87 protein-coding genes, 2 tRNA genes and 3 pseudogenes (1 of these 92 only partly in view) are annotated in these 92,285 nt (G+C 47.7%); 62 read left to right on the top strand and 30 right to left on the bottom strand.

All coding sequences use genetic code 11. The annotated features are described in order from the left end of the window. From clpA to IE082_RS01095, 9 genes are all read left to right on the top strand, one after another. Positions 1-1,269: the 3' portion of an ATP-dependent Clp protease ATP-binding subunit ClpA gene (gene clpA, locus IE082_RS01055; protein ID WP_189490450.1), read on the top strand. Its footprint begins 1,059 nt before the window's first position; only the last 1,269 of its 2,328 coding nucleotides appear in the window; the start codon falls outside the window, past its left edge; it ends in the stop codon at positions 1,267-1,269. A gap of 232 nt (positions 1,270-1,501) precedes the next feature. Then, positions 1,502-2,353 carry a 4-hydroxybenzoate octaprenyltransferase gene (gene ubiA, locus IE082_RS01060; protein WP_189490452.1) on the top strand — a complete coding sequence of 284 codons (852 nt, stop codon included), beginning with the start codon at positions 1,502-1,504 and terminating at the stop codon, positions 2,351-2,353. Positions 2,354-2,390: 37 nt separating this feature from the next. Continuing rightward, positions 2,391-3,173: a peroxide stress protein YaaA gene (yaaA, locus tag IE082_RS01065; protein ID WP_189490454.1), complete on the top strand. Its 783-nt coding sequence runs from the start codon at positions 2,391-2,393 to the stop codon at positions 3,171-3,173. 242 nt (positions 3,174-3,415) lie between these two features. Next, positions 3,416-6,277 (top strand): 2-oxoglutarate dehydrogenase E1 component, encoded by a 2,862-nt coding sequence (locus IE082_RS01070; RefSeq protein WP_189490456.1) that lies wholly within the window; start codon positions 3,416-3,418, stop codon positions 6,275-6,277. 104 nt (positions 6,278-6,381) lie between these two features. After that, the gene (odhB, locus tag IE082_RS01075) at positions 6,382-7,626 is read left to right on the top strand and encodes a 2-oxoglutarate dehydrogenase complex dihydrolipoyllysine-residue succinyltransferase (protein WP_189490458.1); all 1,245 of its coding nucleotides are present in this window, start codon (positions 6,382-6,384) and stop codon (positions 7,624-7,626) included. Positions 7,627-7,628: 2 nt separating this feature from the next. Next, positions 7,629-8,144, top strand: a complete 516-nt coding sequence (locus tag IE082_RS01080; RefSeq protein WP_189490460.1) for a hypothetical protein — start codon at positions 7,629-7,631, stop codon at positions 8,142-8,144. Between the two features lie 18 nt (positions 8,145-8,162). Next, entirely contained in the window at positions 8,163-9,602 is a 1,440-nt protein-coding gene (gene lpdA, locus IE082_RS01085; RefSeq protein ID WP_189490462.1) for a dihydrolipoyl dehydrogenase, read from the top strand. Between the two features lie 150 nt (positions 9,603-9,752). After that, complete coding sequence (gene dcd, locus IE082_RS01090; RefSeq protein ID WP_189490464.1) at positions 9,753-10,319, top strand: dCTP deaminase; 567 nt, start codon at positions 9,753-9,755, stop codon at positions 10,317-10,319. Between the two features lie 97 nt (positions 10,320-10,416). Then, positions 10,417-11,328, top strand: coding sequence for an AEC family transporter (locus tag IE082_RS01095; protein WP_189490466.1), 912 nt, complete (start codon positions 10,417-10,419; stop codon positions 11,326-11,328). A gap of 29 nt (positions 11,329-11,357) precedes the next feature. Here the strand turns inward: IE082_RS01095 and IE082_RS01100 are convergent, their stop codons facing one another. Then, positions 11,358-12,374: a DMT family transporter gene (locus IE082_RS01100; protein ID WP_189490469.1), complete on the bottom strand. Its 1,017-nt coding sequence runs from the start codon at positions 12,372-12,374 to the stop codon at positions 11,358-11,360. Between the two features lie 114 nt (positions 12,375-12,488). Between IE082_RS01100 and guaB the strand changes: the two genes are divergently transcribed. The 4 genes from guaB to IE082_RS01120 all read left to right on the top strand — a co-directional run bounded on the left by guaB (position 12,489) and on the right by IE082_RS01120 (position 17,427). Continuing rightward, positions 12,489-13,949 (top strand): IMP dehydrogenase, encoded by a 1,461-nt coding sequence (guaB, locus tag IE082_RS01105; RefSeq protein WP_189490471.1) that lies wholly within the window; start codon positions 12,489-12,491, stop codon positions 13,947-13,949. An 85-nt stretch (positions 13,950-14,034) separates the two neighbouring features. Then, the gene (locus IE082_RS01110; RefSeq protein WP_189490473.1) at positions 14,035-15,048 is read left to right on the top strand and encodes a hypothetical protein; all 1,014 of its coding nucleotides are present in this window, start codon (positions 14,035-14,037) and stop codon (positions 15,046-15,048) included. 26 nt (positions 15,049-15,074) lie between these two features. Beyond that, positions 15,075-16,679, top strand: coding sequence for a glutamine-hydrolyzing GMP synthase (guaA, locus tag IE082_RS01115; protein ID WP_189490475.1), 1,605 nt, complete (start codon positions 15,075-15,077; stop codon positions 16,677-16,679). A 34-nt stretch (positions 16,680-16,713) separates the two neighbouring features. Then, positions 16,714-17,427: a ParB-like protein gene (locus IE082_RS01120; RefSeq protein ID WP_189490477.1), complete on the top strand. Its 714-nt coding sequence runs from the start codon at positions 16,714-16,716 to the stop codon at positions 17,425-17,427. On the opposite strand, the gene IE082_RS01125 is transcribed toward IE082_RS01120, so the two are convergent. The 10 genes and pseudogenes from IE082_RS01125 to smpB form a co-directional block, all read right to left on the bottom strand. After that, positions 17,415-18,911 (bottom strand): subtype B tannase, encoded by a 1,497-nt coding sequence (locus tag IE082_RS01125; RefSeq protein WP_229809659.1) that lies wholly within the window; start codon positions 18,909-18,911, stop codon positions 17,415-17,417. The genes IE082_RS01120 and IE082_RS01125 overlap by 13 nt on opposite strands. 117 nt (positions 18,912-19,028) lie before the next feature. Next, complete coding sequence (locus tag IE082_RS01130) at positions 19,029-20,594, bottom strand: protein adenylyltransferase SelO (RefSeq protein ID WP_189490479.1); 1,566 nt, start codon at positions 20,592-20,594, stop codon at positions 19,029-19,031. Positions 20,595-20,627: 33 nt separating this feature from the next. Further along, positions 20,628-23,228 (bottom strand): aminopeptidase N, encoded by a 2,601-nt coding sequence (gene pepN, locus IE082_RS01135; protein WP_189490481.1) that lies wholly within the window; start codon positions 23,226-23,228, stop codon positions 20,628-20,630. Between the two features lie 92 nt (positions 23,229-23,320). Beyond that, positions 23,321-24,736, bottom strand: coding sequence for a glutamate--tRNA ligase (gene gltX / locus IE082_RS01140; RefSeq protein WP_189490483.1), 1,416 nt, complete (start codon positions 24,734-24,736; stop codon positions 23,321-23,323). 67 nt (positions 24,737-24,803) lie between these two features. Continuing rightward, complete coding sequence (locus IE082_RS01145; protein ID WP_229809660.1) at positions 24,804-25,358, bottom strand: RDD family protein; 555 nt, start codon at positions 25,356-25,358, stop codon at positions 24,804-24,806. Positions 25,359-25,489: 131 nt separating this feature from the next. Then, positions 25,490-25,864, bottom strand: a complete 375-nt coding sequence (locus IE082_RS01150; protein ID WP_189490488.1) for a DUF3106 domain-containing protein — start codon at positions 25,862-25,864, stop codon at positions 25,490-25,492. Next, positions 25,848-26,351, bottom strand: coding sequence for a DUF3619 family protein (locus IE082_RS01155; RefSeq protein WP_189490489.1), 504 nt, complete (start codon positions 26,349-26,351; stop codon positions 25,848-25,850). Before IE082_RS01155 ends, IE082_RS01150 begins: the two co-directional genes overlap by 17 nt. Beyond that, the gene (locus tag IE082_RS01160) at positions 26,348-26,944 is read right to left on the bottom strand and encodes an RNA polymerase sigma factor (RefSeq protein ID WP_189490491.1); all 597 of its coding nucleotides are present in this window, start codon (positions 26,942-26,944) and stop codon (positions 26,348-26,350) included. The genes IE082_RS01155 and IE082_RS01160 overlap by 4 nt, the downstream gene beginning before the upstream one ends. A 24-nt stretch (positions 26,945-26,968) precedes the next feature. After that, positions 26,969-27,499 carry a gamma carbonic anhydrase family protein gene (locus IE082_RS01165; protein ID WP_189490493.1) on the bottom strand — a complete coding sequence of 177 codons (531 nt, stop codon included), beginning with the start codon at positions 27,497-27,499 and terminating at the stop codon, positions 26,969-26,971. A gap of 159 nt (positions 27,500-27,658) precedes the next feature. Continuing rightward, positions 27,659-28,117, bottom strand: a pseudogene (gene smpB, locus IE082_RS01170) (SsrA-binding protein SmpB); the annotation flags it as partial. Between the two features lie 59 nt (positions 28,118-28,176). On the opposite strand from smpB, the gene IE082_RS01175 reads away from it, so the two are divergent. Then, positions 28,177-28,614 (top strand): type II toxin-antitoxin system RatA family toxin, encoded by a 438-nt coding sequence (locus IE082_RS01175; protein ID WP_189490497.1) that lies wholly within the window; start codon positions 28,177-28,179, stop codon positions 28,612-28,614. After that, positions 28,607-28,924: an RnfH family protein gene (locus tag IE082_RS01180; protein WP_189490499.1), complete on the top strand. Its 318-nt coding sequence runs from the start codon at positions 28,607-28,609 to the stop codon at positions 28,922-28,924. Before IE082_RS01175 ends, IE082_RS01180 begins: the two co-directional genes overlap by 8 nt. Before the next feature lie 80 nt (positions 28,925-29,004). Here IE082_RS01180 and IE082_RS01185 read toward each other — a convergent pair whose 3' ends face one another. Beyond that, positions 29,005-29,997 (bottom strand): beta-ketoacyl-ACP synthase III, encoded by a 993-nt coding sequence (locus IE082_RS01185; protein WP_189490501.1) that lies wholly within the window; start codon positions 29,995-29,997, stop codon positions 29,005-29,007. Between the two features lie 218 nt (positions 29,998-30,215). Between IE082_RS01185 and IE082_RS01190 the strand changes: the two genes are divergently transcribed. The 16 genes from IE082_RS01190 to IE082_RS01265 all read left to right on the top strand — a co-directional run bounded on the left by IE082_RS01190 (position 30,216) and on the right by IE082_RS01265 (position 45,018). Beyond that, complete coding sequence (locus IE082_RS01190; protein ID WP_189490503.1) at positions 30,216-30,518, top strand: RraA family protein; 303 nt, start codon at positions 30,216-30,218, stop codon at positions 30,516-30,518. Between the two features lie 36 nt (positions 30,519-30,554). Next, entirely contained in the window at positions 30,555-31,370 is an 816-nt protein-coding gene (locus tag IE082_RS01195; protein ID WP_189490504.1) for a Cof-type HAD-IIB family hydrolase, read from the top strand. A 25-nt stretch (positions 31,371-31,395) separates the two neighbouring features. Beyond that, positions 31,396-31,469, top strand: a tRNA-Gly gene (locus IE082_RS01200). Between the two features lie 16 nt (positions 31,470-31,485). Continuing rightward, positions 31,486-31,576: transfer RNA gene (locus IE082_RS01205), tRNA-Ser, on the top strand. Positions 31,577-31,667: 91 nt separating this feature from the next. Beyond that, positions 31,668-32,987: a TRZ/ATZ family hydrolase gene (locus IE082_RS01210; RefSeq protein WP_189490506.1), complete on the top strand. Its 1,320-nt coding sequence runs from the start codon at positions 31,668-31,670 to the stop codon at positions 32,985-32,987. A 125-nt stretch (positions 32,988-33,112) separates the two neighbouring features. Continuing rightward, positions 33,113-34,435 carry a homoserine dehydrogenase gene (locus tag IE082_RS01215; protein WP_189490508.1) on the top strand — a complete coding sequence of 441 codons (1,323 nt, stop codon included), beginning with the start codon at positions 33,113-33,115 and terminating at the stop codon, positions 34,433-34,435. Between the two features lie 105 nt (positions 34,436-34,540). Next, positions 34,541-35,998, top strand: a complete 1,458-nt coding sequence (locus IE082_RS01220) for a class I SAM-dependent DNA methyltransferase (RefSeq protein WP_189490510.1) — start codon at positions 34,541-34,543, stop codon at positions 35,996-35,998. Between the two features lie 9 nt (positions 35,999-36,007). Beyond that, entirely contained in the window at positions 36,008-36,421 is a 414-nt protein-coding gene (locus IE082_RS01225) for a nucleotidyltransferase substrate binding protein (RefSeq protein ID WP_189490512.1), read from the top strand. Beyond that, on the top strand, positions 36,418-37,923 hold the full coding sequence (locus IE082_RS01230) for a restriction endonuclease subunit S (RefSeq protein WP_189490514.1): 1,506 nt from the start codon (positions 36,418-36,420) through the stop codon (positions 37,921-37,923). The genes IE082_RS01225 and IE082_RS01230 overlap by 4 nt, the downstream gene beginning before the upstream one ends. After that, entirely contained in the window at positions 37,920-38,906 is a 987-nt protein-coding gene (locus IE082_RS01235; RefSeq protein ID WP_189490516.1) for a virulence RhuM family protein/type II toxin-antitoxin system death-on-curing family toxin, read from the top strand. Before IE082_RS01230 ends, IE082_RS01235 begins: the two co-directional genes overlap by 4 nt. Beyond that, on the top strand, positions 38,903-41,236 hold the full coding sequence (hsdR, locus tag IE082_RS01240) for an EcoAI/FtnUII family type I restriction enzme subunit R (protein ID WP_189490518.1): 2,334 nt from the start codon (positions 38,903-38,905) through the stop codon (positions 41,234-41,236). Before IE082_RS01235 ends, hsdR begins: the two co-directional genes overlap by 4 nt. A 55-nt stretch (positions 41,237-41,291) precedes the next feature. Continuing rightward, entirely contained in the window at positions 41,292-42,155 is an 864-nt protein-coding gene (gene kdsA / locus IE082_RS01245) for a 3-deoxy-8-phosphooctulonate synthase (protein ID WP_189490520.1), read from the top strand. 75 nt (positions 42,156-42,230) lie between these two features. Continuing rightward, a complete protein-coding gene (locus IE082_RS01250; protein ID WP_189490521.1) occupies positions 42,231-42,521 on the top strand; it encodes a DUF1330 domain-containing protein in 291 nt (96 codons plus the stop codon). Between the two features lie 145 nt (positions 42,522-42,666). Continuing rightward, the gene (gene eno / locus IE082_RS01255; protein ID WP_189490523.1) at positions 42,667-43,950 is read left to right on the top strand and encodes a phosphopyruvate hydratase; all 1,284 of its coding nucleotides are present in this window, start codon (positions 42,667-42,669) and stop codon (positions 43,948-43,950) included. 126 nt (positions 43,951-44,076) lie between these two features. Next, positions 44,077-44,394 (top strand): septum formation initiator family protein, encoded by a 318-nt coding sequence (locus IE082_RS01260; RefSeq protein WP_189490525.1) that lies wholly within the window; start codon positions 44,077-44,079, stop codon positions 44,392-44,394. Between the two features lie 30 nt (positions 44,395-44,424). Next, positions 44,425-45,018, top strand: a complete 594-nt coding sequence (locus tag IE082_RS01265) for a YdcF family protein (RefSeq protein ID WP_189490527.1) — start codon at positions 44,425-44,427, stop codon at positions 45,016-45,018. A gap of 132 nt (positions 45,019-45,150) precedes the next feature. Here IE082_RS01265 and hslO read toward each other — a convergent pair whose 3' ends face one another. Next, positions 45,151-46,059 carry an Hsp33 family molecular chaperone HslO gene (gene hslO / locus IE082_RS01270; protein WP_189490529.1) on the bottom strand — a complete coding sequence of 303 codons (909 nt, stop codon included), beginning with the start codon at positions 46,057-46,059 and terminating at the stop codon, positions 45,151-45,153. Positions 46,060-46,164: 105 nt separating this feature from the next. Here hslO and earP point away from each other — a divergent pair, with 105 nt between their 5' ends. From earP to IE082_RS01285, 3 genes are all read left to right on the top strand, one after another. Further along, positions 46,165-47,310 carry an elongation factor P maturation arginine rhamnosyltransferase EarP gene (gene earP, locus IE082_RS01275; protein ID WP_189490530.1) on the top strand — a complete coding sequence of 382 codons (1,146 nt, stop codon included), beginning with the start codon at positions 46,165-46,167 and terminating at the stop codon, positions 47,308-47,310. A 190-nt stretch (positions 47,311-47,500) separates the two neighbouring features. Further along, positions 47,501-48,061, top strand: a complete 561-nt coding sequence (efp, locus tag IE082_RS01280) for an elongation factor P (protein WP_189490532.1) — start codon at positions 47,501-47,503, stop codon at positions 48,059-48,061. Between the two features lie 175 nt (positions 48,062-48,236). Further along, on the top strand, positions 48,237-49,133 hold the full coding sequence (locus IE082_RS01285; RefSeq protein WP_229809661.1) for a sterol desaturase family protein: 897 nt from the start codon (positions 48,237-48,239) through the stop codon (positions 49,131-49,133). Positions 49,134-49,196: 63 nt separating this feature from the next. Here the strand turns inward: IE082_RS01285 and IE082_RS01290 are convergent, their stop codons facing one another. The 3 genes from IE082_RS01290 to IE082_RS01300 form a co-directional block, all read right to left on the bottom strand. Beyond that, complete coding sequence (locus IE082_RS01290) at positions 49,197-50,390, bottom strand: amino acid aminotransferase (RefSeq protein ID WP_189490533.1); 1,194 nt, start codon at positions 50,388-50,390, stop codon at positions 49,197-49,199. A gap of 184 nt (positions 50,391-50,574) precedes the next feature. Continuing rightward, complete coding sequence (locus IE082_RS01295) at positions 50,575-51,054, bottom strand: peroxiredoxin (RefSeq protein ID WP_189490536.1); 480 nt, start codon at positions 51,052-51,054, stop codon at positions 50,575-50,577. A gap of 20 nt (positions 51,055-51,074) precedes the next feature. Further along, positions 51,075-51,455 (bottom strand): Mth938-like domain-containing protein, encoded by a 381-nt coding sequence (locus IE082_RS01300; RefSeq protein WP_189490538.1) that lies wholly within the window; start codon positions 51,453-51,455, stop codon positions 51,075-51,077. 253 nt (positions 51,456-51,708) lie between these two features. Here IE082_RS01300 and IE082_RS01305 point away from each other — a divergent pair, with 253 nt between their 5' ends. From IE082_RS01305 to IE082_RS01325, 5 genes are all read left to right on the top strand, one after another. Then, positions 51,709-52,941 (top strand): pyridoxal phosphate-dependent aminotransferase, encoded by a 1,233-nt coding sequence (locus tag IE082_RS01305; protein ID WP_229809662.1) that lies wholly within the window; start codon positions 51,709-51,711, stop codon positions 52,939-52,941. Positions 52,942-53,004: 63 nt separating this feature from the next. Then, positions 53,005-53,268 (top strand): hypothetical protein, encoded by a 264-nt coding sequence (locus IE082_RS01310; RefSeq protein WP_189490540.1) that lies wholly within the window; start codon positions 53,005-53,007, stop codon positions 53,266-53,268. Between the two features lie 232 nt (positions 53,269-53,500). Beyond that, entirely contained in the window at positions 53,501-53,677 is a 177-nt protein-coding gene (locus IE082_RS01315) for a hypothetical protein (RefSeq protein WP_229809663.1), read from the top strand. Positions 53,678-53,852: 175 nt separating this feature from the next. Then, positions 53,853-55,820, top strand: coding sequence for a DNA topoisomerase IV subunit B (locus tag IE082_RS01320; protein ID WP_189490542.1), 1,968 nt, complete (start codon positions 53,853-53,855; stop codon positions 55,818-55,820). A 67-nt stretch (positions 55,821-55,887) separates the two neighbouring features. Next, positions 55,888-56,742: a lytic transglycosylase domain-containing protein gene (locus IE082_RS01325; protein WP_189490544.1), complete on the top strand. Its 855-nt coding sequence runs from the start codon at positions 55,888-55,890 to the stop codon at positions 56,740-56,742. Positions 56,743-56,822: 80 nt separating this feature from the next. Here IE082_RS01325 and IE082_RS01330 read toward each other — a convergent pair whose 3' ends face one another. The 4 genes and pseudogenes from IE082_RS01330 to tal all read right to left on the bottom strand — a co-directional run bounded on the left by IE082_RS01330 (position 56,823) and on the right by tal (position 62,369). Further along, positions 56,823-57,491, bottom strand: a complete 669-nt coding sequence (locus IE082_RS01330) for an energy-coupling factor ABC transporter permease (RefSeq protein ID WP_189490546.1) — start codon at positions 57,489-57,491, stop codon at positions 56,823-56,825. A 74-nt stretch (positions 57,492-57,565) separates the two neighbouring features. Further along, the gene (locus IE082_RS11160; RefSeq protein ID WP_308428984.1) at positions 57,566-58,492 is read right to left on the bottom strand and encodes an OmpA family protein; all 927 of its coding nucleotides are present in this window, start codon (positions 58,490-58,492) and stop codon (positions 57,566-57,568) included. Positions 58,493-58,576: 84 nt separating this feature from the next. Then, positions 58,577-61,264, bottom strand: a pseudogene (gene acnA / locus IE082_RS01335) (aconitate hydratase AcnA); the annotation flags it as partial. Positions 61,265-61,424: 160 nt separating this feature from the next. Continuing rightward, complete coding sequence (gene tal, locus IE082_RS01340; protein ID WP_189490550.1) at positions 61,425-62,369, bottom strand: transaldolase; 945 nt, start codon at positions 62,367-62,369, stop codon at positions 61,425-61,427. 326 nt (positions 62,370-62,695) lie between these two features. Here tal and carA point away from each other — a divergent pair, with 326 nt between their 5' ends. From carA to grpE, 13 genes are all read left to right on the top strand, one after another. Then, on the top strand, positions 62,696-63,838 hold the full coding sequence (gene carA, locus IE082_RS01345) for a glutamine-hydrolyzing carbamoyl-phosphate synthase small subunit (RefSeq protein WP_189490640.1): 1,143 nt from the start codon (positions 62,696-62,698) through the stop codon (positions 63,836-63,838). Positions 63,839-63,890: 52 nt separating this feature from the next. Further along, the gene (leuE, locus tag IE082_RS01350) at positions 63,891-64,595 is read left to right on the top strand and encodes a leucine efflux protein LeuE (protein WP_189490552.1); all 705 of its coding nucleotides are present in this window, start codon (positions 63,891-63,893) and stop codon (positions 64,593-64,595) included. A 108-nt stretch (positions 64,596-64,703) separates the two neighbouring features. Further along, complete coding sequence (locus IE082_RS01355; RefSeq protein WP_189490554.1) at positions 64,704-65,396, top strand: DUF3667 domain-containing protein; 693 nt, start codon at positions 64,704-64,706, stop codon at positions 65,394-65,396. Between the two features lie 200 nt (positions 65,397-65,596). After that, positions 65,597-66,229, top strand: coding sequence for a hypothetical protein (locus tag IE082_RS01360; protein ID WP_189490556.1), 633 nt, complete (start codon positions 65,597-65,599; stop codon positions 66,227-66,229). Positions 66,230-66,292: 63 nt separating this feature from the next. After that, positions 66,293-69,541, top strand: coding sequence for a carbamoyl-phosphate synthase large subunit (gene carB, locus IE082_RS01365; RefSeq protein WP_189490558.1), 3,249 nt, complete (start codon positions 66,293-66,295; stop codon positions 69,539-69,541). 153 nt (positions 69,542-69,694) lie between these two features. After that, positions 69,695-70,063 (top strand): SdrD B-like domain-containing protein, encoded by a 369-nt coding sequence (locus tag IE082_RS01370; RefSeq protein ID WP_189490559.1) that lies wholly within the window; start codon positions 69,695-69,697, stop codon positions 70,061-70,063. 27 nt (positions 70,064-70,090) lie between these two features. After that, a complete protein-coding gene (locus IE082_RS01375; RefSeq protein WP_189490561.1) occupies positions 70,091-70,336 on the top strand; it encodes an EF-hand domain-containing protein in 246 nt (81 codons plus the stop codon). 45 nt (positions 70,337-70,381) lie between these two features. Next, on the top strand, positions 70,382-70,765 hold the full coding sequence (locus IE082_RS01380) for an MAPEG family protein (RefSeq protein WP_189490563.1): 384 nt from the start codon (positions 70,382-70,384) through the stop codon (positions 70,763-70,765). A gap of 162 nt (positions 70,766-70,927) precedes the next feature. Continuing rightward, entirely contained in the window at positions 70,928-71,401 is a 474-nt protein-coding gene (greA, locus tag IE082_RS01385; RefSeq protein ID WP_189490565.1) for a transcription elongation factor GreA, read from the top strand. Between the two features lie 116 nt (positions 71,402-71,517). After that, a complete protein-coding gene (locus IE082_RS01390) occupies positions 71,518-71,976 on the top strand; it encodes a DUF4149 domain-containing protein (protein WP_189490567.1) in 459 nt (152 codons plus the stop codon). Then, complete coding sequence (gene ung / locus IE082_RS01395) at positions 71,973-72,647, top strand: uracil-DNA glycosylase (RefSeq protein ID WP_189490569.1); 675 nt, start codon at positions 71,973-71,975, stop codon at positions 72,645-72,647. The genes IE082_RS01390 and ung overlap by 4 nt, the downstream gene beginning before the upstream one ends. A gap of 127 nt (positions 72,648-72,774) precedes the next feature. Beyond that, positions 72,775-74,217: a threonine synthase gene (thrC, locus tag IE082_RS01400; protein ID WP_189490571.1), complete on the top strand. Its 1,443-nt coding sequence runs from the start codon at positions 72,775-72,777 to the stop codon at positions 74,215-74,217. A gap of 184 nt (positions 74,218-74,401) precedes the next feature. Next, positions 74,402-74,914: a nucleotide exchange factor GrpE gene (gene grpE / locus IE082_RS01405; protein ID WP_189490642.1), complete on the top strand. Its 513-nt coding sequence runs from the start codon at positions 74,402-74,404 to the stop codon at positions 74,912-74,914. A 114-nt stretch (positions 74,915-75,028) separates the two neighbouring features. Here grpE and IE082_RS01410 read toward each other — a convergent pair whose 3' ends face one another. Further along, positions 75,029-75,472: a hypothetical protein gene (locus tag IE082_RS01410; protein ID WP_189490573.1), complete on the bottom strand. Its 444-nt coding sequence runs from the start codon at positions 75,470-75,472 to the stop codon at positions 75,029-75,031. Between the two features lie 84 nt (positions 75,473-75,556). Beyond that, positions 75,557-76,594 carry a phosphoribosylformylglycinamidine cyclo-ligase gene (gene purM, locus IE082_RS01415; RefSeq protein ID WP_189490575.1) on the bottom strand — a complete coding sequence of 346 codons (1,038 nt, stop codon included), beginning with the start codon at positions 76,592-76,594 and terminating at the stop codon, positions 75,557-75,559. A gap of 142 nt (positions 76,595-76,736) precedes the next feature. Between purM and IE082_RS01420 the strand changes: the two genes are divergently transcribed. The 5 genes from IE082_RS01420 (at position 76,737) to IE082_RS01440 (ending at position 80,786) form a co-directional block, all read left to right on the top strand. After that, positions 76,737-77,825, top strand: a complete 1,089-nt coding sequence (locus IE082_RS01420; protein WP_189490577.1) for an AI-2E family transporter — start codon at positions 76,737-76,739, stop codon at positions 77,823-77,825. Next, positions 77,822-78,496, top strand: coding sequence for a DnaA regulatory inactivator Hda (hda, locus tag IE082_RS01425; protein ID WP_189490579.1), 675 nt, complete (start codon positions 77,822-77,824; stop codon positions 78,494-78,496). Before IE082_RS01420 ends, hda begins: the two co-directional genes overlap by 4 nt. Before the next feature lie 21 nt (positions 78,497-78,517). After that, the gene (locus tag IE082_RS01430; protein ID WP_189490581.1) at positions 78,518-79,195 is read left to right on the top strand and encodes a histidinol-phosphatase; all 678 of its coding nucleotides are present in this window, start codon (positions 78,518-78,520) and stop codon (positions 79,193-79,195) included. A gap of 67 nt (positions 79,196-79,262) precedes the next feature. Further along, on the top strand, positions 79,263-80,375 hold the full coding sequence (locus IE082_RS01435) for a DUF1615 family protein (protein WP_189490584.1): 1,113 nt from the start codon (positions 79,263-79,265) through the stop codon (positions 80,373-80,375). A 243-nt stretch (positions 80,376-80,618) separates the two neighbouring features. Next, positions 80,619-80,786, top strand: coding sequence for a hypothetical protein (locus tag IE082_RS01440; protein ID WP_189490586.1), 168 nt, complete (start codon positions 80,619-80,621; stop codon positions 80,784-80,786). A 106-nt stretch (positions 80,787-80,892) separates the two neighbouring features. On the opposite strand, the gene IE082_RS01445 is transcribed toward IE082_RS01440, so the two are convergent. The 5 genes and pseudogenes from IE082_RS01445 to IE082_RS11165 all read right to left on the bottom strand — a co-directional run. Then, positions 80,893-81,732: a class I SAM-dependent methyltransferase gene (locus IE082_RS01445; protein ID WP_189490588.1), complete on the bottom strand. Its 840-nt coding sequence runs from the start codon at positions 81,730-81,732 to the stop codon at positions 80,893-80,895. Positions 81,733-81,740: 8 nt separating this feature from the next. After that, positions 81,741-82,274, bottom strand: a complete 534-nt coding sequence (locus tag IE082_RS01450) for a YaeQ family protein (protein WP_189490590.1) — start codon at positions 82,272-82,274, stop codon at positions 81,741-81,743. A 154-nt stretch (positions 82,275-82,428) separates the two neighbouring features. Next, the gene (locus IE082_RS01455) at positions 82,429-83,232 is read right to left on the bottom strand and encodes a squalene/phytoene synthase family protein (protein ID WP_189490592.1); all 804 of its coding nucleotides are present in this window, start codon (positions 83,230-83,232) and stop codon (positions 82,429-82,431) included. A gap of 1 nt (position 83,233) precedes the next feature. Further along, positions 83,234-83,728, bottom strand: coding sequence for a DUF192 domain-containing protein (locus IE082_RS01460; RefSeq protein WP_189490594.1), 495 nt, complete (start codon positions 83,726-83,728; stop codon positions 83,234-83,236). 318 nt (positions 83,729-84,046) lie between these two features. After that, positions 84,047-84,586 (bottom strand): annotated as a pseudogene (locus IE082_RS11165) (pseudouridine synthase); the annotation flags it as partial. Positions 84,587-84,737: 151 nt separating this feature from the next. Between IE082_RS11165 and IE082_RS01470 the strand changes: the two are divergent. The 3 genes from IE082_RS01470 to IE082_RS01480 are packed head-to-tail and all read left to right on the top strand — an operon-like array spanning position 84,738 to position 88,613. Further along, complete coding sequence (locus IE082_RS01470; RefSeq protein WP_189490598.1) at positions 84,738-88,106, top strand: IS6 family transposase; 3,369 nt, start codon at positions 84,738-84,740, stop codon at positions 88,104-88,106. Continuing rightward, the gene (locus IE082_RS01475) at positions 88,103-88,366 is read left to right on the top strand and encodes a CPCC family cysteine-rich protein (RefSeq protein WP_189490600.1); all 264 of its coding nucleotides are present in this window, start codon (positions 88,103-88,105) and stop codon (positions 88,364-88,366) included. The genes IE082_RS01470 and IE082_RS01475 overlap by 4 nt, the downstream gene beginning before the upstream one ends. Further along, on the top strand, positions 88,359-88,613 hold the full coding sequence (locus IE082_RS01480; RefSeq protein ID WP_189490602.1) for a hypothetical protein: 255 nt from the start codon (positions 88,359-88,361) through the stop codon (positions 88,611-88,613). The genes IE082_RS01475 and IE082_RS01480 overlap by 8 nt, the downstream gene beginning before the upstream one ends. A gap of 33 nt (positions 88,614-88,646) precedes the next feature. On the opposite strand, the gene IE082_RS11415 is transcribed toward IE082_RS01480, so the two are convergent. Then, complete coding sequence (locus IE082_RS11415) at positions 88,647-88,754, bottom strand: transposase domain-containing protein (RefSeq protein WP_373295036.1); 108 nt, start codon at positions 88,752-88,754, stop codon at positions 88,647-88,649. Here IE082_RS11415 and IE082_RS01485 point away from each other — a divergent pair. Continuing rightward, the gene (locus IE082_RS01485; RefSeq protein ID WP_189490603.1) at positions 88,745-89,161 is read left to right on the top strand and encodes a hypothetical protein; all 417 of its coding nucleotides are present in this window, start codon (positions 88,745-88,747) and stop codon (positions 89,159-89,161) included. The genes IE082_RS11415 and IE082_RS01485 overlap by 10 nt on opposite strands. A gap of 290 nt (positions 89,162-89,451) precedes the next feature. Here IE082_RS01485 and IE082_RS01490 read toward each other — a convergent pair whose 3' ends face one another. Then, complete coding sequence (locus IE082_RS01490) at positions 89,452-90,264, bottom strand: integrase core domain-containing protein (RefSeq protein WP_189490605.1); 813 nt, start codon at positions 90,262-90,264, stop codon at positions 89,452-89,454. Positions 90,265-90,379: 115 nt separating this feature from the next. Between IE082_RS01490 and IE082_RS01495 the strand changes: the two genes are divergently transcribed. Beyond that, entirely contained in the window at positions 90,380-91,015 is a 636-nt protein-coding gene (locus IE082_RS01495; protein ID WP_189490607.1) for a hypothetical protein, read from the top strand. Between the two features lie 555 nt (positions 91,016-91,570). Here IE082_RS01495 and IE082_RS01500 read toward each other — a convergent pair. Further along, positions 91,571-92,285, bottom strand: a 715-nt coding sequence (locus IE082_RS01500; protein ID WP_505706065.1) for a transposase family protein, incomplete at its 5' end; no start/stop codon positions are given.

Here is a 92,285-nt window from a genome sequence, read left to right on the forward strand (position 1 = left end):
AAAATAGACGTGACAGAACCAACTGTGGCGCAAACCATCACCATTTTAAAGGGCTTAAAACCACAGTTTGAGAGCCACCATCATGTGAAATACGCGCCGTCTGCGATTGTGGCAGCGGCCGAATTGTCAGCAAAATACATGAATGACCGCTTTTTACCAGATAAAGCAATTGATTTGATTGATGAAGCAGGTGCTGCGCAGCGCGTGTTGCCTACCGAGGCTCGCAAAAAAAGCATCACAAAAGTGGATATTGAGGATTTGATTGCCAAAATCGCGCGCATTCCGCCGAAAAATATCAATTCGGACGATCGCACGCAACTCAAACACCTTGAGCGTGATTTGAAAGCCACGGTCTTTGGCCAACGCAATGCAATCTCGGCCGTTGCTTCTGCGATTAAAATGGCTCGTGCTGGTTTGGGCAAAGTGGATAAACCGATTGGCTCGTTTTTATTCAGCGGCCCGACTGGGGTGGGTAAAACTGAGCTGGCCAAGCAATTAGCGTTCGTCTTAGGTATTGAGCTGATTCGCTTTGATATGTCTGAGTACATGGAGCGTCATGCAGTGAGCCGATTGATTGGTGCGCCGCCCGGTTACGTGGGCTTTGATCAAGGTGGCTTACTCACCGATGCGGTGACGAAAAAACCGCATGCGGTGTTGCTGCTCGATGAGATTGAGAAAGCTCATCCTGATATTTTTAACGTGCTGTTGCAAGTTATGGATCACGGTACATTGACGGACAATAATGGTCGTCAAGCGGATTTTCGCAATGTGATTCTCATCATGACCACGAATGCGGGCGCGATGGCCTCACAAAAGCATTCACTTGGCTTTAGTAAAGCATCGGTAAGTCAAGACGACTCGGCGGAAATCAAAAAAGCGTTTAGCCCTGAGTTCCGTAATCGACTCGACGCGATTGTGCCGTTCGCTGCGCTTGATGAAGAAATTATTTTGCAAGTGGTGGATAAGTTCTTACTGCAACTCGAATCGCAACTGCACGAGAAAAAAGTGGAAATTCATTTTACCGATGCCTTGCGTCATCATTTGGCCAAAGCGGGTTTTGACCCACTGATGGGCGCGCGCCCGATGGCTCGTCTGATTCAAGATACGGTGCGTCGCGCGTTGGCCGATGAGTTGCTGTTTGGTAAACTTGTTTACGGGGGTGTGGTGACCGTCGATTACTCTTCTGAAGGTGATAAAGTGATTTTGGACATCAAGTCTTCTCGTAAAAAAGCCAGCGAAAAAGCCGAAGTGGTGGATGCGGAAGCGTAAGCTGGTGTTTTCTCCGAAAAAGACCCGTGTTGAGCGGGTCTTTTTTATGAGTTTGCGAGGGACTTGATTCGGTTTGGTTTTTTTGAAGATGATTGATCTGATGGTGGCGCTATAATGTGGGTTTATTAATTAATGACCTGACAGTTGCTTTACCAAGTTCTTATATTTTCAAATCTGCTGTCATATTTGACATAACGCATATCATTATAGTGATAGTGACACCCTCCATCTCATGCCTAATAAACTGACACAATACATTCGCCTGATTCGTTTAGATAAGCCCATTGGCATTTTGTTACTCCTGTGGCCGACTTTGTGGGGGCTTTGGCTGGCGGCTGGTGGTATGCCACCTCTGAACATATTGTTTGTTTTCGTGACGGGCACGATCTTGATGCGCTCGGCTGGGTGTGCTATTAACGATTTTGCCGATCGTGATTTTGATAAGCACGTGGCACGCACCAAAGATAGGCCTCTGACAAGTGGACAGATTTCGAGTAAAGAGGCTGTTTCGGTAGCGATTTTGCTGGCATTGGTTGCTGGCGGTTTGGCTCTGACACTCAATGTGCTGTCCATCAAGTTGGCGGTGGTGGCGGCGATTTTGGCGGCGAGCTATCCATTTTTTAAGCGTTTTTTTGCCATCCCTCAGGCGTATTTAGGGATTGCCTTTGGTTTCGGCATTCCAATGGCGTTTGCTGCGATTCAAAATCAGGTTCCTGTAGTGGCTTGGTGGTTGCTGCTGGCCAATGTGTTTTGGACCATTGCTTATGACACCGAGTATGCGATGGTGGATAAAGAAGATGATTTGAAAATCGGCATTAAGACGTCAGCGATTACATTTGGTTGTTACGATGTGGTGGCGGTGATGGTCTGCTATGCGCTGTTTGTGGGTTTAATGGCTTGGGTGGGGATTTTAATGTTTTTGAGCTGGCCTTACTTTATCGGTTTGCTTGCCGCGTCGATACTGGCGATTTACCATTACACACTGATTCGCACTCGTGCACGAATGCTGTGCTTTAAAGCGTTTTTACACAATCATTGGCTGGGTGCAGCGGTTTTTGTGGGTACGCTAGTTTCCTTGTTGTAAACCCCTGTTAAATAAATTGTATTGAAATGGATTGACTATGCTGGTTGTGCTATCTCCTGCAAAAAGTTTGGATTTTGAAACGCCTTTTCGTGTGAAACAGGCGACGCAGCCGCAGTTTGTTAAGCAGGCGAGCGTTTTGATGAAATTATTGCGTCAGTATGATGTGCCTGAGTTATCTCAGTTGATGCATATTTCCGATAAGTTGGCTCATCTGAATGTGGCTCGCAATCTTGAATGGAAACCTGTGTTTGATGAGGCAACAGCCAAACCTGCTATTCTGGCGTTTGATGGAGATGTTTACCTCGGGTTTGATGCAAAAACTCTTTCTGCACGCGAATTAGAGCGAGCGCAAAAAGTGGTGCGCACATTGTCTGGACTGTATGGCATATTGCGACCGCTTGACTTGATGCGCGCCTACCGTTTGGAAATGGGGACAGCTTTGGCCAATCCGAAAGGCAAGGATTTGTACACGTTTTGGGGTGACTCGTTGACCAACCATCTTAATAATGAGCTCGATGAGCATAAAGTGCCTGTGTTGATTAATTTGGCATCTGATGAATATTTTAAAGCGGTGCCAGTGAAGGCGTTGCGCCATCCTGTGATTCAACCCGTGTTTCAGGAGGGTAAAAACGGCAGTTATAAGATCGTGAGCTTTTTTGCCAAACGTGCGCGTGGCGTCATGGCACGATTTATTGTGCAGCAAAAAATTGAAAAGCCTGAGTTACTTAAAGGCTTTACAGAAGATGGCTATCGATTTTTGACTGAAAAAAATGGCAAAAATGGCGTAAAGCAGTGGATTTTTGTACGAGAGAGCGTTTGATGGCCTCAAATAGTTCAAACAAATCGAAAAATATCCTCTAAAATGCTGCAGTGCATGTAGATTTACCAGTGGTTTTCGGGTCTAATCGTGAAAGTTTGCGACAGATTCTATTGTTTCCACTCGACCCCGATGTGTCTAGACAGTGACACGTTGGCTATTGACTGAGCGGTGTGGCCGCGATGTCAGTGGGAGTGTTCTCCCTAATCCCCTTGTGCGAAGCGCACAGAAAGGAAAAGCCCATCATGATGAAGGACTATTTGTCTAATTCGTACCTCTTTGGCGGCAATGCGCCGTATGTCGAAGAGTTATATGAACAGTATCTCGATAACCCAGCCTCCGTGTCTGAGCAATGGCGTCAATATTTTGACAACATGCAGCACGTGCCCGCGTCCAACGGCGCGATTGATGCACGTGATTTGGCTCACGCGCCTGTGGTTGAGTCTTTCGCGCAGCGTGCGAAACAAAATAAATTCTTGGCCAATCAGGCCGCCAATACCAATCTGGGTCACGCCAAAAAACAAGTCAGCGTCCAATCCCTCATCGCAGCATACCGATTTCTTGGCGCGCGTTGGGCTGAGTTGGATCCGCTGCACCGTCGTGAACGCCCTGAAATCCCTGAGTTAGAACCCTCTTTTTACGGCTTAACCGAAGCTGATTTGGATGAGCAATACAGCGCATCCAATACTTATTTTGGTCAAGACAACATGAGCTTGCGCGACATTTTGCAAGCTTTGCGCACCACGTATTGCGGCACATTGGGTGCTGAGTTCATGTATATTTCTGATCCCACAGAAAAACGTTGGTGGCAAGAGCGCTTGGAGTCAACCAAAGCCACGCCGCAGTTTTCGGCCGAAAAGAAGCGCCGTATTCTGTCTGAATTGACAGAGGCCGAAGGTTTGGAGCGTTATTTACACACGCGTTATGTGGGTCAAAAACGCTTCTCACTCGAAGGTGGTGAGAGTTTTATTGCTTCTATGGACGAGTTGATTCAACACAGTGGTAGCCAAGGCGTGAAAGAAATAGTGATTGGCATGGCGCATCGTGGCCGCTTGAACGTGTTGGTCAATACGTTGGGTAAAAATCCAGCAGATCTGTTTGCCGAGTTTGAAGGCAAACACGGTGATGACTTGCCCGCAGGTGATGTGAAATATCACCAAGGCTTCTCTAGCGACGTATCAACCGAAGGCGGTCCTGTCCATCTCTCACTCGCATTCAACCCATCGCATCTGGAGATTGTTAATCCAGTGGTGGAAGGCTCTGCGCGTGCACGCCAAGATCGTCGTGGTGATGTTACAGGTGATGAAGTATTGCCAGTCCAAGTCCACGGTGACGCAGCGTTCGCAGGGCAGGGCGTGGTGATGGAAACGCTGAATCTCGCGCAAACACGTGGCTACGGCACACATGGCACGATTCACATCGTGATCAACAACCAAATCGGTTTTACTACTTCTGACCCACGCGACAAAGGCTCAACTACATATTGCTCAGATGTGGCAAAAATGATTGAAGCACCTGTACTGCACGTCAACGGTGATGACCCCGAATCAGTGGTGTGGGCGACACAGCTTGCGCTCGATTACCGTAAACAGTTCAAAAAAGACGTGGTGCTTGACATCGTGTGTTTCCGCAAACTTGGTCACAATGAGCAAGACACACCCGCTTTGACGCAACCATTGATGTACAAATCCATTGGCAAGCACCCAGGTACACGTGCACTGTATGCTGAAAAGCTCACAGCCCAAGGTGTGCTTAAAGCAGGTGAAGCGGATAAAATGATCGAAGACTATCGTGCAGCGATGGACGAAGGTCGTCATTACCACACTGAGGTGTTGAGCAATCACAAGCATGAGTTTGCTGCGGATTGGCAAACCTTTTTAAATAAAAAATGGGCGGATGCTGCCAACACATCGTTGCCTTTGACTGAAATCAAGCGATTGGGCGAAAAAATCACCACGATCCCAGAATCATTCACGATGCATCCGCTGGTGGCGACTTTGATGAAGAATCGCCGAGCTATGGCGAATGGTGAGCAGCCGCTTGACTGGGGGATGGGCGAACACCTTGCGTTTGCTTCTTTGCTCGCAAATGGTTATGACATCCGTATTACTGGTCAGGATTCTGGCCGAGGTACGTTTGTTCACCGCCATGCGGTGCTGCATGATCAGGCGCGTGAGCGTTGGAACGATGGCACGTACATTCCGCTGCAAAATGTTTCGACAGAGGCCTCATTTACGGTGATTGATTCGGTATTGTCAGAAGAAGCCGTTTTGGGCTTCGAGTATGGTTACTCAACGACTGCACCGAACACACTGGTGATTTGGGAAGCACAATTCGGTGATTTTGCCAATGGCGCGCAAGTTGTGATTGACCAATTCATCAGCAGCGGCGAAGTCAAATGGGGGCGAGCTTCAGGTTTAACCCTCATGTTGCCACATGGCTATGAAGGTCAAGGTCCAGAACACTCATCTGCGCGTATTGAACGTTATCTGCAGTTGTGTGCGGATCATAATATGCAAGTCGTTCAGCCAACCACGCCCGCGCAGATTTTCCATATTTTGCGTCGTCAAATGGTAGGTGATTTCCGTAAGCCATTGATTATATTCACACCAAAATCTCTCCTGCGACACAAGGAAGCGATTTCAGACTTGAACGATTTGGCCAAAGGCTCATTCCAAACCGTCATCGGTGAAGTGGACAGCACCGTCAGTGTTGATGCCAAAAAAGTCAAACGCGCACTCGTCTGCTCAGGTAAGGTGTATTACGACATCCTCGCCGCACGTCGCGAAGAGAAAGATCAAAACGTCCCAGTGATTCGTGTGGAGCAAATGTATCCATTCCCACACAAAGCATTCGCTGCTGAGCTAAAAAAATACCCGAACCTCGAAGAAATCATCTGGGTACAGGACGAGCCACAAAACCAAGGCCCGTGGTTCCAGATTCAGCACAACTTGTTTGAGAATCTCACCGAAGGACAAAAACTCGCTTATGCAGGTCGTGCAGCATCAGCATCGCCTGCTGTCGGTTACTATGCTAAGCACTATGAGCAACAAAAAGCCATGATGCAAGCAGCGTTCGGTAAGCTCAAATCGTTTTTGAAAAAATAAGTGCCGCATTTGTTATTGCGTAGGGTGGGCTTTGCCCACCATTAACTCAAATTATTGGACAGGTGTAAAACCCACCATACAAAATCAGGAAATAGGAAAATATCATGGCCATTATTGACGTAGTTGTCCCCCAGTTATCCGAATCAGTTGCCGAAGCCACGCTTCTCACATGGCATAAAAAAATCGGTGAACCTGTTGCCCGTGACGAAAATCTCATCGACGTTGAAACAGATAAAGTTGTGCTCGAATTACCTGCACCAGCGGCAGGTGTCATCGTTGAGTTAATCGCCGTTGACGGCGCGACCGTCACGAGCGGACAACTCATCGCAAAAATTGATACAGAAGCTACAGCAGGTGCGAGTGCACCCGCCGCAGTTGCTGCGCCAGTCGCTGCACCCGCAGCTCAAGCCGCTGCACCTGCTGCAACGGCAACCAGCACAGCCATGCCATCGGCTGCGAAAATCATCGCTGAAAACAATTTAACCAATGTCACAGGCACAGGCAAAGACGGCCGCATCACCAAAGGCGATGCACTCGCAGCCGCTTCAGGTGCAGCAGCTGTTACCGCCTCAACCATCCCAGCTCCAGCAGCAGGCGCGACACTTCCAGCCGTCAAAGCACCGATTAGCGTCGAAAACATCCTCGCTGACCGCCCAGAGCAGCGCGTCCCGATGAGCCGCTTGCGTGCCCGTGTCGCAGAGCGTTTGTTGCAATCGCAATCGACCAACGCCATTTTGACGACATTTAACGAAGTCAATATGCAGCCCGTTATCGACATGCGCAACAAATACAAAGACAAGTTTGAGAAAGAACACGGCGTCAAACTCGGCTTCATGAGCTTTTTCGTCAAAGCCGCCGTTGCCGCTTTGAAAAAATACCCAGTGCTCAACGCCTCAGTCGATGGCAACGACATTGTCTATCACGGTTACTTCGACATCGGTATCGCTGTCGGCTCTCCACGCGGCCTCGTTGTGCCGATTATCCGCAACGCAGATCAATTAAGCCTCGCAGACATCGAGAAACAAATCGCTGAATACGGTGCGAAAGCCAAAGACGGCAAACTCACCATCGAAGAAATGACAGGCGGTACATTCTCAATTTCTAACGGTGGTGTGTTTGGTTCCATGCTCTCAACCCCCATCATTAACCCACCGCAATCAGCCATCCTCGGTGTCCACGCTACTAAGGAGCGTGCTGTGGTTGAAAACGGCGTTGTCGTTGTTCGCCCGATTAACTACCTCGCTATGTCGTATGACCATCGCATCATCGATGGTCGTGAAGCGGTGCTCGGTTTAGTGACGATGAAAGAAGCATTAGAAGACCCAGCGCGGTTGTTGTTGGACGTTTAATAATGATCAAGAATATTCGTACATATCTTACGTTGCTGTCTTTTGTGCCTCTGTCTGGGTGTATGACTGCTGCGATAGTTTATTCTGTTGCCAAATCTCCACAAGAGGCTTATCAGCCAACTATTTTTAAACCAAATGAAGCTGCTACGCTAAAAGTCATTGGTGAAAATGCTGTTGGCATAACTTTTTATCCAGATGCAGCTTGTTTTTCTGATAACAATCCTGAAAAGAAAAAGCTCTCTGGTGGTTTTACTCAAAGCATCAGAAATACCGTTAATGGGCCTGAAGCATATGTGTTTAAAGTTAATGCAGGCATGCCTCAGACACTGCGGATGGGCTACTCATCTTCCATTAACTATTGCTCTGGCGATATCTCTCGTAGTTTTTTACCTAAACCTAATGCATCTTATGAAGCATATTTGCAACTGATTGACTCAAAATGTGTTTTTGTCTTAAATGAAATAGCTCCTGAAGGGCGTGTTTCGGTGTCAACAGATTATGCTGCAAAGTGTCAGTAAAGTTTCTAAAGGAAAATCATGTCACAAAATTTCGACGTAGTCGTCATCGGCGCAGGCCCGGGCGGTTATATTGCTGCAATTCGCGCGGCGCAGTTGGGTTTGTCTACTGCTTGTATTGAAGGCAATCCTTATGGTGACCCAAAGGGTGAACCACGTTTGGGTGGGACTTGCCTGAATGTGGGCTGTATTCCGTCAAAGGCGTTATTGCACTCATCACATTTGTTTGAAGATGCAAACCATCATTTTGAGACCAACGGCATTTCGGTTAAAGGTGTTTCTGTTGACCCTGCCAAAATGGTGGCACGTAAGAATGCCATTGTGGACAAAATGACAGGCGGCATTCAGTATTTGTTTAAGAAAAACAAAGTCACGTTGCTCAAAGGTTATGGCGCATTCGTCGGCCAAGCCGATGGGCAAACACAAGTGAAAGTCACGGCGAAAGACGGCTCGGAGCAAATCGTTAGTGCAAGAAATGTGATTATCGCGACGGGTTCAAAAGCCCGTCATTTGCCAAACATCGCAGTGGACAATCAAATCATCTGTGACAACGAAGGTGCGCTGAATTTCACCGATGTACCGAAAAAACTTGGTGTGATTGGTGCGGGTGTGATTGGTTTGGAGTTGGGTTCTGTTTGGCGTCGTTTGGGTGCTGAGGTGACGGTACTTGAAGCAATGCCTGCATTCTTAGGTGCGGCGGATGGCTCGATTGCCAAAGAAGCGAAAAAGTTGTTTGAGAAGCAAGGCTTGAAGTTTGAACTCGGCGTGTCCATCAATGATGTCAAAACCGCGAAAAAAGGCATTTCTATCAGTTACAAAGATTCTGCGGGTGCTGATAAAACACTTGACTGTGACAAACTCATCGTATCGGTCGGTCGTGTGCCAAACACAGATAATCTGAACTTAGAAGCGGTTGGCGTCAAAACCAACGAGCGTGGCTTCATCGAAGTCAATCACGACTGCCAAACTGCCGTAAACGGTATTTGGGCCATTGGCGACGTGATTCCAGGGCCAATGTTGGCTCATAAAGCAGAAGAAGAGGGCGTTGCCGTCGCTGAGCGAATCGTTGGTCAAAAGCCGCACATTGATTACAACTGCATCCCTTGGGTGATTTACACATCGCCCGAAATTGCTTGGGTGGGTCGTACTGAGGAGCAACTTAAAGTGGCAGGTCGTGCTTATAAATCGGGGCAATTCCCATTTATGGCTAATGGTCGTGCTTTGGGTATGGATGCGCCAGAAGGCTTTGTGAAGATGATTGCTGATGCTGCCACGGACGAAATTCTCGGCGTTCATATCATTGGTACAGGTGCTTCTGACTTGATCGCTGAGGCAGTTGTCGCGATGGAGTTTAAAGCTGCGGCTGAGGACATCGCTCGTGTGTGTCATCCACACCCGAGTTTGTCAGAAGTGATGAAAGAAGCAGCATTGGCTGTGGATAAACGCACGCTCAATATGTGATGAATGCAGGGTGAATGACAACAAAGACGCGGTTTTTCGCGTCTTTGTTGTATTTGATGATTAGTGGTTGAGTGGATAAGAACCCATCAAAATCACCCCAAGCGCAGGCCAAACTGCTAAAATGCCGCAACTTAGATAACAGGATAAACCATGAGCATCAAATCAGATAAATGGATACGCCGTATGGCTGAGCAAACAGGCATGATTGAGCCGTTTGAAGCGGGGCAAGTGCGCTATGTGAATGATCAGCGCATTGTGAGCTACGGCACGTCGAGTTATGGCTATGACATTCGCTGCGCCAATGAGTTTAAGATTTTCACAAATGTGAACAACAGCATCATTGACCCGAAAAATTTTGATCCAAAGTGCTTTGTTGAGCATGTTGGTGACACGTGTATTATTCCACCAAACTCGTTTGTATTGGCGCGCACGGTTGAGTACTTCCGTATTCCACGTAGCGTGTTGACGGTGTGTTTGGGCAAGTCAACTTATGCACGCTGCGGCATCATCGTGAATGTGACGCCATTTGAGCCTGAGTGGGAAGGCTATGTTACGTTGGAGTTTTCTAATACAACGCCGCTGCCTGCGATTATTTATGCGAATGAAGGTTGTGCGCAGGTATTGTTCTTTGAGTCTGATGAAGTGTGCGAGACGTCATACAAAGACCGTGGCGGCAAATATCAAGGACAGACAGGTGTGGTTGTACCGCGCATGTAACTCATGGCTGTTTCATGCTTCACTAAAAACATGAATGCTTGCTTGTGAATCACGAACCCTGCGCTGTGCAGGGTTTTTTTATTCGGATGGTTTTTTAATGACTTCATTTTGGGGTTTGTTTACGCAAATCGCCGCGATTATTTTTCCTGTGTTGGGGGTGATTGTCTGCGGCTATGTTTATGGTCGTCTGCGACCGAATGAGGCACCTCAGCAAATGGGGGCGATTAATCCATTAGTGATGGAGTTTTTCACGCCGATGATGATTTTCGGCGCGATGAGTCAAAAGTCATTTGATATTTATGCGAACGGCGCCTTGATGTTAGCGGGGTTGTGGGTGATTTTGGGCAGCGTGGCGTGCGGCTATGTGGCGGCTAAGATTTTCAATATCCAAGTGCGTACATTGGTGCCGACGATGATTTACAACAACTGCGGCAATATGGGGTTGCCGTTGGCGTTGCTTGCGTTCGGTGCGGCAGGCTTTGCGCAGGCAGCGATTTTGTTTGTGATGTGCAATCTGCTGTATTTCTCCTTGGGTGTTTGGCTGTTGTCAGGACGGCGACTGTCATGGCGATTGTTTAATACACCGATTATTTGGTCGATTGTTCTGGGTTTGACGATGGCTTTGCTGCGTCTGCCTGTGCCAGAGCCGGTACAGCAATTATTGAATTTTTTCACGCAGGCAGCGATTACGCTGATGATGTTTGCGCTGGGGGTGCGCTTGTTGGATATTGATTGGCGGCAGATGAAAATCGGTCTGCTCGGCGGTGTGCTTTGTCCTGCGGGGAGTTTATTGTTTGCGTATATTGCACAGCAGTTTGGTTGGTTTGATTTGACACAACAGCAGATGGCGCAGATTTACTTGTTTGCCAGTTTACCGCCCGCGGTGTCGTGCTTCATGATGGCGGATTATTACCAACAAGAACCCTCAAAAGTGGCGGCGATTGTCCTCATCGGTAATGTGCTGTCACTGGTATTTGTGCCGTTTGGCTTGGCGTTGGCTTTGGTTTGATTGAGTCCGATTATCTAAGTTTATGGCGTTCAATGCATTTCAGGCGGCGCATCTTTCGGGTGGGTTTTGACATGGAGCTGAATTGCCCATAGAACACCTGTCAATGACAAAGCCATCGCCGTCCATTCCAAACCGCGCGGCCAGCGGGCATCGTATAAAAATCCGTACAACAACGAAAACAAGCTCTCCGATACAATGAGTTGGGCGGATAGGCTAATTGGCAACAGTTGACTGGCCTTGTTCCACATGATATTACCGAGGAACGATGCGCAAAACGCAATCACAAAACCGCCAATCAAAATAAATTGTAGCCAATCCAAAGAAGCATCCATGTTCAGCGCCAATAAATGCTCAGGTGAATACAAAGCCACCAAATATCCGACAATCAACATCACCAAAGCAAGTAGAGCTGTCACGACCCCTGTGAGGTTAGACCAATCGCTGGCGGTGACGTGCGGATGAGCGCGCAAATATCGAGCGTTGCGATAAGCATAAAAAGTCCAGCAAGCCAGCGCGCCTGCTGCGCAAATCAGTGCCAATGCACGCTCAAACGGCGTGCTGTTTAACGTTTCATTGCCGTGCAAAAACACATCAATGCCAATCGAACCAATCCCCGCGACGATGAGTAAACAAGGCAAAAGCAATTTGCGCATCGGTAGTGAGTCGTGCTCATGTCGCCCCATCAGCGTGATGGTCAGTGGCAGTACGCCGATGATGAGCGTGGTGGGTGCGATACCTGCGTATTTCACACCTGTGGCAAGCAGCATGTAGTAAATGATGTTGCCTTGTAAAGACAAAATGATTAGTTTCCGCCAATCATCAGCTGTCAACTGACGCACCAGTGGCACAATCGTCCGTATGCTAAATACCACTGCAAATAGGCCATAGCACACATAGCGCACGACCATTTGTGTGAGCGGTGAGAATTGGTGAGTGATTTTCGGTGATAAAAATACCAAGCCCCACATCGCACCCGCCAAAACGCCAAAAAATACGCCTTTTTGCAAGGGTGAGTGAGCGCTTGAGGGAGCGATGGATGAATTCATGAAAAAATAATAATCAGTGGTTAAAGTTGAGGAGTTATGCCAAATATCCAGTAATTTTATCACGCAAATATTTAAAATCCTGTATCATTTCGCTTTGTGCGAAAGGAAAACCCCATGCGGTTAATTCAGAAAGCCCTCACTTTCGACGACGTTTTGCTCGTCCCAGCTTATTCAAACATTCTCCCGCGCGACGCGTCGCTCTCAACCCAGCTCTCGCGCAACATCCGCCTTAATATCCCCTTAGTTTCTGCCGCTATGGACACCGTGACCGAATCACGTCTGGCCATCGCATTGGCACAAGAAGGTGGTTTGGGCATCATTCACAAAAACCTCACACCTGCCAAACAAGCCCTTGAAGTCGCGAAAGTCAAACGCTACGAATCAGGTATTTTACGGGACCCCATCACCGTGACACCTGACATGACGGTTTTGCAAGTCATGGAGTTATCGCAAGATGCAGGCGTTTCTGGTTTTCCTGTGATTCATAACAAAAAAGTCGTTGGCATCATCACCAACCGCGACTTGCGGTTTGAAGAAAATATGTCACGCTTGGTCTCCGACAAAATGACGCCACGCGAACGACTCGTCACCATTCACGAAGACGAATCACTCGATGAAGCGAAACGTTTACTGAACAAACACCGCCTCGAACGCCTCCTCGTCATCGATGACAAAGATGAGCTGCGTGGCCTCATCACCGTTAAAGACATCCAAAAAGCCAAAGAACATCCACATGCTGTGCGTGACGCACTCGGCCACTTGCGTGTCGGCGCAGCAGTTGGTGTCGGTCCTGACAATGACGAGCGCGTTGATTTACTTGTCAAAGCAGGCGTGGACGTCATCATCGTTGACACCGCGCACGGCCACTCGCAAGGCGTGCTTGACCGTGTCAAATGGGTGAAACAAAACTACCCGCGAGTCGACGTCATCGGCGGCAACATCGCCACAGCCGCCGCCGCGCTCGCATTGGTTGAGCATGGTGCAGATGGTGTTAAAGTCGGTATCGGTCCGGGTTCAATTTGCACCACTCGCATCGTTGCGGGTGTCGGTGTACCGCAAATCTCTGCGATTGCCAACGTGGCGAAAGCATTGGAAGGCACAGGCGTACCGCTCATCGGTGACGGTGGTATCCGCTACTCGGGTGATATTTCTAAAGCCTTGGCCGCTGGTGCGTACAGCGTGATGCTCGGCTCAATGTTTGCAGGTACCGAAGAATCACCGGGTGAAGTCGTCCTTTACCAAGGCCGCTCGTATAAAGAATACCGCGGTATGGGTAGCCTCGGCGCGATGGCGCAAGGCTCGAAAGACCGCTACTTCCAAGACAACGAAGGCAATGTCGACAAACTCGTCCCCGAAGGCATCGAAGGTCGCGTGTCGTACAAAGGCAGCGCACTGAACATCGTCCACCAACTCGTCGGAGGTATCCGCTCATCCATGGGTTACTGTGGCTGCGCGTCGATTGAAGACATGCGCACCAAAGCTGAGTTTGTGGAAATTACTTCAGCAGGGATGCGTGAATCGCATGTGCATGATGTACAGATTACCAAGGAAGCGCCGAATTATTCGATGGGTTAGTCTCAAAAAACTTGTGGGTGGACATTGTCCACCCACAAGTTTTATAGCGAGTCATTTTCAAGCCGAAGTTTAAAAACAAATCTCTATGCTTAAAAAAATAATTTATTTCTTGCAGGTTTTATGCTTTATAAGTTTCTTGAATCCTGTGTTTATAGCTAATGCAGAAGCTCCGAGTGCTTTTAATAATAACGAGATAATTGAAGAGTTACGAAAACAAAACGTACAGTTAAAAAGTGAATTTGAACTGCTGACTAAAAAAGTTAATCAGGAGTCCTCTATCACGGATAAAAGCTTTTCGAGTATCTCTAACCAACTTTCAGCCGCAAGCACCATGCTTACATGGTTCTCTGCAATTTTAACTCTCGCATCAATTGTTTTGACTGCAACAATCGCTTGGTTAAGCAACAAAACTCAAAAGGCAGCTCAAAAAGCGATAAATGCTTTAGAGGACACTCAAAAGTTAAAAACTGATATTGATGAAAATTTGCGGGAGTTGAATTTACGCTTAATAGATGATGAAACAACGCATTTGTTAGAGCGATTGCAAAAATACCCTCAAGATATTCTAAATATGACAAATATGCTGGCTCTTAGGAAATTGAATACAGCACATATAACAATGCTTAAAACTGCGTATGAAAAACTTATTACTCAGCTTGAGAGATCTGAACCATGTGCAAGCACACGATCATTTTTTCTAACAGTAGCACAGCATGCACCAGTGGATTTGTTGAATGATCTAACTTGGAGGGAGTTATTTAATCGAGAGATTCGAACGGATTACATAATAGATTGTTTTTATGATGATGAACTACTTGATCTTGTTAACAAATGTATTAAACCAGCCATAAATCAAAATAATTTTGCAGATTATCAACAAGAAATATCAGGTTTTCTGTGTTCGCTACTAAAGTCGATTGAGGACAGTATTAATGGCATTTACATCCAAAAGATCCAATGTGAAGTCTTTGAAGATCTTATTTCTTTTCTTGGCAGCAAAATGGATAGTATCACATCTGAACTTTCAGAAAAATATGAGGCTTGGCGAAATACACAATTGGAATCGGTTGAAACAATAACTGAGAAAATAAATAGTTAATTTTTTACGTATAAAGTGAATTAATCATGGCCAACCAGCACGACAAAATCCTAATCCTCGACTTCGGTTCGCAAGTCACTCAACTCATTGCCCGTCGCGTGCGCGATTCGGGTGTTTTTTCTGAAATTTATCCTTATGACGTGTCAGATGAGTTTATTCAAAGCTACGGCGCGAAAGGCGTGATTCTCTCTGGTGGACCGAATTCGGTGACCGAGGGTGATACGCCACGCGCGCCGCAGGCAGTTTTTGAGCTGGGCGTGCCTGTGTTGGGCATTTGCTACGGGATGCAGACGATGGCGCAGCAGTTGGGGGGCAAGGTTGAGACTGCTGAAGCGTTGGGCAAGCCGCGTGAGTTCGGCTTTGCGCAGATTCGCGCGCGCGGGCATACGAAGCTGTTTGATGGTATCCAAGACGCGACCAATGACGAAGGTCATGGTTTGCTCAATGTTTGGATGAGTCACGGTGACTCGGTTTCTGAGATGCCTGCTGGCTTTAAATTAATGGCTTCAACCGATAGTTGCCCGATTGCGGCGATGGCGGACGAAGAGCGTCGGTTTTATGCGGTACAGTTTCACCCCGAAGTGACGCACACGGTGCAGGGCGAGGCGATTTTGTCACGCTTTGTGAAAGACATCTGCGGCGCGAAAGCTGACTGGGTGATGGGCGATTACATCAGCGAGGCGGTGGCTAAGATTCGCGAGCAAGTCGGTACGGATGAGGTGATTCTCGGTTTGTCGGGCGGTGTGGATTCGTCTGTGGCGGCGGCGTTGATTCATCGTGCGATTGGCGATCAGCTCACGTGCGTGTTTGTTGACCATGGTTTGTTGCGCTTGAATGAGGGCGACATGGTGATGGAAATGTTCGCTGGTAACCTCGGTGTGAAAGTGATTCGCGTTGATGCGACAGACCAATTCATGGGCAAACTCGCAGGTGTGAGCGACCCTGAAGCGAAACGAAAAATCATCGGCGGCGAGTTTATTGAAGTGTTTGATGCTGAATCCGCGAAACTGACCAATGCCAAATGGCTCGCGCAAGGGACGATTTACCCTGATGTCATCGAGTCGGCAGGCAAGGGCAAAAAAACCGCGCACACGATTAAATCACATCACAACGTCGGTGGTTTGCCTGAGCACATGAAGCTCAAACTGCTTGAGCCATTGCGCGAATTATTTAAAGACGAAGTGCGTAAACTCGGTGTTGAGCTGGGCTTGCCGCGTGAGATGGTTTATCGCCATCCGTTCCCTGGCCCCGGTTTGGGCGTGCGGATTTTGGGCGAGGTGAAAAAAGACTATGCGGATTTATTGCGTCGCGCCGATGCGATTTTCATTGAAGAATTGCGCAAAACGGTGGATGAGCAAACGGGCAAAAACTGGTACGACTTGACCAGCCAAGCATTTGCGGTGTTTTTGCCCGTCAAGTCGGTCGGCGTGATGGGTGATGGTCGTACGTATGAGTACGTTGTCGCGCTGCGCGCGGTACAGACGCAAGACTTCATGACCGCGTATTGGGCTCATTTGCCTTATGAATTGCTCGGCACGGTCAGCAACCGCATCATCAACGAAGTACGCGGCATCAACCGTGTGGTTTATGATGTGTCGGGCAAGCCGCCAGCGACGATTGAGTGGGAGTAAGCGTCATTCATGCGCAGATTCGTTGGGGGATGAAATGAAGAAGTTATTTTTTCTACTGCCGCTCATTGTCGGTGTTTCTTCAAGCCCTGCCAATGAGTTGAGCTGCGGCGCTCAGACTCCCATTGATTCTTGGTGTCGCATTGATTTGGCGCAGTTGCGCCCCACCCAACCTGCTGTGGGGATGATTCAGGTGATGCAGGATACTGAACACCTCAAAAAATACACACCCAAAAAATTAGAAAAATACGTTCGTAAAAAAGTCATTCTGGTGGTGGTGGCGGATTTTGGCGCGGCAGCGCCTGCGCAATTTTATTTGGTCGATAGACATCACCTCAGTTATGCGTTGAGCCGTTTGGGCGTGTCTGAGGTGAGTGTGAGGGTGGTTGGCCGATTGGATGGCCGAAATCCTTCAGAGTTTTGGCAAAAGATGACTCAGAATCATTGGGTTTGGTTAAAAAATCAAAAAGGACAAGCCATTTCTCCCGACTCGTTACCCACAAGGTTGTCTGACTTACAGGACAATCCCTATCGGACATTGGCTGGGATGCTCGAAGATGATGGTTATTTTAATAAAAATACCCATCAATATTTTGTTGAGTTTGTTTGGGGGCAGTGGCTTGGTGAGCAGATGCATTGGCAAAATATCGATAAAAACAACATTGACCAAGCATTAAAAGACGCAAAAAAACTGGCTTGCTCAGCGCAAGCCAGTCATTTACCTGGATATGGCAGCAGTCAATGCGATTGACTGATCTGGTCTATCCAAGCGAATAATTCATCTAAATCATAATCACCACTGTGTGGCACATTCCACGGCAGGGCGTAATCAACGTTTTTGCCTTGATTCTTGAGTGTTGTGGCGAGTATGGCAGAAATTGCCAAAGACGTGTCTCGATCGGTTGTGCCGTGGCGGATGCGCCAGTTCTTGGTCGTGATTGATTGTGCCGCACCGATATAACTCATGGGATTCATGAGTTTGACGATGGCTGGATCGGCAGATGTGCCGTTGACACGGCTGTTTGCTTGGCCAAATGCGGTAAAGTGCTGAGCCTTGATTGTGCTTGTGCCAAATAAATCATTCTCACCGCTGGAGAGATCCAGCGCGTCGAATGCAGGCGGTGTTTTCAAGCGAGTGATGGTTTTGACGTATTGGTCAAAGTCAACGCTCACAACTTGCCCATTGTGGATGGTCAACCACGGTGTGTTGGATAAATCCGTGCCTTTGTTCAATGCTTTTTGTGCCGAGCTCATGAGCAGGGATGTGATGTGTTCTTTGAATGTGCCATTTCCAGCGGCATTCAGTGTGAGCAACTCGCCTTTTTCATCGCGAAGTTTTAAGCCATTAAGATAGCCTGGAAATCGGGTTTTGAGGTCTTTGGCGGTTTTGATTTCAGCCACAGTGAGTGTGCCAGCGACTTCTTTTCGCTCCATGCGAAAATCAATCATATTGCCCATCATCATTTTTTTATACGCTGTCACACCAGCGAATTGCCACTCATAAGCGGCATCCGTATTTTCTAAATTCGTGATGGGGCAGTAGGCCGATACCGCAAAAATATCGTCACGGGCGTTCGCCGCTCCCAGTGCTTTGAGAGCTGGCTCGTAGTCTGAGTGATTGCCACTGGCACCGAGTAGCGCTGACATCGCACCACCCGCACTGGTACCATTGGAGATGATTTTCTCTGCATTACCCGGCATCGCGGCGTCATTGTGGCGAAGGTAGCGCACGGCGGCTTTTAAATCGACAATCGCGGCGGGTGCTTTACCCGTGTATTGGCCGTCTGTATTTTGGGTGGTACGACCACGTGCACCAGGTGCTGCGACCACATAGCCGTGAGCCAAAGCGTAGGCCACAGTGCTCGTTTTTCCTGCTTTGGGGCCTTTGAGGCTTGGGGTTGCTGTCGCTGGTTCGGCGGGCATGTAACCACCGATGCTGTTGGGTAAAAATATCGGCGCGTTTTGGGCATTGTATGAGCCGATCTGTCCGTTTGCGAAATAGGCTTCGGGGATGTAGATGTTCATTTGTTGGTACTGAGTATCAACGGGATTTTTCACATAAACGATGTGCTCATACGCGCGGTATTTGATTTCTTGGCCGTTGACTTGGATAATTTGGCTGGTGTATTGGTTGGCATTAAAGGTTAAATCGTTCTTGTTGACCACTGTATCTGCTTGTGCGATAAGAGGCAGTGTGATTAAACTGAGACTGGCTAACTGATTGAATAACTGCATGAAAAACTTTCTGATGGATGGTTAAATAAGCATCGATGAAGACCGAATGAGAATGATTATCGTCCTAAAGTATTTTTATGGACAAATCATGTTTGGAGTCCAGAACAAAACAATGGCCTACGAACTACAGGAAAGCATTGAACAACCTGCCTTATTGAGTGCCCAGTCAGGACGTTTGGCATACAGATGTGAGAATGTAGGGTTGTCATCGTAAGGTGTGCGTAGTGCGGCTTGCAATTCGTGTAACACACTGAGATCCCCGAGTGTCGCCGCGTCAATTGCTTGTTGCGCTAAATAATTGCGCAGAACAAAGCGTGGGTTAAACGCATTCATGCGTTGTTTGCGCATTTCGTGTGGTTCGCTTTGTTGGGCAATTCGCTGTGCGTATTGGCTGAGCCAATCTTGAACCGTGGTTCGGTGACGCTCGTTTGTTAATAACTCAGGATGATAAAAAGCAGGTGTCACGCTGTCTAAAAGCGGAACTTCTGACACATCAGCCAAGCATCGGAAAAACTCAGTGTAATCGACGTTCAGAGCCTGCATCCATGAAAACAAACCATTAATTAGGTCATCGTCGGTATCTGTCCAATCAAGTAAGCCAAGTTTGCCCGCAAGTGTTGCGTGCAATTGCTGCTCATAGACTTCATCAAATTGTGCCAAACCGTCAATCAATGATTGTTGAGAAGGCGCTACTGCGACCAAACTTTCGGCGAGTTTTTGTAAATTCCAACGCACCACACCCGCTTGTTTGCCAAAAGCATAGCGCTTTCCACCCGCATCGGTCGTGTTCGGCGTCCAGCCAAAGTCCAGATTGTCTATCCAGCCGTAAGGCCCATAGTCAATAGTCAAGCCGAGAATCGACATATTGTCTGTGTTCATCACGCCATGAACGAAGCCGACGCGCAGCCACTCATTGACCAATCGTGCGGTGCTCGCGCAAATTTCTTTGAACCATTGATTGAATCGTTCGTGCGCGTTGCCCGTGACGTGCGGAAAGTCACGACTGATGGTGAAATCCACGAGCTTTTTAAGCAAAGCAAAATCGCCACGCTGCGCCAGCAACTCAAAATGCCCAAAACGAATGAATGACGGTGAAACACGGCAGACAATCGCCCCCGGTTCTGCCTCAGCGCGACCATCATAAAATATATCTCTAACCACATCGTCGCCTGTGTGAATCAAGCTCAATGCCCGCGTGGTCGGCACGCCCAAGTGATGCATCGCTTCAGAGCACAAAAACTCACGAATCGACGAGCGCAACACAGCGCGGCCATCGGCACGGCGCGAATAGGGGGTCGGCCCTGCGCCTTTGAGTTGTAATTCTGAGCGCACACCGTTGTGTACTACTTCACCGAGTGAAATGGCTCGTCCATCGCCGAGTTGCCCAGCCCAGTGACCAAACTGATGACCGCCATAACAGGTTGAGAAGGGTTGCATGCCTTCGATTGGCTGATTTCCTGAAAATACTTGAGCAAATTGCGCGCTCTGCACGTCATCATTAGTCAAACCAACCAATGCTGCCACATCGGACGAGTAAGCCAACAGCGTTGGGTGAGATACCGGTGTGGGCGGCGTCGCAGACCAAATAGCATGGTGGACTTGGCGGGGTTGATTGTCCATCTCGACCGAGAGTTTGTCCTCGGGGAGTTCTCGGATCAGGCGGTTGTCAAAATGAAGGTTCATGAGCAAACTTTATCATAAGCGGTGAAAACGGGTTTAGCCCAAGGCTTTGCCGACAATCTCACGCACGTCTTGTGATAGATTCGGTGCGTTGAACACGGTTTGTAACGCTTCTCGCATCAAAGATTGGTACGGCTCAGCATAGGTGCGCCACTGCTCAAGCGTTCGTGCAAGACGGGAGGCTACTTGTGGATTTTTGGCATCAATGGCCAAAACTTGCTCCGCCCAAAAACGATAACCCGAGCCATCGGTCGCATGGAAATGTGCTGGATTGGCGTTACAAAAAGCAAAAACCAAAGAGCGCAGACGGTTTGGATTCGGGTTGGTGAATGCTGGGTGGGCAAGCAGTTTTTGTAAAGTCGCGGTGATATTTGCATCGTGTGGATTAGCGGCTTGAGCCGTGAACCATTTGTCGATGACCAGGGCTTCTTTCTCGAAACGGTTGTAAAAATCATTCAGTAACGCTTCGTCTTGCCCCTCGTGTATCGCGGTGGTCAACGCTGCGATGCGATCGGTCATATTGTCAGCTGCGGCGTATTGTGTTGTTGTAGTGTCAGGCTTGGCTGAGGAAATGTGACGGAGCGCGAGGTTGCGCAGGGCGCGTTCGCCCGCTGCCACACCGTTGTAAGCGTAAGCAGTTTTGGGTTCAAGTGTGGAGTACAGGCTTTGCCATTCGATTTGCAGTTGTTTGGACAGAGCGCGGCTGGCGCGTTCACGCGCTGCGAATAGTTTCTGTGGGTCAAGCGGCTCGCATTTGCTCACGAGCTGAGCAAGGTATGAGAAGCTGGGCAACGTGAACAACTGAGCGCGATAAGCAGGGCTTAATGACTCGTCCGTGAGCAGGCTGCGGAATGTATCGAATTGCTCATGGCTAAACACAGGTTCGAGCATATCAGCGACGATGGCTCGTGCAAATATCTGCTGCACAGCGTCCCAGCGGTTGAACGCGTCGGTGTCTGTTGCTGCGAGTGTGGCAAGTTGGTCATCGCTGTAGTCGTATTCGATGCTGACGGGGGCAGAGAAATTTCGGTTCAGCGACGGGGTGGGTTCAGCTGTGATGTTCTCGAACGTGATGGATTCATTGGCTTGTTTGAGCTCGATCAGCGTGTCGATGTCTGTGCCGAGCAGGGCGACGCGCAACGGAATGTGCAGCGGTGCTTTGATTAAATTGGCTTCTTTGAGTTCAATACCAACGGGTGGATTGCTTTGTGCGAAATGAAGCGTGTAGGTTTGTGCGTTTGCATCAAATTCGCTCGTGACCCGAACCGTGGGTGTGCCAGCTTGTTCGTACCAGCGACCGAATTGAGTCAAGTCAGCTTGATTGGCGTCGGCCATGGCTGCGCGGAAATCGTCGCAGGTGACGGCTTGTCCGTCGTGACGTTTAAAGTACAAATCCATGCCGCGACGGAAACCATCGCGTCCGAGCAGTGTTTCGTACATGCGCACCACTTCAGCGCCTTTCTCGTACACGGTCATGGTGTAGAAGTTGTTGATTTCTTCATAGGCATTCGGGCGAATGGGGTGCGCCATGGGGCCTGCGTCTTCCATGAATTGCGCTGTACGCAGCATGGCCACATCGTCAATGCGCTTGACGGCGCGTGCGCTGGTTGCCGCGTCTGGTGACAAGCCTTCGGCCAGTTGGTCGCTTGAAAACTCTTGGTCGCGGTAGACGGTTAAGCCTTCTTTCAGGCTCAGTTGAAACCAGTCTTGGCATGTGACGCGGTTACCCGTCCAGTTGTGAAAATATTCATGACCCACGACCGCTTCGACGCCCTCAAAGTCAACATCAGTGGCTGTTTCGGGATGGGCGAGCACGAATTTGGTGTTGAAAATATTCAACCCTTTGTTTTCCATCGCACCCATGTTGAAATCCGATGTGGCGACAATCATGAAACGCTCTAAGTCCAATGGCAAACCAAAACGCGCTTTGTCCCAGCGAATGGAGGCTTTGAGGCTGTCCATCGCGAATTGGGCTTTGGGCAAATCGTGTGGCTCAACGTAGACTTGAAGTAACTTCTCTGCACCATCCTGAGTGATGGTTTCTTCTAAACACGCCAATTGCCCCGCGACAACGGCGAATAAATACGATGGTTTTGGAAACGGGTCATGCCATGTGACCATGTGGCCGCCATTGGGCAAATCGCGCGTCTCTATGAGGTTGCCATTTGATAGTAAGACGGGAAATGCCGCTTTGTCAGCAATCAACTCCACCGTGTACGTTGACAACACATCAGGACGATCTGGGAAGTACGCCATACGACGAAAACCCTCGGCCTCACACTGGGTCATCAGATGCACACCTGTGGTAAATAATCCCGATAAACTCGTGTTGGTGTTCGGTGTGCACGTCGTGATGATGTGTAGCATGCCTGATTCTGGTGGGTTGTGTAGCGTGAGCGTGCTGTCTGTGACGGTGTACTCAGAGGGGTCAAGTGGAGTCTCTTCATTGTTGAGCGAAATGAATTGTAATGTGATGTGTTCGCCATTGAGCACCAATGGTACTGGTTCATCATTTTTTCGCTCAAACTCCAACCACAACGTTACCGTGGTTAATTCGGGTTTTAAATCGAACAATAAATCCGTGGTGGGAATGTCGTAAGGGAAGGGTGTGTAGTCGGATCGTAGATGTGTGGTCATGGTATCAAGGTCGGTAGGGTGGGCGTTGCCCATAATATTAGAGAGTGTCTTGTACGACGAGTTAAAGAAAGGTGGGCATTGCCCACCCTACATTAAACAGATAAACCAGCAGTCAAACGCTGAACCACTTCATCTCGACCAATAATGTGAATGATGGCATCCAGAGACGGGCTTTGCGTTAAACCGAGCAAAATCGCACGCAGTGGCACACCGAGTGCTGACATTTTTAGAGTATGGTCAGCGAGTGTGGATTTAATCAGTGCATTGATGGATTCTTTTTCCCATGCGATGTCTTTGAGCTTCGTGGCGAAGTCTGCGAGTGCGGGGCGATTGGCATCGTTGAGGTGCTCGCGAATCAGCTCGACGTTTGGCTCGTATTTCAGATAAAAACCTTCTGCCGCAGTCGCGATGTCTTCGAGTGTGTCACTACGTGATTTGTAGAGTTCAACAATCGCGGCGAGCGGACGGCTCGTCAGTGGTGCAACATGCTCGTAGGCGGCAAGGCGTTTTGACACGCGAGGTTCAATGAGTGAGGTGAGTTCGGCGTTGTCTTTTTGGTTGATGTAGTGGTTGTTGACCCAATTGAGTTTTTTGGGATCCCACTGTGAGGAGGAGGACGACAAATGCTCAACGCTGAACCATTCGACGAATTGTTCGCGGGTGAAAATCTCGTCGTCGCCGTGTCCCCAACCGAGGCGTGCGAGGTAGTTATTCAATGCTTCGGGCAAATAACCCATGCGCTCATAGTCCATGACCGCTGTGGCGTTTTTGCGTTTCGATAGCTTTGTGCCATCTGGTGCGAGAATCATCGGGATGTGACCGTAAGCAGGAATCGGTGCGCCGAGGGCTTTGAGGATGTTGATTTGCTTTGGGGTGTTGTTCACATGATCGTCACCGCGGATGACGTGGGTGATGCCCATGTCCCAGTCATCGACGACGACGCAGAAATTGTATGTCGGAGTGCCATCGGGGCGCGCGATGATGAGGTCGTCTAACTCTTCGTTATTGAACGAAATTTCGCCTTTGACCACGTCCACCCATGAGGTTCTGCCTGTGAGTGGGTTTTTGAAGCGCACCACGGGTTGTACCTCTGCTGGGATGGCAGGCAGGGTTTTGCCAGCCTCGGGACGCCATGTACCATCGTACTTTTCGCGTTCGCCTCGGGCTTTTTGAGCTTCACGCATGGCTTCGAGTTCTTCTTTCGAGGTGTAGCAGTAGTAGGCGGTGCCGTCTTCGAGCATTTGTGCGATGACTTCACGGTATCTGTCCATACGTTGCATTTGGTAGTATGGGCCATCGTCGTGGGTGAGGCTCAGCCACTGCATGGCGTTGAGAATTTCAGCGACGTTTTCGGGGGTGGAGCGTTCGACATCAGTGTCTTCGATGCGCAGCACAAAAGTGCCACCAAAATGCTTGGCCAAAGCCCAACTAAATAATGCAGTGCGAGCACCGCCAATATGCAGTGCGCCTGTAGGACTGGGGGCGAAACGGGTACGAATGGTTGTCATAAATTTTCCTAAAAATTCAACTCAATAATTCATCTGACAGCCATAACGACGCTGTCAACACGGTTTTTTAAAAACCTTTGCCAAACACGCTGCGTGTACCTGAGAGTACTTCGTGCAACGCGCGGCGGTCGTGGTTCATCAACGATGTGCCAAGCAAGGTCAGCCAATTAGCGAATACCAATAAAAAGCCTAACCCATAAAGATAGCCGGCGCCAGCACTGGTGATATTATCGCTGTGCCGCAGCACGAAAATCGTCAGTAATGCAGGCAAAATGCCCAACACGCAGGCGAATACATAACGCAACCAAGCTTGTTTGTAATTAATCGCTGATTTGATTGAGTTCTTGTCACTCGCAATGCGAATGTGCCAAGTTTTTTGTGCCAACGTCTGCCCGCTGTGCGTCCAGCAGTACGTGAAATAAATCCCAAAAACACCAAATAACACCCATTGCTTGATCCAGTCGGGGATGTTTAAGCCAGTAATGGTCGATACTATTTGCAACAACAAACCCGTGACAAAAAAAATGCCAAACAGTAAAACGAATTCGTATAAGCTGGCGCCGAGTCGGCGGGCGATGGAAGGGCTGGGCATGGGATTTGTGTTGGTTTGATAAACGCCCATTTTAACTCAAGTGACGTTGTGCATGGGCTGTTTGCTAACGTCAAATAGTTGATTCGTGTATGGATGAGTGTCGAAAATGAAAAGACGCGATGAATCGCGTCTTGGGTGTTAAATCTGCGAACTATATGATTTCACTTTTGCTCAATGAACATTTGCCATGATTTAGCACGGGTTTTGGCGTTGTTTTGGTCGTCATTTTTGAGCTGTTGGTTCACTTGCGAGCGTTGTTGATTTGACAAACTGGCCCACTCTTCCATGCGGGCTTGTGCGTTTTTTCGCTGCTCTGGTGTCATGTTTTTGAGTTGATTGACTCGTCCTAACCACTGTTGCCTCTGTGACTGAGGCAGTTGCTCCCATGTGGATTTCAGTGGTTGTAACATAACTTGTTCTGTTGCGGTTATCTGTCCCCAGTCCTGTGCATGGGCGACACCGCTGACGCTGCCATAGGTGATGACAAGGGCAAAGGCGATTTTGGTCAGAGCGAGGTGTTTAGGGTGTGTTACCATGAGAAAAGCCTGTTTTTTGGACGTGACCGTGAGCGGGTTGTTGCACGATTTTTTGGTTGAACTGGTTAAAGTCGTTGTCGAGATACGCTTGTAATGGAATCTCTTCGTTCAAAATGGCATCAATATTGGGCGCTACCGCTTCTGAGGTGGGGGTATTCATGAGTGCCATCGCGCTACTCATTTGCTGTTCATTATTTTGTGTCAGGCTGCGTTGTGAGGCAAAAATAGCTAGGAACAAGGCCGGAGCTATCACGATGGTTCGTGCGAACGTGGGTAAGCGTTGTAGCCAGCCAATCAAGCCATTCGCTGTGGTATCAATGCGCACCGCAGGTTTGTTCAGTTGTGAGAGGGCACGAACACGTGCCGCACGCAAACGCTCTGTGACATGATGCGGTAGCTCATCCACGGCCTCATTCAAATGAGCGCGCGTTAGTTGAATCGCTGTAGCAGTGCGGATGGCATCGAGGTTTAGTGTGTGCTGATTCATGATGTGATTCCTAATTCGCGTAGCTGATCGGCTAAGGTGTGAGCGGCGCGTGAGCAGTGGGTTTTGACACTACCCTCGGAGCAGCCCATGGCTTGGGCGGTATCAGTGACGCTGTAATCCTCCCAATAACGCAGCAAGAATGCTTCTCGTTGACGAGTTGGCAGCATTTTTATTAAATCTTCTAATAGATTGAGAATCTGTTCACGAGAGACCGTGGTCTCGGCTGATTCGGTTTGGCCGTTGGTATTTTTTGACAACAGCGATTCAAGTACATCAAAGCCCGCCTCATCGTCAGATGAGGATTCAAACATCGAAAACGTCGGCGTCCAGTGGTCACGAACTTTGTTTCGGCGAAAGTGATTGTGAATGGCGTTTTGCAAAATCCGTGTGAACAACATCGGCCATTCATTGGCGGGTTTGTCGCTGTAAGACTGTACCAGGCTGATCATGGCATCTTGGACAATGTCGAGCGCGTTTTCCTCATTGCGTACGGCATACAGCGCGTGCTTGTACGCACGACGCTCAACGCTGGCTAAGAAGTCGTCGAGCGTCTCGTGTATCACGCTGTCAACGGGGGTGGTTTTTTTGCTCATTTTAATAAAAGTATCCAACCGAGATTAAATATCTTTAACTTCGGTTAAATTCTGTTTGTATACGTATCCACGTTCTACGTATTGGGCGGCGTTGTGTGGCAGTTGAGCAATTTCTTCGTTTGTTAATGCACGCGCTAATTTTGCTGGTGAGCCAATAATCAACGAGCCATCGGGGAATGTTTTTCCTTCGGTGACCAATGCGCCAGCACCAACGATGCTGTTGTGGCCAATGACGGCGCGATTAAGAATGGTTGCTCCCATGCCGATAAGCGAGTTGTTGCCAATCGTGCAGCCATGCAATGTCACGCTGTGGCCAACTGTGACGTGGCTACCCACGTTCAGCGGGCAACCCATATCGGTGTGTAAAACGCTGTTTTCTTGAATATTGCTCGACTCACCAATCAAAATTGGCTCATTGTCTCCACGAAGCACTGCGCCATACCAGACATTGGCTCCTTTTGAGAGATGTACTCGGCCAATCAGAACGGCACTGGGGGCAACAAATGTGTCTTTGTGAAGCTCTGGCTGGTGGTCTTGATAACGATATAGTGTCATGACGGCTCCTAAGCAATCAAAAAGCTGTTATGGGCCAGTAGGGTTAATGCTTGATGTAAGTGGCTTTTGGGCTTTTTTTCGAGTGTAGACTCCTGAGTAGTTTGTTTTTGGGTCATGGCTGCCTTTGCAGTTAGATCAGGGAGGTGGTTGATTGATGAATTAGTTTCGTTTGTTGAAGTCGCTCATGACGCGTTGTTTTTCGCGTTGCCATTCACGGTCTTTTTCTGCATCACGTTTATCGTGCTGAGCCTTACCTCGTCCCAATGCGATCTCACATTTAATTTTACCGCGTGTGTAGTGTAAATCAAGAGGGATTAATGTAAAGCCTCTTTGTTCCACTTTGCCAATTAGGCGTTTGATTTCCTCGGCTTTGAGCAGCAGCTTGCGTGTGCGGGTTGAGTCAGGGTTGATGTGTGTTGAGGCACTGGCAAGCGCGCTGATGTGACCGCCCAGCAAAAACAACTCACCATTGCGAATGATGACATACGTGTCCTTGAGGTTCACTCGACCTGCGCGAATGGCTTTGACTTCCCAGCCTTGGAGCACGATACCTGCTTCATATTTTTCTTCGATGAAATAATCGTGAAAGGCTTTTTTGTTATTGGTGATGCTCATATTTTGGGTTTTCTGAAGATTTCATAATACAATGGCGCATTGTAGCAAAAATTGGATAAAAAATGCCCAAGGTTCACAAAACCGTTGTGTTACCGTATAGCGCACAACAAATGTATGATTTGGTTGAAAAAGTCGAAGATTACCCACAGTTCCTACCGTGGTGTGGTGGTGTGGTGGTTCATCAACGCTCCGAAACGTCTCTTGAGGCCACCATAACCATCGATTTCAAAGGTTTGCGGCAAATTTTTAGAACCAGCAATGTCAATGCGCCTCCTCGTAGCATGCACATGACATTTAAAGACGGGCCTTTTCGTCATTTCACGGGGCAGTGGCGTTTTGAACCGTTGGGTGAGTTAGAGCAGGGGGTTCGGGTGCGGTTTGACCTTGATTACGAATTTTCTAACAAGCTGGTTTCTTTGGCCATTGGTCCTGTGTTTGGCGTGATTGCCCAGACATTCATTGATGGTTTTGTTAAACGCGCTAAGGTTGTATATGGCTGAAACGCTTAATGTCTCTGTGATTTATGTCGATGAGCAACAGCAGAAGTTTGAAAAGCAGATGACATTGCCTATCTCCTCCTCCGTACGTGATGCAGTGGTGGCCAGTGGTATTTTGGATGACTATCCCGACTGGCGAATGGATGATTTATCTTTGGGGATTTATAGTCAGCGTGCCATGCTCGATGATGTATTGCATGAGGCTGACCGTATTGAAATTTATCGTCCTTTGCTGATAGATCCCAAAGACCGTCGTCGGAAAATAGTCAATCAGCAGCGTGACCCGAAAAAATGGCGACGTGTGCGAGCCTGAGAATGTTTGTGTCATGTGGGATGGGCAAAAATACAAAAAAGCGCTTGATGCGCTTTTTTGATTTTTCACAATAAAAGAATTTAAATAGTCCACTTCACCAACACTGCTCCCCAAGTAAAACCACCACCAAAAGCTGCAAGTACGAGGTTGTCACCTTTTTTCAACTGACTTTGCCATTCCCATAAGCATAAGGGGATTGTCGCTGCGGTGGTGTTTCCGTATTTGTGAATATTCAACATGACTTTTTCGGGTGCGAGGCCGATGCGATTTGCAGTGGCGTCAATGATGCGGCGATTTGCCTGGTGCGGCACCAGCCATGCAATGTCATCACCTGTCAGATGATTTCGTTCCAGCAACTCTGCGGCGGCATCCGCCATGCTTTTGACTGCGGCTCGAAACACAGGTTGGCCGTCTTGAAATATATAGTGCTCACGTGCCTTGACCGTTTCGATGGATGCAGGCTTGAGTGAGCCACCCGCTTTCATGTGCAAAAACTCCCGACCTGAACCATCGGTTTTTAGATTCGCATCAAGCACACCCAATCCCTCGTGAGAGGGTTCAAGTAGCACCGCACCCGCACCATCCCCAAATAAAATACAGGTGCTGCGGTCTGTGTAGTCAACAATTGCGCTCATCTTGTCCGCGCCGACCACCACCACTTTTTTGTAGCGTCCCGATTCGATAAGTGCCGTTCCCGTCGTCAAAGCAAATAAAAATCCAGAGCACGCTGCACCTAAATCAAACCCCCAAGCATTAACAGCCCCAATTTTGTCGCAAATGATATTGGCCGTCGCAGGAAATGTCATATCAGGGGTCACCGTCGCACAAATCAAGCAGTCAATTTCATCGGGTGAAATGCCTCGACGCTGACACAAGTCTAAAACAGCAGGCACAGCCAAATCAGATGTGCCCAAGCCGTCACCTCTAAGAATGCGACGTTCCTCAACACCTGCTCGAGTCCGTATCCACTCGTCATTGGTATCAACCATGGTTGATAGCTCAGTGTTGGTTAAGCGATATTCAGGGACAAATCCGCCGACGGCGGTTATGGCTGCTGTAGTTTTAGTGGTCATGGCTGGTTTGTTTTTGCTCGTGAATAGTCGACTGATTATAACGGAATGTTTGCCAATAAGTAGGGAAGTTTAAAGGCTGCTTTTGTCATACGAGTGAGACGGCTTGATGGGTTTTGCTGTTACAAAACCTCACTGTCACTAAGCGCCTATAGAGGCTGCTGCGATTTTTGGAGAACCAAAAAACTTGAAATGTCTCATTGATCTGATCTGCCCTCGAATTGACGGTTATTGACGGCGGTGGTAGTATTCGTTGTGCTTTGGTGGGTGGTAATTTGACTACGGCTGCGGTTAAAAATGGTTTTGCTGGAATTGTCGTGGATGGTGCTGTGCGTGATGTTGGTGAAATACAACCGCTGGCCATTGGTGTGCGTGCTTTGGCGCTACATCCATTGCGTGCAGTTAAACGAAACACGGGCGTTCGTGATTTGACTATTGTGGTTGCTGGTGTCACAGTACAACTGAATGACTGGATTTACGCGGATGCTGATGGGATATTGATCAGCCCAATGGCTTTGGTGTGATTCACAATCTGTTTTTCAATTATTTATTGAGCGTTAATGAAAAAAATATTTTTTTTTGATATAGACAACACTTTACTCGATCACACGACGAATCAGATTCCTGCCTCCGCGCTCCACGCCATTGAGGATTTGAAAAAGGCAGGGCATGTGGTGGCAATTGCGACAGGGCGGGGTTATGGGCATGCTGCAGAATTCATTGATTTGGTTCGGCCAGAATACGCCATTACCCAAAACGGCGCGCAAATCATGCATCGGCACGAGGTGATCGAAAAGAATCCGCTCAATCATAGTGAGCTGATGCGATTGTTTGAACTGATGATTGACAAAAATATCAGTTATGGCATCAGTGATGGGCTTGGTGGTCATGTGAGCTCTTTCGCGCAGGAAGTCATGAATGCGATGGAGTCTGTAGAGATTTCATTTCAACAAGATTTAAGATTTTATCAAGCACAGGATGTGTTCCAAGCTTGGATGTTCTTTCATGAGTCGCTTGATGATGTATTGATTCCCGAGTTGTTGGCGAGATTTCCAGACTTCGATTATGTGAGATGGCATGAGACGGCGATGGATGTTTTACCAAAAGGTATTAATAAACTCACGGGTTGCCAGACCGTTTTGCGTGTGGCGGGTATGACGACAAAACAAGCCTACGCCTTTGGCGATGGTTTAAATGATATAGAAATGCTGCAAGGTGTAGGTACAGGGGTTGCCGTTGGTAATGCACACCCACGCCTCAAAGCGGTGGCTGACCGACATGCCGACCATATTTCAAATGATGGTGTCGCCAAAATGGTTCGTCAATTACTCATTGAGTTTGAGCAATCCGTCGAGCAGATTGTCTTTACCCCTTAAACTCGCTATAATGCGCGCTTGTTTTGCGGGTGTAGTTCAATGGTAGAACGGCAGCTTCCCAAGCTTCATACGAGGGTTCGATTCCCTTCACCCGCTCCACAACCATAACATATATGGACAGATGGATGAGTGGTTTAAGTCGCACGCCTGGAAAGCGTGTGTAGGTTCATAGCCTACCGGGGGTTCGAATCCCCCTCTGTCCGCCACGGATTTTTAAGACGCGATTTATTCGCGTCTTTTATATTATTAAAAGAAGAGAAAATCTTCACAATTGGATAAACCAGAAAGATAATGATTATGTCTCATCAAACATTCAATACCATCATCCATGCACGTTGGTTACTCACTGTTGAGTCGAGCGAAATTTTGCAACACCACAGTGTGGCAATTAAAGACGGTCAAATTGCTGCGATTTCCCCCACAAATGAGACCTCAGATTGGGCGGCAGATGAGGTCATCACGCTTGATGAGCATGTATTGATGCCTGGTTTGATTAACCTGCACGGTCACTCTGCGATGACGCTTTTGCGCGGTTATGCGGATGATTTGCAACTCATGGATTGGCTGCACAACCACATTTGGCCTGCTGAAGGCAAGCACGTGGATGACGCATTTGTGTACGAAGGCAGTTTAATCGGCATGGCCGAGATGATTCGCTCTGGTACGACGACGATTAATGACATGTATTTTTACCACAGAGCGGTGGCACGAGCAGGCGCAGAGGCAGGGATGCGCACATTTGTCGGTTGCTCGATTTTAGAATTCCCAACCAATTACGCCCAAAACGCTGATGAGTACATTAGCAAGGCCATGGTGGAGCGCGAAGAGTACCTGAACAACGAGCTCATCACGTTCACACTCGCGCCTCATGCGCCGTACACCGTGTCGGATGAAACGTTCAAAAAAATCACCGACATTGCGCTCAAAAACGACATGCTGGTGCACTGCCACATCCACGAAACCATGGACGAGGTCAACGACAGTGTGCGTGACCATGGCAAACGACCGCTCGCGCGTTTGAACGACATCGGGTTTTTAGAAAATAAACTTATCGCCGCGCACATGGTGCATTTGACCGATGACGAAATCGCATTGACCGCTTCAAAAAATATCAGTATTGCGCACAATCCAAACTCCAACATGAAACTCGCCTCAGGCATCGCTCCGATAGCCCAAGCCATGGCAGCAGGTGTCAATGTCGGTATCGGCACAGACGGCGCTGCGTCAAACAATAAATTAGACATGCTCAACGAGACGCGCCAAGCCGCCTTGCTCGCCAAAGTCGGTACACTCAATCCAACTGACGTACCCGCATTCCAAGCCATTCAAATGGCAACGATTAATGGTGCAAAAGCACTGCACATGGTTGGTAAAACAGGCAGTATCAAAGTGGGCAAACAAGCCGATATCATCGCCATCAACATGGCTGCGTTAGAAACTGTGCCGACGTTTGACGTCATTTCGCACATTGTCTATGCCGCAGGGCGGGAGCACGTCACACACACATGGGTCAATGGCCAGTGCCTCATGAAACAGCGTCAATTGTTGACACTGGACGAGACAGCGTTAAAAGCCATGGCCAAAAAATGGCAAACCCGCATTGAGTCAAGCCGTTAAACAAAAGGCATGGGAGAAAAGCCCTAATTCATTGGCTAAGTACCCCATTTCGTTTACAATGGCGCGTTAATTAATCGCAAAAACAATGCACAATCGTGTGCATTTTTTATGACAGGAACCAACGAATGAAACCCATCAAAATCGGTATCGCAGGCACAGGCGTCGTCGCCAGTGGCGTCGTCAATATTCTCAAGCGCAACGCAGACGAAATCACGCGCAGAGCAGGGCGCGACATCGAGGTCATCGTTGTGTCATCACGCACCCGTGCCAAAGCCGAAGCACTGGTGGGTAATGATGTCCAAATCGTCAATGACATCATGGAGGTGGCGCGTCACCCTGACGTTGATATCGTTGTTGAAACCATGGGTGGCTACGAGCCAGCCAAATCATTTGTCTTAGAAGCCATCGCGCATGGCAAACACGTCGTCACCGCTAACAAAGCACTGCTCGCCGAACACGGTAACGAAATCTTCAAAGCTGCTCAGGACAAAGGCGTCACCGTCGCATTTGAAGCCGCAGTTGCGGGCGGTATCCCCGTGATTAAAGCCTTGCGCGAAGGTCTATCGGCCAACCGCATCGAATGGATTGCAGGCATTATCAACGGCACAACCAACTTCATCCTCACGCAAATGCGTGAAAAAGGCTGGACATTCGCCGACGCACTCAAAGTCGCGCAAGAGCTCGGCTACGCTGAAGCCGACCCGACTTTTGACGTTGAAGGTGTCGACGCCGCCCATAAAATTACCCTCATGAGCGCGCTCGCGTTCGGCGTACCGATTGACTTCAAAGCGGCCAGTATCGAAGGCATCAGTAAACTCGCCGCCGCTGACATCGCCTACGCTGAAAAATTCGGCTACCGCATCAAGCTCCTCGGCATCACGAAACGAGTATCAAACGGAACCACCGACGGCATCGAACTGCGCGTCCACCCAACCTTGATTCCAGAATCACGCCTCATCGCCAATGTGAATGGCGTCATGAACGCTGTATTAGTCAAAGGTGACGCCGTCGGCGCAACACTATACTACGGCGCAGGCGCAGGCTCTGAACCCACAGGCTCATCGGTCATCGCCGACCTCATCGACGTCACCCGTACTATCACGGCTGACCCAGAGCATCGCGTCCCGCACCTCGCATTCCAGCCTGATTCACTGGCAAGTATCCCCATGTTGCCGCTATCTGCTGTTAAAACTCGTTATTATTTGCGTCTAACTGCCCAAGATCGCACAGGCGTACTCGCCGACATCACCCGCATCCTCGCCAACCACGACATCTCCGTTGACGCCATGCTGCAAACTGAAGTGGACGATGCCACCAAAGAAGCCCACATTGTCATCATGACTCATGTGAGCCAAGAATCGAATGTGGATACGGCTGTGAGCGAAATCAAAGCACTTGCCAGCATCACAGGCGGAGTGGTCAAGCTCAGAGTGGAAGAGCTGGGTTAAAACCAGCTGAAACACATGTCAAGCCGGCAAATTGCCCGCTTTGCTGCGCCGCAGTAGCATGTTTTAATCATATTGTTAGATAACAAAAAGGCACGGTGAGAGCGAATGTTTGAACAAACTTTTAAAAACATTGACGACATACTGCACAAAGACGCAGGTTGCGGCAGCGAATTAGACTATGTGGAGCAGACTTCGTGGGTTTTGTTTCTTAAATACTTGGATGACTTAGAAAAAGACCGAGCTACCGCAGCCGAGCTGAGGGGTAAAACCTACACGCCCATCATTGAGGCTGCTTACCAATGGGCAGCTTGGGCGATGCCAAAAGCGCAGGATGGCAAGCTCGATCACCAAAAAGCGCTGACAGGCGACGACCTCACCGACTTTGTCAACAACAAACTCTTTCCTTACCTCAAAAAGTTTAAGCAAAGTGCCGAAAGTGCCGACACCATTGAATACAAAATTGGCGAAATTTTCAGCGAACTGAAAAACCGCATACAAAGTGGCTACAATTTGCGTGAAGTGATTAACCGCATTGACGAGTTGCGTTTCCGCACTCACGCAGAGAAACACGAAATGAGCCATCTGTATGAAGACAAAATCAAAAACATGGGCAATGCAGGGCGAAACGGTGGCGAATATTACACGCCCAGACCGCTCATTACGACCATTGTAAAAGTGGTTGCCCCAAAAATCGGTGACACAATTTATGACGGTGCTTGTGGTTCGGCGGGCTTCTTATGCGAAGCGTTTAATTATCTGAAATCACATAAATTACTTTCCACCAAAGAAACCGAGATACTCCAAAAGGAAACGTTTTTCGGTAAAGAGAAAAAATCATTGGCGTATATCATTGGCATTATGAATATGATTTTGCACGGTGTGGAAGCGCCCAACATCATCCACACCAATACGCTTGCCGAAAACCTTGCCGACATACAGGAAAAAGACCGCTTTGATGTGGTGCTGGCCAATCCGCCTTTTGGTGGCAAGGAACGTGCCGAAGTGCAACAAAACTTCCCGATAAAAACAGGCGAAACTGCTTCACTTTTTTTGCAGCACTTCATTAAAATTTTAAAAGCAGGTGGCAAGGCAGGGGTGGTCATCAAAAACACCTTTTTGAGCAATACCGACAACGCCACGGTGGCGATTCGCAAACATTTGCTGGAAACCTGCAACCTGCATACCGTGTTGGATTTACCCGGCGGCACGTTTACCGGCGCGGGAGTCAAAACGGTGGTACTGTTCTTTGAAAAAGGTCAGCCTACGCAAAATGTCTGGTTTTATCAGCTCAACCTTGACCGCAATTTGGGCAAGACCAACCCACTTAACGAAAACGATTTGGCAGAATTTGTTGAACTGCAAAAAACTTATTTGAGCAGCGAAAACTCATGGACGATGGATATAAAGGACATTGATCAAAGCACGTTTGACCTAAGTGTCAAAAACCCAAATAAAAAGGAAGAAGCAACACTGCGCCCACCACAAGCCATTTTGGAAGAAATGAAAGCCTTGGATATTGAGAGTGCAAAAATTTTAGGTTCAATACTCGATTTGATTAAATAGGAGCGTCCCATGACTGACATACGCTGGAAGCAACGATTCAATAATTTTATTCGAGCATTTGGTAATCTACAATCCGCTATTGTTCTATCGAATCAGCGAGCCTTAAGTGATTTGGAAAAGCAAGGCTTGATTCAAGCATTCGAGTTCACCCATGAGCTGGCATGGAATGTTTTAAAGGATTATTTAGAGGAACAAGGTTTTACCGACATTATTGGCTCTAAAAATGCCGCCCGCAAAGCCTTTAATCAAAACCTCGTACGCGATGGACAAGCTTGGATGGATATGGTGGATGCACGCAATAAGACCGTACACGCCTATCGCATAGATATTGCCACTGAGGTTTATAACGACATCGTTGAAAGGTTTTACCCTGCGTTTAATCAGTTTAAAGATGAGTTTAACAAAAGGTATGAGCAAGAATGATGCCGAATCATGGACTTCCCAGCCAAACGACCCAATCCATCAAAGAAATACTGAGCCAATATCCTCAAGTTGAAAAAGCGATGTTGTACGGCTCACGCGCCAAAGGCACATTTAAAAATGGCTCTGACATTGATCTGTGCCTGATCGGTGAGCAGATTGATGATGCTTTGGTGGGTGAAATTGCCAGTGAATTAGACGACTCGTCGATACCATACACCGTTGATTTATCGGCGTTTCATTTGCTCGACCACGCCAAACTGCGGGAACACATCGAGCGCGTGGGTGTGGTGTTTTATGAGAGGGTAGTAGGTGGGTTGCCAGAGGGTTGGGAAATAAAGAAGTTGGGGGAAGTTTGTGATGTAGTTGGTGGCGGAACGCCTTCAAAAAAGAATTTGAAATTCTATGAAGGAGATATTTTATGGGCAACAGTTCGAGATATGAAATCTGAAATTATCTCTGATACTGAATTCAAAATAACGGAAGAAGCAGTAAAGAAAAGTTCAACGAATATTATCCCGAAGGGCAATGTCATAATTGCAACAAGGGTTGGTTTGGGTAAAGTTTGTCTTATCGAAAAGGATACAGCAATCAATCAAGATTTGCGTGGTATAGTCCCAAAGAAATCTAAACAACTTGACAAAGGATTTCTATTTCAATGGTTCAAAAGCATTTCACATTTAATCGTTGAAGAAGGAACAGGAGCTACTGTGCAGGGGGTGAAACTACCTTTTATAAAAGATTTGCAAATCCCCCTTCCGCCTCTCCCCGAACAACAACGCATTGTTTCCATATTAGATGAAGCCTTTGCCGCCATAGCCAAGGCAAAAGCCAATGCCGAACAAAACCTCAAAAACGCCAAAGAACTTTTTGAAAGCTATTTGCAGGGGGTGTTTGAGAAAAAGGGTGATGGTTGGGAAGAAAAGACAATCGGAGAAATTGGAAATTCCAAAATGTGCAAGAGAATTTTCAAGGAACAAACAACAACCGTTGGAGATATTCCATTTTATAAAATTGGCACTTTCGGGAAAGAGCCAGATGCTTACATTTCAAAAGACATTTATGATGAATTCCGAGCAAAATATTCATTCCCTAAAAAAGGTGATGTTTTGATTTCTGCATCAGGAACAATCGGTAGGCGTGTAAGATATGACGGAGAACCAGCATACTTTCAAGATTCAAATATTGTGTGGATTGAAAATGACGAAAAGCAAGTATCAAATGACTTTCTATTTGAATTTTACGGAGCTTGTAATTGGGGGGCAACTAAAGGAGCAACGATTTCAAGATTGTATAACGACAATTTGAAAAGTATTAAAATTAGTTTCCCAAAATCAGTAGAAGACCAACAAACCATCGTCCGCCAATTATATGCCCTGCGAGCCGAAACGCAAAAGCTGGAAGCCGTGTATCAAAAGAAAATTGCTGACTTAGAAGAACTAAAAAAATCCATCTTGCAAAAAGCGTTTGCTGGGCAATTAAAAACAGCCGAGGACGCGACATGAATGACATTTTGATTTATCAAACCGCAGACAACACCACACAGGTGGAAGTGCAATTCGAGGGTGAAAATTTTTGGCTGTCTCAGGAGCAGATTGCGCAGTTATTTGAGCGAGACAGAACGGTGGTCAGCAAACACTTGCGCAATATTTTTAAAGAAGGTGAACTTGATGAAGCAGTGGTATGTGCAAATTTTGCACATACCACGCAACATGGCGCAATTGCTGATAAAACCCAGTCAAAATCGGTGAAATACTACAATTTAGACGCTATTTTGTCAGTGGGCTACCGCGTGAACTCCAAACGCGGCACACAATTTCGCCAATGGGCGAGCGCTCGTTTGAAAGATTATTTGGTACAGGGCTACGCCATCAACCAAAAGCGACTTGACGAGTTGGGGCAAATGGTGCGTTTGATCGAGCAAACCGCGCAGAGCGACGGTGTGGCAGGCAGCGAGGCCAAGGGCTTGCTCGATATTTTAAGCCATTATACGAAAACCTTTGTGTTGCTTAACCAGTTTGACAGCCATAATTTGCCCAATGACCATTTGACGGCGCACATCAGCTACGAAATACAGTACGATGAAGCCAAAGCGGCGATTGCGGAGCTAAAAACTCAGTTGATGGCGAAAAACGAGGCCACGGAGTTATTTGGTCGGGAAAAAGATGAGAGCTTTGCAAGCTCCTTATCGGCGGTGGTGCAGTCGTTTGGTGGGCAGTATTTGTACCCGAGTATTGAGGAGCAGGCAGCGCATTTGCTGTACTTTGTCATTAAAAATCATTCATTTAACGATGGCAATAAGCGGATTGGGGCGTTTTTGTTCATTTGGTTTTTAGAGAAAAACAAGCACCGATTCAAACGCAGTGGCGAGCTAAAAATCAATGACAATGCGCTGGTGGCGATTGCGTTGCTGGTGGCGCAAAGCGCACCGAATGACAAAGATTTGATGATTCAACTGATTGTGAACCTGATTAGGGATGAGGTATGAACGAGGCACAAACCAGAGCAGAGTTGATTGACCCTAAGCTGCGCGCCTGCGGCTGGGGCGTTGTGGATGGCTCTCAGATTCTTCGGGAGGAGAAAGCCCGCATCACTGATGGAAAAATCCAAACCAGCGGTGGCAGAGGCAAAGGCCTGACAGCGGATTATATTCTGGTGTACAAAGGCATTAAGCTGGCAGTGGTTGAAGCCAAAAGCGATGAGCTGGATGTGGGCGAAGGCGTGATGCAGGCCAAGCTGTATGCCGAAAAGCTACAATTAGAAACCACGTACAGCACCAACGGCAAAGAGATTTATCAAATCTGTATGAAAACGGGCGTTGAGGGCTTGGTGGAGGACTTTTTAAGCCCTGATGCGTTGTGGCAGAAGACTTTTTCAGAACAAAATGAGTGGCGTGAGCGATTCGCCAATGTGCCGTTTGAAGACAAAAGCGGTAGCTGGCAGCTGCGTTATTATCAAGAAATCGCGGTTCAGCGAACGGTAGAGGCGATTGCACAGAACAAAGATCGAATTTTACTGACCCTTGCCACTGGCACGGGCAAAACGGCGATTGCCTTTCAAATTGCGTGGAAACTGTTTCAAACTCGTTGGAATTTAAAGCGAGACGGCAACCGCAGACCGAGGATTCTATTTTTAGCCGACCGTAACGTACTGGCTGACCAAGCTTACAATTCGTTTTCGGCATTTCCTGATGATGCTTTGGTGCGAATCAAGCCCAATGAAATAAAGAAAAATGGAAAAGTGCCCACCAACGGCAGCATCTTTTTTAGTATTTTTCAAACTTTTATGAGTGGCACGGATGCAGAGGGAAAACCTGCACCGTACTTTGGCGAGTATCCCGCTGATTATTTTGATTTGATTGTCATCGATGAGTGCCACCGTGGCGGTGCGAATGATGAGGGAAATTGGCGCGGTATTTTAGAATATTTTAGCTCGGCAGTTCAGCTGGGCTTAACAGCTACGCCCAAACGCGCGGATAATGTAGATACGTATCAATACTTTGGTGAGCCTGTTTATGTCTATTCGCTCAAAGATGGCATCAATGATGGCTTCTTGACGCCATTTAAGGTCAAACGCATTAAAACCAGCTTTGCAGATGGCTATACCTACACAGGTGACGACGAAGTCATTGAGGGTGAAGTGGCTCAAGGACAAGAGTTTAAACAAACGGAATACAACAAAGCGTTGTTTATAGAAGCCTACGAGCAATACAACATCAAAGTGCTGTTAGAGGAAATCAACCAAAAAGAAAAAACCATTATTTTTTGTGCCAGTCAACAACACGCCGCTTATGTTCGAGATTTGATCAATCAAAACGCGAAGGATAAAAATCCGTTGTATTGCGTTAGGGTCACCGCTCATGACGGCGAGCAAGGTGAGCAGTATTTGCGTGAGTTTCAGGATAATGAAAAATCCATTCCCACCATTTTAACCACTTCGCAAAAACTCAGCACTGGCGTGGATGCGCGGAACGTTCGTAACGTGGTTTTACTCAGACCTGTCGGCTCAATGATTGAGTTTAAGCAAATCGTGGGGCGCGGGACTCGGCTGTTTGACGGTAAAGATTTTTTCACCATTTATGATTTCTTTGACAACTATAAACATTTTAAAGATAAAGAATGGGATGGTGAGCCTGAAGAGCAATCAGAGGACGGTCATTTGCAAACAAAAAAACAAATTGACTCGCTTTCATCTCAAAAACCAAAAGAAGAGAAAGAACGCCAGCAAGCCATCAAAATCAAATTGCGTAGCGGTAAAGTTTTTGAGTTGAAACACTTTGTGACCACTGCATTTCTAAATTCGGAGGGTAATCCTATTTCTGCCGAAGAATTTTTGCAAAACATTTACGGCCAATTGCCACAGTTTTTCAAAGACGAGCATGAGTTGCGAGAGCTTTGGAGTCAGCCTGCGACAAGAAAAGCTTTTTTAGATAAGCTCAAAGACGAGGGGTATTCAAAAGAGGTTTTGTCTGAGCTGCAACGCTTGGTTAATATGGAAAAAAGTGATTTGTATGATGTATTGGAATATGTCTATCGCCACTTTGACTACGATGCACCTACACGAGAAAAACGAGCTAAAGCAGCAGAAGTGACGATGTTTAGTGTGCTTAACGATAACCAAAAAGAGTTCATCTTATTCGTGTTGAGCCAATACGTCGAAACAGGTGTCGATGAGCTTGACCAAGAAAAGTTGCCTATTTTGTTGGCAAATAAATATCAATCACTGGAGGATGCCAAAACAATTTTGGGTGATGTGGCAAATATCAGTCGGTTGTTTGTTGATTTTCAAAAACATTTGTACCAAGAAGTAGTCGCTTAGGCTGTGTTTGGATGGTATAAAATATTGATTAATTAAGCGTCTATAAGGGCTAAAAATGAAACTATGTGGTTACAGCGTTGGTTTGAACCAACCTTTTTTTCTCATCGCGGGTACTTGCTCAATTGAGGGGCTTGAGATGAGCATTGACGTGGCAGGGCAGCTTAAGGAAATGACCACTGAGTTAGGCATTCCACTCATTTATAAAGGCTCGTTCGATAAAGCCAACCGCTCGTCAGGCAACACCAAACGTGGTGTTGGCATTGATGGTGGGTTGAAAATTCTCGATGAGGTTCGTCGTCAAATCGGCGTGCCGATTCTGACCGATGTTCACGAAATTGACCAAATCAAAGAAGTCGCCAGTGTGGTGGATGTGTTGCAAACCCCCGCGTTTCTGTGCCGTCAAACGGACTTTATCCGCGCCGTCGCGCAAAGCGGTAAGCCTGTGAACATCAAAAAAGGCCAGTTTCTCGCACCATCAGACATGAAAAATGTGGTGGAAAAAGCCCGCAGTGCTGCTCGTGAGTTGGGATTAGAGGAGGATAATTTCCTCGCGTGTGAGCGCGGTGTGAGCTTCGGTTACAACAACCTCGTCTCAGATATGCGCAGTCTCGCAATCATGCGTGAATCGGGCGCCCCTGTGGTTTTTGACGCGACGCACTCAGTTCAACTCCCAGGTGGGCAAGGTACGACCAGCGGTGGTCAGCGCGAATTCGTCCCTGTGCTTGCACGCGCCGCGGTAGCTGCTGGAATCTCGGGATTGTTCATGGAAACTCACCCGAATCCAAATGAAGCATGGTCAGATGGCCCGAATGCAGTGCCGCTCTCGCGCATGAAAGAGTTGCTCGTGACGCTCAAGGCTCTGGACGTCGCGGTGAAAGCGAATGGCGTGTTTTTGGAAGACAATTTTAATACGTGGTAAATCACTGACTCTCTAAAATTTGCTGGCGCTCTTTGACGTCCGGTGCAGTTTTTCTCTACCTGTAGAAAGTGTTTCATGAATCCAGCTTACGTCATCGTCAACGTCAATATCACCGATACCGAACAATACGATAAATACCGTGTTTTATCATCACAAGCGATGACGGAGCACAACGCCGAAATCCTCGTGCGTGGCGGCACACAGGTGATTCTCGAAGGTGAGTTTTATCCGCGCACGGTGATTATGAGGTTCGGTTCGATGGAAAAAGCACAGGCGTTTTATGACTCGGTGACTTATCGAGCAGCACGGGAGCTGCGAGCGGGTGCATCGGTGGCGAATATGGTGATTGTTGAGGGACTGATGTGACTCTGGATTTGCTGGTGCATCATTTTTGTGCAATGGCAAAACCATTTTTGCTTTAATATCGTAGAGTTGTTGTTGACTTGTTCAACGTTAAAAATCAGCTGACTGAGGGTTCGGCATTATTTTTTTATAAAATCAAGGAGTAAGCATGAGTGCTATTATGGACATCGTTGGACGCGAGATTTTGGATTCGCGCGGCAATCCAACTGTGGAATGCGAAATTTTATTAGAGTCAGGCGCAACAGCGCGTGCCGCGGTGCCCTCGGGTGCTTCGACTGGCTCGCGTGAGGCGATTGAGTTGCGTGACGGTGATAAGTCACGTTATTTGGGCAAAGGCGTGTTAAAAGCCGTTGACCACATCAATACCATCATCGCAGATGCCATCATCGGCATGGAAGCAACCGAGCAAGCGAATATTGACCGCACGCTCATCGAGCTTGATGGCACAGAAAATAAATCAAACCTCGGCGCGAATGCTTTGCTCGCAGTGTCTATGGCTGTGGCGCGTGCATCAGCACAAGAAGTAGGTTTGCCGCTGTACCGTTACTTCGGTGGTTCTGGTGCGATGGAGCTGCCTGTCCCGATGATGAACATCGTGAATGGTGGTGCGCACGCTGACAATAATCTTGAGTTTCAAGAGTTCATGGTCATTCCAGCGGGTTTTGACTCGTTCCGCGAAGCGTTGCGTGCGGGGGCGGAGGTTTTCCACGCACTGAAAAAAATCCTGCATGACAAAGGCATGAACACCGCCGTGGGCGACGAAGGTGGCTTTGCGCCGAACTTCCAATCCAACGAAGAATGCTTAAACACTGTGTTGCAAGCGATCGATGTAGCAGGATATAAAGCAGGCGAGCAAATCCTCATTGGTTTGGATTGCGCGGCATCCGAGTTCTATAAGAACGGCAAGTATGAGTTACCAGGTGAAAACTTGAGCTTATCAAGTAAAGAAATGGCTGATTACTTGGCCAATCTCGTTGATAAATTCCCCATCATCACCATCGAAGATGGCATGGCTGAAGGTGACTGGGATGGCTGGAAATACCTGACCGACATCCTCGGCAAAAAAATCCAAATCGTTGGTGATGACTTGTTTGTGACCAATACGAAGATTTTGAAAGAAGGCATCGATAAAGGCATCGCTAACTCGATTCTCATCAAAATCAACCAAATCGGCACATTGACAGAGACTTTCGCGGCCATAGAAATGGCCAAGCGCGCGGGTTACACCGCTGTGATTAGTCATCGTTCAGGTGAAACTGAGGACTCAACGATCGCGGACATCGCTGTTGGTTGCAACGCACTGCAAATCAAAACAGGTTCTTTGTCACGTTCCGACCGTGTGGCGAAGTACAATCAATTGCTGCGCATCGAAGAAGCCTTAGGTGAAACAGCCAGCTATCCTGGTAAACGAGCGTTTTACTGCATCAAGTAACAGGGTTTTCAGGTTTATTTGCTCAAAAGCGTGGATTCGTCCACGCTTTTTTATTGGCTAAATCAAGCACTTAAGTGCAATAACTATTATAATTTGGGCAATTATTGTCCTTGCTGGGATACAGCCATGCGTCGTTTACCGTTGTTTTTATTGTTGATTGTTGTTGCGTTACAGTGGCCACTGTGGACGGGGTACTATGACGTGTACAAAACCCGCAAAAAAATTGCTGAGCAGCAAAAAATCAATCAAGAACTCATTTATCGAAATGCCGCATTGCAAGCCGATGTGCAAGACCTCAAACAAGGTAGTGATGCGCTACAGGAACGGGCGCGCTTGCAGCTGGGCATGGTGAAACGAGATGAGGTTTTTGTACAGGTGATGGATCAGCCTTCTGAGGTTAATCCCACAGCACCTGCGCCAGTAGCAGACAGCGTTAAACCCTAAAAACCAATTTAATCATCAGGGGACATGGCGATGCTGGCTTGGATAAAACGCTTGTTGGCATTGGCAATATTGTCGCTGCTGATTGTCTCCGCGCCGCTTTGGCGCATTCTCGCGGTCAATCCGATTTCTCCACAGACTCATGCGCAAGCAGCCATTGTGCTCGGTGCCGCTACGTCTCAAAACCAAATGTCCAACGCACTAAAAGCGCGTGTGGATTACGCGATTGAGTTATACCAGAAAAAGCGCGTTGACCAGCTAATTTTTACGGGCGGGTATCGCGATAAAAATCCTGCTAAAGACTTATCTGAAGCGGCAGTGGCGAAGGCTTATGCGTTGTCTAAGGGGATTCCTGCCTCTGCCATCACCCTTGATGAAGTCTCTACCACGACCTTAGAAAACATCCGAGAAGCAAAGAAGCGCATGGTTGATTTGAATTTAAAAAATGCCTTGGTCATCAGCGATGAGTGGCATTTGGCACGTGCGGTGCAGATGGCTAAAGATGAAGGGTTGCAGGTGGTGGGTGCTCCGACACCATATTCGGTTTATCAGTCGACCTCAAAAAAAATCGGGTTTGTGTGGCGTGAGGTCAAAACCACTTGGGCTTATTGGGTGGCGGGTATTTGAAGCGCTTTTTCTACTTAACTTCAGGATCATGAGTTTGGTTCGGTTTTTGAACTAAGGTGATGACTGGTAAGGGAAAAATCAAAAGACGCGACTTATCGCGTCTTTTCGTGGTTTTTAGGAGTTTCTATTACTTTAATGGAGCTTGCTGTTTAAATGGGCATTTGCTTCTGGGGTAAATAACTCATGAACCTGAGCGGCACTGAGCATATAGTGTTGCCCACAGAAATCGCATGAGACATTGACTTCAAGGTTGTCATCGAGCATGTCGGTGGCCTCATCTTCACCCAGCAAAGTAATCATGTTGGCGACTTTGGTGGGTGAGCAGGTGCAAGCAAATTGCACAGGCTCCGTGGTGTGCGTATCGCGTGGCTGCTCCCAAAACAAACGATGCATGAGCGTATCAGTGTCATTTTTTAATAACTCATCAGCACCGAGCGTGCGGCCAATGTGGGCAATGTCATCCCACGTACTGGCAAACTCAGTATTCATGCCACCGCCATGGTCAGGCAAGCGCTGTAGCAGAAAACCTGCAGCATTGTCATCATCGGCAGACAACTGAATCACTGTGTCTAACTGCTCAGAACTGGTCATGTAGTGCATGAGGATGTCTGCCATCGACTCGCCTGTGAGTGGCACGATGCCTTGGTAAGGTTGCTGGCCTTCTTGGCGGTTGTTTGGGTCAAGCGTGATGGCGAAACGACCTTGGCCGTTGGTGTTGATGAGTTGTGCGAGCGTCATGTCGTCGGTGATGACGGCATTTTCGCGCAATTTGGCCGTGGCGCGAACTGTGAGGTCGGCGCGACACTCAGCGACGAGCAAAATAATAGGACCATCACCATGGATTTGCATCACGAGGCTGCCATCGAATTTAAGATTGGCGCAGAGCAGGGCACTGGCGGCAACCAACTCACCCATGATTTTTTCGACCGCTGCAGGATAGCGGCGATAGGCGCGGACATCGCGCCATGTCTTTGGTAAATGAACGAGTTCGCCTTTGACAGGCGCATCTTTGAATAAAAATCGGTGTAGTGTGTCGGACATGGTGTTTTTTGACTTTGGGAAATGTGGTATTTTACGCGAGTTTGCTGTTTCTAGTGAAATGAGCTATAGAGCCGTTGTAAATCGGCTTTAATTGATGGGGTATTTATGCTGCGTTGGGATGTTTTTTGTCGGGTGGTGGATAACTTTGGTGACATTGGCGTGTGTTGGCGACTGGTGCGTCAATTGAGCGCAGAGTACGGTCAAAACGTACGGCTGTGGGTGGATGATGTGACTTCACTGGCTGCGATTTGGCCGTCTGTCGATGTGCTTTTGGAGACGCAAGACGTTGCAGGTGTTACGGTCATGTGCTGGTCAGAGGAGGTGGCTTGGGAGGCTGTACAGGTTGCTGATGTGGTTGTTGAGGCTTTCGACTGCAAAGCACCCGAAAAGTATATCAACACGATGGCGGTACGACGTGCGATGACAGGTGATGCGCCACGCTGGATTAATCTTGAGTATATGACGGCCGAAACCTGGGCGCAGGACTGCCATTTGATGAGCTCACCCAAGCAGGGCGGGTTGGAACGGGTGTTTTTCTTCCCTGGGTTTACTGCTAAAACAGGCGGGTTGCTTCGTGAGCGTGGATTACTGGCTCAGCGTGATGCGCTGGATAAAACGATGGTTTGGGCAGAGCTAACTGGTTTTGAGTATGTGGATGATGCGCTGAAAATCACTTTGTTTGGTTATGAGCGGATGCCTTTGCTGACTTGGTTGCCTTGTTTGGTGAACTCATCTGTGCCGATTCAATTGGCGGTGACGGCGGGGCAGGCGAGTACTGCACTGCGTGCTGCTTGGCAGACGTTGGGCTTTCTTTCGTCATATCAGCAAGGGGCTTTGTCGGTAGCGTTTATGCCGATGCTGGCGCAAAATCGATTCGATGAACTGCTGTGGGGTAGCGATTTAAATTTTGTTCGTGGCGAGGACTCTCTGGTTCGAGCATTGTGGGCGGGTGTGCCGTTTGTGTGGCAGATTTATGAGCAAAGCGATGGGGCGCATTGGCCGAAACTTGATGCATTCATGGCGTTGTATTCTGATGATTTATCGACCAATGCTGCCGCTGCGTGTGCTGTCTGGCAGAACTGGCTGCGGTTTTGGAATGGCGATATTAGATTTGATGCGGCCTCTGCATGGACTGCTTTGATGGTTGAGTGGTCCGATTTACAACGTCACGCCCGCAAAAAGTCCGATGAATGGGCGCAAGTTGATGGTTTGGCGCAACAATTGGCGCGACGATGTGGTGTTTATGGGTAAAAGTCGTTATAATGCTGCGTTGATTTTTAGCAAAGATTTTTGCGTTATTGCTCATCTGAGTGAAACATTATTGGTTTTATCACAAAATTTATCAGGGGTTTGTCTGATGGATTTTTAACTCTACTTACGGTAACGATCAGTTTTTATTTTTTAGTAAAGCTTCGTTGTCCGTACTTCTTTAGGTCTTATTATGAAAATTGCACAAGAATTGCGCGTTGGTAACGTATTTATGCTCGATGGCAACGCCAAAGTTGTCCTCAAAACCGAATACAGCCGCTCAGGTCGCTCAGGCGCGGTCATCAAAATGAAAATGAAAGACTTGCTCACAGGTGCGGGTTCTGAAAACGTATTTAGCGCAGATGACAAGCTTGACGTTGTGGTGCTTGACAAAAAACGTGTGACTTACTCATACTTCAACGATCCAATGTATGTGTTCATGGATGCAGAGTACAATCAGTACGACATCGAAGCTGAAAGCATGGGAGATGCACTAAATTACCTCGAAGACGCAATGGAATGCGATGTGGTGTTTTACCAAGAGCGTCCAATTTCTGTCGAACTCGACACAGTGATTGTACGTGAAGTGACGTACACAGAACCTGCGGTTAAAGGGGATACATCTTCTGGTCGTGTGCTCAAAGCAGCGAAAATCGCAACGGGTTTTGAAATCCCAGTGCCATTGTTCGTTGACACGGGTGACAAAATTGAAATCGACACGCGCACCAACGAATACCGTTCACGTGTGAAGTAATCAGCACGATGCGAAAATCGGCCAGCAAATCCTGTATTTGTTGGCCTTTTTTCCATCTATAGACTGTAATCGCTCGAGAAAACTGAGGCGATTTTTTCGGGATTAACTTATTTGCTTCATCGGGATGTGTTTGTGCATCCTCTAAAGTGTTTGTGGCAAAATCAAAATAGGAGTCATGATGCCAGATTGGTTAAATCAGGAAGTGCTGTACACCTATTCGGTGCCGTTTTTTGTCGCCGTGATTTTGGCAGAGATGTTTTTTTCGCATCGCCAATCACTGAACCTGTACCGACAAGGTGATTTGCTCAAGAACCTGTATTTTGCATTGATCAACATTGGCCTTGATTTGGTCATGAAAGGCTTTGCCTTTTTTATGCTCGGCTGGGCGTATACGCATCGAGTGATAGAGGTTGAAAATGTGTGGCTGTACTGGCTGATTTTAGTTTTACTGCAAGATTTTGCGTACTATGTGCACCACTTCATGGATCATCATATTCGATTATTTTGGGCGGTGCACATCACACATCATAGCTCGGAGCATTTCAACATCACTACGGGTTTTCGTTCACCTGTCTTTCAGCCGCTGTATCGGTATTTTTATTTCATGCCCGTGGCGTTTTTGGGTTTTGAGCCGCTGCACATCATGTTTTCATACGCCGCTACGCAGATTTACGGCACATTGATTCACACGCAGACGATTAAAAAAATGGGTGTGTTTGAGCACTTTATGGTTACACCGTCGCACCATCGTGTGCATCATGCCTCGAATGTGGTTTATTTAGACAAAAACATGGGTATGTTCTTGATTATTTGGGACAAAATTTTTGGCACGTTTAAACCTGAGCAAGACAACGAGCCTGTGCGTTACGGTATCGTCACACCACTGACACCTGAGCAAGAGCTTCATCCTGTGAAGACGATTACCCATGAGTTTGAAGCGATTTGGAAAGATGCCACCCAGTCAAACTTGACGGTGGGGCAACGACTTAAATATATTTTTGGCCCGCCAGGTTGGAGCCATGATGGTAGTAAGCAGACCAGCAAACAGATGCAAGCCGCGCTGAAAACCTAAACACAAAATACAAAAAAGCCAACGGTGAAAACCATTGGCTTTTTTTGACAGGTTCGCCAGTGGTTATGCCATCACCGCAGCCATGGCATTCGCGACTTTATCGACGTTGTGGTTGTTTAGACCTGCGACGCACATACGGCCTGATTTGACCATGTACACGGCAAATTCCTCGCGCAAACGGTCAACTTGGTCAGCAGATAATCCTGTGTAGCTGAACATACCGCGTTGTTTGAGCAAGTACGAAAAGTCTTTGCCTGCGACTTTTGCTGTGAGCACATCATAGAGCTTTTGGCGCATGGCTTTGATGCGGGTACGCATTTCGGTGACTTCACCTTCCCACATCGTACGTAATTCAGGCTCGTTCATCACTGCTGCCGTCACGGTTGAGACGTGATAAGCGGGTGATGAGTAGTTTTTACGGATGGTTAGTTTGAGTTGACCCAAAACAACTTCGGCCTCTGCAGCATCTTTACATACTGCAGACAAACCGCCTGAACGCTCGCCGTAGTATGAGAGATTTTTTGAGTATGAGTTTGACACGAAGAAACTTACACCTGCTTCGGCCATTAAGCGAATCGCAATCGCGTCTTCTTCGATGCCGTCGCCGAAACCTTGGTAAGCGATGTCCATGAATGCGATGAGCTGCTTGTCTTTGACCACTGCGATGACTTCTTTCCATTGCTCAGTGGTTAAGTCAACACCTGTCGGGTTGTGGCAGCATGGGTGCAGCAAAACCACGGTTTTTGCGGGCAATGACTTGAGTGTGTCGAGCATTTCGCTAAATTTCACGCCACCTGAGACTGAGTCGTAGTATGGATAAGTTTTTACATTGAAGCCTGCTGCTTCGAAAATCGCACGGTGATTGTCCCATGTCGGGTCAGACACGTACAAATCGCTTGTCGGAAAGTATTTTTTCAGAAAGTCAGCACCGATGCGTAAAGCGCCAGATGCACCGATGGCTTGAACGGTGGCAACACGTTTGTTGAGCACTGCTTCGTGTTTCTCACCAAACAATAAGTTTTGAATCGCTGTGCGGAACCCCGCCAAACCTTCCATCGGCAGGTAAGGGCGTGCTTCGAGATGTGTCGCTAGATGGGTTTCAGCTTTGACCACAGAAGGCAGCAAAGGAATCACGCCGTTTTCGTCATAATACAAACCAATACCCAGATTGACCTTGTCTGCACGAGGGTCTTTCTTGAATGAATCAACCAAACCCAAAATTGGGTCGCCAGGGTAAACGTCAACGTGTTCAAACATGATTGTGCCTTATCGTTTAGGGTGAGCGAAAAGCTTGATTATACTGGGGATTGCTATAATTTAAAAGGCCAAAAGTACTGTTATATCATCATGCAAAAAGCCACTGAGGGTTTAGTGGTTTTTTTGCATGATGATTGTATGATGGATGGGTTCTTGATAAAAATGCGGTCGCGTGTTGTTTTGATCAGAGTGCTTCTACAGTCTTTAAAACTTCGTTGACATGATCGGCAACTTTAACTTTTCGCCACTCGTGCACCAGTTGGCCTTGTTCATCAATGATGAATGTGCTGCGCTCGATACCACGGACTTGTTTGCCATACATCATTTTTTGTTTGATGACATCAAATTGCTGGCATAGCAATTCTTCTGTGTCTGCAATCAGTTCAAAGGGCAAATCCAGCTTCTCTTTAAAGCGGTCATGTGACTTGAGCGAGTCTCGTGAGACCCCAAAAATGAGCGTATTAAGAGCTGAAAATTGATCTATTGCATCACGAAAAGCGATGGACTCATTGGTGCAGCCTGGCGTGTTGTCTTTGGGGTAAAAATACAAAACGATCTTTTTGCCACGATACTCAGAGAGCGAAAAAGAGGCGTACTCACCACTTTGTAGTGTGGTGAGAGGAACAGAAATGTCAGGGATGGTTTGGTTCAGTGTGACAGTCATGATGGCCTTCGTGGATGGTTTTATTGAGGAATGGGTAAAAGAATCAGGGCGAGTACTTGACGGCCTTCGCTCATGAGGACGTTATAAGTGCGGGCGGCGGCGTCTGAGGACATACACTCGACCCCAATTTTTGCGTTGTAGAGCGGCGCTAATCGGGCAGGGGAAATGAAGTGTTGTTTCGTACCTGTGCCGATGATGAGTACTTCGGGTTGTTGGGCGATAATGGTTTGCCACATCAAATCAGATAACTCTTCAGGTCTTGATGCGTGAATGGGTGTCAAGGCCCCTTCAGGTGAAATGAGCAGGCTGCTTGAATGAGGTTGCTGATTGACGTGAATTGCTTGCGCATCAATGGCGGTGATGGTGTTTTGATTTGGGTTGATGTCAGGTTGGAAATTCATGTTTTTGTGCAAGCCTGTATAAATAATTCTAAAAAACAAGCTGAAACCATAAAAAATAACAAAAAAATTATATTTTCAGGTTAAAGCGTGGAAAATTTAATTCCTCTCGTGTACACTGCTGGAAATGCAGGTTGTTTTCAGCCAGTTTTTGTGCACTCATTATCCACCATAAATGGTGACGATGACATGAAAATAAAGTGCCGCTATACACAAAAATGCAGTCATTCAATCAAATCAACCATTAGGAATCGTCGTGTCCGTCAAGCCCATCAAGAAATCCCATAAATTAGACAATGTTTGCTACGATATTCGTGGCCCTGTGATGCAAAAAGCCAACCAAATGGAGGCAGAGGGCGCGCGCATTATTAAGCTCAATATCGGTAACTTGGCCGCCTTCAATTTCACGGTGCCAGAGGAAATGGAACAGGACTTAGCCAAAAACCTGCCCAATGCGGCAGGATACACAGATTCAAAAGGGATTTTTGGCGCGCGCAAAGCCATCATGCACTATACGCAGCAAAAGCGCATCAAAGGTGTGACACTCGATGACATCATTATCGGTAATGGTGTCTCTGAGTTAATTGGCTTTGCCATGCATGCTTTACTCAATGTGGGCGATGAAGTGTTGATTCCGATGCCAGATTACCCGCTTTGGACGGCGGCGACGACGTTGGCGGGCGGGACGCCTGTTCACTATCTGTGTGATGAGGACAATGAGTGGAATCCATCCATTGAGGACATTAAGTCAAAAATCACCTCAAACACCAAAGCGATTGTGGTGATTAATCCTAACAACCCAACGGGTGCTTTGTATTCGGATGAGATTTTGCAGCAAATCGTCGACATCGCACGCGAGCATAACCTCGTGGTGATGGCTGACGAAATCTATGACCGTGTTTTATATGATGGCCACAGTCATACGTCCGTCGCTTCTCTGGCCGATGACGTGTTTTTTGTGACCATGAATGGTTTGTCTAAAAACTACCGTGCTTGCGGCTACCGCGCGGGCTGGATGGTTCTGTCTGGTGCGAAAGAATCAGCCTCTGGCTACATCGAAGGGCTTGTGATGCTTGCCTCCATGCGCCTGTGCGCCAATGCACCAGGTCAGCACACCATCCAAACCGCTTTGGGTGGTTATCAAAGTATTGACGACCTTGTTGCGCCCACAGGACGACTGGCGCGCCAACGTGATTTGGCTTATCAGCTCATCAGCGAGATACCAGGGGTGTCCTGCGTTAAGCCAAAAGCGGCGATGTATCTGTTTCCACGACTTGATCCAAAGGTCTATCCGATTGAGGATGACCAGTCTTTTGTCCTAGAGTTTTTGGAAAAAGAGAAAGTGTTGGTTGTGCAGGGCACAGGTTTTAATTGGCACGCGCATGATCACCTGCGCTTTGTGTTTTTACCAATTGAGGATGAGCTGCGCGAAGCCATTGGCCGATTTGCGAAGTTTCTTAAAGACTATCGGGAAAGAGCAGTTGTATGAAAAACCCCAAAATGATTGGTATGGTGGTGCTGCTCGCGGCGTTGAGTTTGCCATTGTTCGCACGTGAAACAATTGTCACTGCGCAGCAGTGTTAATGGTACATGGAAAAGCCACTTCGGTGAATTTCAGATTTGGGCTTTGGGACAGCAGCGCTTAGAAGTCTCATTCAATAGCGTTTATGAGTACACTTTAGACGATGGCTCGCTTATGGCCAATATGGGACAGGCCGATGGCATTGCTCAGATTAAAGGCAACACCGCAATTTTTAAACCTCAGCCCGATGCAAACTGTGAGCTGATTTTGCGGTTTGTTAACAAAACATTGTGAGTCAGTACACGGGGGAACGATATTGATTGTGGATTTGGGCATAACGTGACTGCTGACGGCATCTACAAAAAAATCAACTCAAAAAAACCTGATTTTGAAAATAATCCTCTATGATGGCTTAATTAGTCTTGATTTTTAGGAGAAATTCATTCGTCCTGTTCAATTTTTACTCACCGCTTTTGCCGTTCTTGCCGTGATATTGCTCATTGCTAAACTCATTGGCGGTAACGCCATGATGGCCACCGCTGCCAAATGGTTCATTCCACTCTGTTTTGCCGCAGCGGCCTATAACATGTCGATTGGTATCAGCTACGGCTATGGTTTTATGGAAGAGATACCATTTTTGTTGTTAAATTTCGGCGTTCCATCAGCAGTAGTATTTTTTGTGACGAAAAATTTGGCAGTCTAAGTCTATTATCTATTTGTTTCGCGAAATCGATGGAGAATATAAAAAACAGCTTCGGCTGTTTTTTTGTTGGTCAATCAATTACAGCGTTCATTCTCGCTTTTGTGGCAAATGCGGTAGAATGCAGCGCGCGACATCAGAAATTCGCGTGTTTTTTTAATAGAAATGATCACAAACCATGACACAAGCTTATTCAGAAGACAGTATCCGCGTCCTTAAGGGGTTAGAGCCCGTTAAAGAACGTCCTGGCATGTACACACGCACGGAGAATCCACTGCATATCATCCAAGAGGTGATTGACAATGCAGCGGACGAGGCGTTGGGTGGCTTTGGCAATACCATTGCGGTGACCTTGCACGCCGATGGTATGGTCAGCGTTGAGGATGATGGACGGGGGATTCCGATTGGAATTCATCCTGAAGAAGGTGTACCTGTTATTGAGATTGTGTTCACGCGACTGCACGCAGGCGGTAAGTTTAATAAGAAAGACGGCGGTGCTTATGCCTTCTCAGGTGGTTTGCATGGTGTCGGCGTCTCGGTGACCAATGCTTTATCGACGTATCTCGGCGTGACGGTTTGGCGCGAAAAGCAAGTGGCGAGTTTGGTCTTTTCTGCGGGTGATGTGTTGGAGCAGCTCAATGTGCGTGATGCTGCTCGGGGCGACAAAAAGAACGGCACTCGTGTGACGGTCAAGCCAGACCCTAAATATTTTGACTCTCCCAACATTCCGCAAGCCGAGCTTGAACGAGTGCTGCGGGCAAAAGCCGTCTTGCTGCCGGGTGTTAAGGTCACATTGACCAATGAAAAAACAGATCAAACGCAAACGTGGTTTTATGAAGATGGTTTGCAAGGCTATCTGCGAGAAAATTTAGAAGCTGAGCCATTGATTCCTTTCTTCGGTGGTGAGTGGTTTGCGCCTGCGGGTGATGAGACGTTTGCAAAAGGTGAGGGCGCATCGTGGGTGCTGGCTTGGACGCAGGAGGGCAGTTTGCTGCGCGAGAGTTATGTGAATTTGATTGGCACGCCTGCGGGCGGAACGCATGAAGCGGGTGTTCGTGAGGGCGTGTTTGGTGCAGTAAAGAGCTTCATCGAGTTGCATGCCTTATTGCCCAAAGGTGTGAAACTGATTTCTGATGACGTGTTTGCACGAACGTCCTTTGTCCTGTCGGCCAAAGTGCTTGACCCGCAATTTCAAGGACAAACCAAAGAACGGTTAAATAACCGAGATGCCGTCAAACTCGTGGCGCAGGCGACGCGCCCAGCGCTCGAATTATGGCTCAATCAGCATGTGGACTATGGCAAACAATTGGCCGAGTTGGTGATCGCTCAAGCACAGGCGCGAAACAAAGCCGCCCAAAAAGTTGAGAAGAAAAAAAGTTCAGGTGTGGCCGTACTACCAGGCAAATTAACTGATTGCGAGTCAACGGATTTGGCACACAACGAGTTATTCTTGGTCGAGGGTGATTCGGCAGGTGGTTCGGCAAAAATGGGGCGCGACAAAGAGTTCCAAGCGATTTTGCCGCTGCGCGGTAAAGTGCTCAATACGTGGGAAGTCGATAAAGATCGATTGTTTGCCAATAATGAGGTTCACGACATCGCCGTGGCGATTGGCGTTGATCCACACAGCGCAAAGGACGAGCCAGATTTGTCTGGATTGCGCTACGGCAAGATTTGTATTTTGTCCGATGCGGACGTGGACGGTTCGCACATTCAGGTGTTGTTACTGACGTTGTTTTACAAACACTTTCCCAAACTTATTGAAAAAGGTCATGTATACATCGCTCGCCCACCGCTGTTTCGAGTGGATGTGCCAGCGCGGGGCAAAAAACCTGCTCAAAAAGTCTATTGCCTCGATACAGACGAGCTAACACGCATACAGGACAAATTAATCCAAGACGGTGTCAAAGAATCCGCATGGCAAGTGTCACGGTTCAAAGGTTTGGGTGAGATGAATGCCGAACAGCTTTGGGAAACCACCATGAATCCCGACACACGCCGTCTCTCAAAAGTCGCTTTGTCGATGGCCAATGTCAGCTCGGATGATATCAGTACAGCGATGATGAATATGCTTATGGGCAAAGGCGAAGCGTCATCACGCCGTGCTTGGCTTGAAGAAAAAGGTAATTTGACCGAAGCGGATATATAAAATGACATTTGTCAAAAGCGGCGTATAATACGTAAAAACCACAGTTATATAATTAAGGTAAACAAAGTTGAACATCAAAAAACATCTATCCACCCTCGTATTGGCTTGGATCGCCAGTGCTGCTTTTGCGTCTGTTGCACAAGCGAGTGGCATGTATGTGTACGTGGATGATCAAGGTGTGCCGCACTATGCTTTGCAGAAGTTAGATGAGCGTTACCAGCTTTTTGTTCACGATGGTCCTGCTTTATCGGATGATGTCAAAGTGCTTGCTGTGACACCAGAAAACGACGGCAGTATGACCCCCAATCTGCCCAATATGGGTAACTATGGTACAGGTATGAACTTGAATGGTTTGCGTATTGCTGAGCCATCCAGAGCTGTTTTGAATAAACTTCTACGCAGTCAGGCCTTGGCGCGTTATGAGCCGATTATTCACAAACATGCTCGAATTTATGGTGTTGATCCGAATTTGATTAAGGCAGTTATGGCCGCTGAGTCTGGTTTTAATGCCAGTGCAGTTTCGCCCAAAAATGCCCAAGGTCTCATGCAAGTCATCCCACCAACTGCCGCTCGTTATGGTGTGACGGTGACGCAACTCATGAATCCTGAGAGAAATATTTACGCAGGTGTGCGTTATTTGGCAGATTTGTCCCGTATGTTTAAAGGTCGTCCAGAACTGATTATCGCTGCTTACAATGCAGGCGAGGGCGCGGTATATAAATACAAGCGCACCATCCCACCGTACAAAGAAACCCAAAATTACGTGCGGACTGTACTCCAGTATTACAGTGTTTACCAACCGGGTGGCATGGTGGTGTCTGATAGCGGTATTGCGTCAACGTCGAAAACCAGCAATCGCCGTTCTGCGCAAAGAGTCAGTATGAAAGTGGGCGGTCAACTCAATAAAAAAGTGGTGCAATAATCAATCATTAGCAACGCCAAATAATGCTGAACGCATGAAAAAGCGACTGAATATTCAGTCGCTTTTTGACAAATCCACCTTCAAACATCATGAAAAACTTGTGGCTGATACCACCAATGTGGCCGATAAACCGCAATCAATGCCGTTGCCATACCACTGAGCAATCCTTCTCCCCATGCCAATAAAATAGGAATCAACAGTAAAAAATCATTATTCTCAATACGTGCAGCCAAATCTAAATACTGTAAAACAAGTAAATTAATCCAAACAGTTACAGCCATACCCAAAGCAGCGACAAAAAAGCCTCGTACGATGATGAACACAAACAAGCGTTTGGGCAAATACAAATTGACTAAATAATGTAGTAATGCAGCGCAAAATATCGGCAAGGCGACGACAAGCGCATACTGAACGCCCCAAACTATGATGGACTCATGACGGGTGAGGTTGGTCACCACCAAAACAACACCCAATGCCAATAGCGTTAACCGCGCACCAAGCAGCAAATAGGCAATGCTGGCACCAATCAAATGCAGATACAAATAATCAAGAGCCTGCGCTTTGATGAGCCAAATCAAACAAAGCATTAAGGTCAAACCCAGCCAGAGGTTTTGTCGTAAATGATCTTTGATGGATGCCCGTGTGCTGGGCAATAAAGCAATTATCACAAGCCCTGCAAAAATCACAGCATTTATACTCCACCAAATATTGAGATTGAATATTTCGTCAGGATTGGGGTGGTCGAACATAGTGACTTTTAGTGTTGGGTGGTATGAATATCAGATAAAAAACCCTTGCGCTGTGCCGCAAGGATTTTTGAGGATTAACGATACTCAATGCGTCGGTTTTTAAATCGACCAGCTTCAGTGGCGTTATCCGCGACAGGGATGCTGCTGCCATAGCCTTTGGCGGTGAGCATGGTGTCGGCAACACCGTTTTTGACGAGGAAGTCTCGTACTGCGGCGGCACGCTTTTCTGATAGGGTCAAGTTTGCGGCTTCGTTGCCGACATTGTCTGCATGACCACCGATTTCAAAGGTGAAGTCTTTTTTGTCCTTGAGTAGAGTGGCGGCTTTTTTGAGGACAGCTTGGTTCTCTGCTGGGATGACGGCTGAGCCACTGGCGAAATTGATGATTTGCAGATTCAGCGCATCCAAAATCTCTTTGCCTGAGGCGTCAGGTTTTAAGGCATTTAGTGTGTCCAGCGCGTTGCCTGTGGCGGCTTTTGAGGCGTTGGCAATGTCAAGTGCTGAGACTTTGATGCTGTCACCCAAGAACGTTTGCAGTTTTTCGGACAATGAACCAGTTGTGCCTGATAGAGTTACCGCATCACCATTGAATGTGACTTCCGCGCCTGAGACTTTGAAGAAGTCAAATAAACCTGCGAGTTTTGCCAACCAGCCAGCTGGTTTAACATCGGCAGCCACGGCCAAGTTGTTCACGTAATTGCCATCGCCAAAGGTTTTCTTGAGCTCTGCATCAATTTGCGCTTTGATGGCGTCGGTTGGTACTGTGCCGTTGAGCGTGAATTTGCCATTGTTATTAAAGCCTGCGAGCTGCATGAGTTTGTTGGCCACGGGTACGGCAGGAGCATCGATTTTATTGACCACGGCTGGGTCGATTTTAGGCGCTTGAACGGTTTGTCCCCAGTCGTTGCAACCACGGAACAATAGTGCGACGAGGAGTGCGGCGACGGCTGCGCCTGTCCATTTGGCCCATTGACCTTGTTTGTGGGTGTTGTTTGAACTCATGCTGCTTTTTTCCTTATGTGTGGTGGTGGATAAATGTGAAAAATTTGGAACGCTTTGCTCTGGCGTCACTTGCGCGTCAGGGCCGAGCAACAGGCGCAAAACGTACGGCAGGATACCACCATGGCGATAATAGTCAACCTCAATCGGCGTATCAATGCGGCTCGTGACCTGCACATGTGCACTGGTACCGTTGGGACGATGGATGACCAGTGTTAAGTCCTCTTGGGGTTTGATGTGGTTGTTCACCCCCAAAATGTCAAATGTCTCATTGCCCGTGATACCGAGGATTTCGGCAGAGTCACCTTCTTTAAACTGCAAAGGAAGCACGCCCATACCAACGAGGTTAGAGCGGTGAATACGCTCAAATGATTTGGCAATCACGGCTTTAACGCCCAGTAATTGAGTGCCCTTGGCAGCCCAGTCGCGCGAGGAGCCTGTACCGTACTCTTCACCGCCAAAAACGATGGTTGGTGTGCCTGTGCTCATATGCTGTGCAGCTGCATCAAATACGGTGGTTTGTGTGCCATTGAGCAGAGTGTAACCACCTTCAATGCGCGAGCCGTCTTCATTGGCTGGCAACATGAGATTTTTGACACGCACGTTGGCAAAGGTGCCGCGCACCATGACGTCGTGGTGACCACGACGCGATCCATAGCTGTTAAAGTCTTTGGCTGACACGCCTTTTGACTCAAGCCATTGTCCTGCAGGTGTTGTTGCTTTGAATGAACCCGCAGGCGAGATGTGGTCAGTGGTCACCGAGTCACCTAAAATCAACAAAGCCTTCGCCCCAGTGATGCCTGAAATATCATCGGTGCTCATTTTGAAACGATCAAAGAATGGTGGTTTGGCGATGTAGGTTGATTCAGGCCAACTGTAGACTTGACCCGTTGGTGCGGGGACTTGCTGCCATAAATCAAGGTCTTTGGCAAAGTCAGTGTAGCGTTCTTTAAAAGTCGCGGGGTCAAAGGCGAATGGTAAAGCTGTGCTAATCTCGTCTGAATTCGGCCAAATGTCTTTGAGATAAACGGGCTGTCCATTGGAACCTATGCTGATGGGTTCTGTGGTCAAATCAATATTCATGCGGCCAGCCAAGGCAAATGCAACCACCAGCGGCGGACTGGCGAGGAAGTTCGCTTTGATGTTTGGATGAATCCGTGCCTCAAAGTTGCGGTTGCCTGACAGAACGGCGGCGGCGATGACATCGTTGTTTAAAATAGTGTCGTTGATTTCGGGGGCGAGATCACCTGCATTGCCGATGCAGGTGGTGCAGCCAAAGGCCACCACATTAAAGCCCAATGCGTCCAAATAATGCTGTAACCCTGATTTTTCGAGATAGTCTGCCACTACGCGTGAGCCGGGGGCGAGTGAAGTCTTGATGTGAGCGGGGACTTGCAGGCCTTTTTCAACGGCTTTTTTCGCCAGTAGTCCTGCTGCGAGCATGACACTGGGGTTTGAGGTATTGGTGCACGAGGTGATGGCGGCAAGCACCACGTCACCATGACCGAGTGTGGTGTCCGTACCCGCAATGGTGTAGCGCACCGAGGCCTCATCTACTGATTTGTTAAAGCCATCACTGCTGGTATTTGTGAGCAGCGTATCGAAGGCGTTTTGAGCTTCAGGCAGAGCTATGCGGTCTTGCGGACGCTTCGGCCCTGCGATGGACGGCACGATTTCCTTCAGGTTCATTTGCAAAACTTTGGTGTAGTCAATGTCGCCCATCATCGGCACGTCGTACATGTTTTGGGCTTGATAATAAGCCTTGAATGTGGCTATTTCTGCTTCAGTACGGCCTGTTTTGGTCAGGTAATCGACGGTTTTGTCATCAATCGGGAAAAACCCCATGGTCGCGCCGTACTCTGGTGCCATATTGGCAATCGTTGCACGGTCGGTGACCGTCAAGCTGGCAGTACCTTCGCCGAAGAACTCTACGAATTTTCCCACGACTTTTTCGCGGCGTAACATTTCGGTGATGGTCAAAACAAGGTCAGTGGCCGTAACGCCTTCGTTCAAAGCGCCGCTTAACTCGACACCCACCACATCGGGTGTTAAGAAATACACAGGCTGCCCCAGCATTGCCGCTTCAGCTTCAATGCCGCCGACACCCCAGCCAACCACGCCCACGCCGTTAATCATCGTGGTGTGTGAATCAGTGCCGACCAAGGTATCTGGGTAATACACGCCATTTTTCTCATTCACGCCACGGAACAAATACTCTAAATTCACCTGATGAACGATGCCAATGCCCGGTGGCACGACTTTGAATGTGTCAAATGCCTGCATACCCCATTTCATGAATTGATAGCGTTCGCCATTGCGCTCGAATTCGCGCTCCATGTTTTGTCGTAGCGCGATGTTGGTGCCGTATTTGTCCACCATGACTGAGTGATCCACCACCAAATCAACGGGTACGAGCGGCTCGATGGTTTTTGGATTTTTGCCCATTTGATGAGCGACATTGCGCATCGCAGCCAAATCAGCGAGCAGCGGCACACCAGTGAAGTCCTGCAGTACCACACGAGCCACTACAAATGGAATCTCATCTGTGCGCTCGGCGGTCGCTTGCCAGTTGGCTAACTGCTTGATATGTGTTTCGGTGATTTTTTGACCGTCATAATGACGTAACACGGATTCAAGAACGATACGTATTGAGATAGGCAGTCGTGAAATCGGTCCAATACCTGCTGATTCTAACGCAGGCAAACTATAAAACGATGCTGTTTTGCCGTCAGGCAGAGTGAAAGAGCGGAGGGTGTGGTGTAGATTGTGTGACATGGCAAGACCTCTGAGGTTAAGGTGGCTGACACTTGAATTGACTTATTGTACACCTGCTGGAACCGATGTGCGGGTTGTGCGTCATGATTAAAGCACGATGCAAAACTGCCACACGAGGTGGCAGTTTTGCATGATGACAAACAGCGTCACAAAGTGAGGTTTAAGCGCGAGCTTGCTCAATCAATGTGGCGAATTTCTCAGTGTCGATGCAGAACAGGCGAATGCCTTCAGAGAGCTTTTCAATCGACATCGCTTCGTTGTTTAATGCTAAACGGAACGACGCTTCAGTCAGCTTGAGTTCAACCGCATCAGAGTTTTTCGCATCCGCTTCGTTCAGGGCGGCGGTGAGTGGCTCGTTCATCTCTTGTAATTTAGCTAGTAAATCTGGGCTGATGGTGAGAAGGTCACAACCTGCTAATGCGATGATTTGACCGATGTTACGGAAGCTCGCGCCCATGACTTCGGTTTTGATGCCGAATTTTTTGTAGTAGTTATAAATCGTTTTAACCGAGTCAACACCTGGGTCGTTGTCCTTGACCGCATCGTATTCGATGCCCGTTTGTTTTTTGTACCAGTCATAAATACGGCCGACGAATGGTGAAATCAACGTCACGCCTGCGTCAGAGCATGCCACCGCCTGTGCCAAGCTGAACATCAAGGTTAAATTAGTGTGGATGCCTTCTTTTTCGAGGATTTCGGCCGCTTTAATGCCTTCCCAAGTAGAGGCGAGCTTGATGAGGATGCGGTCTTTGTTGATACCATTCGCTTCGTACAGCTTGATGATGCGGCGGGCTTTGACGAGTGAGGCTTCGGTGTCAAATGACAAACGGGCATCGACTTCGGTAGAGACGCGGCCTGGGACGATTTTGAGGATTTCGAGACCGAATGCCACCAAAACATGATCCATGATGTCTTCGACAGACTCAGCAGCATTGGCTTTGACCGCTGCTTCAAACAATGGCTGATACTCAGGTTTTTGTACGGCTTTGAGAATCAAAGATGGGTTGGTCGTCGCGTCTTGCGGCAAAAATTGTGCCATCGCCGCGAAGTCACCCGTGTCGGCAACGACGGTGGTGTACTGTTTGAGTTGGTCTAAAGTGGTCATTTTTTCCCTCTGTTGGTTGTGAAGTTGACTGGGGTGGGCTGAGTTTGCTCAGCTCAGGTTTGACTTTTATTATAAGTGACTTTTTCACCTTTTGCCTTTAAATCCGGTGGGATTTCTGATAAAATGCCGTCGTTAAACAATAATGTTTTGCCCCAATGACGAATTGAATGAATATATGGCGTATCTACTCACACCGAGCACCCCGCAGACTGGCTCAAAAAGCCGCCCAGCACAATAAATCAACCATTTATTGATGCAAGGGCGGTTTTTTTATGCCAAGTGAGTTGTTACGCTGCAGCGCAGCAAAGCCAAATACGGAGTCCATGATGTTACCTATTTTTTCTAACCAATTTCCCAAAGCGCTGCTCGTACTGGCAGATGGCACGGTATTTCATGGCTACAGCATTGGCGCGAGCGGGCATGTGGTTGCCGAAGTAGTCTTTAACACCGCGATGACGGGCTACCAAGAGATTTTGACCGACCCATCGTATACCGAGCAAATCGTCACATTGACCTATCCGCACATCGGCAACGTCGGTGTGAATTCAGAAGACGTCGAAGCGGACAAAGTCTACGCCGCAGGTCTCATTATCCGCGACTTATCGCCCGTGGTGAGCAATTTCCGTGCCGAACAATCTTTGCCCGATTACCTTAAGGCAAATAACATCGTCGCCATCGCAGGCGTGGACACACGTGAGCTGACGCGCGTCTTGCGCGAGAAGGGTGCGCAGGGCGGTTGCATCATGGTCGGCGACGATGTGGGACTGGCGACTCGACTGGCTGCGGGCTTTGGTGGGATGAGCGGTTTGGACTTGGCAAAAGTCGTTACCACGGACAAAGCCTATCAATGGACTGAGACGGAATGGGCACTCGGCGAAGGTTACTCAACCGTCTCAAACCCCCGTTTTAAAGTCGTCGCCTATGACTTTGGCGTTAAGCGAAATATCCTGCGCATGCTCGCCTCGCGCGGCTGCGACATCACCGTCGTGCCTGCGCAGACCTCAGCGGCAGAAGTCCTCGCTATGAACCCTGACGGCGTATTTCTCTCAAACGGTCCTGGCGACCCAGAGCCATGCGACTACGCCATCGCCGCGACACGTGAGTTCCTCGACAAAAACATCCCAACCTTCGGCATTTGCTTGGGTCATCAAATCATGGCACTCGCGGCGGGTGCAAAAACCCTCAAGATGAAATTCGGCCACCACGGCGCGAACCATCCTGTCAAAGATTTAGACACAGGCCGCGTCGTCATCACCTCACAAAACCACGGTTTTGCCGCTGACGAAGCAACATTACCCGCCAATGTACGCGCGACGCACGTCTCGTTGTTTGATGGCAGCTTGCAAGGCTTGGCGTTCACGGATAAACCCGCGTTTAGTTTCCAAGGTCACCCAGAAGCATCACCTGGGCCGCATGATATTGCGTATCTGTTTGATAAATTCACGGATTTGATGGCACAAAATAAGTAAACCACGGTCGTCCTCACGCAGTTTAGAGCGGCTAATAAAAGCAAAGTAGCTCATGGATTTTTTCACCAACCTCGGCATCACAGACATCACCGCCTACCTCATTGGTACCGTGGCGATTATTCTATTGCCGGGGCCGAACTCCATGTATGTTCTGACCACCGCCGCACAGCAGGGCGTGCGACGTGGCTATGCGGGTGCGGCTGGGGTATTTGTCGGTGACACCATCATCATGGTGTTGGCTGTGACTGGTGCAGCTACACTACTACAAGAATTCCCGCAATTATTTAGTGCGCTGAAAATCACAGGTGCGCTCTATCTCTCTTACCTCGGCATCCAAATGCTCATCGGCGCGTGGCGTATTTGGGCGAGACGTGCTGAACTCACCGCTGACGCCATGACAAAAGCGGCTGTTGAGCTTGACGCCTCAGAGCAAAGCACGCTCAGAACGACTGAAGGCATGCATCCTTTTAAGAAAGCATTACTTGTCAGTCTGATTAACCCGAAGGCGATTTTGTTTGTTTTGTCTTTCTTTTTGCAATTTGTGTCGCCCTCTGCCGAACACCCGTATCTCGCGTTTTTAATCCTCGGGATGATATTGCAGTTGTGTAGCATTGCGTATTTGAGCGCGTTGATTTTTGCAGGTACGCGGCTCGCCACAGCTTTTCGCTCACGGCCGCTTTGGATGGTAGCAGGCACGGCGGTGGTGGGGTTGATGTTTGTTGGTTTTAGCGTGCGGTTGGCGATGGTGACAGTGTGATGAACTGCGTAACAAATCTGCCTGTTTCATAATTGTTACTATACGAAATTTTAATTCACCATCCAAAATAAAGTCCAGTTAGCACTTTACGTAACAATCTTATTCTTTATGAAAAACGAAAACCTTCCCCGTATTGATCGGCAGCACTTGCAAGAAGAGCTTCAAAGTAAATGGTTTAAGAAAGTACTTCTTCAAACTTTTATTGGTTTGTTTGTTGCGCCAGGGCATCGCGTACGCGATTATATTAATGTAAATCGAGACAGATTGGTTAAGCCCATCTCGTACTTAGCGACAACCCTTGTGATTTACTTATGGTTTGACGCCAAATACACTGAGCCATTGGCGGAAGGAGCTAATGCGTATAAAAGCTTTACCCAAAACTTGCTGTATTTTCAGTTACTCAGTATATTTTTTAAAGCATGGTTAATGTCTCGGTTCTTTTTTAAATCCGAGCCGTATAATTTTTATGAATACGTCGTTTTACTGATTTATGTCGCTGCACAATCCAATTTTTTTGGCATTATATTTTTAGTTGGACAACACTATTTGACCACAACGTTTAAAGTGTTAGAGCCTTCTGTGGCAACGTTTGGTGTGGTTTTGGTGATATTGGTTCAATTGGCCTACTTTCTCCAGACAATCGCTCAGTTTTTTCGCAAAAAGACGGCTTCTCTCTATGGGAAAAGCATCGCTATTCATCTTTTGGGCGTGATTTTTCAATTGGCTTTGTTTTTTGCTTATTTTATTGGTTATTCTATTATCCAGTCACTTTTTGAATGTGCAGAGTGTTGGATAGAGTAGCTCAATGTTTGTCTACACTTCTCCGCGTGATCGGGGTATGTGGGCAAGGGAGTGTTGCCGATGGATTGGGGTGGTGGGTTTGCGAGTGGGTTGGGTGAGTTGGATTAGGGTTTAAATATGGTGGTTAAACGGCGCAATGCCCTGTGCTTATTGCACTCTAAGCCACTAATAGAGTAATTTTTTATGGAGCAGTTTTAAAAGTGGATGAAATTAAACAAACGGTTTCCTTTTTTCAGGGGGTATATACACTTATAATTGGCCTTTCCGTGACGGAAGCCATAAGAAGTTTGGTTTTAAAAGAAGGTCAGAGTGATTTAAAATCTTCCGTCCTCAAGTTAGATCATTTACCATCACTTGTTGGCTTTTTTTGCATCGTTCTCCCTTTTTATCAAGGGATGGGAAGGCATTTTTTTAGCGTGTATATTAATAATATAGAACATGAAGCTAACAATTATTCAGTAACTTTAATGATTGATGCTTTATTTTTCCTTATAGAGGCAAGCGTTATGTTTTTCATGTCGACGTTATTGGCAAAGGATAGATGGAGATTGTTTTTTGGTGCAATTATTTTGCTTATGATATTGGATTCTTTATGGGCATTTAATGTGTGGCTATTTACTGAGGATGGCTATTTTAAATATTGGACTTTCCTTAAAATGAATGCATTATTGGGATGCTTGATTACCATTCCTTTATTGGTGCTTTGTAAGCAAGGTAAAAAGATTGATAATTATGCAATCTACTATGGAATGACTGTAAATATACTGGTTGCTGTGGTTAATTATAGTGTTAATTGGAACTGGTATTTTCCTCCAGCTATTAGGATGCAATAAGCGTAGCGCATTGCACCATAAAAAATGTATTGAAATTGAATTAACGAAGTTGAAGGATTAAAAATGCCAAAACGTAAGGACCTAAAATCCATCCTGATCATCGGCGCGGGGCCGATTATTATTGGGCAAGCCTGTGAGTTTGATTATTCGGGTGCGCAAGCTTGTAAAGCCTTGCGTGAGGAGGGCTATCGCGTCATCCTCGTGAACTCCAATCCCGCGACGATCATGACCGACCCTGAGATGGCGGACGCGACGTACATCGAGCCGATTACGTGGGAAGTGGTTGAGAAGATTATCGAGAAAGAGCGGCCAGACGCGATTCTACCAACCATGGGTGGACAGACGGCGTTGAATTGTGCGTTGGATTTACATCGCAACGGCGTTTTAGCCAAACACAACGTTCAGCTCATCGGCGCGTCGCCTGAGGCGATTGATAAGGCTGAGGATCGCATGAAGTTCAAAGATGCGATGACGAAAATCGGTCTTGGCTCGGCATTGTCGGGCATCGCGCACTCGTGGGAAGAGGCGCAAACTGTACATCAAATGATTGCGCAGACGAACAGTAACTCGGGTTATCCCGTCATTATTCGCCCGTCGTTCACGATGGGTGGCACGGGCGGTGGGATTGCATACAACCGCGAGGAGTTTGAGGAAATTTGCAAACGCGGTTTGGATTTGTCACCGACCAATGAATTGTTGATTGAAGAATCGCTGCTCGGTTGGAAAGAGTACGAGATGGAAGTGGTGCGCGACTCTGCGGATAACTGCATCATTGTGTGTTCGATTGAAAATCTTGACCCGATGGGCGTTCACACGGGCGACTCGATTACGGTCGCGCCTGCGCAGACGTTGACAGATAAAGAGTACCAAATCATGCGCAATGCCTCGCTGGCGGTGCTGCGCGAGATTGGTGTGGATACAGGCGGTTCGAACGTGCAGTTTTCGGTTAACCCTGACACGGGGCGCATGATTGTCATCGAGATGAATCCGCGTGTGTCCCGCTCGTCGGCGCTCGCGTCGAAAGCCACAGGTTTCCCGATTGCAAAAATTGCGGCGAAGCTCGCGGTGGGTTACACGCTTGATGAACTGAAAAATGACATCACAGGCGGCGCGATGCCAGCGTCGTTTGAGCCGTCGATTGACTACGTCGTGACGAAGATTCCACGTTTTGCGTTCGAGAAATTCCGCGAAGCCGACCCGCACCTGACCACCCAGATGAAATCGGTGGGTGAGGTGATGGCGATTGGCCGCACGTTCCAAGAATCATTTCAAAAAGCCCTGCGTGGTTTAGAAGTCGGTATTGATGGTTTAAATCCGATGACCACCGACCGCGCGGACATCATCGAGGAGATTCGTGAGCCGAAAGACAAGCGGATTTTATACGTCGCGGATGCATTCCGCATCGGTTTGACCGTGGATGAGGTGTTTAATTACTCAAAAATTGACCGTTGGTTCCTCGTGCAAATCGAAGAAATCGTACGTTTGGAGGAATACGTTGTCAAACACAGCGTGGACAATTTCACAGCAGATGATTGGCTTGGTTTGAAGCAAAAAGGCTTTTCCGACAGACGTTTAGCGCAGCTATTGAATGTAAAAGATGAAGAGATTCGTGCGGCGCGTCATACGTTTAATGTGCGTCCTGTATACAAGCGCGTTGATACCTGCGCGGCAGAATTCGCGACGAACACAGCGTATATGTATTCAACGTATGAGCAACATTGCGAATCAAATCCGTCGAATAAAAAGAAAATCATGGTGCTCGGCGGCGGGCCAAATCGGATTGGTCAAGGAATTGAATTTGACTACTGCTGCGTGCACGCCGCGCTCGCTTTGCGCGACGATGGTTATGAGACGATTATGGTCAACTGTAACCCTGAGACGGTCTCGACGGATTATGATACTTCTGACCGTTTGTACTTTGAACCTGTGACGTTAGAAGATGTTTTAGAAATTGTCGCGGTTGAAAAACCGATTGGCGTGATTGTCCAGTACGGTGGGCAAACGCCACTCAAACTCGCGTTGGATTTAGAGCGAAATGGTGTGCCGATTATTGGCACGTCGCCTGATTCGATTGATTTGGCCGAAGACCGTGAGCGTTTCCAGCAGCTCTTACATGAGTTGGGGCTGCGTCAACCGCCAAACCGAACCGCCCGAGCGGAGGATGAGGCGTTGCGACTTGCTGATGAAATTGGTTATCCGCTCGTGGTGCGCCCGTCTTATGTTTTGGGTGGCCGTGCAATGGAGATTGTCCATGAACGCAGTGATTTAGAGCGCTACATGCGCGAAGCGGTGAAAGTCTCGAACGACTCGCCTGTTTTGCTCGACCGATTCCTCGATGATGCAATTGAAGCTGATGTGGACTGCATTTGTGACGCGACAGGTGCGGTGGTCATCGGCGGTGTGATGGAGCACATCGAGCAGGCGGGCGTGCATTCGGGTGACTCGGCGTGTTCGTTGCCGCCATACTACTTGAGCCAGCCGACAATTGATGAAATCAAACGCCAAACCGCTGAGATGGCGCGCGCGCTGAAAGTCATCGGTTTGATGAACGTGCAGTTTGCTGTGCAACAAAAAGACGGCGTGGATGTGATTTATGTCCTCGAAGTGAATCCTCGTGCGTCGCGCACCGTGCCGTTTGTCTCCAAAGCCATCGGTCGCCCATTGGCAAAAGTCGCTGCGCGCGTGATGGCGGGGCAGACATTGGCCGAGTTGGGCTGCACTGATGAAATCATCCCGCCGTACTTCAGCGTCAAAGAAGCGGTGTTCCCGTTTAATAAATTCCCTGGTGTTGACCCAGTTTTAAGCCCAGAAATGCGCTCAACGGGTGAAGTCATGGGCGTCGGCCGCACATTTGGCGAAGCTCTGTACAAATCACAACTCGCGGCTTCGTCGCGTTTGCCTGAGAGTGGCAAAGTCTTCATCAGCGTGAAAAACTCGGACAAACCTGCCATGCGCAAAGTCGCTGCGAATTTGCTCGAACTGGGTTACACGCTGTGCGCCACGGGTGGCACGGCGGATGATTTAAAAGATGCAGGTTTGCCTGTTGAAAAAATCAATAAAGTCAAAGAAGGTCGTCCACACATCGTCGATGCGATGAAAAATGGCGATATCGCACTTGTTTTCACCACAGTGGATGAAACCCGTGATGCCATTAATGACTCCAGCTCGATTCGCAAAACCGCCATCGCCCAACGCATCACCTACCAAACCACGGTAGCGGGTGCAGAAGCGGCGGTTGAAGGGATGAAACATTTGCACGAGATTCATGTTTATAATGTGCAATGTTTGCATAGCTCATTGAACGGCCTATAGGTGTTTAGCACTTGCTAGTTATTGCATTCTTTCTTGGATACAAGGCTTAGGCAAACAATGAGGTTTTTGTGGTGCTGCCAGCAGTTAACGCAAGAAAAAAGACTTGATTGACTTTAGGCAGATATTTTTTAATCGTATTTTAGGAAAAAACCAATGAAATTATTTAAATTTTTACTGTTTGCTTTTATTTCTTGTGTGTATTCAACGCAAGGGCTTGCTCAAAATACGCCAACCCCGACGTTAATTGGTGCTGTTTTTGAGGACGAAAACAAAAATGGTTTACGAGAAAAAGATGAACAAGGCATCCCTGGTGTGCGAATTATGATTCAGGGAGGGTTCATCGTTGAAACAGATGCAGATGGTTTGTTTCACGTCGATGGTTTGCCGCGAGCGCGCAACATTGTGATAAAGCTTGATAAGCAGACTTTGCCAATAGGCTACCAATTGACCACACAAAATCCGAGAAGTGTTTATCGCTCAAGCTCGATGGCGAATATAAACTTTGGTGCAGCTAAAGAATAAAAACTTTTCTTTCTCAGGATAAATGATATGAAGCCAATCAATAAAACTTTATTTACTCTTGGTTTAACCGTTTTTTTGTCTATTGTGCTGGCAAATACATCAGAAAATGTTGCCAAAAGAGTTCAAGCCTTAGATACAGACAAAGATGGTGGGGTTTCTTTAAGCGAAGCTAAAGCGGGTAAAGCATCGCGTATTATTAACAACTTCACACGTCTTGACAGTAATAAAGATGGCAAAGTCACCGTTTCTGAAATTGAAGCAGCAATGAAGTAGACTTTGAAATATATCCGTAAAAATTGTTTGTATAGGAAAACATATATGTTATTTGCCCATTGGATGCTGCTTGCTGCGACCTTCTTACCGATTGTCGCCATCTCTTTCGCTAAAACGAGTAAAAAATACGACAACTATCAGCCTCGCGCTTATGTTGAGTCGTTGGGTGACAGCACCATGCAAAAACGTATGGTATGGGCGCAGGAAAATAGCTGGGAAGCTTTGATGATGTTCGCACCAGCTGTATTGTTGGCGACGTTTTTGCAGGTTAATTCAGGCACGATGAATTTATTGGCGGGTGGTTTTATTGCGGCTCGCTTGGTTTATTTGTGGTGCTATGCCAAAAATCTGGCCACGGCGCGTTCAAGCGTCTGGTTTGTAGGGGTGATTTGTGTGATTGGCCTGTATGTGGCTTGTGCGATGGCTTGATTTGAATAAATTGATCGATTCTTGTGCCATCAGAAAAACTTTTGTGTACAATACACCCATCAATGAGACAAACACCGCATCCTTTAGGGATGCGGTGCTTTTTTTGAATACAGCAACAACCGTGCAATGCATAAAAATGCACACGATAGACAGAGGTGAAACATGACAACCCCCATTACCAAATACGGCGCACAATTGCTCAAGGACGAGCTACATCGCTTAAAAACTATTGAGCGTCCTGAGACCATTACGGCTATTTCAGAGGCTCGTGCGCAAGGTGATTTGTCCGAAAATGCAGAGTACGATGCAGCGAAAGAAAAACAAGCTTTCGTTGAAGGTCGCATTATGGAGCTAGAGTCTAAACTGTCAAATTGCCAAATCATCGATCCGTCAGAGTTAGATGCTGAAGGTCGCGTGGTTTTTGGCTCGACCGTTGAGTTAGAGGATTTGGATTCGGGTCAGAAAGTAAAATACCAAATCGTGGGCGATGATGAGGCAGACTTAAAAGTGTCTAAAATCTCCATCAGCTCACCGATTGCCCGTGCTTTGATTGGCAAGTATGCAGGCGATGTGGCTGAAGTACAAGCCCCATCTGGCAAACGTGAGTACGAAATCATGGATGTGCTCTACGTCTAATTTTAGTGGCACATGACACGCTTTGATGGTGTGTCAAATGAACGGAAACGGGCATTCATGCCCGTTTATGCTTTTTAGCCGATATTTTAAATAGCATTAATCATTCGAGTGAATTTATGACAAAGACCAAAGTTTTTCAAACACTCGCCCATATTGCCCTCGTACTGTGGGCTGGGGCGACTTGGGCTGTTGGGTATTTGGTAGCGCCATTGCTGTTCACTCGATTTTCATCAGAGCGTGCTGGTGAAACGATGGCGGTGCTACTCAATGGTGTTTTTTTACTCGGTTTGGGCTGCGCCATGCTGGTTTTGCTCGATATGCGGGTGCGTTTGGCGCGGCAACTGCATCAGCATCGTGAGCTGTGGTTGGTTTTGAGCTTGGTGTTGTTGATGATTGCTCAGTATAGCGGCGTATTGCCTGCAATCGACCAATTAAAGACGCTCCAGCAAAGTGGCGTGGATGTGCCGTCGGACTTTGGCCGATTGCATGGCGTGTCCCAAGTATTGTATTTGCTGCAAAGTGTGCTGTTGCTGGTTTTGGTGTATCGAAGATTGCCGAAGTCTCTGGAGTCATGATGGATGTCAAAATAGAAGCCTCGTGGAAAGCTGTGCTGGCTGCCGAGTTTGAAAAAAGTTATTTCGCTCAAATCAAACAAGCCTTGCTCGCAGCGAAAGAGCAGGGTAAAGAGGTTTATCCTCGCGGCGGTTTGATTTTTAATGCGTTCAACACCACGCCGCTGCCTGATGTGAAAGTCGTGATTTTGGGGCAAGACCCTTATCATCAACCTGGGCAAGCGATGGGGTTGTCGTTCTCTGTACCTGCCGATGTGAAAATTCCAGCGTCTTTGCGCAATGTGTATAAAGAGCTGGCGCGTACCATTGAGGGATTTCAAATACCCCGTCACGGTGATTTATCTCATTGGGCTGAACAGGGCGTATTGATGCTCAATGCGTCTTTGACGGTGGAGCGCGATAAAGCGGGCAGCCATGCAGGGATTGGCTGGCAGCAGTTCACCGATGAGGTGATTCGAGTCGTCAGCGCGAATCGCGATGGTGTGGTGTTCATGCTTTGGGGCAACTTTGCTAAGAAAAAAGCCGTGCTGATTGACACTGCGCGTCATCATGTCCTCACAGCCATACATCCTTCGCCACTCGCAGGTGGTGGCTTCATCGGCTGCAATCATTTCACTTTGGCCAATGAGAAACTCCTTGCCCAAGGCAAATCAGCCATTGATTGGCAAGTCTGAATCAATTGGTCATTTTAATCTGACCAAAACTCGGTTTTATGCGGGCGGCTGCCTATGAATGTCAGCCGCTTTTGTTTATAATCAGCAGGTTGAAAGTTTGACACCCAAAACCACTTCGGAACTGAATATGAAATACATCTCAACGCGCGGTCATGCCGCTGGTGAACAATTTTGTGATATTTTACTCGGCGGTCTCGCACCCGATGGCGGCTTGTATTTGCCTGAGTCGTATCCGCAGGTCTCGGCGACAGAATTGGCCGCTTGGCGTAACTTGTCGTATCCAGAATTGGCCTTTGTGGTGTTGAGTAAGTTTTGTACCGACATTTTGCCAGAGGAGCTCGCTCCGCTGGTGAGCCGAACCTATGCACCACAGGTGTTCATCAATGCAAGAGCAGGCCAATGGATTGAAGACATCACGCCTTTGACCACTTTGGGCGTTGAAAGAAACACCACATTATCACTGCTCTCTCTGTCAAACGGCCCAACATTGGCATTTAAAGACATGGCGATGCAACTGTTAGGCAACCTATTTGAGTTTGTCTTAAAACAACGCGGCCAAACGCTCAATATCCTCGGCGCTACCTCTGGCGATACAGGTAGTGCTGCCGAATATGCCATGCGTGGCAAAAAGGGCGTCAAAGTATTTATGCTCTCGCCAAAAGGCAAAATGAGTGCATTCCAAACCGCGCAGATGTACTCTTTGCAAGACGAAAACATCATCAATATCGCGATTGACGGTGTGTTTGACGATGCACAAGACATCGTGAAAGCCGTGTCAAACGACCATGCATTCAAAGCCGCACACAACATCGGCACGGTCAACTCGATTAACTGGGCACGCGTGATTGCGCAAGTGGTGTACTACTTCAAAGGCTACTTTGCCGCCACTAAGAGCAATGATGAGCAAGTGTCTTTCGCCGTACCATCAGGCAATTTTGGCAATGTGTGTGCTGGTCATATCGCTCGTCAAATGGGTTTGCCGATTCGCAAACTCATCGTTGCGACCAATGAAAACAACGTGTTAGATGAGTTTTTTAAGACGGGGATCTATCGTGTGCGGACTGCCAAAGACACACACCACACCAGCAGCCCATCAATGGACATTTCAAAAGCCTCGAACTTTGAGCGATTCATTTTTGATTTAATGGGGCGTGATGCGGCAAAAACCCGTGCTTTATTTAAGCAGGTTGAGAAAACAGGTCAGTTTGACATCTCAAATACACCAGAGTTTGCCAGTATCGAAGAAAAATACGGCTTCGTATCGGGTCGCAGCACCCACAAGCAACGCTTGTTGGCGATTCGTGAGGTGTTTCATGATTACAAAGAAATCATTGATCCACACACGGCAGATGGGGTTTATGTCGCGTTTCAGTATTTAGAAAAAGGCGTGCCGATGATCGTACTCGAAACCGCGCAAGCGGCGAAATTCAACGAAACCATCATGGAAGCGCTTGGGGTCAATGCCGCTCGTCCTGATGCGTATATTGACATTGAGAAGCGAGAGCAACGGGTGATTCACATCGCTTCTGATGTGAATGCCGTCAAAGATATTTTGTCAAAAAACATTTAAAATCAACTGATTGAGTAATTTATTTAAAGTTAAATCTTTGGATGGGTGCTGACTAAAATCAGGGTGGTGTGGTTGTAATGCCTTGAAAAAAATCGTGTTAGCCCCATCTGTCAGCTACGTTTAACTCCAATGGAAGTTCTGTATGAGCACTGAAAATCAAAAAGACATCGAATCAACCGAACATATGTTTGATGTGGGTGTCGATGAGTCCGTCGACGAAACCGTTGAGGGTTTGCCCGAAATCTCACCATTAGAGCCGATGGCTGTCCTTGAAGAACAAGTGGGTTTACTCAAGGACCAGCTCATGCGCGCACATGCCGAAATGGAAAATGTGCGTCGCCGTGCGGCAGAAGATGTCAGCAAGGCACATAAATTCTCAATTGAGCGTTTTGCCAATGAGCTGCTTCCTGTACAAGAGAGCCTTGAGAAAGCTCTATCTGATACGACGGGTGATCTGACCACTTTGCGCGAGGGTGTTGAGCTGACGCAAAAACAACTCACCAATGCTTTAGAAAAAAGTGGTGTATTGGCGATTGATCCTAAAGGTGAAAAGTTTGATCCTCACTACCATCAAGCCATTTCCATGGTTACCGCAGCAGACGCCGAGCCAAATACTGTGATTGAAGTCTTGCAAAAAGGCTATAAAATCGCTGATCGCGTGCTTCGTCCCGCGTTGGTGATTGTGGCTCAGGGATAATTTTGCTACAGTGGCTGTAGGATAAAAAAACCGCTCACATTATTGGTGTGAGCGGTTTTTTTTATGTGTTTGGTTGACGCAGCACGCAATCAATCAAGTCATAAAACGTGACAATTAAGATACTGAAAAAAGGCTTGCCGTGCAGGCTTCGGTCCAATTTGTTGGGAGATTTTCTAACGTCAAGAATCCTTTGGTGATGGCTGGCTGAGTGCTTGGTTTGATAGTGTGTCCACCAATCAGCAGAACAGGAGCCAAACCATTTCGATTCATGTTGTTGTATGCTGTTACACCTTTTTCATTTAAAATCAAAAGGATACGCGGTGCTCCTGCGCTATTTTCATTTGACCAACTAACCACCATATCTGGTGTGACAGGCAAACGTTCACGGTACTCACGGGTTATATGAACGAGCTTAGGGCATGAGGCAACGGGGGCAGTTTGATAATCACGGGTATCTTTGCCATAGATTTTGCTGTTTGTGCCAATGGTTGTGGTTTGACAGGCGCTTAATGTGGCGAGGGTAAGTAAAAAAACGGTCAGGTTGATGGTTCTTTTCATGAGTGCTCCTTAATTGAAATTGTTAAGGCATTAAATGTCAACAAGATAAAAGACGCTGTTTTCAGCGTCTTTTATCAGAGTGTTTTAAACCACGATGGTCGGATGCTCACCTGCAGGCAATGGCTGAATATGGCCTATTGAGTAAACCGTTTCACCGTGTTGGCGCAAAATCTCAGTTGTTTTTTGTGCATCTTCCGCTGCAACCACAACCACCATGCCAATGCCGCAGTTAAAGACGCGGTGCATTTCGTCAGAGGCCACATTGCCTGTGGTTTGTAACCATTGGAATAATGGTGGCATTGTCCATGCTTTGCTGTCTACTACGGCTTGCATGCCTTCGGGCAAAACACGTGGGATGTTTTCGGTCAAGCCGCCGCCTGTGATGTGCGCCATGCCCTTGATGGTGACTTGCTCCAGTGCTGCGAGAATTGATTTGACATAAATACGGGTTGGGGTAGAGATGGCTTTTTGCAGTGTGACGCCGCCGATGTCTTGGTTCAAGTCCGCTTTACTGACTTCTAAAATTTTGCGCACGAGTGAAAACCCGTTGGAGTGTACGCCGTTTGATTGTAAGCCCAATATGACATCGCCTGCTGTGATGGTTGAACCATTGATGATTTTTGATTTTTCGACGGCACCGACGGCAAAACCAGCGAGGTCGTATTCGCCATCAGGGTACATGCTTGGCATTTCTGCGGTTTCACCACCGATGAGGGCGCAGCCTGACTGCTCACAGCCTGCGGCGATGCCTTTGATGACGTCTGCGGCAGTGTCTACATCCAAACGACCACAGGCGAAGTAGTCGAGGAAAAACAAAGGTTCTGCGCCTTGAACCAAGATGTCGTTCACGCTCATGGCGACGAGATCAATACCAACGGTGTCGTGAAAGCCCCATTCAAAAGCGAGTTTGAGCTTGGTACCGACGCCGTCCGTGCCTGAGACGAGGACAGGGTTCTCGTACTTTTTAGAAATTTCAAATAAAGCGCCAAAACCACCGATGCCATTCAAAACATCTTCGCGCATGGTTCGTTTGGCGTAGGGTTTGATACGTTCGACGAGGGCATCGCCAGCTTCCATGTCCACGCCTGCGTCTTTGTATGATAAGCCTGTGTTCTGTACCATGTTGCGTCAAACTCCAAATGTGTTTTGAGACAAAGAATCCGTTTGTGCAGGCATCTTTGCCGATTTTAGAGGGCATTTTTAGCAATATGCCAAGGCAAAGCACTATAAAATAGCGGTTTGCTAAAAATTCTGGGAGTAGCCCATGTTGTCTTGGACTCAAATTGTCAAAGCCGCCCTTGCACTGGCCGTTATTGTAGCTTTTTTCTGGTTGGTTTGGATGATTAAACACATCTTGGTACCGTTTGCTTTTGCGGGATTGTTGGCTTATTTACTCAACCCGATGGTGCGCAGTTTGCAAAATCGTGGCGTTAATCGCAGTGTTGGCGGCGCATTGGCTGTGTTGACCACGGTGACGGTGCTGGTGTTTATGATTTTTATTCCATGGCCGATTGTCAGCTCGCAGATGTCTGTTTTGCAAGAGCGGTTACCCGCCATGCTCAGCCACACACAGAAGATTTTGGCCCAATCCACATTCTTGCAAGATTTCTTGCCACAAGGTACAGATGGCGAGAGTTGGGTTGAGCAGTTGCGCATTTTGATTGCTGAAAATGTCAATCTGTCGAATCTGAGCCAAAAGGCATGGGGATACTTTAGGCAGGGCGGCTCGGCGATTTTAAATGCATTGTCATGGTTGGTGTTGATGCCGATTTTAACGTTTTTTCTACTGGCCAATTGGCCAAGTACGGTCAAGATGTTGCGTCGATTGATTCCTCAGTCTTGGCGTGCCGATGTATTTAAAGTCACCAAAGACATGGATTTGATGCTGGCGCAGTTTGTGCGCGGGCAGTTATTGGTGATGCTGATTTTGGCAATTTATTATGCTGTGGGCTTAAAACTCACGGGCTTGGATGTGGCAATTTCGGTAGGGGTTTTGACAGGCCTGTTTGTCATGATTCCTTTCTTGGGGTTTGGCTTGGGATTGGTACTGGGTTGCTTGTCGGCTTTGTTGCAGTTTGGTTTAACCCCACCATTTTTCGCTGTTCTGGCGGTTTATGCAGTGGGGCAAGTGATTGAGAGCTATGTGTTGACCCCTCGCTTGGTGGGTGAACGCATCGGCCTGTCACCTGTGGCTGTGATTTTCTCTCTAATGGTTTTTGGTGCTTTGTTTGGTTTATTTGGCGTGCTATTTGCTTTGCCTGCTGCGGCTGTGGTGGCGGTTTTGGTGCGTTATGGCCGAGATAAGTACTTTTCCAGTGCGTTTTACGCCAATTCATCGAGTACTGGTGCATGATGCCATTGCAGCTCGCTTTGTCTTTAACCTTGCCCGATGAGCCATCCCTAGCGAACTTCGTCATGGGGCGAAATGCTGAAGCCGTGGCACAGATTCATGAGGTGGCGCGTGGTTCATTCGGTCATACTGCTTTGTATCTGTGGGGCGAATCAGGTGCTGGTAAAACCCATCTGCTGCAAGGGTTATCACAGCTGCCCCATGCCATGATGGGCTTGCCAGAGCCGCTGCTGGAGGACGCTACTGCTGGGGCTGTGTATTTGATTGACGATGTGCATCTGTTGGATGATGCGCAGCAGATGGCTTTGTTTCATTTGTACAACCGTGCTCGCGCTAATCAACAGAAGCTGGTATTGACCGCGAATGTCGCACCAAGTCACTTACCACTGAGCTTTTTGCCTGATTTAAAGACGCGGCTGGCTTGGGATTTGGTTTATCAGTTGCAGTTGCTCACTGATGAAAATAAGGCTCAGGTACTTGAGCAGCAAGCCATCGAACGTGGTCTGAGTCTCGCACCTGATGTCGTACCGTATATGCTCCGCCACCTCACGCGGGACTTGAGTCAGCTGCATGCCATATTGCAGCACTTGGACGAGTACAGCTTACGTACCAAACGCGCTTTGACCTTGCCGCTGCTTAAAGAGTGGCTGAGTATCCAAAAATCCATCAACTAATAAACCACAAGACTGCTCACAATGACAACTTTGGCCATATTCGACCTTGACCACACACTCATCCCCGCTGATTCTGACCATGGTTGGGGGGCTTTTTTGGTGCGTCATGGTTACGTGGATGCGAGTGAGCACAAGGCCATGAATGATTATTTTTACGAGCAGTATCAAGCAGGCAGCATGAATGTGCTTGAATACTGTGAGTTCTCATTTCAAGTCTTTGCCAAAAATGACATGGCGACGCTCAATCAATGGCATGAGCAGTTCATGAATGAGTTTGTTAATCCCGTCATTCATCCTCAAGCACTTGAGCTGGTGCAGCGACACAAAGATGCGGGGCATATTCCTGTATTAATCAGCTCAACCAATGAGTTTGTCATCACGCCGATTGCGCAAAAACTCGGATTTACCCACATCATTGGCACGCGCCCAGAGATGAAAGATGGGCGATATACGGGCAATGTGGCGGGCGTACCGAGCTTTCAAGCAGGTAAAATCACCCGCATAAACGAATGGCTGACAGAGCAGGGTTTGGGTACTTGGGATGATTTGGCGTGCACGTTTTTTTATAGTGACTCGATGAATGATTTGCCACTGTTAGAAAAAGCTACATTCCCCGTTGTCACCAACCCCGACGAACGTCTGCAGGCTTTGGCCTTGGCGCGACACTGGATGATTCTCGAGCTGTTCGCGGGCGCGTGACTTGTCCATAATCCCGACAACATCATCGACTACGATGCGACAACTTTGTGTTTTCAAGTGAGTTGCCATGATTGTTCGTTCTAAACTTTTGCTCGGTCTGATGTCTGCCGCGTGGCTGGTCGGTGCCTGTACTGAGAAACCTGCTGTGGTTGAGCCAAAAACGCTCAGCGTTGAGCGTATTTCGGGTTTAATTAAGCCATTCATGAAAAAAGGTGAGTCTGCTGACCTCTGGGCCAGTGACTTGCACCGAGGCTTAACAGAGCTGAACATTGCCACCACCCCTGACAATACCTGTGCCGTGATTGCCATCATCGAGCAAGAAAGCGGCTTTAAAGCCGATCCAGAAGTCGCCAACATCCGCCAAGTGCTGGCCAAAAAAATCGAAAAAATGCAAAGCAATGTCATACTGGCATTGGCACTCAAAGCCCGCATGATGCAGATAGCGGCCAATGGCAAAACATTTGAACAAAATATGCAAATCATCCGCACTGAGCGAGACTTTGAACTGTGGTACAACGAGTTTGTTGCTGCCAAATACACGATGCTGGGATTGAAATACATGAACATGGATGTGAGTGACATCGTCACCACAGCGGGTTCGATGCAAGTATCGGTTGATTACGCACGTGATGTGGCTCGGCGACTGGGCAAGCCCGCCTCAAATATCCGCGAAGAACTATATACGCGCCCAGGCGGTATGCTTTACGGCTCTGCGCATTTACTGAGCTATCCCGCAGACTACAGCAAAATGTACTATCGCTTTGCGGACTACAATGCAGGTCACTATGCGAGCCGCAATGCGGCTTTTCAAAAAATGGTGATGAATTTAACGGGTGTGAAAACTGTCGGATTAGATGGTGATTTACTGTCATATAAAAACGGCACGGCATCAACCTCAAAAACCCAGCAAGCGATTTTGGCTTACAGCATCAAACAAAAGTGGCCAATCACGCCAGAGAGCCTGATGAGTGACCTCAAACGAGAGAAAGAGCCAGACTTCATCCGCACTCAAACTTATCAGCATATTGCAGAGCAGTATCACAAGCAGTTTGGCAAAGTGCTGACCGAGCAAGTGCCCAGCATCGTGCTCAAAAGTGACAAAATCACCCGCAAGCTAACCACACAGTGGTATGCGGACAATGTGCAAAGACGCTATGCCAATTGCCTGACGCGTGTTTAAGTATAATCTCAAATATAGAGAAAATAAGTGTGGATAAAAGCAAACAGTAGCTCGATAAAACGCCTAAATAAGCTTAAATTTTCAAGATAAATAACTGCATTGGTCAATATCTTGCAGTAAATCATACAAGTGACTTGAAAAAAGTCTGGTTGGGCGTACATTAATACTGCAATGCAACAAACGACGTCCAAAGCATTGTTTGGTTGGCTGATTGGTCGCCAATGGGCTTTTAGGAGTAACATCATGTTCCGCACATACCAACCGCATACGATGAAACAATCGGCTCGCGCACCACGCGCTGAGTTGCCAGTGGATATCGCATTGCGTCAGTCTGAAGTCAACCTCAAAAAAACGGTGTTCCATCTGTGGTTGCCCGTTCGTGTTTGGTTCAAAAAATCTTTGATGAGCTAATCACTGATTTGAGAGGCTGTCTGACCCGATGAAGGATTTTAGCCTTCATAAAAGCAAACCCTGCATTTGGCAGGGTTTTTGTTTGTGTGTGGCGCTTAACAGCCATTTACTCACCAATGAAACGGTGATTTAAATCGGTCAAATTTAACTCGTTTAAAATCGTCGCCATGCGCTGTTTGGCGCTGTGTTTGGCTTGTCCCGTTTTTTTGGCGATGATGAGCTCGTTTTTCATGGCGTGCTCCCAACCGACCAATTCTGTCACGGTCACCTGATAACCATGGGATTCAAGCTGTAGGCAGCGCAGCACATTGGTGATTTGGCTGCCGAACTCTCGGGTGTGGATTGGATGACGCCAGATTTCGGAGAGAGCGGTTTTGCCAAACGTTTCGTTTTTTTTGGCACGCAGGACGCTGGCGACTTCGGCTTGGCAGCAGGGCACGAGTACGACGTACTCGGCTTGTTTGGCCAAAGCGAATGCAATGGCATCATCCGTGGCCGTGTCGCAGGCATGTAAAGCAGTGACCATTTCAACGGTTTGTGGCAATGCGTTACTGCTGATGGCGTCTTGAACCGTCAGGTGGTGAAACCCCATGCGCGAAAAACCCGCGCCGCTTGCCAAGGCTTGCGAGCTGGCGACTAATTCTGCGCGGGTTTCGATGCCATCGACGTGGCCGTGTAAGTGGTGTTTGATGAATAAGTCATACAAAATAAAGCCGAGATACGACTTACCTGCACCGTGGTCCACGATGCGATAGGGTTGTTCTTTTTCCTCTAATGTTTTGAGCATGGGTTCAATGAACTGAAAGAGGTGGTAGACCTGTTTCAGTTTGCGGCGACTGTCTTGGTTGAGCAGGCCGTCGCGGGTGAGGATGTGCAGGGCTTTGAGCAATTCGACCGATTGATTGGGGTCAATGTCGGCAACGTGTTTTTTGGTGGGTTTTGCCATAGTCTGAGTTATTTGAGTTTGATACGCGTGAGGTGGACGTCGCGGGACTCGCCTGTGAGCCACATATCATCGTGATCAATGGTGCAGGACAGGCGCATGTTTCGTGCGGCAAGCAGAGACAGCTCATGGCTCATGTCGCTGTCGATTTGCCAGACGTGGACGTTGTCAAAGCGGGTGAGTTTGTTTTCAATCGCTTGCCACCAGACATTGTTTGACGAGTGGAAGTCGTATACAGCGACTTCATTGGCTTTGGCACTGGCGCGGCGAATGCGGTCATCGTCTGGCTGACCGATGTCAATCCACAGCTCAATTTCATCGGTGTAGTTTTTGACCCAAATATCGGGTTCTGAAATTTCAGACAGACCTTTGGTGAAGCTCAACATGTCTTGAGCATGCCATGCGAACGCAGCCAGCCGAATCATCATGCGCTCCTCCGTCTCGGATGGATGCAGAGCAAGGATTAGGTTGTGCGTTTCATAATAATGACGACCGACGTCGGAGATTTGCAACTCGGTTTTGTAGATGGTCGATTTGAGGGCCATGGGTGCTCGATGATTATTAAATGCTGTTTATGGTGAAATTGTTAAATAATTAGAGATTTTTTTGGGATGATTTGATTTTTCCCATATTTTGTGCGGGTTTCCCGCTCAAAATTTCTCATTTCAAACAATCCAAAAGTAGGGGGTTACTTTTGGATTAATTATGAAGGGTGAGGGCGCGCCACCATTTGCGGCGTGGGCTCACTGTAATGATGCCTGACCAGAGTTCTTCTGGGTGTTGCTCGATGTCGATGAGCAACTGTTCACGCAGCGTGAGCAGTAGGCGAAGGCTTTTGGCGGTGCCGTTGAGGTTTTGGCACTGCGTGTGCTCTGATTTGGCTTGAGCAATCAGTCGCTCTGTTAATGCGGCTGAATGACGCGCACGCTCAGAGGCGGGCTGTTGCTTGTTGAGTAATAAAGCGACAGGCAGATTAAGTTCCTTGAGCCAGCTCATCGGTAACCACATGCGCGTGGGATTGAGATTGTGGCCAATGTGACGGATTTGATCCGTCCACCAAATCGCGCGACCAATGTGTGTGGTGTCGATATTGGTTTGCCCCACAATGCTAAGCCAAATTTGAGCGAAATTACCACCGATGGCGTCAATGGTAGGGTTAAGCTGATCCAACGTGTCCACACGGGTGAGATGGTGCCAGTGCATGTGACCGTGCAATAAGCCTTGTAATGATTGGAAAAAGTCGCTTTGGTTCAACCATGGTTTGAGAGCGATGAGAGCGGGGTGGTTGATTTCACCCGTTTGACTGTTTTCTAACTCATGATGCCACCAGTTGAGTGTGGTGACGGCTTGGTGTTGGTCGCTATAGGTGGCGGCTTCGCGCCACTTTTTGTGCAGTGTGTATAGCGCACGCAGAGGTGTTTGCGCGCTTTTAGGGGCTTTCCGAATAGCGAAGTACAAGCTGCTGGCTGGCTCAGGGATGGCAAGAGAGTGTGCTTCAGTCATGTTATTGGGGGTTTTCAACTTTGAGCAAAGTGGTGCCGATGGTGACGTTGTTTTTCTTGAACCAGCCTTGGTTCATTTCAACCGCATATTTGATGGGCGTTTTGGCACAGTGTTTGTCAAAGCTCTGTGGTTGCATGTCTTCGATTTGAACCAGCACACCTTGTGCATCAATAAAGCCAATCGATAGAGGAATGAGTGTGTTTTTCATCCAAAAACAGGCTGGAGATGGTGGGTCAAACAGAAATACCATGCCCGCATTGGCGGCCATGGTGGGTCGATTCATGAGGCCAGTCTGCTTCTGCTCCGATGTGAGTGCTATTTCCAGTTGAGCATTGGCCAGCTGGTTCAGTGGAGCCAGCTTGAGTGTGGTTGATTGTGCTGTTGCTGTAGTAGTGGGTAAAGATGTAGATGCTTTTGTTTGCTCATTGGCTTGCTGGCAAGCGGTGAGCGTTACTAAACTTAGTAGCACGGTGCTCAATAGAGTATTCAGGCGCATTGATAAAATTCCTATGAGGCCACTTCAGGGGCGCGTTTTGGTTCTTTTGTTGGCAAATGGGGCTGTAGGGCGTGCTCGTCGTCCACCTGATGGCGCTTTACGAGGCTTTCGTTCAGGCTGGTTCTCTGGGTTGCGGTCACTCATAAGGCGTGGGTCTGAGGACAGGGGGGTGTCAGGCGAAGCACGTAGTGGTTTGCCTTTGGCATTGTGTGTGGGTGCTGCTGGTTGTACGGGCTTGATAGGGCGCTTGCTGTAGCGCGCTTTGAGCTCATCAGGGGTTGAACGGCGAGTTAGTGATGGCGGCGCAGGTGTATCATCAAGCATGAGCGACTGTCCATTATTAAGCAGAGTGCCATTTTGCCATAGGCTGTAATCGCCGATTTGAGTACGGATGAGGCGCAAAGTTGGTAAACCGACAGCGGCGGTCATGCGGCGCACTTGGCGATTTTTCCCCTCTGTTAATGTGATTTCAAGCCAGTGTGTCGGGACGTTGACTCGGTGGCGAATTGCTGGTGTGCGTGGCCACAGCCACTCAGGTTCGCTGATGATGGATGCTTCGCAAGGCAGCGTTATTTCATCATCCAACATCACGCCTTTGCGCAACTGGGCACAGGCGTTATCGGACGGGTTGCCTTCAACTTGAACGAGGTAGGTTTTTGGTTTTTTGTGCAGTGGATGGCTGATGGTGTTTTGTAAGCGGCCATCATCAGTGAGCAGCAGTAAGCCTTCTGAATCGGTATCAAGACGGCCTGCGGGATAGACATTTGGCGTTTTGATGTATTCGGCAAGAGAAGGGTACCTCTCGTGTTTTGAAAACTGGCAAATCACGCCGAAGGGTTTGTTCAGAAGTAACAGCATGTGATAACTCTCAATATGAATCGTGTAAAACGAAATTTTAACATGCCGCACAAGGTTACTTAACGTTATCTGCTGGCAATGTCGCGGGCGGCACTGTCAAGTTAACTTGGACTAAAGCTTGTAAAGCGCGGAGTCTGAGTTAGAATGCGGTATGAACCCAACTGATTTGTATGCTCGCCATCGTTTTCCGCCCGAAGTTATAAGTCACTGTGTATGGCTATATTATCGGTTTTCGTTGAGTTACCGTGATATTGAGCTGATGATGGCTGAGCGAGGTTTGGATTTAACTTATGAAACCGTGCGTTATTGGTGTTTGAAATTTGGCTCTCAATACGCCAAGCGCATTAAGAAACATCAGCAGTGTGGCGACTGCTGGCATTTGGATGAAGTGTACTGTCGAATTGGTGGAGAGATGATGTACCTTTGGCGCGCGGTCGATCAAGATGATCAAACCTTAGACATATTGGTTCAGCGTAAACGTAATGCTCAAGCGGCTTTGAAGTTCCTTAAGAAACTGAGAAAGCAGGGTGCTTATCCAAGAAGCATAGTGACGGATAAGCTCAAAAGCTATATCAAACCAAGTAAGTGTGTATTTTCTGGAGCAAGGCATATCCGAGATAAAGGCGCGAACAACCGGGCAGAGAACTCACATCAAGCCACTCGATTGCGTGAAGCCAAAATGCGCTGTTTCAAATTACTGGGTCAAGCACAGCGATTTCTCAGCAACTTCGGTTCGATTTATGATTTCTTTAGATTTGATGCACACAAAACTTCGGCTAAAACACACCGAATTTTACGTGCGCGTAGTTTTGAATTCTGGCGAANGGCATCGGTGGGTGTCAGCGTGGGTGCTTCTACATCACTCAATATTGGTGTCAACATGGGTAAAGGCCGTGCCAACGGCAACGGCACGGACTACACCGAGTCCATTATTGGCGACATGGGTAGCCAAACCACCTTTGAGAGTGGCGACGACACCACGCTCAGTGGTGCAGCGATTGTGGGTAAAGGGGTGACTGGCAAAGTCGGCGGAGACCTAGCCATCATCACACTGCAAGACCGCTCTAAATACGACTCCAAGCAAACCAGCATGAGCGCAGGCGTGTCGATTCCTTTGACCCCAGGAGCATTTGGTGTGTCCGCAAGCTTCTCAAACGAGAAAGTCAATTCAAATCACCTCACTGCCAACGAAGTTTCTGGCGTTTACGCGGGTACAGATGGTTTTAATATCGATGTGACTGGGCAAACCAACTTGACGGGTGCGGTCATCGCATCGGGTGCAACGGCTGATAAAAACAAATTAGTCACAGGCACACTGGTCACCCGTGACTTAGAGAACCACTCAGATTACAAAGCCAGCAGCGTTGGCCTATCCGCCAGCTACAGCGGCACCGACAGCAGGACAGGTGAACAAGGCGGTTACAATGGCTTTAATGCAGGCTTGCCTTCCGTCATGCAGGCCAAGGACGACGAGAACAGCACCACGCGCTCAGGTATCGCTGCGGGCACTGTCACCATTCGTGATGAAGCAGGGCAGCAGGCCGCCACAGGTCAAACGGCTGAGCAAACCGTCGCCAATCTGAACCGTGACGTCACCCTCGACATGCAAAACGCCACAGGGCTTGACAACCTCTACGAGCGTGACAAGGACAAAATCACCACAGGCTTTGAGATCGTGCGCACGCTCTCGGAGAATACACAGCAATTCATGTCCTACATGGCCAAAGACATCGACGCTGTCGCAGACAAACCTGCTGTGGACGATAAAGGCAAAGCGCTCATTGGTGCCGATGGTAAACCTTTGACCAATAAACAAGCGTATGAGTTGATTGAAGCAGGCGTGCTCAATGTCAAACTAGGTGACACCACTGTCAATGGTCAAACCATCAACTACGGCACCCGCCAAGACCTCTGGGGCAGCGGCGGCACGGGCAGCATGATTCTGACTGGCCTCGTCGGCGCCGCCAGCGGCAACGTCACAGGCAGCGGCGCAAGCCTCCTGCAAAACACCGCCATCAACGTCATCCGTCAATACGGTGCAACGCAAATCAAAGACATCGCCGATGGATTTATGAAAGACGGCAAACCAACTGCCCAATCAGAAACCATCCGTGGCCTCCTGCACAGCATCGCAGGCTGCGCAGGCGCAGCCGCCACAGGCGGTGACTGTGCCTCAGCCGCCGCAGGCTCCGCTGCAACCGTTGCGCTCAACAACCTCATCGCAGCCAACACCAAAAACATGACCGCTGAGCAAAAGCAAAGCTACAGCAACCTCATCGGCAGCTTAGTCGGTGGTGTGACTGCCGGCGTGGGTGGGGATGCCGCCGCTGCACAACTGGCGAGCAAGATTGAGGTGGATAACAACTTCCTATACCCAGCAGAAATCAAAGCGATGATTAAAAAAATGGATAACTGTAACAGTATCCCAGTAGCCTCATCGCAAAGCCAATGTCATAAAGATGTTGAGACAGAATATTCTCGACTATCGACAAAGCACAACAACGAAATGATCGCTGCCTGTCAGTCAGATCCGAATGGAAGTGCTTGCACCACTCAGCGCGGCTATGCTAAGTCTTACTTAAAAGACCCAGAAATCATCAAGCTTCAATATGGTTTTAGCACAGCACTGGCTTTAGGGGAGACAGATAAACTGCGTACTCGTAAAGAGGCGTTTTCTGCTGACAACATCAAAGCAGAACAAAAAGAAGACAAATTAGTCAGTGCCATTGACGGGGTTAAAAAAGACGACAAACTCTTAGGCATAGCCCAGTCAGCTTGTGGGGCAAATATGGATTCTCGTGAATGTGTGCAGGCGCAACAAGACTTGAAAAACAAAACCACAAAAACCCTTGCCGATCAAAGCTTCTTGGTTAACCAAGCACAGTTAGTTGAGCGAACAGCCTTATCCTTACTCACTGACCGCATCAACGAAACCAATGGAACGAACTTCACCCCTGCGCAAGTTCAAGTCGCCATCGACGACACCAAGCAAACCAGCAAAGAGCTCAATGACTGTATCAGTGGCGCAGGTTGTACCACAGGTGCCGTCCTTAACATCGGCGGCACTGTGCTGGACTTCGCCGCTGTGGGTCCAACCGTCAAAACCGCTATCACCGAATACCGTGTCGCTAAGGCTGAACTCGCAACCGTTAGGGCGGAAACCCCGACCAGTCGCATCAATAATAATTTTTATGCGGATGGTGAGAACCCTGCTAATTGGACTAATGGTAGACTTAACAACCCAAGCTTAAATCTTGCAGAACACTGGAATAAGCATGGTAAAGAATTTCCAGAGTTGAATTTGAAGTCTGCCAACGATTATTATCGGGCAACAGAGAGTTTTGTAAACAATCCTCCTATTGGCACACAAACATTTACTCGCTCAAACGGCGATGTCTTGCTTTATAACGAATCAACTAATACTTTTGCAATAAAAGATGTCAATGGCTTCCCAAGAACAATGTATAAACCAACTGATGGTTCTGCATATTGGAAAAAACAAACTGGGGGGGTAAAATGAAACAGAAATTCCCTTGCCCATGTTGTGGCTATTTGGTTTGGGACTATCCCGATGGAACCTTTGAAATTTGCGATATATGTTTATGGCAAGATGACCCAATTCAAAAGAATGAACCAAACTATTCAGGAGGTGCAAATGACGTTTCATTAAATAAAGCAAAAGAAAACTTTAAAAAATATGGCGTATGTGAAGAACGATTTATTGGGGCGGGTCGTAGACCTTACCAGAATGAGCTACCAACTTCGAATCAAAATGAATAATTTAAATTTGTGTAAGGTTTGTGGGGCTGATTTTTCACCGTTTTTCCCATGGGGTGAAGATGGACTTTCTCCTTCTTACGATATTTGCTCATGTTGTGGTACTGAATTTGGTTATGAAGACGTATCATCTACTGGAATATTAAAAGCTCGTCAAACTTGGATTGACTTAGGAATGCCATGGAAAGATGTGCGAACAAGGCCTAAGAATTGGGACTCTTTAGCGCAACTTAAAAAAGTTGTAACTTAAAAATTGTGCTGTCTATACAGTGTCTTGTAAGCGTCAAGCGCAGCCATCTTGATTTTTAAGTGGCAACAAGTCATGATTTTTTGAGTTTGGCCAAGTTGGTAATTTATTGAGCGTATCGAGGAGCCACGCATATGGTTCAATTGAATCAGATTAACTCTTTTTTAATCTCTACAAAAAATTTAAATGAAACCTTGGATTGTCAACTTTTTTTCTGGGCTAATGATGTTGATGCTCACGTCAATTTTAGGAGTAAACTACTGAACTTTGATTCAGTAGCCAGTAATTATTTTGAAGCGCTCATTCTGATACGCTTAGAGTTAGAAAAATTGGACCACTATATTTTGTGCAACGGTTCCAGAGTTGATGCCTATCCTTCGAGAATGGGGCGTCAAATGAATATGGCTCGTAAAATATATTTAAATCAGTATGGTAAAGCAGCTACATTAAAAGATCTCGTTGATATTTTTGCTGTAGCCCCGCGGAATTTTGTTTCCTCAGTCTCCGAGCAACATTTATATCACTTAAAATGGTTAGAGAGCACAAAATGAAAATAAACTGTTTAACTGACGAAATTATGGAATGTGCCAAGCAAAATCCTAACGGTTGGGTGTCATGTCCACACTGTCCAGACCCCGCAAGATTCTACAAATGTCGTGATTTTTGAAGATTTTTAGTTTTAAATTAGCCCCGCCAAGGCAGGCGAGCCATAATTGGCTGATTAAATTGTTCTTTTACAAGTTGGTTTTGAGTCTATTTTGGTGTTTTGCGCGTGCTTATGCGCTGTTGGTTCGGACAGCATTTGTTTTTTGGATTGTGTGCTTGAGATGTTATTCATGGTTTAATCGGGCGGTTCATAAATACCTGTCATCAACCCGTCGAATGCCTGAACGACGAGAGGTTCGGTTTTTGACTTTCGCCGCTGCTTGGGTTTTGATTGATGGCACTGGCTTTGCCAAACTTGTGCTGGTGTTTGGTTGTTGAGGTTGGTGTGCGGTCGAGCGTGGTTGTAGAACGTCCGAAATTCATCAAGTGCGGCTTGCAATTGCACCATTCCTACAATTTGCAATTGCCGCAGTACGGGTTTGAGCGTGCCGAATAGCCGCTCAATCCGCCCGTTCTGCCATGGGCTGTGAGCGTTGGTGGTTTGTTTTTGGATGCCGACGAGTTTTAGGAATGTTTTAAATACCCATGAGCTAAACACCGCTTCGTTATCAGACCTGACTTTACGCGGCTTACCGTATCGCCCGATGGTGAGGCACAGATAACCCAGCAAAGTCCACGAGTTGCGAATGGTGAGGGTGCGCAAACAGAGCAGGGCGCGAGACCCGTGGTCGATGATGCCGAGGTTCGCATGGGTTTGTTTCGCTTCATCGGTGAAGAACGTTAAATCCATCGCCCAAGTATGGCAGACGGGCACAGCGCGTGGTGGCTTCGCGGCCAGTTCACGCCGTAATCGCAGCACTTGCACCGCATGGCGTTTTAGAAAGTCGCAAGTAAAGCTCACGCTGACAGTCTCGCCGTAGCGCTCAAAGTGTAACCGATTAAACAGCCGCGCCACCGAACGTTTGCTCCCACGACTCAAAGCCGCCAGTCGAATCAACTCGTTTCGCACCCAGTCGGGTTTGCGTTGATTACGAGGCCTCAGAACCATTAGGGTGTGTTGTTTGAAAACAGGGCGGTACGCGTGGTTTTGTGTTAGCTTTGCCCTTAAATCCAAAAGCATTTTAATAAGGTTTATCAAGCACTTGAAGAAAGATGTTAATGCCATGTTAACCACTAAAATCACCCAGAGTATCAAAAAATCCATAACGCCTGTACTGGCAACGTCTTTGTTATCTGGCTGCGCCGCGATATTCGGCAATCAACCTGTGGCGGTTGACAAAGTTAAAGTTGACGACAAACATCGGTATTTTGTATTAGGGTCAGATTACAACCATCAACTCATGCAGCTTGTTCAGCAAGCCAATCCAAAAACCTCATCCTTTGCTCCAGCGATGTTTGAAGTCAAATGGTTCAAACCTGGACAAACCGAACCTCAAACACGCACATACCCATATCGGCAAGCCAGCGTTTATCCCATCAACCTCCAGCAAGGCTCATTTCAACTCGCCAGAATCGGATCGCTCACCAATGTCCATAGCCGACTGGTTTACGAGTGCCAGACCGTTGGGGTGCCCAATGCGCCAGGCTCGACCAAATTGTGTGGCAACAAAACCGTCTATGACGCAGAGTATGCGTGGCAAGACATCAAAGACGCGCCCGTCGTGACCATTGGATCCGCTGGCGTTTATCTATATGGCAGCGCATCAACATCTGTGAACCAAGATGCTGCTTATCAAGCATTGATCGAATCGCTTAAAAGCAAAGCCCAGATGCAGAAACTCAATTTGAATGGTTTTTGAAATGCTCAGTTGGCATGAGAGTGAGCGACTTATGGTTTGAGAAACTGAGAGGTTAAGGTGAATTATTACAGAGGTTCAAATGCCTTTAAAGACAAGGCAAATGAACCACATGTAAGACTACTTATTTCGGTAGTTGTTCATCATTATCATTTGGAGGTAATTTGCCAAGCAATGCGGCAATATATTCCTCTTCACTCAGCATTCTGGTTCTTTTACGCCCACGTTTTTTAGGTGACTCCGCTCCACGATGGGCCTGAGATGGTGATGATTGAGATGAGGAGTTNTAAAAATACATTTGGCCTTGACTATGGCGCCTTAATAACGGAGAATAATGTCCGTAGTGGCGGTTTGGTGTAAGTAATGAAACACTCAGGCTATTTGCGACGAATGCCCGTCATAATCGTAAGCGTACTGTAAGTGCGTCAAATCTGAGTACCAACCTATTCAAAGGCTTCTTTTTAAGAAGCCTTTTTTAATGCGAATTATACAGAGGTTCAAATGCCTTTAAAGACAAGGCAAATGAACCACATGTAAGGCTACTTATTTCGGTAGTTGTTAATCATTATCATTTGGCGGTAATTTGCCAAGCAATGCGGCAATATATTCCTCTTCACTCAGCATTCTGGTTCTTTTACGCCCACGTTTTTTAGGTGACTCCGCTCCACGATGGGCCTGAGATGGTGATGATTGAGATGAGGAGTTATCTGGTTCACCCTCTAATTTTTGGGCAATGCGCAGTGCATGTCCGAGTCTCTTATTGTCAACGATTTCGCCTTGATTGATTTGTGTTTGTTTATCGTAAATCGAGTAGGGAAGGGAAGTAGTGCCATCCTTCACTCGCAACTCCACACGACCATCTGGAAACTGATACGTCTCAATGTAATGACCACGATATCGCCGTGCCAAATCGCTGTCCTCAATTAAATACATTTCCTTGTTGTATTGTATGGTCAAGTTTTTGGACACACAACGCTCTTCGCGCCAAGTGAATATGTCATCTAAATTCTCATTGGCATGAACTGCTCGATGCACATCCAAATCATTTTTAGGTGGCTTGGCAAAGCGTGCATTAAAATCAGCGATGAAAGAGGGCGCAAAAGCATTGCCTTCTGCCATACTGGAAATACCCTGCAAACGCATTTCTTTGACTAAACGGTCTTGCAGTGTTAAATGTGCACGCTCTACACGGCCTTTAGCCGAACTGGTATTGGCGCAAAACGTCTCGATCTTCAATTCATGCATGGCACGGGCAAATTGGGTATGACCATCG

Origin of the sequence: Formosimonas limnophila, assembly GCF_014652675.1 — a bacterium.
GTDB classification, from domain to species: domain Bacteria; phylum Pseudomonadota; class Gammaproteobacteria; order Burkholderiales; family Burkholderiaceae; genus Hydromonas; species Hydromonas limnophila.

Coding starts and splice junctions, on each gene's coding strand:
- ubiA (WP_189490452.1), top strand. CDS start 1,502: ATGCCTAATAAACTGACACAATACATTCGCCTGATTCGTTTAGATAAG.
- yaaA (WP_189490454.1), top strand. CDS start 2,391: ATGCTGGTTGTGCTATCTCCTGCAAAAAGTTTGGATTTTGAAACGCCT.
- IE082_RS01070 (WP_189490456.1), top strand. CDS start 3,416: ATGATGAAGGACTATTTGTCTAATTCGTACCTCTTTGGCGGCAATGCG.
- odhB (WP_189490458.1), top strand. CDS start 6,382: ATGGCCATTATTGACGTAGTTGTCCCCCAGTTATCCGAATCAGTTGCC.
- IE082_RS01080 (WP_189490460.1), top strand. CDS start 7,629: ATGATCAAGAATATTCGTACATATCTTACGTTGCTGTCTTTTGTGCCT.
- lpdA (WP_189490462.1), top strand. CDS start 8,163: ATGTCACAAAATTTCGACGTAGTCGTCATCGGCGCAGGCCCGGGCGGT.
- dcd (WP_189490464.1), top strand. CDS start 9,753: ATGAGCATCAAATCAGATAAATGGATACGCCGTATGGCTGAGCAAACA.
- IE082_RS01095 (WP_189490466.1), top strand. CDS start 10,417: ATGACTTCATTTTGGGGTTTGTTTACGCAAATCGCCGCGATTATTTTT.
- IE082_RS01100 (WP_189490469.1), bottom strand. CDS start 12,374: ATGAATTCATCCATCGCTCCCTCAAGCGCTCACTCACCCTTGCAAAAA.
- guaB (WP_189490471.1), top strand. CDS start 12,489: ATGCGGTTAATTCAGAAAGCCCTCACTTTCGACGACGTTTTGCTCGTC.
- IE082_RS01110 (WP_189490473.1), top strand. CDS start 14,035: ATGCTTAAAAAAATAATTTATTTCTTGCAGGTTTTATGCTTTATAAGT.
- guaA (WP_189490475.1), top strand. CDS start 15,075: ATGGCCAACCAGCACGACAAAATCCTAATCCTCGACTTCGGTTCGCAA.
- IE082_RS01120 (WP_189490477.1), top strand. CDS start 16,714: ATGAAGAAGTTATTTTTTCTACTGCCGCTCATTGTCGGTGTTTCTTCA.
- IE082_RS01125 (WP_229809659.1), bottom strand. CDS start 18,911: ATGCAGTTATTCAATCAGTTAGCCAGTCTCAGTTTAATCACACTGCCT.
- IE082_RS01130 (WP_189490479.1), bottom strand. CDS start 20,594: ATGAACCTTCATTTTGACAACCGCCTGATCCGAGAACTCCCCGAGGAC.
- pepN (WP_189490481.1), bottom strand. CDS start 23,228: ATGACCACACATCTACGATCCGACTACACACCCTTCCCTTACGACATT.
- gltX (WP_189490483.1), bottom strand. CDS start 24,736: ATGACAACCATTCGTACCCGTTTCGCCCCCAGTCCTACAGGCGCACTG.
- IE082_RS01145 (WP_229809660.1), bottom strand. CDS start 25,358: ATGGGCGTTTATCAAACCAACACAAATCCCATGCCCAGCCCTTCCATC.
- IE082_RS01150 (WP_189490488.1), bottom strand. CDS start 25,864: ATGGTAACACACCCTAAACACCTCGCTCTGACCAAAATCGCCTTTGCC.
- IE082_RS01155 (WP_189490489.1), bottom strand. CDS start 26,351: ATGAATCAGCACACACTAAACCTCGATGCCATCCGCACTGCTACAGCG.
- IE082_RS01160 (WP_189490491.1), bottom strand. CDS start 26,944: ATGAGCAAAAAAACCACCCCCGTTGACAGCGTGATACACGAGACGCTC.
- IE082_RS01165 (WP_189490493.1), bottom strand. CDS start 27,499: ATGACACTATATCGTTATCAAGACCACCAGCCAGAGCTTCACAAAGAC.
- IE082_RS01175 (WP_189490497.1), top strand. CDS start 28,177: ATGCCCAAGGTTCACAAAACCGTTGTGTTACCGTATAGCGCACAACAA.
- IE082_RS01180 (WP_189490499.1), top strand. CDS start 28,607: ATGGCTGAAACGCTTAATGTCTCTGTGATTTATGTCGATGAGCAACAG.
- IE082_RS01185 (WP_189490501.1), bottom strand. CDS start 29,997: ATGACCACTAAAACTACAGCAGCCATAACCGCCGTCGGCGGATTTGTC.
- IE082_RS01195 (WP_189490504.1), top strand. CDS start 30,555: ATGAAAAAAATATTTTTTTTTGATATAGACAACACTTTACTCGATCAC.
- IE082_RS01210 (WP_189490506.1), top strand. CDS start 31,668: ATGTCTCATCAAACATTCAATACCATCATCCATGCACGTTGGTTACTC.
- IE082_RS01215 (WP_189490508.1), top strand. CDS start 33,113: ATGAAACCCATCAAAATCGGTATCGCAGGCACAGGCGTCGTCGCCAGT.
- IE082_RS01220 (WP_189490510.1), top strand. CDS start 34,541: ATGTTTGAACAAACTTTTAAAAACATTGACGACATACTGCACAAAGAC.
- IE082_RS01225 (WP_189490512.1), top strand. CDS start 36,008: ATGACTGACATACGCTGGAAGCAACGATTCAATAATTTTATTCGAGCA.
- IE082_RS01230 (WP_189490514.1), top strand. CDS start 36,418: ATGATGCCGAATCATGGACTTCCCAGCCAAACGACCCAATCCATCAAA.
- IE082_RS01235 (WP_189490516.1), top strand. CDS start 37,920: ATGAATGACATTTTGATTTATCAAACCGCAGACAACACCACACAGGTG.
- hsdR (WP_189490518.1), top strand. CDS start 38,903: ATGAACGAGGCACAAACCAGAGCAGAGTTGATTGACCCTAAGCTGCGC.
- kdsA (WP_189490520.1), top strand. CDS start 41,292: ATGAAACTATGTGGTTACAGCGTTGGTTTGAACCAACCTTTTTTTCTC.
- IE082_RS01250 (WP_189490521.1), top strand. CDS start 42,231: ATGAATCCAGCTTACGTCATCGTCAACGTCAATATCACCGATACCGAA.
- eno (WP_189490523.1), top strand. CDS start 42,667: ATGAGTGCTATTATGGACATCGTTGGACGCGAGATTTTGGATTCGCGC.
- IE082_RS01260 (WP_189490525.1), top strand. CDS start 44,077: ATGCGTCGTTTACCGTTGTTTTTATTGTTGATTGTTGTTGCGTTACAG.
- IE082_RS01265 (WP_189490527.1), top strand. CDS start 44,425: ATGCTGGCTTGGATAAAACGCTTGTTGGCATTGGCAATATTGTCGCTG.
- hslO (WP_189490529.1), bottom strand. CDS start 46,059: ATGTCCGACACACTACACCGATTTTTATTCAAAGATGCGCCTGTCAAA.
- earP (WP_189490530.1), top strand. CDS start 46,165: ATGCTGCGTTGGGATGTTTTTTGTCGGGTGGTGGATAACTTTGGTGAC.
- efp (WP_189490532.1), top strand. CDS start 47,501: ATGAAAATTGCACAAGAATTGCGCGTTGGTAACGTATTTATGCTCGAT.
- IE082_RS01285 (WP_229809661.1), top strand. CDS start 48,237: ATGATGCCAGATTGGTTAAATCAGGAAGTGCTGTACACCTATTCGGTG.
- IE082_RS01290 (WP_189490533.1), bottom strand. CDS start 50,390: ATGTTTGAACACGTTGACGTTTACCCTGGCGACCCAATTTTGGGTTTG.
- IE082_RS01295 (WP_189490536.1), bottom strand. CDS start 51,054: ATGACTGTCACACTGAACCAAACCATCCCTGACATTTCTGTTCCTCTC.
- IE082_RS01300 (WP_189490538.1), bottom strand. CDS start 51,455: ATGAATTTCCAACCTGACATCAACCCAAATCAAAACACCATCACCGCC.
- IE082_RS01315 (WP_229809663.1), top strand. CDS start 53,501: ATGATGGCCACCGCTGCCAAATGGTTCATTCCACTCTGTTTTGCCGCA.
- IE082_RS01320 (WP_189490542.1), top strand. CDS start 53,853: ATGACACAAGCTTATTCAGAAGACAGTATCCGCGTCCTTAAGGGGTTA.
- IE082_RS01330 (WP_189490546.1), bottom strand. CDS start 57,491: ATGTTCGACCACCCCAATCCTGACGAAATATTCAATCTCAATATTTGG.
- IE082_RS11160 (WP_308428984.1), bottom strand. CDS start 58,492: ATGAGTTCAAACAACACCCACAAACAAGGTCAATGGGCCAAATGGACA.
- tal (WP_189490550.1), bottom strand. CDS start 62,369: ATGACCACTTTAGACCAACTCAAACAGTACACCACCGTCGTTGCCGAC.
- carA (WP_189490640.1), top strand. CDS start 62,696: ATGTTACCTATTTTTTCTAACCAATTTCCCAAAGCGCTGCTCGTACTG.
- leuE (WP_189490552.1), top strand. CDS start 63,891: ATGGATTTTTTCACCAACCTCGGCATCACAGACATCACCGCCTACCTC.
- IE082_RS01355 (WP_189490554.1), top strand. CDS start 64,704: ATGAAAAACGAAAACCTTCCCCGTATTGATCGGCAGCACTTGCAAGAA.
- carB (WP_189490558.1), top strand. CDS start 66,293: ATGCCAAAACGTAAGGACCTAAAATCCATCCTGATCATCGGCGCGGGG.
- IE082_RS01370 (WP_189490559.1), top strand. CDS start 69,695: ATGAAATTATTTAAATTTTTACTGTTTGCTTTTATTTCTTGTGTGTAT.
- IE082_RS01375 (WP_189490561.1), top strand. CDS start 70,091: ATGAAGCCAATCAATAAAACTTTATTTACTCTTGGTTTAACCGTTTTT.
- IE082_RS01380 (WP_189490563.1), top strand. CDS start 70,382: ATGTTATTTGCCCATTGGATGCTGCTTGCTGCGACCTTCTTACCGATT.
- greA (WP_189490565.1), top strand. CDS start 70,928: ATGACAACCCCCATTACCAAATACGGCGCACAATTGCTCAAGGACGAG.
- IE082_RS01390 (WP_189490567.1), top strand. CDS start 71,518: ATGACAAAGACCAAAGTTTTTCAAACACTCGCCCATATTGCCCTCGTA.
- ung (WP_189490569.1), top strand. CDS start 71,973: ATGATGGATGTCAAAATAGAAGCCTCGTGGAAAGCTGTGCTGGCTGCC.
- thrC (WP_189490571.1), top strand. CDS start 72,775: ATGAAATACATCTCAACGCGCGGTCATGCCGCTGGTGAACAATTTTGT.
- grpE (WP_189490642.1), top strand. CDS start 74,402: ATGTTTGATGTGGGTGTCGATGAGTCCGTCGACGAAACCGTTGAGGGT.
- IE082_RS01410 (WP_189490573.1), bottom strand. CDS start 75,472: ATGAAAAGAACCATCAACCTGACCGTTTTTTTACTTACCCTCGCCACA.
- purM (WP_189490575.1), bottom strand. CDS start 76,594: ATGGTACAGAACACAGGCTTATCATACAAAGACGCAGGCGTGGACATG.
- IE082_RS01420 (WP_189490577.1), top strand. CDS start 76,737: ATGTTGTCTTGGACTCAAATTGTCAAAGCCGCCCTTGCACTGGCCGTT.
- hda (WP_189490579.1), top strand. CDS start 77,822: ATGATGCCATTGCAGCTCGCTTTGTCTTTAACCTTGCCCGATGAGCCA.
- IE082_RS01430 (WP_189490581.1), top strand. CDS start 78,518: ATGACAACTTTGGCCATATTCGACCTTGACCACACACTCATCCCCGCT.
- IE082_RS01435 (WP_189490584.1), top strand. CDS start 79,263: ATGATTGTTCGTTCTAAACTTTTGCTCGGTCTGATGTCTGCCGCGTGG.
- IE082_RS01440 (WP_189490586.1), top strand. CDS start 80,619: ATGTTCCGCACATACCAACCGCATACGATGAAACAATCGGCTCGCGCA.
- IE082_RS01445 (WP_189490588.1), bottom strand. CDS start 81,732: ATGGCAAAACCCACCAAAAAACACGTTGCCGACATTGACCCCAATCAA.
- IE082_RS01450 (WP_189490590.1), bottom strand. CDS start 82,274: ATGGCCCTCAAATCGACCATCTACAAAACCGAGTTGCAAATCTCCGAC.
- IE082_RS01455 (WP_189490592.1), bottom strand. CDS start 83,232: ATGACTGAAGCACACTCTCTTGCCATCCCTGAGCCAGCCAGCAGCTTG.
- IE082_RS01460 (WP_189490594.1), bottom strand. CDS start 83,728: ATGCGCCTGAATACTCTATTGAGCACCGTGCTACTAAGTTTAGTAACG.
- IE082_RS01475 (WP_189490600.1), top strand. CDS start 88,103: ATGAAACAGAAATTCCCTTGCCCATGTTGTGGCTATTTGGTTTGGGAC.
- IE082_RS01480 (WP_189490602.1), top strand. CDS start 88,359: ATGAATAATTTAAATTTGTGTAAGGTTTGTGGGGCTGATTTTTCACCG.
- IE082_RS01485 (WP_189490603.1), top strand. CDS start 88,745: ATGGTTCAATTGAATCAGATTAACTCTTTTTTAATCTCTACAAAAAAT.
- IE082_RS01490 (WP_189490605.1), bottom strand. CDS start 90,264: ATGGTTCTGAGGCCTCGTAATCAACGCAAACCCGACTGGGTGCGAAAC.
- IE082_RS01495 (WP_189490607.1), top strand. CDS start 90,380: ATGTTAACCACTAAAATCACCCAGAGTATCAAAAAATCCATAACGCCT.